81 protein-coding genes are annotated in these 99831 nt (G+C 68.0%); 57 read left to right on the top strand and 24 right to left on the bottom strand.

Annotation, left to right across the window (positions count from 1 at the left end; genetic code table 11):
- Window positions 1-1577 (top strand): polysaccharide biosynthesis tyrosine autokinase (locus QLQ85_RS13705; protein ID WP_282739500.1); only part of this gene is annotated, 1577 nt, incomplete at its 5' end.
- 502 nt (window positions 1578-2079) lie between these two features.
- Here the strand turns inward: QLQ85_RS13705 and QLQ85_RS13700 are convergent.
- The 6 genes from QLQ85_RS13700 to leuS all read right to left on the bottom strand — a co-directional run bounded on the left by QLQ85_RS13700 (window position 2080) and on the right by leuS (window position 8274).
- The gene (locus tag QLQ85_RS13700; protein WP_282739499.1) at window positions 2080-2499 is read right to left on the bottom strand and encodes a DUF488 domain-containing protein; all 420 of its coding nucleotides are present in this window, start codon (window positions 2497-2499) and stop codon (window positions 2080-2082) included.
- Entirely contained in the window at window positions 2496-3479 is a 984-nt protein-coding gene (locus QLQ85_RS13695; protein WP_282739498.1) for a PA2778 family cysteine peptidase, read from the bottom strand. Before QLQ85_RS13695 ends, QLQ85_RS13700 begins: the two co-directional genes overlap by 4 nt.
- 12 nt (window positions 3480-3491) lie before the next feature.
- Window positions 3492-3890 carry a PA2779 family protein gene (locus QLQ85_RS13690; RefSeq protein ID WP_282721918.1) on the bottom strand — a complete coding sequence of 133 codons (399 nt, stop codon included), beginning with the start codon at window positions 3888-3890 and terminating at the stop codon, window positions 3492-3494.
- A 187-nt stretch (window positions 3891-4077) separates the two neighbouring features.
- On the bottom strand, window positions 4078-5136 hold the full coding sequence (holA, locus tag QLQ85_RS13685) for a DNA polymerase III subunit delta (RefSeq protein WP_282739497.1): 1059 nt from the start codon (window positions 5134-5136) through the stop codon (window positions 4078-4080).
- 22 nt (window positions 5137-5158) lie between these two features.
- Window positions 5159-5650, bottom strand: coding sequence for an LPS-assembly lipoprotein LptE (locus QLQ85_RS13680; RefSeq protein ID WP_282739496.1), 492 nt, complete (start codon window positions 5648-5650; stop codon window positions 5159-5161).
- 26 nt (window positions 5651-5676) lie between these two features.
- Window positions 5677-8274, bottom strand: a complete 2598-nt coding sequence (leuS, locus tag QLQ85_RS13675) for a leucine--tRNA ligase (RefSeq protein ID WP_282739495.1) — start codon at window positions 8272-8274, stop codon at window positions 5677-5679.
- 213 nt (window positions 8275-8487) lie between these two features.
- Here leuS and QLQ85_RS13670 point away from each other — a divergent pair, with 213 nt between their 5' ends.
- Window positions 8488-9006, top strand: a complete 519-nt coding sequence (locus QLQ85_RS13670) for a zinc ribbon-containing protein (RefSeq protein ID WP_282739494.1) — start codon at window positions 8488-8490, stop codon at window positions 9004-9006.
- A 12-nt stretch (window positions 9007-9018) separates the two neighbouring features.
- Here QLQ85_RS13670 and QLQ85_RS13665 read toward each other — a convergent pair whose 3' ends face one another.
- Window positions 9019-10344 carry a hypothetical protein gene (locus QLQ85_RS13665; RefSeq protein WP_282739493.1) on the bottom strand — a complete coding sequence of 442 codons (1326 nt, stop codon included), beginning with the start codon at window positions 10342-10344 and terminating at the stop codon, window positions 9019-9021.
- A gap of 43 nt (window positions 10345-10387) precedes the next feature.
- A complete protein-coding gene (locus QLQ85_RS13660; RefSeq protein ID WP_282739492.1) occupies window positions 10388-11290 on the bottom strand; it encodes a LysR family transcriptional regulator in 903 nt (300 codons plus the stop codon).
- Between the two features lie 287 nt (window positions 11291-11577).
- On the opposite strand from QLQ85_RS13660, the gene leuC reads away from it, so the two are divergent.
- The 18 genes from leuC (at window position 11578) to QLQ85_RS13570 (ending at window position 31203) form a co-directional block, all read left to right on the top strand.
- A complete protein-coding gene (leuC, locus tag QLQ85_RS13655; protein WP_282739491.1) occupies window positions 11578-13026 on the top strand; it encodes a 3-isopropylmalate dehydratase large subunit in 1449 nt (482 codons plus the stop codon).
- A 3-nt stretch (window positions 13027-13029) separates the two neighbouring features.
- Window positions 13030-13689, top strand: a complete 660-nt coding sequence (gene leuD / locus QLQ85_RS13650; RefSeq protein WP_282739490.1) for a 3-isopropylmalate dehydratase small subunit — start codon at window positions 13030-13032, stop codon at window positions 13687-13689.
- Window positions 13686-14765 (top strand): 3-isopropylmalate dehydrogenase, encoded by a 1080-nt coding sequence (leuB, locus tag QLQ85_RS13645; protein ID WP_282739489.1) that lies wholly within the window; start codon window positions 13686-13688, stop codon window positions 14763-14765. Before leuD ends, leuB begins: the two co-directional genes overlap by 4 nt.
- A 97-nt stretch (window positions 14766-14862) precedes the next feature.
- Window positions 14863-15975, top strand: a complete 1113-nt coding sequence (gene asd / locus QLQ85_RS13640; RefSeq protein WP_282739488.1) for an aspartate-semialdehyde dehydrogenase — start codon at window positions 14863-14865, stop codon at window positions 15973-15975.
- A gap of 242 nt (window positions 15976-16217) precedes the next feature.
- On the top strand, window positions 16218-18812 hold the full coding sequence (locus tag QLQ85_RS13635) for a FimV/HubP family polar landmark protein (RefSeq protein ID WP_282739487.1): 2595 nt from the start codon (window positions 16218-16220) through the stop codon (window positions 18810-18812).
- Between the two features lie 7 nt (window positions 18813-18819).
- Entirely contained in the window at window positions 18820-19764 is a 945-nt protein-coding gene (truA, locus tag QLQ85_RS13630) for a tRNA pseudouridine(38-40) synthase TruA (protein WP_282739486.1), read from the top strand.
- Complete coding sequence (locus QLQ85_RS13625; protein WP_282739485.1) at window positions 19761-20417, top strand: phosphoribosylanthranilate isomerase; 657 nt, start codon at window positions 19761-19763, stop codon at window positions 20415-20417. Before truA ends, QLQ85_RS13625 begins: the two co-directional genes overlap by 4 nt.
- Window positions 20418-20489: 72 nt before the next feature.
- On the top strand, window positions 20490-21704 hold the full coding sequence (trpB, locus tag QLQ85_RS13620; RefSeq protein ID WP_282739484.1) for a tryptophan synthase subunit beta: 1215 nt from the start codon (window positions 20490-20492) through the stop codon (window positions 21702-21704).
- Between the two features lie 15 nt (window positions 21705-21719).
- Window positions 21720-22535, top strand: coding sequence for a tryptophan synthase subunit alpha (gene trpA / locus QLQ85_RS13615; protein WP_282739511.1), 816 nt, complete (start codon window positions 21720-21722; stop codon window positions 22533-22535).
- Between the two features lie 76 nt (window positions 22536-22611).
- Window positions 22612-23628, top strand: a complete 1017-nt coding sequence (gene accD / locus QLQ85_RS13610) for an acetyl-CoA carboxylase, carboxyltransferase subunit beta (RefSeq protein WP_282721680.1) — start codon at window positions 22612-22614, stop codon at window positions 23626-23628.
- An 11-nt stretch (window positions 23629-23639) separates the two neighbouring features.
- Window positions 23640-24962: a bifunctional tetrahydrofolate synthase/dihydrofolate synthase gene (gene folC / locus QLQ85_RS13605; protein WP_282739483.1), complete on the top strand. Its 1323-nt coding sequence runs from the start codon at window positions 23640-23642 to the stop codon at window positions 24960-24962.
- Window positions 24959-25669, top strand: a complete 711-nt coding sequence (locus QLQ85_RS13600; protein ID WP_282739482.1) for an SPOR domain-containing protein — start codon at window positions 24959-24961, stop codon at window positions 25667-25669. The genes folC and QLQ85_RS13600 overlap by 4 nt, the downstream gene beginning before the upstream one ends.
- Before the next feature lie 2 nt (window positions 25670-25671).
- Window positions 25672-26268 (top strand): CvpA family protein, encoded by a 597-nt coding sequence (locus QLQ85_RS13595; protein ID WP_282739481.1) that lies wholly within the window; start codon window positions 25672-25674, stop codon window positions 26266-26268.
- A 58-nt stretch (window positions 26269-26326) separates the two neighbouring features.
- Window positions 26327-27850, top strand: a complete 1524-nt coding sequence (purF, locus tag QLQ85_RS13590) for an amidophosphoribosyltransferase (RefSeq protein WP_282721684.1) — start codon at window positions 26327-26329, stop codon at window positions 27848-27850.
- Window positions 27851-27860: 10 nt separating this feature from the next.
- Window positions 27861-29051, top strand: a complete 1191-nt coding sequence (locus tag QLQ85_RS13585) for an O-succinylhomoserine sulfhydrylase (RefSeq protein WP_282739480.1) — start codon at window positions 27861-27863, stop codon at window positions 29049-29051.
- 120 nt (window positions 29052-29171) lie between these two features.
- On the top strand, window positions 29172-29858 hold the full coding sequence (locus tag QLQ85_RS13580) for a type 1 glutamine amidotransferase domain-containing protein (RefSeq protein WP_282739479.1): 687 nt from the start codon (window positions 29172-29174) through the stop codon (window positions 29856-29858).
- Window positions 29859-29998: 140 nt separating this feature from the next.
- The gene (locus QLQ85_RS13575) at window positions 29999-30553 is read left to right on the top strand and encodes a cytochrome b (protein ID WP_282739478.1); all 555 of its coding nucleotides are present in this window, start codon (window positions 29999-30001) and stop codon (window positions 30551-30553) included.
- A 65-nt stretch (window positions 30554-30618) separates the two neighbouring features.
- Window positions 30619-31203 (top strand): YceI family protein, encoded by a 585-nt coding sequence (locus QLQ85_RS13570; RefSeq protein WP_282739477.1) that lies wholly within the window; start codon window positions 30619-30621, stop codon window positions 31201-31203.
- A gap of 120 nt (window positions 31204-31323) precedes the next feature.
- Here the strand turns inward: QLQ85_RS13570 and QLQ85_RS13565 are convergent, their stop codons facing one another.
- On the bottom strand, window positions 31324-32118 hold the full coding sequence (locus QLQ85_RS13565; protein ID WP_282739476.1) for a 2OG-Fe dioxygenase family protein: 795 nt from the start codon (window positions 32116-32118) through the stop codon (window positions 31324-31326).
- Between the two features lie 294 nt (window positions 32119-32412).
- Here QLQ85_RS13565 and QLQ85_RS13560 point away from each other — a divergent pair, with 294 nt between their 5' ends.
- The 4 genes from QLQ85_RS13560 (at window position 32413) to QLQ85_RS13545 (ending at window position 38248) form a co-directional block, all read left to right on the top strand.
- On the top strand, window positions 32413-34245 hold the full coding sequence (locus QLQ85_RS13560; RefSeq protein ID WP_282739475.1) for a putative bifunctional diguanylate cyclase/phosphodiesterase: 1833 nt from the start codon (window positions 32413-32415) through the stop codon (window positions 34243-34245).
- Between the two features lie 114 nt (window positions 34246-34359).
- The gene (locus QLQ85_RS13555; protein ID WP_282739510.1) at window positions 34360-35679 is read left to right on the top strand and encodes an MATE family efflux transporter; all 1320 of its coding nucleotides are present in this window, start codon (window positions 34360-34362) and stop codon (window positions 35677-35679) included.
- Window positions 35680-35863: 184 nt separating this feature from the next.
- Window positions 35864-37123 (top strand): D-amino acid dehydrogenase, encoded by a 1260-nt coding sequence (locus tag QLQ85_RS13550; RefSeq protein ID WP_282739474.1) that lies wholly within the window; start codon window positions 35864-35866, stop codon window positions 37121-37123.
- Between the two features lie 387 nt (window positions 37124-37510).
- On the top strand, window positions 37511-38248 hold the full coding sequence (locus QLQ85_RS13545) for a midas domain-containing protein (RefSeq protein ID WP_282739473.1): 738 nt from the start codon (window positions 37511-37513) through the stop codon (window positions 38246-38248).
- Window positions 38249-38343: 95 nt separating this feature from the next.
- Here QLQ85_RS13545 and QLQ85_RS13540 read toward each other — a convergent pair whose 3' ends face one another.
- The 4 genes from QLQ85_RS13540 to phhA all read right to left on the bottom strand — a co-directional run bounded on the left by QLQ85_RS13540 (window position 38344) and on the right by phhA (window position 42518).
- Window positions 38344-39864, bottom strand: a complete 1521-nt coding sequence (locus QLQ85_RS13540; RefSeq protein WP_282739472.1) for an NCS2 family permease — start codon at window positions 39862-39864, stop codon at window positions 38344-38346.
- Window positions 39865-40089: 225 nt separating this feature from the next.
- Complete coding sequence (locus QLQ85_RS13535) at window positions 40090-41277, bottom strand: amino acid aminotransferase (protein WP_282739471.1); 1188 nt, start codon at window positions 41275-41277, stop codon at window positions 40090-40092.
- A complete protein-coding gene (locus QLQ85_RS13530; protein WP_282739470.1) occupies window positions 41278-41616 on the bottom strand; it encodes a 4a-hydroxytetrahydrobiopterin dehydratase in 339 nt (112 codons plus the stop codon).
- A 65-nt stretch (window positions 41617-41681) separates the two neighbouring features.
- Window positions 41682-42518: a phenylalanine 4-monooxygenase gene (phhA, locus tag QLQ85_RS13525; protein ID WP_282739469.1), complete on the bottom strand. Its 837-nt coding sequence runs from the start codon at window positions 42516-42518 to the stop codon at window positions 41682-41684.
- A gap of 274 nt (window positions 42519-42792) precedes the next feature.
- On the opposite strand from phhA, the gene QLQ85_RS13520 reads away from it, so the two are divergent.
- From QLQ85_RS13520 to QLQ85_RS13505, 4 genes are all read left to right on the top strand, one after another.
- Window positions 42793-44355, top strand: coding sequence for a sigma-54-dependent transcriptional regulator (locus tag QLQ85_RS13520; protein WP_282739509.1), 1563 nt, complete (start codon window positions 42793-42795; stop codon window positions 44353-44355).
- Between the two features lie 45 nt (window positions 44356-44400).
- A complete protein-coding gene (locus QLQ85_RS13515; protein ID WP_282739468.1) occupies window positions 44401-45039 on the top strand; it encodes a hypothetical protein in 639 nt (212 codons plus the stop codon).
- Window positions 45040-45153: 114 nt separating this feature from the next.
- Window positions 45154-49689, top strand: coding sequence for a glutamate synthase large subunit (gltB, locus tag QLQ85_RS13510; RefSeq protein WP_282739467.1), 4536 nt, complete (start codon window positions 45154-45156; stop codon window positions 49687-49689).
- On the top strand, window positions 49689-51164 hold the full coding sequence (locus tag QLQ85_RS13505; protein ID WP_282739466.1) for a glutamate synthase subunit beta: 1476 nt from the start codon (window positions 49689-49691) through the stop codon (window positions 51162-51164). The genes gltB and QLQ85_RS13505 overlap by 1 nt, the downstream gene beginning before the upstream one ends.
- Here the strand turns inward: QLQ85_RS13505 and QLQ85_RS13500 are convergent.
- Window positions 51134-53113, bottom strand: a complete 1980-nt coding sequence (locus tag QLQ85_RS13500; protein ID WP_282739465.1) for a RecQ family ATP-dependent DNA helicase — start codon at window positions 53111-53113, stop codon at window positions 51134-51136. The two genes, QLQ85_RS13505 and QLQ85_RS13500, sit on opposite strands and share 31 nt — an antisense overlap.
- Window positions 53114-53220: 107 nt before the next feature.
- Between QLQ85_RS13500 and QLQ85_RS13495 the strand changes: the two genes are divergently transcribed.
- The 4 genes from QLQ85_RS13495 (at window position 53221) to QLQ85_RS13480 (ending at window position 61145) form a co-directional block, all read left to right on the top strand.
- Window positions 53221-54690, top strand: a complete 1470-nt coding sequence (locus QLQ85_RS13495) for a hypothetical protein (RefSeq protein ID WP_282739464.1) — start codon at window positions 53221-53223, stop codon at window positions 54688-54690.
- Window positions 54687-55523 carry a hypothetical protein gene (locus QLQ85_RS13490; protein WP_282739463.1) on the top strand — a complete coding sequence of 279 codons (837 nt, stop codon included), beginning with the start codon at window positions 54687-54689 and terminating at the stop codon, window positions 55521-55523. Before QLQ85_RS13495 ends, QLQ85_RS13490 begins: the two co-directional genes overlap by 4 nt.
- Complete coding sequence (locus QLQ85_RS13485; protein ID WP_282739462.1) at window positions 55520-60424, top strand: hypothetical protein; 4905 nt, start codon at window positions 55520-55522, stop codon at window positions 60422-60424. Before QLQ85_RS13490 ends, QLQ85_RS13485 begins: the two co-directional genes overlap by 4 nt.
- A gap of 70 nt (window positions 60425-60494) precedes the next feature.
- Complete coding sequence (locus QLQ85_RS13480; protein WP_282739461.1) at window positions 60495-61145, top strand: dienelactone hydrolase family protein; 651 nt, start codon at window positions 60495-60497, stop codon at window positions 61143-61145.
- Window positions 61146-61181: 36 nt separating this feature from the next.
- Here QLQ85_RS13480 and QLQ85_RS13475 read toward each other — a convergent pair whose 3' ends face one another.
- The 3 genes from QLQ85_RS13475 to QLQ85_RS13465 all read right to left on the bottom strand — a co-directional run bounded on the left by QLQ85_RS13475 (window position 61182) and on the right by QLQ85_RS13465 (window position 64602).
- The gene (locus QLQ85_RS13475; protein ID WP_282739460.1) at window positions 61182-62096 is read right to left on the bottom strand and encodes a GGDEF domain-containing protein; all 915 of its coding nucleotides are present in this window, start codon (window positions 62094-62096) and stop codon (window positions 61182-61184) included.
- Window positions 62097-62330: 234 nt separating this feature from the next.
- Window positions 62331-63485 (bottom strand): cyclopropane fatty acyl phospholipid synthase, encoded by a 1155-nt coding sequence (gene cfa / locus QLQ85_RS13470; protein ID WP_282739459.1) that lies wholly within the window; start codon window positions 63483-63485, stop codon window positions 62331-62333.
- A gap of 181 nt (window positions 63486-63666) precedes the next feature.
- Window positions 63667-64602, bottom strand: coding sequence for a LysR family transcriptional regulator ArgP (locus QLQ85_RS13465; RefSeq protein WP_282739458.1), 936 nt, complete (start codon window positions 64600-64602; stop codon window positions 63667-63669).
- Window positions 64603-64698: 96 nt separating this feature from the next.
- Here QLQ85_RS13465 and QLQ85_RS13460 point away from each other — a divergent pair, with 96 nt between their 5' ends.
- The 5 genes from QLQ85_RS13460 (at window position 64699) to QLQ85_RS13440 (ending at window position 69789) form a co-directional block, all read left to right on the top strand.
- Window positions 64699-65313, top strand: coding sequence for a LysE/ArgO family amino acid transporter (locus QLQ85_RS13460; RefSeq protein WP_282739457.1), 615 nt, complete (start codon window positions 64699-64701; stop codon window positions 65311-65313).
- A 256-nt stretch (window positions 65314-65569) separates the two neighbouring features.
- Window positions 65570-66670: a 4-hydroxyphenylpyruvate dioxygenase gene (gene hppD, locus QLQ85_RS13455; protein WP_282739456.1), complete on the top strand. Its 1101-nt coding sequence runs from the start codon at window positions 65570-65572 to the stop codon at window positions 66668-66670.
- 169 nt (window positions 66671-66839) lie between these two features.
- A complete protein-coding gene (locus tag QLQ85_RS13450; protein WP_282739455.1) occupies window positions 66840-68300 on the top strand; it encodes a sodium-dependent transporter in 1461 nt (486 codons plus the stop codon).
- A gap of 101 nt (window positions 68301-68401) precedes the next feature.
- Window positions 68402-69232 carry a uroporphyrinogen-III C-methyltransferase gene (cobA, locus tag QLQ85_RS13445; RefSeq protein WP_282739454.1) on the top strand — a complete coding sequence of 277 codons (831 nt, stop codon included), beginning with the start codon at window positions 68402-68404 and terminating at the stop codon, window positions 69230-69232.
- 74 nt (window positions 69233-69306) lie between these two features.
- On the top strand, window positions 69307-69789 hold the full coding sequence (locus QLQ85_RS13440) for a septal ring lytic transglycosylase RlpA family protein (RefSeq protein WP_326521379.1): 483 nt from the start codon (window positions 69307-69309) through the stop codon (window positions 69787-69789).
- Window positions 69790-69819: 30 nt separating this feature from the next.
- On the opposite strand, the gene QLQ85_RS13435 is transcribed toward QLQ85_RS13440, so the two are convergent.
- Genes QLQ85_RS13435 through QLQ85_RS13420 form a run of 4 tightly spaced genes read right to left on the bottom strand, consistent with a single transcriptional unit; the run spans window position 69820 to window position 73551 of the window.
- A complete protein-coding gene (locus tag QLQ85_RS13435; RefSeq protein WP_282739453.1) occupies window positions 69820-70911 on the bottom strand; it encodes an ABC transporter substrate-binding protein in 1092 nt (363 codons plus the stop codon).
- A complete protein-coding gene (locus QLQ85_RS13430) occupies window positions 70908-72281 on the bottom strand; it encodes a sensor histidine kinase (protein WP_282739452.1) in 1374 nt (457 codons plus the stop codon). Before QLQ85_RS13430 ends, QLQ85_RS13435 begins: the two co-directional genes overlap by 4 nt.
- Entirely contained in the window at window positions 72278-72940 is a 663-nt protein-coding gene (locus QLQ85_RS13425) for a response regulator (protein WP_282739451.1), read from the bottom strand. The genes QLQ85_RS13430 and QLQ85_RS13425 overlap by 4 nt, the downstream gene beginning before the upstream one ends.
- Window positions 72937-73551, bottom strand: a complete 615-nt coding sequence (locus QLQ85_RS13420; protein ID WP_282739450.1) for a helix-turn-helix domain-containing protein — start codon at window positions 73549-73551, stop codon at window positions 72937-72939. Before QLQ85_RS13420 ends, QLQ85_RS13425 begins: the two co-directional genes overlap by 4 nt.
- Before the next feature lie 206 nt (window positions 73552-73757).
- Here QLQ85_RS13420 and QLQ85_RS13415 point away from each other — a divergent pair, with 206 nt between their 5' ends.
- From QLQ85_RS13415 to urtE, 10 genes are all read left to right on the top strand, one after another.
- Window positions 73758-74747: a Bug family tripartite tricarboxylate transporter substrate binding protein gene (locus tag QLQ85_RS13415; protein WP_282739449.1), complete on the top strand. Its 990-nt coding sequence runs from the start codon at window positions 73758-73760 to the stop codon at window positions 74745-74747.
- Window positions 74744-75196: a tripartite tricarboxylate transporter TctB family protein gene (locus QLQ85_RS13410; RefSeq protein ID WP_282739448.1), complete on the top strand. Its 453-nt coding sequence runs from the start codon at window positions 74744-74746 to the stop codon at window positions 75194-75196. The genes QLQ85_RS13415 and QLQ85_RS13410 overlap by 4 nt, the downstream gene beginning before the upstream one ends.
- Window positions 75196-76722, top strand: coding sequence for a tripartite tricarboxylate transporter permease (locus QLQ85_RS13405; protein ID WP_282739447.1), 1527 nt, complete (start codon window positions 75196-75198; stop codon window positions 76720-76722). The genes QLQ85_RS13410 and QLQ85_RS13405 overlap by 1 nt, the downstream gene beginning before the upstream one ends.
- Window positions 76723-76781: 59 nt before the next feature.
- Window positions 76782-78062 carry an ATP citrate lyase citrate-binding domain-containing protein gene (locus QLQ85_RS13400; RefSeq protein WP_282739446.1) on the top strand — a complete coding sequence of 427 codons (1281 nt, stop codon included), beginning with the start codon at window positions 76782-76784 and terminating at the stop codon, window positions 78060-78062.
- Window positions 78063-78075: 13 nt separating this feature from the next.
- Window positions 78076-80787, top strand: coding sequence for a hypothetical protein (locus QLQ85_RS13395; RefSeq protein ID WP_282739445.1), 2712 nt, complete (start codon window positions 78076-78078; stop codon window positions 80785-80787).
- Between the two features lie 388 nt (window positions 80788-81175).
- A complete protein-coding gene (gene urtA, locus QLQ85_RS13390; protein WP_282739444.1) occupies window positions 81176-82546 on the top strand; it encodes an urea ABC transporter substrate-binding protein in 1371 nt (456 codons plus the stop codon).
- Between the two features lie 157 nt (window positions 82547-82703).
- Window positions 82704-84293 (top strand): urea ABC transporter permease subunit UrtB, encoded by a 1590-nt coding sequence (urtB, locus tag QLQ85_RS13385; RefSeq protein ID WP_282739507.1) that lies wholly within the window; start codon window positions 82704-82706, stop codon window positions 84291-84293.
- Between the two features lie 6 nt (window positions 84294-84299).
- The gene (gene urtC / locus QLQ85_RS13380; protein ID WP_282739443.1) at window positions 84300-85442 is read left to right on the top strand and encodes an urea ABC transporter permease subunit UrtC; all 1143 of its coding nucleotides are present in this window, start codon (window positions 84300-84302) and stop codon (window positions 85440-85442) included.
- Window positions 85439-86278: an urea ABC transporter ATP-binding protein UrtD gene (urtD, locus tag QLQ85_RS13375; RefSeq protein ID WP_282739442.1), complete on the top strand. Its 840-nt coding sequence runs from the start codon at window positions 85439-85441 to the stop codon at window positions 86276-86278. The genes urtC and urtD overlap by 4 nt, the downstream gene beginning before the upstream one ends.
- Window positions 86278-86976 carry an urea ABC transporter ATP-binding subunit UrtE gene (gene urtE, locus QLQ85_RS13370; protein WP_282739441.1) on the top strand — a complete coding sequence of 233 codons (699 nt, stop codon included), beginning with the start codon at window positions 86278-86280 and terminating at the stop codon, window positions 86974-86976. The genes urtD and urtE overlap by 1 nt, the downstream gene beginning before the upstream one ends.
- Window positions 86977-87038: 62 nt before the next feature.
- Here the strand turns inward: urtE and QLQ85_RS13365 are convergent, their stop codons facing one another.
- The 3 genes from QLQ85_RS13365 to QLQ85_RS13355 form a co-directional block, all read right to left on the bottom strand.
- Window positions 87039-88520 (bottom strand): cysteine synthase, encoded by a 1482-nt coding sequence (locus QLQ85_RS13365; RefSeq protein ID WP_282739440.1) that lies wholly within the window; start codon window positions 88518-88520, stop codon window positions 87039-87041.
- A 6-nt stretch (window positions 88521-88526) separates the two neighbouring features.
- The gene (locus QLQ85_RS13360; protein WP_282739439.1) at window positions 88527-90038 is read right to left on the bottom strand and encodes a pyridoxal phosphate-dependent decarboxylase family protein; all 1512 of its coding nucleotides are present in this window, start codon (window positions 90036-90038) and stop codon (window positions 88527-88529) included.
- 71 nt (window positions 90039-90109) lie between these two features.
- The gene (locus QLQ85_RS13355) at window positions 90110-90484 is read right to left on the bottom strand and encodes a DsrE family protein (protein WP_282739438.1); all 375 of its coding nucleotides are present in this window, start codon (window positions 90482-90484) and stop codon (window positions 90110-90112) included.
- Window positions 90485-90621: 137 nt separating this feature from the next.
- On the opposite strand from QLQ85_RS13355, the gene QLQ85_RS13350 reads away from it, so the two are divergent.
- The 10 genes from QLQ85_RS13350 (at window position 90622) to QLQ85_RS13305 (ending at window position 99781) form a co-directional block, all read left to right on the top strand.
- Window positions 90622-92181 carry a winged helix-turn-helix domain-containing tetratricopeptide repeat protein gene (locus tag QLQ85_RS13350; RefSeq protein WP_282739437.1) on the top strand — a complete coding sequence of 520 codons (1560 nt, stop codon included), beginning with the start codon at window positions 90622-90624 and terminating at the stop codon, window positions 92179-92181.
- A gap of 292 nt (window positions 92182-92473) precedes the next feature.
- Window positions 92474-93382 (top strand): urease accessory protein UreD, encoded by a 909-nt coding sequence (locus QLQ85_RS13345; protein ID WP_282739436.1) that lies wholly within the window; start codon window positions 92474-92476, stop codon window positions 93380-93382.
- A gap of 182 nt (window positions 93383-93564) precedes the next feature.
- Window positions 93565-93867 carry an urease subunit gamma gene (locus tag QLQ85_RS13340; RefSeq protein WP_102628918.1) on the top strand — a complete coding sequence of 101 codons (303 nt, stop codon included), beginning with the start codon at window positions 93565-93567 and terminating at the stop codon, window positions 93865-93867.
- 25 nt (window positions 93868-93892) lie between these two features.
- Complete coding sequence (locus tag QLQ85_RS13335; RefSeq protein ID WP_282739506.1) at window positions 93893-94264, top strand: urease subunit beta; 372 nt, start codon at window positions 93893-93895, stop codon at window positions 94262-94264.
- Complete coding sequence (gene ureC / locus QLQ85_RS13330; protein ID WP_282739435.1) at window positions 94261-95964, top strand: urease subunit alpha; 1704 nt, start codon at window positions 94261-94263, stop codon at window positions 95962-95964. Before QLQ85_RS13335 ends, ureC begins: the two co-directional genes overlap by 4 nt.
- A gap of 53 nt (window positions 95965-96017) precedes the next feature.
- Window positions 96018-96527 (top strand): urease accessory protein UreE, encoded by a 510-nt coding sequence (ureE, locus tag QLQ85_RS13325; RefSeq protein ID WP_282739434.1) that lies wholly within the window; start codon window positions 96018-96020, stop codon window positions 96525-96527.
- The gene (locus QLQ85_RS13320; RefSeq protein ID WP_407650392.1) at window positions 96517-97221 is read left to right on the top strand and encodes an urease accessory protein UreF; all 705 of its coding nucleotides are present in this window, start codon (window positions 96517-96519) and stop codon (window positions 97219-97221) included. Before ureE ends, QLQ85_RS13320 begins: the two co-directional genes overlap by 11 nt.
- 23 nt (window positions 97222-97244) lie before the next feature.
- The gene (gene ureG, locus QLQ85_RS13315) at window positions 97245-97898 is read left to right on the top strand and encodes an urease accessory protein UreG (RefSeq protein ID WP_282739432.1); all 654 of its coding nucleotides are present in this window, start codon (window positions 97245-97247) and stop codon (window positions 97896-97898) included.
- 44 nt (window positions 97899-97942) lie between these two features.
- A complete protein-coding gene (locus QLQ85_RS13310; protein WP_282739431.1) occupies window positions 97943-98176 on the top strand; it encodes a hypothetical protein in 234 nt (77 codons plus the stop codon).
- 180 nt (window positions 98177-98356) lie between these two features.
- Window positions 98357-99781 carry a phospholipase D-like domain-containing protein gene (locus QLQ85_RS13305; protein ID WP_282739430.1) on the top strand — a complete coding sequence of 475 codons (1425 nt, stop codon included), beginning with the start codon at window positions 98357-98359 and terminating at the stop codon, window positions 99779-99781.
- Window positions 99782-99831 lie beyond the last annotated feature (50 nt).

Below are 99831 nucleotides of genomic sequence, written 5' to 3'. Positions count from 1 at the left end.
CCGAGTTCACCCTCGTCAAGCACAGGCGTGCCTCGGCCATCCGCGACCTGGGGGACCGGTTGAGCGTGGCCGAAGTGGGCGTGGGGCGTGGCACGAGCACCGGGATATTGCGCCTGACCCTGACCGGGCCCGATCGCGACGAGATCCGGCGCTCGCTGGATGCCGTGGCGGAGACCTTCCTCACCCAGAATGTCCGGCGCCAGTCGGCCGAGATCGAACAAAGCCTGGCGTTTCTCGAGGAGCAGGCCCCCGAGCTGCGTACGCAGCTCCGCGCGGCCGAGGACAGCCTCAACGAGTACCGCGCGGCCCAGCACAGCGTCGACCTGACCTCCGAGGCCCAGGCCGCCATCGAACAGTTCGTCGCGCTCGACAGCCAGCTCAACGAACTGGAGTTCCGGGAGGCCGATCTGGCGCAGCGCTACACGCCCAACCACCCCGCCTACCAGTCGCTGCTGCGCCAGAAGCGCCATCTCGAGGCCGAGCGCGCCGCCCTCAATGCGCGGGTCGACGACCTGCCTGAAGCGCAGCAGGAAGTGGTGCGGCGGACGCGCGACGTGGAGGTGACCCAGGCCATCTACGTCAACGTGCTCAACCGGATGCAGGAGCTGCAGGTGGCGCGTGCCGGCACCATCGGCAACGTGCGCATCATCGATGAGGCGGAGGTCGGCATCGCCCCGATCGAGCCCCGCAAGCCGCGGATCGTGATGCTCGCCACGCTGCTCGGCGGCATGCTGGCGATGAGTGGCGTGGTGGTGCGGGGGTTGCTCAACCGCGGGGTGGAGGTGCCCGAGCAGCTCGAGGAGGCCGGCCTGCCGGTCTATGCCACGGTGCCGCTCTCCGACGAGCAGAAGAAGCTGGTGAGGCGGGTCAAGCATCGCTGGGAGCGCCAGGCCCGCGAGGTGGTCAGCGACGTGCTGGCCGAGCGAGCGCCGACCGATATGGCCAGCGAGGCGCTGCGCGGCCTGCGCACCAGTCTGCATTTCGCCATGCTGGAAGGGCGTGACAACCGCCTGATGATCACCGGCCCGGGCCCGGGCATCGGCAAGAGCTTCATCGCCGTCAACCTCGGCGCGATCTGCGCTCAGGCGGGGCAGCGGGTGCTGCTGGTGGATGCCGACATGCGCAAGGGCCACCTGCACCATGCCTTCGGCGAGCGCAGCGACGGCGGGCTCTCCGAACTGCTGGGTGGCCGTCAGGGGCTCGACGAGGTGATCCGCCACAGTCGGATCGACGGCCTCGACTATGTCGGCCGGGGCATGGTGCCGCCCAACCCGTCGGAGCTCTTGATGACCGCGGGCTTCAGCCATTTCCTCGACGCGGTGGGCGAGCGTTACGACCTGGTGATCGTCGACACCCCGCCGGTGCTGGCGGTGACGGATGCCGCGGTGATCGGCGCGCAGTGCGGTACCACGCTGCTGGTGGTACGCTTCCAGGTGAACCCGCTGCGGGAGGTGCAGCTGGCAGTCAGGCGGCTGGAGACGGCCGGGGTAACGGTGAAGGGGGCGATTCTCAATGCCATGGTGCGCAAGGCAGCCACCCGGTATGGCTATGGGTATTACCACTATTCCTACAAGTGAGGGGCCATTGGGTATCGTCGTCAAGGCACCGGCCGACCCGAGGAGGGCTCTGCCTAGCTCTGCAGGACAGGCCGGTGCCTGGGGGCGGATGCCTTTTCCGAATCGCTACGTAGGGTCATCGGTTTGCCACCGAGGGAGCTCGGGTATGAAAAATATGGGCTGCCGAGCCGATTGCATTATCGAGCGGCCTATATTATTTCTTTATTCGGGATTCGGGAGCGAGAGAGCGGCCGGATAGGTGGCATATGCCTTCATGTGGAGGCCGGGTGCCGCATGGAGGTTCCATGCTATTGCAATGTCCACGATGCAGCGGCTTTGGTGTCTACAAGGTCAAGCAGCGTTGGTGGGAGCGCGTCTTGCATATCGAGCGATTCTACTACTGCGTTGACTGCGAAGCACATCTGCCGCGTTCCAGGATGCGCGAGGTAGCATAACGGCTCCTCGCGCCATTTCCTTTCGGTAGTGCCCCCTGCCTGCCCCATCTGCGGGGCGTGGTCGCTTGCTACCTGACTTGTCCGTTGAAGCAGGGCGGCGAGGACTGTTCACGATCCTCGGCGTCCTCGGCCTCGAGTGCCCGCTGGAGGGCCTCGCGCAGGATGGGGAGATGGGAGCTGTCCAGTTCCCTGACGGCTGAGAGAAGGGTCAGCCGCCCGCGCCTGGCGTGGCGCATCAGCGGGACCAGGCAGTCCGGGGCGTCACGCAGTTCGCCGCGATAGCGAGCGGCGAACACGGCGAAGCTGATCTCCTGCTGGTGGTACTGGCGGCGCAGCCCCGGTGAGGGGGAGGCGTCACGATACCAGTCGGTCAGCGCCAGGTTCTCGCGCCGCTTGCCTCGTGGCCAGAGGCGATCGACCAGGACCCTGGCACCGTCCTCGGACTCGGCGGGGCGGTAGATGCGCTTGAGGACGATGTCGTAGCTCATGACCGGGTCTCCTCCTGCAGGCCGGCCAGTGCCTCGCGGGCCTGGGGTTGCCAGTGGCCGGGCAGGTCGGCGGCCCGTTCCAGGGCCCGGCGTGCGGCGGGCAGGTCACCCTGATGGCGCAGTACCAGGCCCAGGTTGAGCCAGGCCACGGCGAGTTCCGGCTGGACCGACACGGCGCCTTCGAAGGCCTGAATGGCCCCCTGGGCATCACCCGAGGCATGCCGCGCATTGCCCAGGGCGAAGTGGCCCATGGCCGCCCGGGGAAAGCGCTCCACCAGGGCCTCCCAGGCGGGCAGGGTGGCCGCCGCACCCTGCACCCGCTCATAGGCGGAGATCGCCTCCACGGCGCGGTCTTCAGCGATCCCCTCGGGAAGCGTGCCGGGCGGCAGGGCGACGAAGGCCCAGCGGTCACTGCGAGCCCAGGTGGCGTCGAAGCGACGGAAGGACTCGATCCGCTCGGGCTCCTCGCCACTGTGCAGGATCAACTCGTTGTCGTCCAGGTCGTAGCCGATGGCCACGGCATAGTGCCACATCGGCCAGGCCGGCAGGGCGAGGTTCTGCATCACCACCACCGGGTGGCCGGCATCGATCTCGGTGAGCAGCGCATCGAGGCGGTTGTCGATGACGAAGGGGATGCGGCCGTGACGGCGCACCGTGGCGAGCATCTCGGGCTGGACGCTGCCTTCCCGTCCGGGCAGGAAGACCTGGGGAATCAGGGTGTCGACCTCGACGTCCACGCCCCCGGCGTTGAGGGCCATGGCCAGGGAGGCAGGCCCGCACTGGTAGTCGCGCTGGGCATGGAAAGGCACGTCCTCGATCAGCGCCTGGCGGGGCAGGCGTTGGTGGGTGGACTCGGCCAGCCGTGGCGTGGTGGCACAGCCGGCCAGCGTGAGCATCAGCAGCATCAACGCGAGAACGCCCGCGGAGCGGGCGTTCCATGGGGTGCCATGAGTGTGCTGCCGTGAACGGCGTAGTGTCATGGGGCTCCCCGGTCAGCGCGTGAAGGGAAAGACGTTGGTCAGGCCGAGGATATCGGTGACCAGCAGCACGAGGAAGATCAGCACCAGCGCACCGACGACGCTGGCGCCGGCGGGCAGCTGCTCGAGCTGCTCGGCCATCTGGGCGGCCTCCTCGTCGGACAGGGCGGCGACGCGAGCCTCCACTTCCGCGAGATCCACGCCCTGGGCGACGAGCTGTTGCTGGACGTCGTCACGGGCGAGGATCTCGTGGATTCGCTCGCGGTCGGTCTGGCCTCGTTCGGCATTCAGGGCCGCCTCGGTGGTGATCAGGTCACTGCCCGGCGTGGCGTGAGGGGCCGCGGCGACAGGGAGACTGCCCAACACCAGGGCGGCGATGAGCAGGGGGCTGAGGTAACGGCAGATCTTCTTCATCATCGTGGTGTTCCTTCTTCTTGGGTTTGGCTTCCGGCTCCTTGATGATCCACGCGTCGCGTCCAGGCGAGGCAGCGGTCGAGACGTGCTTCAGCGATGCGCTACCAGTATAGGCAAAAATGGCTTGAAGTTTCATGCCCTTGGCATCAACGGGGAGCGGCCGGGCATGATGCCGTCAAGTGAATCGTCAGGCGATACGGTAGGAGGAGGGCAGTTCGGCGAGCAGCCCGCGCCCCCCGGCGAGGGTCAGGGCGAGGTCATGCAGGCCGTCCTCGACCGGCAGTGGCGAGGCCCCCTTGATGGCGAGGTCGAGGCGCTGGGCGAACAACAGCAGCTTGTGCAGGCGCTTCCTCGGCAGCCGGCCCAGAGCCTGCTGGTAGGCCGGCCGACGCTTGTCGAAGATCACCGGCTTCTGCGACTTGCAGGCGTGTTCGAAGCTCTGTCCCTGGTCCAGATGCTGGTGCAGGGAGAGCAGGGTGCGCAGTTCGCGGGTCAGGGCCCAGAGCACGATGGGGGGCTCCACCCCCTCGCCGCGTAGGCCGGCCATGATGCGGGAGACCCGCGCTCTCTCGCCCTTGAGGCAGGCATCGACCAGGGTGAAGACATCGTAGCGGGCGCTGTCCTCCACCCCGCCGGCGATCTCCCGGGGCGAGATGCGCGCGCCGGGGGGCGCCAGCAGGGCCAGCTTCTGCAGCTCCTGGTCGGCGGCCAGCAGGTTGCCTTCGGTGCGTTCACCGAGCAGCCGGGCGGCATCCAGCTCGAGGGTGAGCCCATGGCGTTCTGCCCGGTCGCGCAGCCAGAAACCCAGCCTGGAGGCATCCACCGGCCACACCGGCACGAACAGGCCCGCCTTGTCGAGGGCCTGGAACCAGGCGCTCTTCTGCTGGCGGAAATCGAGCTTGCCCATGGCGATCAACAACACGTTGTCGCTGTGTCCGAGGTCGTCGGCGTACTCCTTCAGCGCCTTGCTGCCCTCCTGCCCCAGGTTGTTGCCGGCCAGGCGAAGTTCGATCAGCTTGCGCGAGGCGAACAGCGACAGGCTGGCGGACGCCTCCCGCAGCCGTCCCCAGGCGAAGTTGGCCTCCACGGGCAGGATCTCCCGCTCCTCGATACCCGCCTGCCGGGCAGCCTGACGAACGGTGTCGCACGCTTCCATGTGCTGCAGGGGTTCGTCGCCGGCGACGATCACCACTGGTGGCAGCTTCTTCGTCAGCGCCTCGGGCAGCTTGTCGGCATAGATCTTCACGAGCGCTCCTGGATCCGTCCCGTCATGCGTCGGCCACCGCCCGGAGCCGGTCGAGGAGACGGTCGACCGCTTCCCGGCGAAGCTGTTCGCGGGTCTCCTCGAGGATGTCATCCTGGGACAGCAGATCGTCGTCGCTTACCGTGACGCGGGTACTGACTTCGAGCCGCTGCTGGTCGAGCAGATAGGCGCCGTCGCTGCGGCGCTGCACCGAGAAGGGCACCGACAGCTCCAGCTCCACTTCGCGGGGGCCACTCTCGAGCACGCTCAGGCGCCGTTCACGGATGGCCTCGTCGCCCAGGTTGAGGACCAGGGGAGCGCCGGCATGGATCCGCGTGCCGGCGGACTCGAGGCGTTCGGCGGTCAGCCGCGAGAAGTCGCTCTCGGGCCCGGCGAGCGCGAGCTCGGGGAGCACAGCCTCGGGGGTGCCCAGGCCGCGCAGGCGAAAGCCGCAACCGGCCAGCGCCAGGGAGGCACCGACGGCCAGTCCGAGGTGTAGAAGGGTTCGGCGCTGCATGCGAGCTCTCCTTGCCGTGATGGGCATCAGCCGACGACGATATTGACCAGCTTGCCGGGCACCACGATCACCTTGCGGATCGTCTTGCCCTCGGTATGGCGCTGCACGTTCTCGGCGGCGAGTGCCAGGGCCTCGATGGCGGCCTTGTCGGCGTTCGCGGCCACCTCGATGCGGGCGCGCAGCTTGCCGTTGACCTGCACCACCAGCTCGATGCTGTCGCGGGCCAGGGCCGACTCGTCGAGCACCGGCCAGGCGGCGTCGATGGCCGGCTCGTCATGGCCGAGCTCGCGCCACAGGGCGTGGCAGGCGTGGGGGGTGATCGGCGCCAGCAGCAGCACGCAGGCCTCCACGGCCTCGCGGGCCACGGCCAGGCCCTGGGGGCTGGTGTCGTCGAAGCGAGCCAGGGCGTTGGTGAGCTCCATCACCGCGGCGATGGCGGTATTGAAGGTGGTCCGCCGGCCGATGTCGTCGCTCGCCTTCCTGATGGTCTCGTGGGTCTTGCGCCGCAGTTCGCGCTGGGCGTCGCTCAGGGCATTGACATCGAGCGTGCCGGGGCTGCCGGCGTCGAGGTGTTCGCCGACCAGGCGCCACAGTCGCTTGAGGAAGCGGTTGGCGCCCTCGACGCCGGAGTCGGACCACTCGAGCGATTGTTCGGGCGGGGCGGCGAACATCATGAACAGGCGCACGGTGTCGGCGCCAAAGCGGTCGATCATCGCCTGGGGGTCGACCCCGTTGTTCTTCGACTTGGACATCTTCTCGATGCCGCCCATCTCCACCGGCTGGCCGTCAGCGATCAGGACGGCGCTGATCGGGCGGCCCTTGTCGTCGCGCCGGACCTCGACGTCGGCGGGGTTGAACCACTCCTTGCCGCCGTTCTCGGTGGTGCGATAGAAGGTCTCGGCGATCACCATGCCCTGGGTCAGCAGTTGCTGGAAGGGCTCGTCGGAATCGACCAGGCCGAAATCGCGCATCAGCTTGTGGAAGAAGCGCGCGTAAAGCAGGTGGAGGATGGCGTGCTCGATGCCGCCGATGTAGAGGTCCACCGGCAGCCAGTAGTTGGCGCGCTCGTCGAGCATCGCCTCCGGGTTGTCGGCGCAGCAGAAGCGCGCGTAGTACCAGGAGGACTCCATGAAGGTGTCGAAGGTGTCGGTCTCGCGCACCCAGCCGTCGCCAAGTTCCGAGAATTCCGGCATCTTCTTCAGCGGCGAACCGGAGGCGTCGACGGTGACCTCCATGGGCAGCGCGACGGGCAATTCGTCGTCGGTGAGCGGCACGGTCTGGCCTTCCGGGCCGTACTTGACCGGGATCGGCGCGCCCCAGTAGCGCTGGCGCGCCACGCCCCAGTCGCGCAGGCGAAAGTTGGTCTTCACCTCGCCGCGACCGAGCGACTCGAGCTTGGCGGCGATGGCCTCGAAGGCGGCCTGGAAGTCGAGGCCGTCGAACTCGCCGGAGTTGATCAGGGGGCCGTAGTCCACGTAGGCGCCCTCGCCGAGGTCCGGCGCCTGGCCGCTCTCGTCGGCGATCACCGCCTCGATGGGCAGGCCGTAGCGGGTGGCGAATTCCCAGTCGCGCTGGTCATGGCCGGGTACCGCCATCACCGCACCGGTGCCGTACTCCATGAGCACGAAGTTGGCCACGAAGATCGGGACCTCGCGGCCGGTGAGGGGATGCACCGCCACATGACCGGTGGGCATGCCCTTCTTCTCCATGGTGGCGAGCTCGGCTTCCGAGGTGCCGCCGTGGGAGCACTCCTCGAGGAAGGCCGTGAGCTCGGCGTTGCCCTCGGCGGCCGCCTTCGCCAGCGGGTGGCCGGCGGCCACGGCCACGTAGGTCACCCCCAGCAGCGTGTCGGGGCGGGTGGTGTAGACCGAGAGCGGCTCGGCGGCGCTGCCCTTGAACTCGGAGCCTTCAGCGGTCTTGATATCAAAAGTGAGCTCGACGCCCCTGGACTTGCCGATCCAGTTGCGCTGCATGGTCTTGACCTGCTCGGGCCACTCCACCTTGTCGAGATCGGCCAGCAGCTCCTCGGCGTAGTCGGTAATCTTGAGGAACCACAGCGGGATCTCCTTGCGCTCCACCGGCGCGCCGGAGCGCCAGCCACAGCCGTCGATCACCTGTTCGTTGGCCAGCACGGTCTGGTCGACCGGGTCCCAGTTGACGGTGGACATCTTCTTGTAGACCAGGCCCTTCTCGAGCAGCTTGGTGAAGAACCACTGTTCCCAGCGGTAGTAGTCGCTGTCGCAGGTCGCGAACTCGCGGCTCCAGTCGTAGGCGAAGCCCAGCGCCTTCAACTGGCGGCGCATGTAGTCGATGTTGTCGTAGGTCCACTTGGCCGGTGGCACCCGGTTCTGGATCGCGGCGTTCTCGGCGGGCATGCCGAAGGCATCCCAGCCCATGGGCTGCATGACGTTCCTGCCTTGCATGCGCTGGAAGCGCGAGATCACGTCACCGATGGTGTAGTTGCGCACGTGCCCCATGTGCAGCTTGCCGCTGGGGTAGGGAAACATCGACAGGCAGTAGAACTTCTCGCGGCGGGCATCCTCCACCGCCTTGAAGCACTGGTTCCTGTCCCAGAAGTGCTGGGCGTCGCGCTCGATCTCGAAGGGCTTGTACTGTGCATCCATCGCTGTCTACGGGTACCTTGCAAGTCAGGCGCACCGCTCGCGGGCGCTGCGCGGGTCAATGGGCATTGTCCGGTGTCATGGGCTCGGCGCCAGGATGCGTCAAGACATTGAACTGCCGGCAGGATGTCGTCTAAATGGTAGGCAAGGATACCCCAGCACGGCAGCGCCCGGCTATGCCCGGGCCCGTCGCCTCGAGAACGGAAGGAGCAGATCATGAGCGAGCAGAAGGATCCCCGTCACGACCGCCGCCTGCGCGAAGGCTACGAGCGCATGCTGGACCGCCTCAAGGAGGGCGCCCATGAGCTGACCTGGGAAAACCTGCAGCAGGAGCTCGACGACGCGGTGGAGTTCGAAGCCGAGCTGGAGGAGTTCACCAAGGACGAGCTGTCGCTGCTGCGTGCCTGGGTCGAGCGCGACCTCAAGGAGATGCGTCGCTACCTGGGGGCCGGTGGCGAGAGCGTGGCGACCTGGCTGGGCATCGATCTCTCCATGCTGTCGCGCAAGGTGGTGGAGTCGCTGCTCTCCATCGCCGACCGCAGCGTCGTCGAGCGCGAGCAGTTCGAGGAAAACCTGGAGGCCGCCCGCGCCGACTACTGCGTAGGCGAGATGGCGGCCCCCGGACGCATGGCTTGCGTACACTGTGGTGCGGTGGTCAACCTGGAGGGGGTGGCGCGCATCGAGCCCTGCCACCAGTGCGGGCACCGCTATTTCGCGCGTGCGCCGTTGGCGTGATTCCGCGCCCGCCTACAGCCAGGCATCCAGCCCCAGGATGGCGACGACCACGAGAGTGGTCATCACCGCCGCATAGCCGAGGTTCTGGCGCATCATTCGCGTCCCGCTGACGCCGTAGCGTCCCTGCAGGGAGAGGTTGATGCCCGACAGGGGGCCCACGCTGGTACCCACCGCCCAGGAGGCCAGGGCCACGAAGGCGAACAGGGTCTGACGGCCGGCGTCGAGTTCCAGCATCGAGGCGAGTACCGAGACGCCGATGATGGGGTGCAGGCCGAGGACCGCGCTGGCGACGATGGCCAGGAAGCTCGCCACCGCCTCGAGGGGGCCGAAGTGGTCGAAGAGCGTCCATTCGCTGCCGGTGGCGGCGGCGATGCAGATCGAGAGCCCCTGGGTCAGCAGCCCGGCACAGAGGAACAGCGAGATCTCGCCGCGCATCGCCGGCAGCCGGTCCAGGGTGTGCAGGCGTACCCGTCGCAGCGTCCAGCGTGGCCCCCGGGGCAGATTGGCGGCGAGTGCTACGGCCGGCAGCAGGAAAGTGATGATGCTGACGATGCTCAGGCCCGGCGTCAGCCCGTAGTGGAAGAGCATCACCAGCGCGGCCAGCGACGCCGGCATCAGCAGGCTCGGCGGCGACAGCGAGAAGCCTGCGGTTTCCGTGAGATCGAAGCGACGCGACAGGTCCGCCAGGCTGAGCAGTCCGGCGCAGAGCGCCAGGGGCAGTCCGATGGCGACCACGGTCGAGAAGCGCATCTCGGGCGCCAGAGTCATCACCACCCCCATGGAGGCGAAGAACGGCGACCAGAGCGCCGCGCTCGATAGCCCCCGGTTGAGGGCGAGCAACTGGGGCATGGTCAGCGGACCGTTGCGCTGCAGCCGGTCGCCGATCATGAAGACCGTGGAGAGGTTGAGGATCGCCCCGAGCAGGTGCACCCCCAGCCAGGTGCCGGCGATGCCGCGCCTGCCGGTCACCGGGTGGCCCAGCGGGCGGGCGTCGCCGCGGCGGTTGCCGATCAGCCCGATGAAGCTCACCCCCACCAGCATCGCCACCACGTAGCTGTTGCCGTCGAGCATGCGCGGCCAGGGGACGTCCGCGCCATACCGCCACTGCGCCACGACCAGCAGCCCCAGCCCGAGGCCGGCCAGGGCACCGGCCTGGCGGCGGGTGCGCCGAGGCAGCTCGGGCCACAGCAGCAGTACCGCCAGCCAGAACCCGTAGCTCACCAGTTGCGGCAGGAGCGGCACCCCGGCGAAGCGCAGCACCTGCAGCACCAGGCCGACGAGGATCAGGTAGCCGGCGAGGGCATGGCGGAGCAGGGGCGGGGTGGCACTGTCGGTCACGGTGGCGGGAACTCCGGAAGATATTCTGAGCAGACTAAACAATTCATCGGGTCTCCCGCCACTCCCTGGCGCCGGGTTCGCGGGCGGCCTCCAGCTCGTCGAGCATGGCCCGCGCGGCGTTGGAGAGGGTGCGGCTCCGGTGCACCAGGTAGCCCAGGGGACGGTGGATGGGCGGATGGTCGACCGCCAGCACCCGTAGCTCGCTGGTCACCAGGCCCTCGGGCAGCAGGCTCCAGCCCAGGCCGATGGCGCTCATCATCCTCAGGGTCTCGAGGTAGTTGGTGGAGAGCGCCACGGGCAGGGTCAGGCCGGCGGCGGCGAAGCGCGCCTCGATCAGGGTGCGGGTGAAGGTCAGCGCCCCGGGCAGTACCGCATCGAACTCGCACAGTTCGTGGAGCGTCAGTCGTTCATGGTCGACCAGGGGGTGGTCGGGGGCACAGACGAAGCAGAGCCGGTCGATCCAGATCGGCACCACCTCCAGATGCTCGTCGGGGTGGGGGGCCAGGGTCACCACGGCGATCTCCAGTTCGCCGTCCAGCACGCCCTGGTAGGCTTGTTCGGAATCCAGGAAGTGCAGGTCCAGGCGCACCCCGGGGTGGCGGCCGGTATAGGCCTTGAGCAGTGGCGGCAGGCGGTGCAGGCCGATATGGTGACTGGTGGCGAGCGTCAGGCTGCCGCCCACGTCACCGGCGAGGTTGCCCAGCGCCCGACGGCTGTCGTCCACCATCACCAGGATCTGCCGCGCCCGGGGCAGCAGGAGCCGGCCGGCCTCGGTGAGGGTGACGCGCCGGCCGATGCGGTCGAACAGCCGGGCATCGATCTGCCCCTCGAGCACGGCGATGCGCTTGCTCACCGCCGGCTGGGTGAGGTGGAGCTGTTCGGCGGCGCGGGAAAAGCTGCCGCTGTCGGCCACCGCGAGAAAGGCCTGAAGGCTTTGCGTATCCACCGGTTCGCTTCCTATTCCTTTGTGGAATCCAATGAATAAATAACATGAATTGCTTTTATGGGCGAGCCGCAGGACACTGCATGCATGGCGCCGAGCACGCGCTGAGGCTGCCCCTGTGGGGTCAGACCCCAGCCGAGTCACAAAGCCTGCCATGATGCAGGTTTCGAGCGAACACGACACCGCCGGGGTCTGACCCCATAGGGACCCGAGCGGCGCCGGAAAAGCCGCGGAAAGAAACGGCAACGAGAGACCGAACGAGCACAGGGCCGAAGGCCCGGGAGAACGACATGGCAGGCCAGACACTCTACGACAAGCTGTGGTCGCAGCACCTCGTCAAGGAGCGCGACGACGGTACCGCATTGATTTACATCGATCGACAGTTGCTGCACGAGGTGACCTCGCCCCAGGCCTTCGAGGGCCTGCGCCTGGCCGGTCGCAAGCCGTGGCGCCTCGATGCCAACCTGGCGACCCCTGACCACAACGTGCCGACCACGGTGATCGAGCGCGCCGAAGGCAATGCCGGGATCAAGGATCCGGTATCGCTGATCCAGGTGCAGACCCTGGACGACAACTGCGAGGCCTTCGGGATCGAGGAGTTCCGCATCAACGACGCGCGCCAGGGCATCGTGCATGTCGTGGGCCCCGAGCAGGGCGCCACGCTGCCGGGCATGACCGTGGTGTGTGGCGACTCCCACACCGCCACCCATGGCGCCTTCGCCGCGCTCGCCCACGGTATCGGCACCTCCGAGGTAGAGCACGTGCTGGCCACCCAGTGCCTGCTGGCCCAGAAGATGAAGAACATGCAGGTACGGGTGGAGGGCAAGCTCGGTACCGGCGTCACCGCCAAGGACATCGTGCTGGCGATCATCGGTCGCATCGGCACTGCGGGCGGCACCGGCTATGCCATCGAGTTCGCCGGCAGCGCCATCCGCGACCTCTCCATGGAAGGCCGCATGACGGTGTGCAACATGGCCATTGAAGCCGGTGCCCGGGTGGGCCTGATCGGCGTCGACGACACCACCATCGAGTACCTGCGCGGACGCCCCTTTGCCCCGACCGACCAGCAGTGGGACGCCGCCGTGGCCGACTGGCGCCACCTGGTCTCCGATGACGCCGCCGCCTTCGACAAGGTGGTGACGCTCGACGCCGCGGCGATCGAGCCGCAGGTCAGCTGGGGCACCAGCCCCGAGATGGTCACCGGCGTCTCCGGCGAGGTGCCCGATCCGGCGGCCCAGGCGGACGAGACCGTGCAGCGCGGCTATGTGCGAGCACTTGAGTACATGGGGCTCGCGCCGAAGCAGAAGATCACCGACATTCGCCTCGACAAGGTGTTCATCGGCTCCTGTACCAATTCGCGCATCGAGGATCTGCGCGAGGCGGCCAGGGTGGCCCGGGGCAAGAAGGTGGCCGACAGCATCAAGCTCGCCATGGTGGTGCCGGGCTCCGGCCTGGTGAAGCGCCAGGCCGAGGCCGAGGGGCTCGACCGGATCTTCGTCGAGGCGGGGTTCGAGTGGCGCGAGCCCGGCTGTTCCATGTGTCTGGCGATGAACGCCGACAAGCTCGGCGCCGGCGAGCACTGTGCCTCCACCTCGAACCGCAACTTCGAGGGGCGCCAGGGCTACGGTGGGCGCACCCACCTGGTCAGCCCCGCCATGGCCGCGGCGGCGGCGATCGCCGGCCACTTCGTCGATGTGCGCAGCATCGACGACTCCCAACCGTCCGTTCAGGAGGCCTGAGCCATGCAGAAGTTCGAACGCCTCGAAGGCCTCGTCGCGCCGCTCGACCGCGCCAACGTCGACACCGACCTGATCATTCCCAAGCAGTTCCTGAAGTCGATCAAGCGCACCGGCTTCGGCGTCAACCTGTTCGACGAGCTGCGCTATCTCGACGAGGGTCAGCCCGGCCAGGATTGCTCGAAGCGCCCGCTGAATCCCGACTTCGTGCTCAACCAGCCGCGCTATCAGGGGGCGAGCGTGCTCCTGGCCCGGCGCAACTTCGGCTGCGGCAGCTCGCGGGAGCACGCGCCCTGGGCGCTGGAGGACTTCGGCTTCCGGGTGGTGATCGCCCCGAGCTTCGCCGACATCTTCTACAACAACGCCTTCAAGAACGGCATCCTGCTGATCACCCTCCCCGAGGAGACGGTGGATCGCCTGTTCAAGGAGGCCGAGGCCAGCGAGGGTTATCGGCTCGAGGTGGATCTCGAGAACCAGCGGGTCATCACGCCGACCGGCGAGATCCTCGAGTTCGAGGTCGATGCCTTCCGCAAGCACTGCCTGCTCGAGGGGCTCGACGACATCGGCCTGACCCTGAAGGACGAGGATGCCATCCGCGCCTTCGAGCAGCAGCACCGCCAGGCGCGCCCCTGGCTGTTCCGTGACAACCAGAGAGAGGCATCATGAGCCGCAAGATTCTCGTTCTCCCGGGCGACGGCATCGGTCCCGAGATCACCGCCCAGGCCAGCCGTGTGCTGGCCGCCTGCCAGGCCCGAGGCCTCGACGTCGAAGTGGAGGAGGCCCTGGTGGGCGGTGCCGCCTACGACGAACACGGCGAGCCGCTGCCCGCACCGACCCTGGACAAGGCCAGGGCCGCCGACGCCATCCTGCTGGGTGCCGTGGGCGGCCCGAAGTGGGACGCCATCGAGGACCTGGCCAAGCGCCCCGAGAAGGGCCTGCTCGGCCTGCGCAAGCATCTCGGCCTGTTCGGCAACCTGCGCCCGGCGATCCTCTACCCGCAGCTCGCCGAGGCGTCGAGCCTCAAGCCCGAGGTGGTGTCGGGGCTCGACATCATGATCGTGCGCGAACTCACCGGCGGTATCTACTTCGGCCAGCCCCGTGGCATCGAGGAGCGCGACGGCGAGCGGGTGGGTTTCAACACCTATGTCTACTCCGAGTCCGAGATCGAGCGTATCGGTCGCGTGGCCTTCGAGATGGCCCGCAAGCGCGGCAAGAAACTGTGCAGCGTCGACAAGGCCAACGTGCTCGAGGTGACCATCCTGTGGCGCGAGGTGATGGAGCGCCTGGCGCCGGAATATCCCGACGTCGAGCTCTCGCACATGTACGTCGACAACGCCGCCATGCAGCTGGTACGGGCGCCCAAGCAGTTCGACGTGATCGTCACCGGCAACATGTTCGGCGATATCCTGTCGGATGCGGCGGCGATGTTGACCGGCTCCATCGGCATGCTGCCCTCGGCGTCGCTCAACGAGAGCCGTCAGGGCATGTACGAGCCCTGTCACGGCAGCGCCCCGGACATCGCCGGCCAGAACGTCGCCAACCCGCTGGCGACCATCCTCTCGGTGGCGATGATGCTGCGCTATTCGCTGAACGAGCCGGCGCTCGCCGAGCACATCGAGGCGGCGGTGGGCAAGGTGCTGGACGACGGCCTGCGAACCGCGGATATTGCCTCCGAGGGCAGGCGCACCGTTTCCACCGTGGAGATGGGCGATGCCGTGCTGGCGGCCTTCGAGGCACTATAGGACATACCCAGGCCGAATTGCCGTTCTCGGACCCGCCTGCGAGGCGGGGCCGGTTCCTGTATAATACAGGCCACATTCAATTTCGGGAGGACTTCACATGTTGAAAGTCGGTTTCGTCGGTTGGCGTGGCATGGTGGGCTCGGTGCTCATGCAGCGCATGGTGGAAGACGGGGATTTCAATGGCATCGAGCCGGTCTTCTTCACCACCTCCCAGGTCGGCCAGGCCGGCCCCGACGTCGGTGTCGACGTGCCTCCGCTGAAGGACGCCTTCGATCTCGAGGCCCTCAAGGCCCTGGACGTGGTGATCACCTGCCAGGGCGGCGACTACACCAAGGAGGTCTACGCCGACCTGCGCGGCAACGGCTGGAAAGGCTACTGGATCGATGCCGCCAGCACCCTGCGCATGGAGGACGAGGCGACCATCATCCTCGATCCGGTCAACCGTCGCGTCATCGATGCCCAGCTGGCCAGGGGAGCGAAGACCTTCGTCGGCGGCAACTGCACCGTCAGCCTGATGCTGATGGGCCTCGGCGGCCTGTTCGAGGCCGACCTGATCGAGTGGATGACCTCCATGACCTACCAGGCGGCCTCCGGCTCCGGCGCCAAGCACATGCGCGAGCTGCTCAACCAGATGGGGGCGCTGCGTGACAGTGCGGCCGCCGAGCTGGCCGCCCCCTCCAGCGCGATCCTCGACATCGATCGCAAGGTCACCGCGGCGATGCGGTCGGGCGACTTCCCCACCGACAACTTCGGCGCGCCGCTGGCCGGCAGCCTGCTGCCCTGGATCGACGTCAAGCGCGACAATGGCCAGAGCAAGGAGGAGTGGAAGGGTACCGTGGAGACCAACAAGATCCTCGGCCTCCAGGACAGCCCGATCCCCATCGATGGGCTCTGCGTACGCATCGGCGCCATGCGTTCCCACAGCCAGGCCTTTACCATCAAGCTCAAGCGTGACGTGCCGATCGACGAGATCGAGGAGCGCATCGCCAAGCACAACGACTGGGTCAAGGTGGTCCCCAACGACAAGGAAGCGACCATCCGCGACCTGACGCCGGCGGCCATCACCGGAACCCTGACCGTGCCGGTGGGCCGGCTGCGCAAGCTGGCCATGGGCGGCGAGTACCTCTCCGCCTTCAGCGCCGGCGACCAGCTGCTGTGGGGGGCGGCCGAACCCCTCAAGCGGATGCTGAGAATCCTGCGCGAGCAGTGATCGCGGGCGACAGCATCGGGCGGGGGCGCCTCCTTCGGGAGGCGCCCCCTTCTTTTGCACGAGCGCCGGATTCGCGAGAACGCCTGGTCCTGGCTTACGTTGAAAGGCAGGGCATCAATCATGATCCCCGACAGGCGCGCCGGTGCAGGTTTGTGATACATAAAGATCATAACGAAACTAATCATTTCACCGGCTTCCCATCGACCCAGCGGCGATGATGCCGGGAGAGGCAAGGGAACACCATGAAACGCAAGCTGACTCTCGCCATGCTGCTTTCGCTCTCTGCTGCCAGCCCCCTGGCGCTGGCACTGGGGCTGGGCGAGGCCGACGTACGCTCGACACTCAATGCCCCGTTGCGTGCCAGCATCCCCCTGACGGATACCGACGGGATGTCGTCGGGCCTGCTCAACGTATCGGTGGCCGGTGATCGTGCCTTTTCGGCCGCCGGCCTGGTCCGGACCCCGTTGGCGGCAAGCGTGCGGCTGGCCGTCGAGCAGCGCGAGGGCCGGCTGGTGCTGGATCTGACCACCGAGCATCCCGTGCGGGAGCCCTGGCTCGACCTGCTGTTGCGCTTCGATTGGCCCGGCGGCCGGCAGCTGCGGGAGGTGACCCTGCTGCTCGACCCACCCGACTACGACCAGATGCCGGCACTGATCGGGGCGCCCGCGCGCGCCACGGCGACCGCCGCCGCCACGCCACCGGGCCAAGAGCCATCGGGGACGCCGCGCCCCGTCGTCCGCCCGTCGGCCCAGGGCGGAAGCGGCGATCCGGCCTGGGTACGCGGTGGCGATACCCTCTGGGCGGTGGCCGGGCGGCTGCGGCCGGACAGCGGCATCAGCATGAACCAGATGATGGTGGCACTGGTGGAAGCCAACCCCGAGGTGTTTCCCTCGGGCAACATCAACGCCATGCGTGCCGGCTTCACGTTGGTGGTGCCGGGGCGGGACGCCATCGCCGCTCGATCGTCCGGTGAGGCCGAGCGCGTCGTCCAGGCCATGAACCAGGCCTGGGCCAACCGTGGTAGCGGAGCGCCCACCCGTGTGCCGCTCGGTGGCAGCGAGGAGGTCGCGCCGCAAACCGCGGTCGCGGCGATCGGTGCCGACGAGACACCCTCTCCGGCAGCGACGGAAGGCGAGGAGGGCGAGTCCGTCGAGGGCCCCCGGGCGGCCGACGGGGAGGAGGCGCCGCGCCTGACGTTACTCACCGATGCCGAGGCGGCTGCCGAGGGGGCCCTGGCCGTCGGCATCGCGGAGGAGGGGGAAGGCGGCGAGGGCGTCGCGACGGCCACCGGCGAACGGGTCGTGATCGACCCGATGGTGCTCCAGGCCCTCCACGGCGATGGCGACCTGACCAGCGACGATCGCCTGCTTCGCCTCGAGGCTCGCTGGCTCGAGAATCGGCAGGCCCTGGAGGCGGTGCGCAGAGAGCGGGATGAGCTGCAGGGCGAGCTCATCGGGATGCGTGAGGAGCTGGAGGCGCTGCGCGACCAGTTGGCCGCCCTGAGTGCCGGAGGCCAGGGTGTCGACGGCCCCGGGACGGGTGGGGTGGTCCCGCCGGGGGGGGATGGGCGTGAGTCGACGGCGGAGTCGCCATGGTGGGGCGCCTTCTACCAGGGAAGACAGGACCGTATCCCGATGCTGGGCGGCATCGCGCTTGCCGCCCTGCTGGCGCTATGGGCCCTGGTGCGGCGCCGGCAGCGCCGGGACGAGACGGCATCCACCTTCGCACAAGTACAGGCGGTGGCGCCGGGGGGGAGCAGCGTGGCCGGCTCCGCAGTGGGGCCCGTGGTGGCCGGCACGGGCGAGGCCGCGCCGGTGCGGGCCTCCATGCCCCAGGCCGAGGCGATCAACGAGGCCGATATCTTCATCGCCTATGGCCGCTACGACCAGGCACGTGAACTGCTCGAGGCCGGCCTGGAGCGTGAGCCGGAACGCGACGACCTGCGGCTGAAGCTGTTGATGGTCCATCTGGAGCAGGGCAGCCACGGCAGTGCCGAGCGCGAGGCGGAGCGGCTGCGGGCCGGTGGCGATCCGCTGGTGCTGGCCGAGGTGGAGGAACTGATGAAGCGTCGCCCGGCACCGTCGGACGCCTCGGCGACACCGGCGGGGGGCGAACGCGCCGTCTTTGCCGCGCCGGCGGAGTTGCCGCCGCGGCGTTTCGACGAGGCCGACGAGGAGCCGTCCCCTGCGGCATCCGAGCCTGGTGGGGAGCCCGCGGAGCGAGTCGCTGACGACGCCCCCGAGCCGGAAAGGGGCGGGGATCCTGCCGCCCGCTACCGTCGGCCCGAGTCAGAGTCGGAGTCGGAGTCGGAGTCAGAGCCCGTGTCGGAGCCCGAGCCCGAAGGCGATGTCCGGCCAGTTCGGGCCTCGCCGGACGCCCCGCGCCCCGAGGCGAGGGAAGACGAGCCGCCGCCTGCCCCCCGGTCGCCGTCCGCACCGCCGCCCTCTCGTCGGGCCGATGAGGCCGGGCGCAACATCATCGATTACCGGCCGCCCACCCTGGATCCGAGCCCGGCGCCGCGGGGGGAGACGCCGATGCAGCCGAGCGTGGAGTTCAGCCCGGCGGAGTCGAAAGCGCCCGGGGACGATGACCACGGCCCTGCCGGGGGGGCAGACGACTGGGAGGTCGAAGAGGTGGCATTTCCGCCGCTGGATCGGGATAATGAATGGCTTTCCGCTGGCGCCTCCTCCGCGTCAACCCTGGCCGAGGCCCGCCGTCTACTGGACGAAGGCGAGGTCGAACGGGCCCGGCCCCTGCTGCACAGGCTGGCCGAGGGTGCCGACGACCCGTCGGTTCGGGAGGAGGCCCGGGCCTTGATCACCCGTCACGACCTCTGAAGGCCGCATGACCCTGTTCCGACTCCTCGACGATCGCCACCCCCTCACTGGCCGCCTGGTCATGGGGGTGGAATATGACGGCAGCGCCTACTGTGGCTGGCAGCGCCTCAAGCATGCCGCCTCGGTGCAGGGCGAGCTGGAGACGGCGCTGGCCAGGGTGGCGAGCCATCCGGTGACGGTGCATGCCAGCGGGCGCACCGATTCCGGTGTGCACGCCACCCGCCAGATCGTCCACTTCGACCCTCCCGCATCGCGTTCCGAGAAGGCCTGGGTCTTCGGCGTAAATGCCAACCTGCCACGGGATATCGCGGTGCGCTGGGTGAAGGTGGTGCCCGACGACTTTCACGCCCGCTTCAAGGCATTGGCGCGGCGCTACCGCTACGTGATCCTCAACCAGCCGAGCCGGCCGGTACTCGAACGGGCCAACGCCACCTGGTGTCGCGATCCCCTGGATGCCGACGCCATGCACCTGGCCGCCCAGGCCCTGGTGGGGGAGCACGACTTCTCGAGCTTCCGCGCCGCCGGCTGCCAGTCGAAGACCGCCTGGCGGCACCTGCACTTCATCGAGGTGCACCGCCACGGTCCGCTGGTGGTGATCGACGTCCAGGGCAATGCCTTCCTGCATCACATGATCCGCAACATCGTCGGCGCCCTGGTCACCGTGGGGCGGGGCGAGCAGGGTACCGACTACCTGGCACGGCTGATGGCGCTCAGGGATCGCACCCTGGCCGACGTCACCGCACCGGCCTGCGGCCTGCACTTCGTCGATTCGCTCTACGACGAGGCCTGGGGGTTGCCGCGGGAGCCGTTGGGGCCCAATCTGCTGGCCTTCCTCGGCGAGTGGACCGGCGAGCGCGAGTTGCCCGACTGCCCCATGGTCGAATTCCGCCGCGGCCGGCCGGTGCCCGTGGCCGCGTCGGTGGAGAGTCCGCTCGAGGAGGGCGAGCCATGACCGAACCTCGTGTCGCCCCGTCCCGCACTCGCGTCAAGCTCTGCGGCCTGACCCGTCCCGAGGATGTCGATGCCGCCGTGGCGGCGGGCGCCGATGCGCTGGGCTTCGTGCTCTGGCCGGGCAGCAAGCGGGCCATCGACGAGGCGCGGCTCGCCGCACTCGCGGCGCGGGTGCCGGCCTTCGTCACCCGAGTGGGGCTGTTCGTCGACCAGGATCCCGAGCTGATTCGGCGCTGTGCCGAGCATCTCGACCTGCTGCAGTTGCATGGCGACGAGTCACCCGATTTCTGCGCCGTGCTCGGGCGTCCCTGGATCAAGGCCCTGCGCATGCGCGATGGCCTCGACCTGCACGCCCTCGCCGGTGCCCATGACGGCGCCCGGGCGCTGCTGCTTGACGCCTACCGCCCCGGGGTGCCGGGCGGCACCGGCGAGACCTTCGACTGGTCGCGAATCCCCGCAAACCTGGCAAAACCTGTTATTCTCGCGGGAGGCCTGACGGCGGACAACGTGGCCGAGGCGATCGCACGGGTGCGGCCCTTCGCCGTCGACGTCTCGGGCGGGGTCGAGGCCTCCCCGGGCGTCAAGGATGCCGGGCGCATCGCGGCCTTCATCGAGGCCGTGCGGCGTGGCGACGAGCCGCGCCCGGCGTGCTGATCCGCCCGCTCCCCGATTCGTTCCACCCTTCAACCACAAGCCCCCTTTCTGGCGACCTGTGAGGTGTCTTTCGTGAGCAAGTTCAGTGACCTGACCCGACTGCCGGATGCCCGCGGCCATTTTGGCCCCTACGGCGGCCGGTTCGTCTCGGAGACCCTGAGCTTCGCCCTGGACGATCTGGCCAAGACCTACCTGGGTCTGCGCGACGATCCGGCGTTCCAGGCGGAATTCGACTACGACCTGGCCCATTACGTGGGCCGTCCTTCGCCGCTCTATCATGCCGAGCGGTGGTCGAAGCGGCTCGGCGGGGCACAGATCTGGCTCAAGCGCGAGGACCTGAACCACACCGGCGCCCACAAGGTGAACAACACCATCGGCCAGGCGCTGCTGGCCAAGAAGAGCGGCAAGCCGCGGGTGATCGCCGAGACCGGTGCCGGCCAGCACGGCGTGGCCACCGCCACCGTGGCGGCACGCCTGGGCCTGTCGTGCGACGTCTACATGGGGGCCGAGGACGTGGAGCGCCAGAAGCTCAACGTCTATCGCATGCGCCTGCTCGGCGCCAACGTCATTCCGGTGACGTCCGGCACGCGCACCCTCAAGGACGCCATGAACGAGGCGCTGCGCGACTGGGTCACCAACGTCGACGACACCTTCTACATCATCGGCACCGTGGCGGGGCCACATCCCTATCCGATGCTGGTCCGCGACTTCAACGCCGTGGTCGGCCGCGAGGCGCGCCGCCAGTCCTTCGAGGAGTTCGGCAAGCTGCCCGATGCGCTGATCGCCTGTGTCGGCGGTGGCTCCAACGCCATGGGGCTCTTCTACCCCTTCGTCGAGGATGACGAGGTGGCGATGTACGGCGTCGAGGCCGGCGGCGACGGCGTCGAGACCGGTCGGCATGCCGCGCCCTTGGCGTCCAATGCGCCCCGCGGCGTGCTGCACGGCAACCGGACCTACCTGATGTCCGACGAGGGTGGCCAGGTCTCCGACACCCACTCGATCTCGGCCGGTCTCGACTATCCCGGTGTCGGCCCCGAGCACGCGCTGTGGAAGGACGTGGGGCGCGTCAACTACGTGGCCGCCAACGATGCCGAGGTACTCGAGGCGTTTCGCGAGCTGACCCGGATCGAGGGCATCATGCCGGCGCTGGAGTCGGCCCACGCCCTGGCCCATGCCAAGGTGCTGGCACCCACCATGCGACCCGACCAGCAGATCGTGGTCAACCTCTCCGGCCGCGGTGACAAGGATATCCTGACCGTGGCCAAGATCGACGGCATCGAACTCTGAATGGCGGCCCATACCATGAACCGTATCGACCAACGCTTCGCCGAGCTCAAGGAGCAGGGGCGCCGCGCGCTGATTCCCTATATCACCGCCGGCGACCCGGCGCCCGAATACACCGTGGGCTTCATGCACGCCCTGGTGGAGGCGGGGGCCGACGTGATCGAGCTGGGCGTTCCCTTCTCCGACCCCATGGCCGACGGCCCGGTGATCCAGAAGGCCTGCGAGCGGGCCCTCAGGCACGGCGTGCGCCTCGCCCACCTGTTCGAGATGGTGCGCGAGTTCCGCCAGACCGATGCCGCCACCCCGGTGGTGCTGATGGGCTACCTCAATCCGGTGGAGCGCATCGGCCTCGAGGCCTTCGCCGATCAGGCCGCGGCGGCGGGCGTCGACGGCGTGCTGACCGTCGACATGCCGCCGGAGGAGGCCGAGGAGTTCGGGCCCGTGCTCAAGGCCCGCGGGCTGGCCTCGATCTTCCTCGTCGCCCCTACCACTTCCAGTGCCCGGGCCGCTACAATATGCGCCCATGGCGAAGGCTATCTCTACTATGTGTCGCTGAAGGGCGTGACCGGCTCGGCGATCCTCGATGCCGAGGACGTGGCCAGCCACCTGGCGCCGCTGCGCGAGATGACCGGGTTGCCGCTCTGCGTCGGCTTCGGCATCCGTGACGGTGCCTCGGCGGCGGAGGTGGGCAGGGTCGCCGACGGGGTGATCGTCGGCTCGGCCCTGGTCAGCCGCATCGCCGCCAACGCCGAGACACCGGAAGCGATTCCCGCCGAACTCAAGGCGGTGCTGGGCGAGATGCGCCAGGCCCTGGACGCCATGAGCGGCGCCTGACGGCGGCCTTCGTCGACGCTTCGATTCACGCGCCCGGGGTGCCGGGCGCCGACCACATGACGGAACCCTTTCTGACATGAGCTGGCTAGACAAGATCGTGCCCTCCATGGGGCGTATCCAGCGCAAGGATCGCCGGGCGAGCGTGCCCGACGGCCTGTGGCGCAAGTGCCCCAAGTGCGAGGCAGTGCTCTATCTCCCCGAACTCGAGAAGCACCACAACGTCTGCCCCAAGTGCGACCATCACCTGCGCCTGACCGCGCGCAAGCGACTCGACTGGTTCCTCGACAAGGAGGGGCGCGAGGAGCTGGCCGCCGAGGTGGAGCCGGTGGATCGCCTCAAGTTCCGCGATTCCAAGAAGTACCGGGACCGCCTGGCCGCGGCCCAGAAGGAGACCGGCGAGAAGGATGCGTTGATCGCCATGCGGGGCACCCTCGATGGCCTGCCGGTGGTGGTGGTCTCCTTCGAGTTCACCTTCATGGGCGGCTCCATGGGGGGCGTGGTGGGCGAGAAGTTCGTGCGCGCCGCCACCCTGGCCCTGGACGAGGGCCTTCCGCTGATCTGCTTCTCCGCCTCGGGCGGGGCGCGCATGCAGGAGGCGCTGTTCTCGCTGATGCAGATGGCCAAGACCTCCGCGGCGCTGGAAAAGCTCAAGCAGGCCGGTGTGCCCTATATCTCGGTGCTCACCGATCCGGTGTTCGGCGGTGTATCGGCGTCGCTGGCCATGCTCGGCGATCTCAACGTGGCCGAACCCAACGCCCTGATCGGCTTCGCCGGGCCCCGGGTCATCGAGCAGACCGTGCGCGAGAAGCTCCCCGAAGGCTTCCAGCGCAGCGAGTTCCTGCTCGAGCACGGCACCGTGGACATGATCGTCCACCGTCGCGAGATGCGCGACCGCCTCGGCAGCGTGCTGCGCAAGCTGACCCACCAGCCGGCCATCGGCCTGGCCGACGAGGCGGACCGTGAGCTCGACCTGGTGGATGCCGCCGAGCGGGCTCAGGCCACCGCCGACTATACGCTCCTCGAGCCCGAGCCCGCCGCGGGCGTCGAAGGCGAGGAAGCGGGGCGCGACGAACGCGCCGACGGCCCGCGCTGACCGCTGCCGACATGTGTGACGCGGCCCTGCCCATTTCCCTCGACGCCTGGCTGGCCCGGCTGGAAGCGGCCCATCCGGTGGGCATCGACCTCGGCCTCGAACGCGTGGCCGAGGTCGCGCGCCGCATGGGGCTGCTCGAGGCGCCGCTTGCCGGGCGGGTGATCACCGTGGCGGGGACCAACGGCAAGGGCTCCACGGTGGCCATGCTCGAGGCGCTGGCCCGGGCCCATGGTCTCTCCACGGTCGCCTACACCTCCCCCCACCTGCTGCGCTACAACGAGCGCCTGCGCCTGGCCGGAATGGAAGCCGACGATGCCACCCTGATCGATGGCTTCGCCGCGGTGGAGAAGGCGCGCCTCGACGGCGAGCCAGTGAGCCTGACCTATTTCGAGGTCGGCACCCTCGGCGCCCTGCATGCCATCGCCCGTCGGCCTCCCGATCTGGCGATCCTCGAGGTGGGGCTCGGTGGGCGGCTCGATGCCGTGAACGTGATCGACCCGGACGTGGCGGTGGTGACCACCGTGGCCCGGGACCATGCCGCCTTCCTCGGCGACGACCTGGAGGGCATCGGCCGCGAGAAGGCCGGGATCCTGCGCGCCGGCCGTCCCGCGGTGCTGGGCAGCATGACGTTGCCGGCGAGCGTCAGGGCGGTGGCGAGCGAGCTGGGCGCGGCGGTGTACGTCCTGGGCGAGGCCTTCCGGCGCCAGGGCGACGCCGACGGCTGGACCTGGGCGGGGCAGGGCGGGGCGGGCGAGTCCCTGACGCTTGCCGGCTTGCCCGACCCCGGCCTGCCGCTGGACAACGCCGCGACGGCCCTGCAGGCCCTGGCGCTTACCGGCCTGCCCCTCGACCCCGACACCTGCCACCGGGCCCTGGCCCGGGTCGAGCTGCCCGGCCGCATGCAGTGGCTGGGGCGGTGGTGCCTGGACGTGGGACACAATCCCCACGCGGCGACCTACCTGGCCGAGCGACTGCAGGCACGCCCCTGCGCCGGTCGCACCATCGCCCTGCTCGGCATGCTCGGCGACAAGGATGCCGACGGCGTGATGACGGCGCTGGCGCCGGCGGTGGACGCCTGGGTGGCGGTCGGCCTGGCCGGCGAGCGGGCGCGCACCGCCGATGACCTCGCCGAGCGCCTCGTCGCCCGTGGCGAGGACGTATGGCACCGCGCCGCGTCCCCCGCCGAGGGGGCCTCCTGGCTGGCTGCCCGTCTCGCCCCCGAGGACCGGGTGCTGGTGTGCGGTTCCTTCTTCACCGTGGGCGAGGTACTGGCGTGGTGGCAGTCGTCGGCGCAGACTGAAGCGGATGAGACGGCCATCGAGGGAGCCCCATGAAGTACGGAATGCGAGAACGCCTCAGCGGAGCAGTGATCCTGATCGCCCTGGCGGTGATCTTCGTCCCCATGCTGTTCGACGAGCCCGCCCCGCGCAGCGAACGCCCCCAGCCGGTGCTGACCATCGAGCAGCCGGTCGACGTCGAGCGCCGTGACGTACCGGACCCGCAACCTCCGGCGAGCCTGGGACAGATCCAGCCGCCTTCGGGTGTGACGCCCCGCGAGCCGGGGGAGGGCGAGGCAGCCGTCCCGGGCGACGAACGCAGTGGTGTCGAGGCGCCGCCCGAGGAGGTGGACGCCGCACCTTCCGAGGAGGTCATGGCGGAGGCGGTCGCGCCGCCCGCCGCCGAGCCGCCGCGCGAGCCAGTCGTGGATGCCGATCCCATCGCCGAGCTGGCCAGGGCCGCGGATCAGCGCCTCGCCGAGAGCGCCGATCGCTCCGAGGGCGCCGACGCCGCGCCGATGCCGGCGGCTGCCACCGGCGAGTGGGCGGTGCAGGTGGGCAGCTTCGGCGAACCGGCCAATGCCGAGCGTCTCGAGGCGCAGTTGGAGGAGCAGGGGTTCACTGTCTTCAGCCGCCCGCGGGACAACGACCTGACCACCGTCTATGTGGGGCCCTATGACTCCTCGGAAGCCGGGGAGCGGGCCATGGGCGAACTCAAGGAGAGGGCCAACCTCCAGGGCCTGCTGGTCCGGGTGAGGGAGTGAGCATGGCGTTGACCTGGATCGACTGGATCTTCCTCGCCGTGCTGGCCGTGACCACCCTGACCGGCTTCCTGCGGGGGTTGATCCGCGAGGCGCTGGGGCTCGCCGCCTGGATCATCGCCCTGTTCGCGGCGCGGCTGCTGGCCGAGCCGGTGGCGGACCTGCTGGCCGGTCTGATCGACAACCCCGATGCCCGGCTGGTGCTGGCCTTCATCCTGGTGATCTTCGCCGTGGTGCTGGTGTGCGGCATCGTCATCCGCATGGTGCATGCCGCCATCGAGTGGGTCGGCATGGGGCTGTTCAACCGGCTGATGGGGGCCGCCTTCGGTACCGCCAAGGGTGCGGCGATCCTGGTGCTGGGCACCATCCTGATCACCCTCACGCCCCTGGCCCAGCTCGAGGCGTGGCAGGATGCCGAACTGCGCCCGACCTTCGAGCAACTGCGCGACTGGGCGGTGAGCCAGCTCGAGGCATGGGACGGAGACATTCCCGAGACGCCGGAGTCGCTGCGCGAGATTACCCTGCCCGGCAACGGTCGCCAGGCCGGCATCGCACCGGATGCCGACCGGGCCGGCGAGGCGACGACGACCCCTGACATGTGAATCCCGGGGCGGTGAATGGCATGGCCGTCCTGAACCAAGGCAAGCGAGGTAAGGTGGAATGTGCGGTATCGTGGGCCTGATGGCCAAGCAGGCGGTGAACCAGGGCATCTATGACGCCCTGACGGTGCTCCAGCATCGCGGACAGGATGCCGCCGGCATGATGACCTGGCATGAGGGCCGCTTCCTGTTGCGCAAGAGCAACGGCCTGGTGCGGGACGTCTTCCATACCCGCCACATGGCGCGCCTCAAGGGCAACGTGGGCATCGGCCATGTGCGTTACCCCACCGCGGGTTCCGCCAGCGAGGCGGAGTCGCAGCCCTTCTACGTCAATTCGCCCTACGGCATCACGCTCGCCCACAACGGCAACCTGACCAACTCCGACCAGCTCAAGCAGGAGCTGTTCTCCTCCGACCTGCGTCATATCAATACCAGCTCAGACTCCGAGGTGCTGCTCAACGTCTTCGCCCACGAGCTGGGCAAGCAGGGGCTGCACCTCGAGCCCGGCGACATCTTCGACTCGGTACGGCGCGTCCACCGCCGTTGCAAGGGGGGCTACGCCGCGGTGGCGATCATCAACGGTGTCGGCATGGTCGCCTTCCGCGATCCCCATGGCATCCGCCCGGTGGTGTTCGGTACCCGCGACGAGGGCCAGGGGCAGGAGGTGATGATCGCCTCCGAATCGGTGGCGCTGGACGTCGGTGGCTTCGAACTGCACCGCGACCTGGACCCGGGCGAGGCGATCTTCGTCGACATGTCCGGCACCATTCATACCCAGCAGTGTGCGGACCGGCCGCGGCTCGTACCCTGCATCTTCGAGCACGTCTACCTGGCCCGCCCCGACTCCATCCTCGACGGCGCCTATGTCTACGGCACCCGCATGCAGATGGGGCGCAAGCTCGGCGATCGCATCCAGAGCGAGTGGCCGGAGCACGACATCGACGTGGTGATCCCGATTCCCGACACCTCGCGCACCTCGGCCCTTGAGCTCGCCCAGCACCTGGGGGTGACCTACCGAGAAGGCTTCATGAAGAACCGCTACATCGGGCGGACCTTCATCATGCCCGGCCAGACCCAGCGCAAGAAGTCGGTGCGCCAGAAGCTCAACGCCATCGACATCGAGTTCAAGGGCAAGAACGTGCTGCTGGTGGACGACTCCATCGTGCGCGGCACCACCTGCAAGCAGATCATCCAGATGGCCCGGGAAGCCGGCGCCAACAAGGTCTATTTCGCCTCGGCCGCGCCGCCGGTACGCTACCCCAACGTCTATGGCATCGACATGCCGGCGGCCAGCGAGCTGATCGCCCATGGCCGCAGCGAGGCCGAGGTGGGCGAGCTGATCGGCGCCGACCGCATCTTCTATCAGGATCTCGAGGACCTGAAGGTCGCCTGTCGCGAAGTCAATCCAAACCTCGAGGCGTTCGATTGTTCGGTGTTCGACGGCAACTACGTCACCGGCGACATCGACGAGGCCTATCTCTCGGACCTCGAGGCATCGCGCAACGACGCCGCCAAGCAGGAGCAGAGCGCCGGCGACCACGCCCTGGTGGGGATGCACAACCAGGATGACGACATCGATGATTGAGGGGCGGACCATGCACGACGACCAGACACCGGACTGGGACCTGGAGACCCTGGCGATTCGCGCCGGCCATGTCCGCACCCACGAACAAGAGCACGGCGAGCCGATCTTCCCGACCTCGAGCTTCGTCTTTGGCAGCGCGGCCGAGGCGGCGCGCAAGTTCGGTGGCGAGGAACCGGGCAACATCTACTCGCGCTTCACCAACCCCACTGTGCGGACCTTCGAGAAGCGCCTGGCGGCCATGGAAGGCGGCGAGCGCTGCGTGGCCACCAGCTCCGGCATGGCGGCGATACTGGCCACTGCCCTGGCGCTGCTGCAGGCCGGCGACGAGATCGTCGCCTCGCGCTCGCTGTTCGGCTCGACGGTCAGCCTGTTCGACAAGTACCTCGGCAAGCTCGGCATCACCACCCGCTACGTGGAGTTGTCGAACCTCGACGCCTGGGAAGCGGCGATGACCCCGGCGACGAAACTGCTGTTCGCCGAGACGCCCTCCAACCCGCTCTCCGAGGTGGTCGACATCGCGGCGCTGGCCGAGATCGCCCACCGGCACGATGCGCTGCTGGCCATCGACAACTGCTTTTTGACCCCGGCACTGCAGAAGCCGCTGGCGCTCGGTGCCGACCTGGTGATCCACTCCGCCACCAAGTACCTGGACGGGCAGGGCCGTGCCATCGGTGGAGCGGTGGTGGGGCGAGACAAGGAACTCGAGGAACTGTTCGGGGTGGTGCGTACCTGCGGCCCGTGCCTGAGCCCGTTCAACGCCTGGCTCTTCACCAAGGGGCTCGAGACCCTGAACCTGCGCATGCGCGCCCACTGCGAGCACGCCCAGGCCCTGGCCGAGTGGCTGGAGGCGCATCCGGCGGTGACGCGGGTCCACTACAGCGGACTCCCGAGCCACCCCCAGCATGAACTCGCCGCCCGCCAGCAGCAGGGGTTCGGTGCGGTGCTGGGCTTCGAGGTGAAGGGCGGCCGCGAGGCGGCCTGGTCGGTGATCGATGCCACCCGCCTGCTCTCGATCACCGGCAACCTGGGCGACGTCAAGTCCACCATCACCCATCCCGGCACCACCACCCACGGCCGGCTCTCCGACGGCCAGAGGGCGTCCGCCGGCATCAATGAAGGACTGATCCGCGTGGCGGTGGGGCTCGAGTCCCTCGACGACATCCGCGCCGACCTGGCCCGTGGCCTCGACGCCCTGATCTGAGCGCCGTGCCCCGCCGTCGGCGGGGTGTTACCCTTCGTTACCGCCTCGTGCCTTGAACTCGCAGCCGCTGCCGCCATCCTTAGTCGGGAGATCCATCCATTGCCGCCCAGGAGGGCCCTGATGAAGATCCTGATGGTGCTGACGTCCCACGACCGCATGGGCGATACCGGCCATGCCACCGGCTTCTGGCTCGAGGAATTCGCCGCGCCCTACTATGTGTTCAAGGACGCCGGTGCCGAGATCGTCCTGGCCTCCCCGGCCGGCGGCCAGCCGCCGGTGGACCCCAACTCCCTGGCGGAAGGGGCCCTCACCGAAGAGACCCGACGCTTCGAGGCCGACAGCGACGCCAAGACGCGACTCGCCGCTACGCGGAAACTCTGCGACATCGAGGTGGCCGACTTCGACGCCGTCTTCTACCCGGGGGGCCATGGCCCGCTGTGGGACCTCACCGGTGACGCCGACTCCCGCCGCCTGATCGAGGGCTTCCTGGCGGCGAACCGTCCGGTGGCGGCGGTCTGCCATGCGCCCACGGTGTTGCTTGGGGCCCGTACCCTTGCCGGCGAGCCGCTGGTCAAGGGCAGGCGCGTCACCGGCTTCACCAATAGCGAAGAGGAGGCCGTGGGCCTGGTCGGGGTGGTCCCGCACCTGCTCGAGGACGCGCTGAAAGCCCAGGGGGCCCGTTACGAGCGCAGCGACGACGACTTCGCTCCCTTCCAGGTGCGTGACGGGTTACTGGTCACCGGACAGAACCCCGCCTCCAGTGCCCCGACCGCCCGGTTGCTGCTGGAGGTGCTCGCCGAGCGCTGATCCCGTGCGCCCGTCACGTCCCCGTGACGGGCGGCATGCGGTTTTTCCGAATGGTGCATTCGGCTTTTTTCAGCGGATACGCATGATGCGCTGCGGTATGCTTCCCGCCATCGTCATCGAGGCACCCGAGGAACGAAAGCATGTGGCGCAACACGGAGAGTGGCTGGGGACTCGTCAGCATCCTGCTGCACTGGAGCCTGGCGATCGCCATCGTCGGCCTGTTCGCCCTGGGCTGGTGGATGACCGGCCTGGGCTACTACGACAGCTGGTACAACCTGGCCCCCTGGTGGCACCGCTCCACGGGCATGCTGGTGCTGTTTGCCACCCTGCTGCGCCTGGCCTGGCGGTTCGTGCAGCCGACCCCGGCCGCCCGCGGCCATCGCCTCGAGCGCCTCGCCGCCCACCTCGGTCATATCGCCCTCTACGCGCTGATGCTGGTGGTGCTGGTCAGCGGCTACCTGATCTCCACCGCCGACGGCAAGGGGATCGAGGTGTTCGATGCCTTCGTGGTACCGGCACTGGTCAGTGATCTGCCCAACCAGGCCACCCTGGCCGGCGAGGTCCACTGGTACAGCGCCCTGGCGTTGATCCTGCTCGCCGTGGGCCACGCCCTGGCCGCCTTCAAGCACCATCTCGTCGATCGCCACGACGTGCTCACGCGGATAATCAAGCCGGCGCATTGCCGGCGACCCTGAGCCGGGCGCCTCCGTGTACGTTCCTCCGCCCTCGAGTGGACCCGACCCCCAAGGAGACATCACCGATGCTGAAGAAGACCGCACTCGCCACCGCCCTCGCCGCCGCCGCCCTGGTGCCGCTTGCCCAGGCCCAGGCCGACGACTACGTGATCGACACCGAAGGCCAGCATGCCTTCATCCAGTTCAAGATCAACCACCTCGGCTATTCCTACATCCTCGGCAACTTCGAGGAGTTCTCGGGCCAGTTCCAGTACGATCCCGAGGACCTCGAAGCCGCAAGCGTCGAGATGGAAGTGCAGGCGGACAGCCTGACCACCAACAACGCCGAGCGTGACAAGCACTTCATCAGCAGCGACTTCCTGGATGCCGGTGAGTATCCGACCGCCACCTTCGTCTCCACCGGCTTCACGCCCAACGGCGGCGACGAGGGCGTGTTGACCGGTGACCTGACCCTGCACGGCGAGACCCGCGAGATCGAGATGCCGGTGACCCTGATGGGCGAGGGCGAGGATCCCTGGGGCGGCTATCGCGCCGGCTTCGAGGGCAGCACCATGCTGACCCTGGCCGACTTCGGCATCGACATGAGTGACTTCCCCGAGGCAATGCACGAGCTCGAGCTCTACGTGACCTTCGAGGGCGTGCGCCAGTAAGCCTCCCATTACCCTGTAACGACGACACCCCCGGGCCCTCGGCCCGGGGGTGTCGCGTTGTGGTGATGACCCGCCATGGCAGCGTTTGATTTCTGCCCGCGGCCGCCGTGGGTCTGCGGGTCAACGGGTCTCGTTGAGTACCGCGTCGGGGAAGTGGCGCCGCAGCATGCGGTTCTGGAAGTCATCCACGAAGCGACTGTTGATGATGATGATGAAGCGCTCGAAGGGCGCGGTGGGATCCTCCTGGGTGATGCCATCCACGCTGTGGTAGAGCCGGTCATCGTGCAGGTGCAGGATGTCGCCGGGGGCCAGGGTGGCATCGGCGAGCGGCCGGGTGCCGGCCTTGTCGGCGTAGAGGTGGTTGTCTGCGCCGCTAACGTTGTTCCGCTTGAGCACCAGGATGCTGAGGGCCTTGCAGCCGTCGGCGTGGATGCCCTGTCCCTGTAGCGGGTCGACCAGCTCCTCTCCACGAACCCCGGTGATCTGCATCAGGATCGGCTCGTTGGCACCGAGGTTCCACAGCCTCGCCCAGGCGCGCACGAACGCCTTGACGTCGGGGCGGGCCAGGAAATCGGGCGCCAGGGGATCGTAGTAACGCAGGCGGTCGGCCATGCTCTCGGCGTCGTTGAAGGCACCGCCCTGTGCCATGGGGCAGTGCCCCATCTCCCTGACGTCGCCCAGCTCATCGAGTGCCAGCCAGGACATGCGCTTCCAGCGCCGGTTGACGTAGGGGTCCCGTGGGAGGTCGTCGGTGAAGGCCTGCCAGGCCTCCAGGTCCAGGCGTGAGCGCACCTCGGTCAGTGCCCAGTCCTGTTGTGCCAGCGAGGTGGCCACTGTCGAAGACCAGTAGTCCGCCAGCAGATCCATAGGCATGCCGGTGAGGTCGAAGCCATACTTCAGGGTCTCGAGTTTCATGAGAGTTTTCTCCTGTCGAGAGGGCAGAATTGCCCGTGCGAAGTCGGACAAAAGTCCGACCCACAGGAGAAAAATGAAAATAAATGCAATGAAATGTCAAAGAAATGTACTTACAATTTACAAATGTGGTGATGGATCTCGACCAGTGGTATGGGATAGTTGGGACCACGCCGATGAAGGATGTAGGAGGCAGGCGACAGGGAGGTGTAGGATGTAAGAGCTAGGCGCCCGCATGATCAGGCCTCCCGGGCCGTGAGGGTGGGCCGGCGTCGTTCCCCGACGATGAGGATGTGAATGTTCGCCCGCGACTCCCGTCTCAGGCAGTGGTTGGGGCAGTGGCTGCCGAAACGGCCAGTGACTCGACGCGATTCGCCTGCCACCGCAAGGGGTGGCCAGGGGGACGTGGAGCGTGTGCGGCGCCAGTATCTGGAGAGCGAGCAGCGCTTCAGGGCGCTGCTGGAGAGCCTGCCGAAGGTGGCGGTGCAGGGGTACGACCGCGACCGTCGCGTGATCTACTGGAACGAGGCCAGCACTCGTCTCTACGGTTACGCGCCGGATGAGGCACAGGGGGAGTTGCTCGAGGACCTGATCATTCCCGACGTCATGCGCGATGGCGTCATTGCGGCCCATCGCGCGTGGATACACGAAGGCGTCGAGATTCCCGCAGGCGAGCTGGAGCTCAAGCATCAGAGTGGTGAGTTGGTTCCCGTCTTCTCCCACCACGTCATGCTCAACGAGCACACCGACGAGCCACTCATGTTCTGTGTCGACGTGGACCTCTCCGACCAGAAGCGGGCCCATCGCGATCTGGAGTTCGCCACTCGCTTCGATCGCCTGACCCACCTGCCCAACCGCCAGACCTTCGAGGCGAATCTCGACGAGGTCCTCGATGGCTGTCGCCGACGGGGCCTCGGCCTGGCGCTGCTTTACCTCGACATCGATCGCTTCGTCGAGATCAACGATGCCCTCGGCTACGAGGAGGGAGATCGCCTGCTGATCGAGCTGAGCCGACGACTGAGCGAGCAACTGCGAGCCACGGACCTGATGTCGCGGGTCTCGAGTGACGAGTTCGTGCTGGCCTTTCCCGGCTTGCACAGGGAAGACGATGTCATGCGTGTCCTGCACAAGGTGCAGGAGGTCTTCCGGCGACCCTTCGGCCTGGAGGGACACAAACGCGGCATCACGGCGAGCCTGGGGGTCTGCCTGTTTCCCGACAACGGCACGGGCGCCCGCGAGCTGATCCGCAATGCCGATGTGGCCAAGAACCGGGCCAAGCTGGAGGGGCGAGGGGGGCTGCAGTTCTTCCACCAGCATCTGCACGACGAGCTGGTACGACAGCACCGCCTGGCCGAGAGCCTCGAGCATGCCCTCGACAACGATGAACTTTCCCTGCACTACCAGCCTCAGGTGTCGGCGGTTAGTGGCCAGATCGAGAATCTTGAGGCCTTGCTGCGATGGACGCCGCCCCATGGGCAACCGGTCTCGCCCCAGGAATTCATTCCCGTCGCCGAGCGTTCCGGGCTGATCCATCGCCTGGGCGACTGGGTCATGCAGGAGGCTTGCCGGCAGAGGGCGTTGTGGCGGGAAGCCGGCATGAAGCTGGAGCGCATCGACATCAACTTTTCCGGACGGCAGATGGGACGGCACGATGTCTTCGAACGACTCGAGGCCCACCTTCGTCGCCACCATCTCGGGCCGCGAGAGATCGGTATCGAGCTCACCGAGAACGTGCTGATCGAAGCCGATGCGCGCATCCTCGAGGGATTGCGTTCCCTGCACCATCGCGGCTTCCGCATCGCCATCGACGACTTCGGTACCGGCTACTCGTCACTGAGCTACCTGAAGCAGTTCCCGGTGACGTCCTTGAAGATCGACCGCTCCTTCGTTCGGGATGGACCCGGGCAGCCCGAGGATCGTGCCATCATGGAGGCGGCGGTCTTCATCGGCCATCGCCTGGGGCTCGAGGTCGTGGCCGAGGGAGTCGAGAACGCCGAGCAACTCGCCCTGGTCCGCGAGATACACTGCGATCTGGTGCAGGGATTCTATTTCTATCGTCCCATGCCCGCCGCTGCCATCGAGCGGCTGCTCGTCGGGGTGGTGCCGAGTCTCGGAAGCCTGTCGAGCTGAGTACGGCTGGACTTTTGCGTAGAATACGGCGCTCGCTCTCGCACTGGAGCCGTCGTGACGAAAATCGCTTCTACTGCCACCCTGGGCCCGACCCTCTGGCGCCAGACCTGGCCCATGGCCATCGGCGTACTGGCGCTGCTCGGCTTCCAGCTCGTCGACAGCGCCTTCATCGCCCGCCTGGGGACGACGCCGCTGGCCGCCCAGTCGTTCACCTTCCCGCTGTCGTTCCTGATCATCGGCATCCAGGTGGGGCTGGGCATCGCCATCGCGGCATTGGTCTCCCGTGCCCTGGGGGCAGGGCAGCAGGGGCGTGCCCGGCGGTTGGGCAGCCTGGTGCTGCTGGCCGGTACGGGCATCATCGCGTTGCTGGCCATGCTGCTGTGGGCCGTCCAGGGGCCAGTGTTCGCGGGGCTGGGCGCCGATGCGGCGACCCGGGAGCTGATTCGTGCCTACTGGGCGCCACAGCTGCTGGCGGCCTGGCTGGGCGCTGGGCTCTACTTCGGCTACAGCCTGTTCCGGGCCCATGGCGATACCCGGTTACCGGGCAAGATCATGGTGGTCACCAGCCTGGTCAACCTGGTGCTCGATCCGCTGCTGATCTTCGGCGTCGGCCCCTGGGGCGGGCTCGGGCTCCCCGGGGCGGCCTGGGCCACGGCCATCGCCTTCTCCTGTGGCCTGCTGGTGCTGGGGCGGCGCCTGCGGCGGACCAACTGGCTGACCCGGGATGGTCTCTCCGCCGAGTGGCGTCGTTCGGCGCGCCCCTTCGCCGGCATCGCCGGCCCGGCCATGATCGGTCAGCTGATGCCGCCGCTGGCCGCCATGCTGGCGATCTCGGTGGTGGCCACCCTCGGCGAGGCCCCGGTGGCGGCCTGGGGGCTGGCCAGCCGCCTGGAGAGCGTGTCGCTGATGGTGGTGCTGGCCATGACCATGTCGCTGCCGCCCTGGCTGGGACGCTGCTACGGAGCGGGAGACTGGGAGCAGGTACGCCGCCTGATGCACCTGGCATTTCGGGTCGTGGTGCTCTGGCAACTGGGGCTGGGACTGGTGTTGGCCTTGTTGTCGCCCTGGGTGGCCCTGGTGCTCTCGGGCAACCCCGAGGTGCGTGATGACCTGGCGATGCTGATCCGCTGCCTGCTGCCGAGCTACGCCGCTCTCGGTGTCTGCATGCTGGTGGTCTCGGCGGGCAATGCCCTCGGCTGGCCACTGCGGGCCATGCTGATGTCTGCGGCGCGGCTGTTTCTCTTCTACCTGCCCTGCCTCTGGGTCGGAGCCTGGCTGGGTGGCCTCACGGGGCTCGCCCTGGGCGCGGCGCTGGGCAATCTGCTGGCGGGACTGGCGGCCTGGCAGGTGTTTCGGCGCGTCCTTGCCAGTCCACGGCGGCAGGCCGATTCCGTAGTGGATGAATCATCTGGAATAAATAAAAATAATACATAAAAACCCTAAAAAAATATTAAAATATAATTCTATAAGTTATATTTTTGTAGAAAAACAGAATCAATCACTAGTGATGTCTCCTTATACTTCCTCCGTCGTCAGGCAGCCGTGCCGGGCGAGTTGCGTTGCGTCATCGATCACAAGCGCAAGGCCATCCAACAACGGAAGCCAAGGGGGAGAGCCCATGAAGGTACTGATTCTCGGCAGCGGCGTCGTTGGCGTCACCAGCGCCTATTACCTGGCCCGTCAGGGCCATGAGGTCACGGTGGTGGATCGCCAGCCGTCGCCGGCACTGGAGACCAGCTACGGCAACGCCGGCCAGGTCTCGTTCGGCTTCTCCTCACCCTGGGCAGCGCCGGGTATCCCCCAGAAGGCCGTCAAGTGGATGTTCCAGGAGCACGCTCCGCTGAAGATCCAGCCGAAGATGGATCCGATCATGGCGCGCTTCATGATGCAGATGCTGGGCAACTGCAACCCCGAGCGCTATGCGGTGAACAAGGAGCGCATGGTACGCGTCGCCGAGCACAGCCGCGCCTGCATCAATGCCCTGCGCGAGGAGACCGGTATCCGCTACGAGGACCGCCAGCGCGGCCTGCTGCAGCTGTTCAGGAGTGAAGCGCAGGTGGAGGCCGTGGGCAAGGACATGAAGGTGCTCGAGCAGTGCGGCGTACGCCACAGGCTGCTGGGTGCCGACGAGCTCGCCGCGGTGGAACCGGCGCTGGCCCGGGTGCCCGGCAAGTTCGTCGGCGGCCTGCACCTGCCCGACGACCAGACCGGCGACTGCTACCTCTTCACCAATCGCCTGGCCGATTACTGTCGGGAGCGACTCGGCGTCGCGTTCCGCTTCAATGTCGAGATCCAGCGCCTCAAGCGCACGGCCGGCCGCATCGAGAGCGTGGTGACGAGCGAGGGTGAGCTCACCGCCGATGCCTATGTGGTCTGCCTCGGTAGCTACTCGCCCTTCCTGGTCAAGGACATGGGGATCCGGCTGCCGATCTACCCGGTCAAGGGCTACAGCCTGACCGTGCCGGTAACCGACGACGGCGGCGCCCCCCAGTCCACGGTGATGGACGAGACCTTCAAGGTGGCGATCTCGCGCTTCGACGACCGCATCCGGGTGGGTGGCACCGCCGAGCTGGCCTCCTATGACCTGAGCCTGCTGGAGAAGCGCCGGGCCACCATCAGCATGGTGGTGCGCGACGTCTTCCCCGAGGGCGGCGACGTGGCGAAGGCCGAGTTCTGGACCGGCCTGCGCCCCATGACCCCGGACTCCACGCCGATCATCGGTGCCACCCGGGTCGACAACCTCTGGCTGAACACCGGCCACGGTACCCTGGGCTGGACGATGAGCTGCGGCAGCGGCCAACTGCTGGGCGACCTGATGAGCGGCAAGGCACCGGCCATCGATCCGAGCGGGCTGGACGTCTCGCGCTACGCCGCCTGAGGCACCGCCTGCCCATGACGAGGCCCTGCCGGGAGACCGGCAGGGCCTCGTTGCGTCCGGTGGGGCGGCGTCTGTTCATGGGGAGCGCACGATACTGTCGCGTAATGCAGACACCAACGCCTTCTACAGTGGCGGCCACGTCCGGCTCGCTCCGCTATTTCCTGTCGACATATCGCGACAAATGTCGATGACTTGTTAGCCATGCTGGCTGTATAAGAAAACGTTGTTATTTAATATCCTGATGATTCTACACGGCTAACTTTTCTTCTGGCACGGTGCTCGCAGGGTAAGAGCAGGAGCAAGACTCGTCACGACGAGCGGCTCAAGGAGGAGCCATCCCGGATGATGGATACCGGCCCCAGGGAAAACGGGGCACGAGGAGGCGCTATGAAACTCAAGACACTTGCTGCCAGCATGGCACTGGTTTTCTCAGGCCTGGCCGGCGCGACTGCCCAGGTCCAGGCGGCCAGCCTTGAAGACGACGTTCAAGGCGGCAGTTTTTCCGCCATGCCCATGACGGGATCGGCCAGCGATTCGCTGCTGCTGGCCCAAGACAGCGCCGGCGGTGATGCGGGTGCCGATGGTGGCGCCGATGGTGGTACCGACGGGGCGGCCGATGGCGGCACCGACGGGGCTGCCGACGGTACTGATACCGATACCGATGGAATCGGCGCTGGCGCTGATGCCGAGGCGGGGGTCGATGCCGACGCCGATGCCGGGGCGGGTGTCGATGCCGACGCCGATGCCGAGGCGGGTGTCGATGCCGACGCCGATGCCGAGGCGGGTGTCGATGCCGACGCCGATGCCGAGGCGGGTGTCGATGCCGACGCCGAATCGGATGTCGAGGCCGACACCGACACCGACATGGAGTCAGAGATGGATGCCGACACCGACATGGAGTCAGAGATGGATGCCGAGGCCGAGACGGATGCGAAGGCCGAGGATGAGAAGACCCGCGCCCCCGGGTTGGATCGCGCCATCGAGCGTGCCGCCGAGCCCGCCCAGGATCGCCTCGAATCGAACCGCGATCGCATAAGAGGCGAGACCGAGGGGCAAACCGAGCAGGACCTTGAAGGTGGCGCCGAGACTGAGGCCGAAGCCGACACCGACGCCGAGGTCCAATAGGCGCGACCTGCCCCGAAGCCGTAATCGCCGGACTTCGTGCACCAATGAACACGAGGCCCTGCCGGGTGACCGGCAGGGCCTCGTGCGTGAGACGATCAGTCGGCCGGCGGCGGCGTGGTGGTCGCCGGCCGCGGGGCGGCCAGGCGCTCCTGCTGCCAGGCGAAGTAGAGGAAGAGGGCGCCCATCACCAGGTAGCCGAGGGTGAAGTCCTGGGCGGCATTGAGCGCGAGCTTCGGGGCGTGCATCAGGCCGACGTAGGAGAAGCCCGCGGCGACGCCGGCGAAGGCCGCGGCGCGGCGGAACTGGTGGTCGATCACCGAGACCGTCATGGCACCGATGAAGATGGCCATGAACATGGCGCCCTGGCCCATGGCGACGATGCCGCCGGAGATGTCGGCGACGATCTCTCCCGCGTCGCGATTGAAGCGCGTCATCACGTAGTTGGCGAAGTAGGGCAGCATCGCCAGGGCCACCGCCGGGTAGTAGCGGGTGTCGTTGCTCTGGAAGGCGGTGGCGATCATCGACATGCCGACGAACACCAGGATCGGGGCCACCACCGCGACGGGTATGATCGCCGCCAGGGCCGCGATCAGGCCGAACATGGTGGCCAGGCCGTAGACGGCACCGTTGAGGAGGCTGTAGCCGCGGCCGGCGCCCATCCACTTGGCGCCCACGGTGGCGATGTAGACCGTGGTGGGGAAGACGCCGCCGAACAGGGCGCCGATCATGGTCCCGACGCCATCCACCGCCTGGCACTCGCGCACGTCGTATTTGTCGCCGGCGGCCTCCATGGCCTCGACGTTATTCATGGTCTCGATGGCGTTGTACAGCGTGATCGGCAGCACCACGGTGAGCACCGCCAGCATGCCGGTGAACAGCAGCCCCAGCCCCTCGAGCCAGGCCAGGTTGGGCAGCAGCGGGTAGAAGCCGAGGTGGGTGAAGGCGTCGCTGAACCGCTCGCCGCCGGCATCGCCGATCAGGTAGGCCAGGGCGGTGCCGACGATGATGGCAAACAGCGAGGTGGGCAGGCGGAAGGGCATGGCCACCCGTGCCACCAGGCCGACGATGATGATCGCCAGCACCAGCAGGCCGATCACCGGCATCTCCAGGGTCTTGAACAGCATCTCGCCGGCGATGAAGGTCAACGCCACCCCGGCGACGGCCCCCAGCATGGCGGCTCTCGGCAGGTGGTACTGCACCCAGCGTCCGATCAGGCTGATCGCCGCCTCGATGGCGCCGCTGATGAAGCAGGCGGCCACCGCCACCTTCCAGGCGAGCTCGGCGTCGCCGGTGAGCTGCTTGGCCGGCAGCAGCACGCCGAACAGGAAGACGAACATCACCGGGGTCGAGATGCCGTAGGAGAGCGCGGTGACGTCGGCGCGGTTCTCCTTGCGCGCCAGGCGCGCGGCGCTCCAGGCGTAGTAGAAGTTACCCGCCATCACCGCCACCGCGGCGCCCGGGAGCACCTGGCCGAAGACGATCGACGAGGGGAAGCCCATGCCGAGCATGGTGATGGCGATGATCACGAAGTTGGCGATGTTGTTCTGGAACAGGGCGAAGAAGGCATCGGTGTCCTCCTTCTTGTACCAGGGATAGTGCACAGGGGTAGCCGCCATGATAAGCCTCTTCGTTATAGGGGTTGTATACAAAGGCAATCCGTAGTCTGACCAGGTTCTGACTGATCGGTCAAGTCCAGTGTTGCCGGGAGCGCCGCGCAATCCCCCGTGCCCCTGCGGCGAGGGTGGCATTCTACCCGGGAAGGGCTGAAGAATCGCGAGGTTGGCATATACGAAAACGCCCGGGCGGAGGCCCGGGCGTTTCGGCTGGACGGGGCGTGGCGATCAGTTGACCGCGGCGATCGCCTTGGCCAGATAGGGCAGGTTGTCGTGGGAGAAGCCCGCCACGTTGGCGCGACCGGAGCGCACCATGTAGATGCCGAACTCGTCGCGCAGACGGTCGACCTGCTCAGGCTGGAGCCCAGTGTAGGAGAACATGCCACGCTGCTCGGCCACGCAGGCGTACTTCTGGTCGAGCCCGTAGGGCGCCAGCGCCTCGACGAAGTCGCGCCGCAGGGTGTTGATGCGGTCACGCATCTCGGTGAGCTCCTCGCGCCAGATGGCGGCGAGCTCGGCCGAGTGGAGGATCTCGCGGACGATGGCGCCGCCGTGTGCCGGCGGGTTGGAGTAGTTCTCGCGGGCGACGATGGCCACCTGGGAGCGTACGTTCTCCATCTGCTCGGCGTGCTTCGCCACCATGATCAGACAGCCGGTGCGTTCGCAGTAGATGCCGAAGTTCTTGGAGCAGGAACTGGTGATGATCACCTCGTCCAGGTGCTCGGCCAACAGGCGAACGCCGTAGGCGTCCTCGTCGAGGCCCTCGCCGAAGCCCTGGTAGGCGAAGTCGACCAGCGGTAGCAGGCCGCGCTCCCGGACCACTTCCAGCACCTGCTGCCACTGCTCCCGCGAGAGGTCGAAGCCGGTGGGGTTGTGGCAGCAGGCGTGCAGCAGCACCACGTCGCCGTGGGGGATCTCCTCGAGTGCCGCCAGCATGCCGGCGAAGTCGAGGCGGTTCTCGGCGTCCACGTAGGGGTACTTGTGCAGCGTCAGGCCGGCGGCGGGGAAGATGCCCAGGTGGTTCGGCCAGGTCGGGTCGCTGACCCAGATGTCCTTGCCGGGCAGGTGATGGGCGATGAAGTCTGCCGCCAGGCGCAGGGCGCCGGTGCCGCCGGGCGACTGGGTGGCGCTGGCACGGCCGGCTTCCAGCACCGGCGAGCCTTCGCCCAGCACCATGGGCAGGACCACCTCGCCGTAGCCCGGGTCGCCGTGGGAGCCGATATAGGTCTTGGTGGTTTCGTTCTTGAGCAGCAGGGCCTCGGCTTCCTTGACGGCGCGCATCACCGGGGTGTTGCCCTGGGCGTCACGATAGACGCCGACGCCGAGATCGACCTTCTGGGGGTTGGTGTCCTTCTTGAAGGCCTCGATCAGCCCGAGGATGGCATCCCCGGGTACCCGCTCAATGTGTTCGAACATTTAATTCGCTACCTCGTCGGTTCTGGCGGCAAGAATGAAGTCATTCTTGTGCAGGCCCTTCATCTCGTGCGACCACCAGGTCACGGTGACCTTGCCCCACTCGGTCAGCAGGGCCGGGTGGTGTCCGGCGCCCTCGGCGATCTCGCCGACGCGATTGGTGAAGTCGAGGGCCTGCTTGAAGTTGCGGAACTTGAAGACCCGTTCCAACTGCATGATGCCATCGCGCTCGACGATCTGCCACTCGGGAATCTGCGCCTTGTACTGCTCGATCTCGGCCTCGGTCACCCGGGGGGCGTCCCAGCTGCAGGCCTCGCACTGCTGGTCGGAAAGCTGGCTCATGGTGTCTCCTTAGTCTTGTCGAAAGGCTTGTCGAAAGGTCGTCGGCGGGGAAGTGGTTCGGGGCCTCAGGCGCTTGCCTTGCCGTCGCGTGGCGCTGGCGCGAAGCGCGGCTCGTGCAGCCCCAGCGCCATGGCCCGGTGCGCCAGGCCCATGATGTCCTGCCTCGCAAGGTCGTGCAGGGTGGTGAGATCGTCAAGCACGTAGTAGAGCGGCTGCAGGATGTCGATGCGGTAGGGAGTACGCATCGCCTCCACCGGGTCGAAGGGCAAATGCTCGGGCGTGTCGGAGAGCGCGTGCAGGGTCTCCCTGGGCGAGGAGATGATGCCGCCACCGTAGATGCGTCGTCCGGCCGGGGTATCCACCAGCCCGAACTCCACGGTCAGCCAGTAGAGGCGAGCCAGGTAGACCCGCTCCTTGGGCGACGCCGCCAGGCCGAGTCGCCCGTAGGTGGCGGTGAACTCGGCGAAGGACGGGTCGGTGAGCATCGGGCAGTGGCCGAAGATCTCATGGAAGATGTCCGGCTCCTTGAGGTAGTCCATCTCCTCCGGAGTGCGGATGAAGGTGGCCACCGGAAAGCGGCGGTTGGCGAGCAGGTCGAAGAAGGTGTCGAAGGGAATCAGTGCCGGGACCTGGGCCGTTTGCCAGCCGGTGGCGGCCAGCAGGACCCGATCCACTTCGGCCAACTGGGGGATGCGCTCCTCGGGCAGGGCCAGGCGTTCCAGGCCATCCAGGTACTGCTGGCACACGCGGCCCTCGATGATCGCCAGTTGACGCTGCATCAGGGCCCGCCAGGTGGCGTTCTCGGTGTCGCTGTAGCCGATATGACCCTGTTCGTCGGGCAGGCGAGCGCGGTAGCCAGTCTTGCTGGCGAATTCACTCAGCTTTGAAGTCGAAGCCGTCATGATCTCTCCGTGGCGTCGCTTGTGGTTGTCGTGGCCGTTCGGAAGCTGTCTCGAGTCTAGCCGCGGCGCAGGGGGGACGGGCGGCGTTGGGCAGGCCGGCATGGCGGGAGGTGACGTCCAGTCGTAAGGAAATCTTGACGGTGGGGGCCGATTAGGGAGACGGGCATGGGAACCGCGGTATCACGGCGATTGAGCCGGCACGAGTGTCACGTTATCTTTACAGTAGAGTCACGCCGGCGTGACGACTTTCATGACGACGAGAGGCACTCCCCCGATGCGCCTGAGGTTTCATTGCCAGAACCGGATCGGCATCCTGCGCGACATCGTCGCCCCCTTCGCCGACTACGGGCTCAACGTGGCCCGCGGCGAGGTGGGAGGCGAGCACGGCAACGCCATCTACCTGCACGTCCCCAACCTGCTCAACGCCCAGTTGGCCACCCTGAAGCCCGAGCTCGAGGCGGTCCCCGGCGTCTTCGGCGTTCGCCGGGTCAACCTGATGCCCAGCGAACGCCGCCACCTGGAGCTCGATGCGCTGCTCTCGTCGCTCTCCGAGCCGGTGATGTCCATCGACATGGAGGGGCACGTGGTGGCGGCCAACCGCGCCGCCGGCCAGCTGCTCGGCGTGCGCATCGACGAGGTCCCCGGGCTCTCGCTCGACCGCTACCTGCCCGAGGTCGACCTGCCGGGTCTGATTCGGCGCAACAACGCCCGGGTCAACGGCCTGCGCATCAAGCTGCGCGATACCATCTTCCTCGCCGATATCGCCCCGTTGCATCGCGAGCATCAGGACGACGTGGCCTCCTTGGCCGGTGCCGTGGTGACCCTGCATCGGGCCGACCGCATCGGCGAGCGCATCTACCATGTGCAGCGCCAGGAGCTGCGAGGCTTCGAGGCGATCTTCCAGGCCAGCCCCAGGCTTGCCGCGTTGATCCGCGAGGCCCGTCGCATGGCGCCGCTGGACGCGCCGCTGCTGATCCAGGGCGAGACCGGTACCGGCAAGGAACTGCTGGCGCGGGCCTGCCACCTGGCCAGCGACCGCGGTCAGGCGCCGTTCATGGCGCTCAACTGCGCCGGCCTGCCCGAGTCCATGGCCGAGACCGAGCTGTTCGGCTATGCCCCCGGCGCCTTCGAGGGGGCCCGGCCCGAGGGCAAGCTGGGTCTGCTGGAGTTGACCGCCGGTGGCACCATCTTCCTCGACGAAGTGGGCGAGATGAGCCCGCGGCTGCAGGTCAAGCTGCTGCGCTTCCTCCAGGACGGCGGCTTTCGCCGGGTGGGCAGTGACGAGGAGACCTGGCTGGATGTACGGGTGATCTGCGCCACCCAGCAGGACCTGCCGCGGCTCTGCGCCGAGGGCCACTTTCGCCAGGACCTCTACCACCGGCTCAATGTCCTCTCGCTGACGGTGCCGCCCTTGCGCGAGTGCCGTGACGGCATCGAGGTGCTCGCCGCCCACTTCATCGACCGCGCCGCCCGGCAGATCGGCTGCCGGCTGCCGTCGCTCGCGCCGGCGGCCCTGGCCCGTCTCGTCGCCTACCACTGGCCGGGCAACGTGCGTCAGCTCGAGAACGTGCTCTTCCAGGCGGTCTCGCTGTGCGAGGGCGAGACCATCGAGGCCTCCCACCTGCGCCTGCCGGACGTGGGCAATGTGCCGGGGCTGGTCGGCATCGACCTGCAGGGCTCGCTGGCCGATATCCTCGGCGAGGTGGAGCGCCGGGTACTGGCGGCGCTCTACCCGCAGCATCCCTCCAGCCGTCAGCTCGGCAAGCGGCTCGGGGTCTCCCATACCACCATCGCCAACAAGCTCAAGCGTCATGGGCTCGGCGGCGAAGAGTCGTAAGGGACAGAACTGCTAGAGTAAAGGCACTCGGCAAGGAGGGCTTCGATGGCACACGGTGCGCACCGGCGTCTCCCCCAGGATCGCCTGCCCCTCTGGCTGAAGCTGGCGTTCACGGCCTGGATCCTCGGCTGGGCGCCGACCTTCGCCATGCTGCTCGGCACCCAGAACTATTTCTGGCTCTGCAACCTGGCCAATTTCCTGATTCTGGTGGGACTGTGGCGGGAGAACCGCCTGCTGCTCTCCATGCAGTGGCTGGCGGTGGCCCTGGTGGGCAGCCTCTGGGCGGTGGACGTGGGCACCGCCTGGCTGACCGGCGTGCATCCCATCGGCGGCACCGAGTACATGTTCGACCCCGGGCAGCCGCCGTTGACCCGCATGATGTCGCTCTACCACCTGATCCTGCCGCCGGTGACCGGCTTCGCGATCTGGCGGCTCGGCTACGATCGCCGGGCGCTGCTGTGGCAGACGGCGCTGACCTGGGTCGTGGTGCCGCTGACCTATGTCTTCACCGACCCCGAGCGCAATATCAACTGGGTGCATGGCCCCTTCGGCCAGCCCCAGGAGATGCTCGACCCGCTGCTCTATCTGGCGGGTCTGACGCTGCTCTGGCCGCTCGCGATCTATCTGCCGGTGCATCTGCTGATGATCGGCCTGCAGCATTGGCGCGTCCGCCATCGCCATTGAGCCTGCCGCGTTCGCCCCCGGCACGCGCGAGTCGGTCTCGGGTCTTCTGCTATCGTCTGAGTTTGTGCCTAGTATGTGAAAGGTGCAAAGCCACCCGGCAGGGGTAACGACACCATGCGATACCCGGCAGGCAAATCCAGCAAGGCACGCCTTGACCCTCATGCCGGCTACGCCAGCTGCGGCGTTGGCGCGGTGGTCAACATGCGTGGCGAGGCGACGCATGGGCTGATCGAGGACGGTCTGCGCATGCTGTGCAACCTCGATCACCGCGGGGCGCGCGGCGCCGAGGAAAGCACCGGTGACGGTGCCGGCATGCTGTTGCAGGTGCCGCACCGCTTTTTCGCTGCCGCCATCCCCGGCCTCCCCCGTGCCGGCCGCTATGGCGTCGGCCAACTCTTCCTGCCCCGGGACAAGGCGCAACGCTCCACCATCAAGCGGCTGATGACATCGGTCATCGATACGCTGGGCTATCGGCTGCTCGCCTGGCGTCGCGTGCCCACCGATAACCGCGGCCTGGGGCGAACCGCGCTGGATTCCGAGCCCGTGGTCGAACAGTGCTTCGTGGCCCCCAGGCGGGCCATGTCGCCTGAGGCGTTCGATGTCGGCCTCTACGTGCTGCGCTGCGAAATCCAGAATCGAGTGCGCGAGCAGGAACTCGGCGGCGAGGGTGCCAACCTGTTCTACATCTGTAGCCTGGATCGACGGCGCCTCGTCTACAAGGGTCTGCTGACCTGCGCTCAACTGGCCAGCTACTACCCGGACCTGAGCGATTCGCGGGTGGGGAGTGCGCTGGTGCTGGTGCACTCGCGTTTCTCTACCAACACCCTGGGCGCCTGGGAGTTGGCGCATCCCTATCGCTCCCTGATCCACAATGGCGAGTTCAATACGCTACTCGGCAACGTCAATTGGATGCGGGCCCGGGAACCCCTGCTGGCAAGCGAGCGTTTCGGTGCCGATATCGAACGGATTCGTCCGGTCCTGGCCGAAGACGACCAGAGCGATTCCGCCGACTTCGACCACGTCCTGGAACTGCTGCTGGCCGGTGGACGCTCGCTGCCCCATGCGTTGCGCATGCTGATTCCCGAGGCCTGGGAGCAGGACCCGGCGATGGCCCCGGAACGCCGCGCCTTCTATGACTACCACGCTTCCCTCATGGAGCCGTGGGATGGGCCAGCGCTGGTCGTGGCCACGGATGGCGCCGCGGTGGGGGCGGTCATCGATCGCAACGGCCTGCGTCCCTGTCGCTACTGCCTGACCCGCGACGACAAGCTGATCATGTCCAGCGAGAGCGGCACCCTGGACACCGACTTCGGCGAGATCGTGATGCAGGGACGGCTGCGCCCGGGCCAGCTCTTTTTCGCCGATACCCGCGAGGGGCGCATCGTGCCCGAGGCGGAGGTCTTCCAGCGCCTGACCGCCGCCGCTCCCTATGCCGACTGGCTCGCCCAGCACCGGCTCAAGCTCGCCGATCTGGTCGCTGAGACGGCCGAGCCTGCCATCGCTGCACTCGATCCGGCCACGCTCGCCGCCCATCAATGCGCCTTCGGCTACACGCTCGAGGGCCTGCGCGTGCTGCTGGTGCCGATGGCCGAGTCCGGCAAGGACCCGCTGGGGGCAATGGGCAACGACACCCCGCTGGCGGCCCTGTCGGCGCAGCGCAAGCCGCTGTTCGCCTACTTCCATCAGCTCTTCGCTCAGGTCACCAACCCGCCCCTGGACTACCTGCGCGAGGCGTTGGTCACCTCGCTGAGCGGCTACCTCGGCTATCAGCGCAATCTGTTGGGCGAGACACCCGAGCACTGTCGCCAGTTGCTGATCGAGAGTCCGATCCTTAATGACCGGGAATTTGCGACCGTGGCCGGGCTCGATGGCGACGGGCTGCACGCACGGACGATCGATACCACCTATCCCCCGGGGAGGGGGATGGCCTCGGTCATCGAACGCCTGCGTCGCGACGCCGAAGCCGCCGTCGATGCCGGTGCCACCCTCCTGGTCCTCGACGACCATCGGGTCGGGCCGCAGCGTGTGGCCGTACCCGCGTTGCTGGTGGTCGGTGCCATCCACCATGGCCTGATCCGGGCCGGCAAGCGTAGCCGAGTGTCGCTGGTGTTGCGCAGTGGCGAGCCCTATGCGGTGCACCACTTCTGCACTCTGGTGAGTTATGGCGCCGATGCCGTTTACCCGTGGCTGGCCTACCGCAGCCTCGAGCATCTGCACGCCGAGGGCGCACTCACCGGTGTCGAGAGCAGCGCCGCGGCGCGCCATACCTATCGTCTCGCCATCGAGGACGGCCTGCTCAAGGTCATGGCCAAGATGGGCATTTCCATCCTGGAGAGTTACAAGGGCGCGCAGATCTTCGAGTGCATCGGCCTGGATCAGGCGCTGGTCGATGAGTGTTTTGCCGGCACCCCGGCGCACATCCCCGGGGTCGGGTTGGGCACCATCGAGGACGAGACCGAGCAGGCCCATGCCGTCGCCTACAGCGACCGAATCGCCGGCAACCTGCAACTGTTGCAGGGCGGCGACTTCTACTGGCGGCGCGATGGCGAATGGCACCAGTGGAATCCGCAGTCCATCGGCCATCTGCAACAGGCGGCGCGACACAACGACGCCGGGAGTTACCGGCGTTTCGCCGAACTCATCAATGAGCAGAGCCGGCGTCTACAGACGCTGCGTGGGCTGCTCGACTTCGCTGGCGAGCCGCAGCGCTCGATTCCGCTCGAGCGGGTCGAGCCGGTCGAGGCGATTCTCAAGCGCTTCGGTACCGGCTCGATGTCGTTCGGCGCCCTGTCCCGGGAGGCCCACGAGGTCATGGCGATCGCCATGAATCGCATCGGCGGCAAGGCCGGCAGCGGCGAAGGCGGGGAACAGGTCGAGCGCTTCGGTACCGAGGCCGAGAACTCGATGAAGCAGTGTGCCTCGGGGCGCTTCGGGGTCACCGCGCACTACCTGGCGAGTGCCCGCCAGATCGAGATCAAGATGGCCCAGGGCGCCAAGCCGGGCGAGGGCGGCGAGTTGCCCGGCGGCAAGGTCGATGCGGCGATCGCCGAGGTGCGCTTCACGGTGCCCGGGGTCGGGCTGATCTCGCCGCCGCCGCACCACGATATCTATTCGATCGAGGATCTGGCCCAGTTGATCCACGATCTCAAGTGCGCCAATCCCCAGGCCGAGATCCACGTCAAGCTGGTCTCCAAGGCCAATGTCGGCACCATCGCCGCCGGCGTCGCCAAGGCGCGCGCCGATGCGGTGCTGATCTCCGGTGACGCCGGCGGCACCGGGGCGGCCAAGAAGACGTCGATCAAGCATACCGGGACGCCGTGGGAGCTGGGGCTGGCCGAGACCCACCGGGTGCTGATGGCCAACAACCTGCGCTCGCGCATCACCGTGCGGGTCGACGGTGGCATGAAGACCGGGCGCGATGTGGCGATGGCCGCGCTGCTGGGGGCCGAGGAGTTCGGCTTCGGTACCGCGCCGATGGTCGTGGTCGGTTGCCTGCTGCTGCGCAAGTGCCACTGCAATACCTGTTCGGTCGGCGTGGCGACCCAGGATCCGCGACTGCGCGAACGCTTCGATGGCGAGGCCGAGCACATCATCAACTATCTGCGCTTCGTCGCCGAGGAGTTGCGCGAGATCATGGCCGCGCTGGGCTTCGCGTCGGTCCGCGAGATGGTGGGGCGCGTCGACCGGCTCCGCCCGCGGAAGGTGACGCACCCCCGGGGCATCACGCTGGATCCCGGCGAGTTGCTGGCCCGAGTGGAATCGACCGACGCCCCCTACAAGACACGCGAGCAGAACCACCAGCTCGACGACAAGCTCGATCAACGCCTGATCGCCCAGGCCCGGCGGGCGCTCGAGCATGGCGAGCCGGTGCGTATCGATACCCGGGTATGCAATCGCGATCGCAGCGTCGGCACCTTGCTGTCGTCGATACTGGTCAAGCGCCATGCGCCGAGCATGCCGGCCGACGATACCCTGCGCATCTACCTGCAGGGAACGGCCGGCCAGAGCTTCGGTGCCTTCGTCGCCCGGGGCATCAGCCTGCACCTGACCGGCGGCGCCAACGACTATCTCGGCAAGGGCCTGTCGGGCGGCCGAATCAGCGTGCGCACCCCGCCGGAGGCCGGTTACGCCGCGGCCGACAACGTCATCATCGGCAATGTCGCGCTGTTCGGTGCCACCAGCGGCGAGGCCTACATCAACGGTCTGGCCGGCGAGCGCTTCTGCGTGCGCAATTCCGGCGCCCTGGCCGTGGTCGAGGGCGTCGGCGATCACGGCTGCGAGTACATGACCGGGGGAGTGGCACTGATTCTGGGGCCGTGCGGCAAGAACTTCGCCGCCGGCATGAGTGGTGGCGAGGCCTACCTGCTCGACGAGCAGGGCGACCTGGCCGAGCGGGTCAATGCCGAGCGGGTGGGGCTGGAAACCGTGGAAGACGCGCGTGACATTGCCCTGGTGCAACGCCTGCTGGAAAATCACCATGCCTACACCGGCAGCCATCGCGCCCGGACACTGCTCGATGATTGGCCCGCCACCCTGGCGCGGCTGGTCAAGGTCGTGCCCGAGGCCTATGCCGAGGTGGTGGGGCGTGAGCTGGCCGAGGGGCGGGATATTCGCGTCGCACCGCCGGCCGCGGCCCGGGAGGTGGCCTGATGGACGAGAACCATCCCGACGGGTTTCTCAGGCACCCGCGCGAGCCGATCGGCAAGCGCGACCCGCGCGAGCGCATCGGCGACCATCGCGAGATCTATGCGCCGAGCTGGCGGGAAGATCATCTGCGCCAGCAGGGGGAGCGCTGCATGGATTGCGGCGTGCCGACCTGCATGGGCGGCTGCCCGATCGGCAACCTGATCCCCGAGTGGAACGACCTGGTCTACCGTGGCCGCTGGCGCGAGGCCCTGGCGCGACTGCATGCCACCAACAATTTCCCCGAGTTCACCGGTTATACCTGCCCGGCACCCTGCGAGCCGGCCTGCACGCTGGCCTACAACGCCGATGCCGTGGCCATCAAGAGCCTCGAGCGGGCGATCGTCGACAGGGGCTGGGAGAGGGGCTGGATCCGTCCCGAGCCGCCGGCGCGGCGCAGCGGCAAGCGGGTGGCGGTGGTCGGCAGCGGCCCGGCGGGGCTGGCGTGCGCCCAGCAGCTCAACCGTGCCGGGCATGGGGTCACGGTGTTCGAACGCGACGAGGCGCTCGGCGGGCTGATGACCCTGGGCATCCCCGACTTCAAGTTCGCCAAGCACCAGGTCGCGCGGCGCCTCGACCAGCTGCGCGAGGAGGGCATCGAGTTCCGCACCGGGGTCGAAATAGGCCCTGCGATGTCATTGGCCCAGTTGCGCGAGCGCTTCGATGCGGTGTGTCTGGCTATCGGTGCCCAGCAGCATCGCGAGGTGACGGTGCCGGGGCGCGAGCTGAGGGGAATCCATTTCGGCATGCCCTATCTGACCGCCGAGAATCGTCGTCAGGCGGGCCGCGACAGCCTGGCGATCGATGCCCGGGGCAAGCGAGTGGTGGTACTGGGCGGGGGCGACACCGGTGCCGACTGCGTGGCCACCGCGCATCGCCAGGGCGCACTGGACGTGGCGCAGATCAGCGTCCGCGAGCCGCCGCCGTCGACCCGTCCGGCCGACAACCCCTGGCCGTGGCAGCCGCGTATCTATGAACAGACCTACGCCTTGGAAGAGGGCGGGCGGGCCCTGTTCGCGCTCAACGTCACCGCCTTCGTCGATGACGACGAGGACGGCGTCGTGAATGCGCTGGTCACCGAGCGCGTCAAGTGGACCCTCGATAGCCAGGGACGGCGCAAGGACAAGACGGTGCTCGAGGAGGATATCCGCATCCCCGCCGACCTGGTGCTGATTGCCATCGGCTTCCAGGGGGCCCAGGCCCGGGCATTCGTCGACCAGGGGCTGACGCTTGCCGACAGCGGCGGGTTTGCCACCGACGAGACCATGATGACCGATCTGGATGGGGTCTTCGCCAGCGGCGATGCGCGCCGTGGGGCGTCGCTGGTGGTGTGGGCGATCGGCGAGGGGCGCGACGCGGCACGCCATATCGACACCTACCTGATGGGGACATCGCGGCTGCCGCCGAGCCTTCAGACCCTGACTCCGCCGACCGACGACTGACCTTCCAGCCAACCCCGCACCTCGGCGTAGGGGTAGCCCTCCAGGGCGGCGAAGCCGGGCAACTGCCGCGCCTTGAGGCGGGTGAACAGCGGCGTGGTGATGCCGCACAGGAAGCGCGCCAGCAGGTCGGGGGTGGCGGGGTGACCATCGCCCGCCACGTCGAGGCGCTCGAGCAGGCCACCCAGCAGGGCTTCCGTGTCCTGGCCCTCCAGCGGTGGCAGAGGGGCGGCGGCGGGCAGTCGGGCCGGGTGCCCGCGACACGCGGAGCAGTGGCCGCAGCGCTGGGGGGCGCGATCGTCGCCGAACCACTCGGCGAGTCGCCGGCTCAGGCAGCGGTCGCTCTCGAACAGCGCGAGCATGGCGTGGAGCCGGGCGATCTCGGCCTGCTCCTTCTCGCGGAAGTAGCCGTGCAGCTCGTCGCTGAGCGCTGCCGGGTCGAGGTCGGGGCGCAGCACCTCGTAGACCTCGGTGAGCTGGCGGCTCTGCAGCTCGAGCCAGCCCTTGTCGACGAAGTAGTCCAGGGCGGTGATCACGCGGCTCCGGCCGGTATCCAGGCCGCGCTCCCGGCCGAGTGCCTCCAGCGTCGCGAAGTCGAGCTCGTGCCAGGTACGGGCGCGCCTCGCGGCATCCAGGATGGCCTGGACGAAGTCACGCCGCTCGCCCTGGAAGCGCTCGACCAGGGCCTCGGGTTCGCACCGCAGCTTGAAGCGATAGTCGGCGAAATAGGCGTGGCGCGGCTGGATGATGCCGCGCAGCTCGAGCTGCACCAGCAGCGTCTTGAGCGGTAGCGGCCGGATATTGGCGTGCTGCGAGAGGCCGTTGAGCAGCAGCTCCCAGCGCGGACCGGCCGCCTGGAGCTCGTCGATCACCCGGCGGATGCCGTGGGGCTCGGGGGTATCGCCGTAGACGAAGGTCTCCAGCACGCCCAGGGTATCGCGGCCGGCCAGCATCAGGCACTCCGAGGGCAGGCCGTCGCGTCCGGCGCGGCCGATCTCCTGGCTGTAGTTCTCGATCGACTTGGGCAGGTCGAAGTGCACCACCTGGCGGATGTCCGCCTTGTCGATGCCCATGCCGAAGGCGATGGTGGCGACGATGCAGTTCACCTGGCCGGCCATGAAGTCCCGCTGGATGCCCTCGCGGCGCTCGCCGTCGAGTCCGGCGTGGTAGGCGGTGGCGGCGAGGCCCGCCTTGCCCAGGTAGGCGGCCAGGCGCTCGGCGGTCTGCTGCAGGGTCACGTAGACGATGGTGGGGGCGGGGCGGTCGGCCAGCCGGGGGCGCAGCCAGTCGACCAGCGCGCTGGCGCGGCGGGAAGCCTCGATCGGTGCTACCTGGAGGTCGAGGTTGCCGCGGTAGAAGCCGGTGGCAGTGACGTCGGAGGCCCCGATGGCGAAGCGCGCACGCATGTCGTCGATCACCCGCGGGGTGGCCGTGGCGGTGAGCAGCAACACCTGGGGAATGCCGAACTCGCGCTGGTGGTCGGGCAGCTTCAGGTAGTCGGGGCGGAAGTTGTGGCCCCATTCGGAGATGCAGTGGGCCTCGTCGACCACCATCAGCGAGATCGGCACCCGGCGGATGAAGGCGCGGAAACGCTCGTTCTTGAGCCGCTCCACCGAGATCATCAGGATGCGGATCTCGCCGCGGGCGACGCCCTCCATCACCGCCGCCGTCTCCTCGCGGCTCTGGCCGGAGTCGATGCTGGCGGCGCGGATGCCGTGACGCTCGAGGAAGGCGAGCTGGTCCTGCATCAGCGCCAGCAGCGGCGAGATCACCAGCGTCAGGTGAGGCAGGTGCAGGGCGGGCAGCTGGTAGCAGAGCGACTTGCCCGAGCCGGTGGGGAAGATCGCCGCCGCCGAACGGCCGGCCACCACCGCCTCGATCACCGGCCGCTGGCCGGGGCGAAAATCATCGTAGCCGAAGACCTGCTGTAATGTCCGGTCGATCCCGTGCATGCTGACGCTCCCTGTCGTCCCGTCCGTCACAGGGTACACCCTCGTGGGCCCCATGACCCGATGCGCCAGCCTTGGCATAATGCCCCTTTTGTCCTCAGGGAAGATCCATGACCGCCTGGAGCAAACTGCTGGTCGCCACCACGCGGCTGATCGACCTGCACGACAGCGGCCACGAGCCGGGCTCGCCCTTCGTGCAGGTCAACCAGGAGCAGCGCCGTGGCCTGCGCGACGGCTACTGGCTCGATCTCGGCTGCCTGCTGCTCGACTACCTGCTCGACCTGGACTTCGCCACCAACAGTGCTTTCGTCTCCCAGGCGCGCTGCCTGAACCATCTGCGCGAGACCTATCCCGAGCTGCCCCATGACGACCTGGTCTTCGTCATCAATCTGCTCTCCACACCCAGCGAGCTTCACTTTCGTCAGCCTTCCCCGCTACCGGACGAGGCGGAAGATGCCGACGAGTCGGCGGCCAGGGCCCGGCGCAGCACCAAGCGCACCGCACTGATCGAGAAGCAGGGCCAGACCGGCCAGGTGCGCCTGACCCCCAGCGGGCGCCAGGCGGTGACGCTGGCCAGCCAGGTCGAGGACCTGCTCTACTCCGAGTACGACGCCGCCAAGGTGCTGGCGGCCCTGGCCCGCGGCGACTTCGCCCGCATCCCCGACATCACCAACCAGATCCTGCTGGCGATCCGCGCCCTGACCCAGGAACTGCGCCGGGTGCGCGAGAACCCCACCCGCGAGGGCAAGCTCAGCGCGCTGCTCGACAACGAGCGCCACTATCACAACGCGCTCTCCAGCATCCAGCAGACGCTGCTCGACGCCCGGGCCCAGCTGGCGACCCCGCGGCTGATGGAGCGCTTCGACGCCTGGCGGGAGGCGCAGCCCGACGACTGGGACCTGCGCGTGCTCTCGGGAGCCATCGGCCGCGTGCTCACCGCCATCGAGAACCTGTCGCGGCGGCTCTCGGAGCTGCTCGCCGACATCGCCGAGGGGCGCATCCAGGCCATGGGGGTAGTCGACTTCCAGGACCTGGCCCGGCTCCTGCTGGCCTCGCCCCCGGCACCACGCCTGCAGGCCGCGCTGGTGGCCCGGATGATGCCGCTGCACGCCCAGGCCTGCTTCCCGCGGGTCGCTCCGCTCGTGCCCCTGCTGGAGAGTCGTCGCGCCGAGACCGGCCACGCCGCGCTGGTGTTCGACGAGCAGCACGACGCCAAGCCGGAAGCCCCGCTGCTCGCGCGCTTCCTCGAGGCCCGCGGCCCAGCGCTTCGCCAGCGTATCCAACGTGCGCCACTGTCACTGCCCGAGGCCCTGGAAGAGGGCTGGCACCGCTTCGAGGAGGGCGACTGCCTGGCCCAATTGCTCAACACCTTCGTCGACACCGAGCTGCTCGATCCGGGGCTGACGGTGGGCATCGACGCCACACCGTTCGAGCTCGAGCTCGACGACGGCCGCCGCATCGAAGGGGCCGTGACCCCGGCCATCGGCTTCTTTTTACAGGCGCCCGAGGCCGCGCCGCTTCCTCAGGCAATCGACCCAAATATCGCGACTTCGCGAATCGATCAGGACGAGCCCGTATGAACATGACCGAGATGGGCGAGGTGGTCGCCTACCTGCTGCGCTACCGCAGCGCCGAGCGTGCCCCCGGCGGGGGGCGCAAGCGTCGCGCCGCCCGTGAGGGGCAGCTCTCCGAGCGCGACGTCTGCGCGCTGATCGACGACGCCAGCGACCCCGAGCGCGAGGCGCTGCGCGATTTCCTCGCCGGCCAGGGGCTGCGCCTCAAGGCCTTCGAATCCGGCGACTATCCCGGCATCGCCCCGGGGTCGCGCTACTACGCCCTGCTGCCGGACCCGGAACTGGAACAGCCACCGCTCTACACCCGCGAGCCGGTGTTCGAGGCGCTCAAGCTGCGCCAGGAGAGCCGCGCCGAGCTGGCCCAGTGGTACCTGCAGCTGTGGCTGCTGATGCACACGCTGCTCTACACCCGCTACAACCGCGCGCTCTCCGATGTCAGCCGCTACCAGGAGGCCACCTTCGCCGGGGCGGAACTGGTCGAGCTGATGCGTGACCAGCTCGAGTCGCTGCGCACCCTGGGCGAGGAGGCGCCCGAGACCAGCCGGGTCCTGCTCGAGGAGCGCGGCGAGGACATCAGCCGCCGGGTGCGCGCCTTCATCGAGCTGCAGGTGCGCGCCGGGCTGCTGGAAAGCCTGCGTGACGGCGAGGTCGGTGCGAACGCCGAGGAGAGCGGCGGCGAGGTGTGGCAGCAGACCCTGCTCGGGGCGCTGGAGAGCGAGCAGATCGGCATCCACCAGCTCGGCCACCTGCAGGCCCTGGCCCAGGGCCGCGTGTCGAGCCGGCATGCGGACGAGGCGCTTGACGCGCCCATCGACGAGCACGAGGAGACCCAGGCATGAGCGTGATCCACCGCATCGAGGTCGCCAACCTGCTCAACAAGCACGGCGACGTGGCCTCGCCCTGGGACGCCAAGATGCGCCACCTGCTGCTCGACCTGCGTGGCCAGTCGAGCGCCATCAGCATGGAGAACGGCTTCGGCAAGACCACGCTCGCCGAGGCGCTGATCGGCCTGCTGTCGCGGGACCGCACCCTGCTCTCGCGCACCCGGCGCAAGTGCTCGCCCTCGGCGGTGGGTGGCGCGGCGCGCAGCTGGAGCCACCTGCGGGTGGAGTTCCGCTCGCGCAGCGGGCTCGAGCGCCAGGATGACATGCTCGCCGTCGCCGGCGAGGAGGTCGCCGGCGAGACCTTCGTGTTCGGCTTCTACGGCTACAGCGACGGCAGCGGGCTCTCCTTCTACCACTACGCCGGGCGTCTCGAGGAGGTGCCGGTGCACCACCTCACCCTCGACGGCAAGCTGGCGCTCTACGCCAACCGCGACGTCAAGACCGCCATGGCCGAGCGTGGCGTGCGCCTGACCCACAACCGCGAGGAGTGGCTCGAAGCGGTGGGCGCCCACGTGTCGCGCCGCGAGCTGGCCCAGCTCGCCGCCTTCCAGAAGGAGGGCGGCGCCGACAAGAGCCAGATCTTCAACGCCATCAAGCCCCGTGCCGGCGAGAAGGCCGACCAGGCGTTCTTCTTCGAGGTGCTGGCCCCCGAGATCCTTTCCGGCGCCACCCGCGGCGAGACCGACGAGAGCGAGGAGCTGATCGAGGAGGTGATCCTCAACTCCGGCACCAACATCACCGAGCTGCGTCACCGCCTGGAGGAGGCCGAGAGCGACCAGCGCCGCGCCAGCGACAAGGTGGGGCGGCTGGCCGAGCTGCGCGAGCAGGGCGCATCGCTGTGCGACGCCCGCACCCGCCTGGAGGAGCTCGACCAGGGGCTGGCGGCCAGCGAGGCCCTGTTGGGCGGCCAGGCGCTGCTGGGGCTGCCGGGGCTGCCCCGCGCGGTGCATGACCAGGCGGCCGAGGAGCGCGCTGCCGCCCCCATCGAGGGCTTCGCCTGGATCGCCGGCGATACCGCGAGGCCGCGGGTCTCCACCTGGTTGCTGGCGCGTCTCAGCGGCATGTCCGAACGGGCCGTGCGCCAGGCACTTTCCGAGCGCGGCGCCCGGGTCGACGTGCATCGGCGCCTGATCCACCTGCCCGAGGCGGAGTGGCCTTCGAGCCGCGATGTGGGGCACCTGAGCTTCAAGGCGGCCCGCGAGTGGCTGGGCGAAAGCCGCGCCTTCAGCGACGACGCGACTCGCTACCGGGCCCTTGCCGCCCTGGACGAGGGCGCCGACGCCTTCGAGGCGGCCGACGGCAACCGCTTCCGCGAGGAGGTGATCGGCGATGGCGTCTATCTCGAGGAGCTGACCCGTGAACTCGCCGACCTGGATGAGCGCCGCGATGGCCTGGAACAGCAGCGCGACCGGCTCGACTCCCAGCAGCGCGACTTCGTCGACAACCAGAGCTTCTATACCCAGGCGCTCGCCGAGGGGTTGTTCAGCGAAGCCGAGCTGGAGACCCCCGAGGCCAGCGCCGAGGCGGCCAGGGCCGAGGCGGCAAGTGATCGTGCTGCGCTCAACGCGCACCTGGGGCGCATCGGCGAGCTGAAGCAGGTCGCCGCCTGGCATGACGCCTTTCGCCGCGAGTGCCCCGATACCGCACCGGCCGAGCGGCTCGAGGAGAAGCTCGAGCGCGAGGCCGAGCTGACCGAGGCACTCGACGCGCTGACGCATCGCCGCGACGAGGTCGCTACCGCCTGCGAGGCCGCCCGCACCGAGCGCGAGCGGCTCAACGGCGAGCGCGAGCGCCTGACCGGCGAGCAGGGACTGCTGGCCCGCGGGCAGGCGCCCTGGCGCGCCTTCGTGGAAGGCTGGCCGGGCGAGGAGGTCAGCGGCTTCTGGTCGCGGCGCAGGACGGCGCTCGCCGAGCTGGAAACCAGTTGCCGCGAGGCCGAGCAACGCCGCCAGGAGGCCGAGCGCACCCTGGCGCGGCTGGCGCCGCTGGCCGAGGCCGCCCGCCGCTATGGCGAGCTGCACGGCGACGACGAGCCGGTGCACCTGCGGGCACGACTGCGCGAGCGTGAGCGCGAGCTGAGCAACGAACGCCAGCGGCTGACGGAAGAAGAGGGCCGCCTGCGCACGCTGCACCGGGCGCGACTCGACTTCGCCGAGCGCAGCGAGCTCGCCCCCGAGAAATGGCTGGCCGATGCCCGGCGCCGCTATCCGCGGCTGCTGCGCGAGGCCGAGACGCTGGAAGCCGACATCGCCGCCCGCGACCGCTACCTGGCGAGCCTCTCCGGCGACCCCCTGGAGCGACGCGGGGTGGAGGCCGCGGCGCATCGTCACCTGGACGACGCCGGCATCGCCTGGCAGCCGTTGCATGCCGTGCTCAACGGTGATGACGTTGCCCTGGAGCGGCGCCGGGAGTGGCTGGTGCAGGCCGCCGGCGTGCTGTTCGCCCCGGTGGTGGCGGGGCCCGCGGCGGCCGAGTCCGCCGTCGCCGCGCTGATCGAGGCGGGCCTGGCGGTTCCGGTGTTCGAGGCCGAAGCCCTCGCCGGGCTGCTGGCCCGAGGCAAGCCACCGCTGGGCGCCGTGCAGGGCATCGAGACCCTGGCGGTGAAGGCTGCGCTGGATCCCCGCTTCCTGGAGGCGCTGCGCGAGAGTACCGAGAAGCGACAGGCGGCCGACCTCGAGCGGCGCAAGGCGCTGGCGGCGGAGTGTGCGCGGCTCGATCCCCATGGGGAGTCGTTCGCCCTGGCACTGCGTGCCAGCGAGGCCGACGAGGTGCAGGTCGAGGTGGCGCTGGAGGCGCTGGCCGAACAGCAGGCGGCGCTGGCCGAGCGCGAGGCCGCCCTGGCTCCGCGGCTCACCGACACCGCGCTCGCCTGCATCGACGACTACCAGCGCTACCTGCAGGAGGGCGGCGAGTTCGCTCGGCAGGAGGCCGCCGAGGCGCGCCTCGAGGCCGAGACGGCGCTTGCCGAACTTGTGCCGGCACGCGAGCGGGCGGCCCGCGAGCTGGAGGCGCATGGCGCGACCTGGCTGGCTGCCGAGCAGTTCAGCGATGCCGGCGGCGTCGAGCGGCTGCAGGCGCTGGAGGCGCGCCTCGCCGACCTCGAGCGCCACCTGGCCGAGGCTACTGCCAGGCTCGCCAGCGCCGAGGCGGAGAAGGAGACGCTGGCGCGCAAAGTGGCCGAGACCGAGGCCCGGCTGCGCGGTATCTTCGCCGACGGCGAGCGCGATCGCCTGCGCGCCCTGGCGAGCTTCGAGGCCGACGGCGGCGTCGAATTCATGGCCGGCGCGGCCGAGGTGCAGGCCAAGCTGGAAGCGGCGCAGGCCCGCGCAACGAAGCGTGCCGACTTCGATTTCACCCGCATCCGCGCCTACCTGGAGGTGCGCGATGCCGGCGGCGGCAGCCAGAAGCTCGAGCGCGAGATCGCCCGGGTCAAGCGCGAACTCGGCGAACTGCGCGACAAGCGCAAGGCGCGCTCGGCGGAGCGCGATGCGCTGGAAGCGCGCCTGGCCGAGCAGCGCCATGCCCTGGTCTGCAGCGACCAGCTGGCGGTGGAGTGGCTGCGGATGCTGCGCGAGCTTCCCGAGGGCTGGCCGCGCCGCCTGGCGGCACTGGTCGAGCTCGATGAGGCCAGCCGCTGGCCCAGCGACGATGCCGAGCACGAGGCGCGCAACGACGCGCTCGATGCCTGGCGGGCCATGGCCGGCGAGCAGAGCGAACTCGATATCGAGGCACTGGAAATGTGCCAGCAGACCCTGGTCGATGCCCTGGGCGAACTCAACCTGGGCGAGCGGGCGCGCAATCGCGAACGCCAGGCCCGGCAGGTGGAGGCCGGTGAGCGCAAGCTGGCCGAGGCATTGGCCGAGGCGGCCCACAGTCGGCTGTTCAGCGACACCGAGCGCGCCCGCCTGGGTGGCCTGAGTCATTCCAGCTCGACCCAGGCCAGCGCCGAGGCGCTGGACGATCTCTCCTTGCTGTATGACCAGCTCGCCGGTCAGCTCGACGACCATCGCATGCGGGTCGAGCGGCTGCACGCCTCCCGCGAGCAGATCGAGGGCACGCTGGTGGAGCGGCTCGGTTCGATCATTTCGGATGCCGCCGGCAACCTCGACATCCTCAAGCGCGTGGCCAAGAGCAGCGGCGAGGGTGGCGCCTTCTTCGAGGTCAAGGCCTCGCTGATCGGCCCCGACCCGCTGCGCGAGCTGATCGTCACGCTGCTGGCCGACATCGACGAGCACCAGGCCGCCATGCGCCGCCGCGCCGAGCGCGACGGCGGCATGGTCGACGGTGAGGCGCGCCGGCGTGACGACGACCTGCTGCGCCAGATCCGCCGGCGCATCTACCGCGGGCTGTTCCACGACGTGGCGATCCGCCTCAAGCACGATGCCATCCGTCCCCACGGCCGGCTCTTCTCGCTCAACGAGGAGATGTCGGAAGGCCAGCGTGAGGCGGTCTCGCTGATGTGGCTGGTCAAGCTCTCGGAGTTCGCCATCGAGCGGGAGCTGGGCGAACTGCCGGGTCATCACAAGCGTCGTGCCAGAGCCAGTCGAGAGAGCGTGATCCTGCTCGACGGCCTGTTCTCCAAGCTTTCCCATCGGCGGCTGATCCAGGATTCGCTGGAGTCGCTGCGCAACACCCGCGGGCGCTTCCAGATGATCGGCCTGATCCACAACCCCAACTACGAGAACGACCCCGACATCTTCCCCACCTACCTGGTGGGCAGCGTGATCGGCGGCGTGCAGGGGCAGGGCGGCCACGTGATGGTGCGCGACGGCCGCATCACCGCCCCGGAAACGCTGGGCCGCAGCCAGGGCGAGGCCAGCCTGTTCGGCGTCCACGTCGGCGAGCCGGTGACGTAGGAAGCGGTGACGGCCGCTACACTTCGGGTACTACGCCATCTGTTCAGGCGGCATTCCGGGAGGGCCGGCCATGTCGTATGCCCAGCAGCAACTGGAGATCGAGACGGCGGGCGTCGGGCTGGAGGGAGACCTGCTGCTGCCCGGGGCGCCGGTGGGCATCGTGGTCTTCGCCCATGGCAGCGGCAGCAGCCGCTTCAGCGTGCGCAACCGCCGCGTGGCGCGTCATCTGGCCGAGCAGGGATTCGCCACCCTGCTGTTCGACCTGCTGACGCCGGAGGAGAGCCTGATCGATGAGCGTACCCGGGCCCTGCGCTTCGATATCGCGTTGATCGGCTCTCGCATGAGCGGGGCCGTGGACTGGGTGGCCGAGGCACCGGAGACCCGGGGGCTGGCGATCGGCCTGTTCGGTGCCAGCACCGGGGCCGCCGCGGCGCTGATCGCCGCCGCCGAGCGTCCCGACCGGGTGAGTGCCGTGGTCTCCCGGGGCGGGCGGCCCGACCTCGCCGGGGACCATCTGCCGCGGATGCGGGCGCCGACCCTGCTGCTGGTCGGTGGGCGCGACACCCGGGTGATCGCCCTGAACGAAGCCGCGATGGCGCGTATCACGGCCCCCTGCGAGCTGCTGATCGTGCCCGGCGCCACCCACCTGTTCGAGGAGCCCGGTACCCTCGAGATGGTCGAGGCGCGTGCCGCGCGCTGGTTCCTGATCCATCTCGGATAGGCATCCATCGGGATGCCGGCGAGCGCAGGGCCCGGCTCACTTGCTGTTCATCACTCGGTTGCGCCCCCCATTCTTGGCGGCGTAGAGGCTCTGGTCGGCACGGGCGATCAGGGTGTCGCGTGCCTCGCCGATGCGGTGTTCGGCGACGCCGATGCTGACGGTGACGTTGCCCGGACCGAGCCCGAAGTCGTGGGCCGCGATGCGTTCGCACAACCTCTGCGCCAGGGCCTGACAGTGGCGGATGGGGGTCAATGGCAGCAGCAGGGCGAACTCCTCGCCGCCCAGGCGGGCCACCAGGTCCTCCTCGCGCAGCGTATCGCGGCATAGCTCGCCCAGGTCGCGCAGCACCTGATCGCCCTGGAGGTGGCCCCAGGTGTCGTTGATCGACTTGAAGTGATCCAGGTCGAGCATCATCAGCGACAGCGGGGTGGCGTGACGATTGCTCAGGGAGATCTCCTCATCGAGCCGATCGATCAGTTTGCGGCGATTGGCGAGGCCGGTGAGGTCGTCGGTATCGGAGAGACGGCGCAGGCGCGCCTCCTCGGCGACCTGTTCGGAGATATCCAGCATCATGCCGTGCCAGAGCACGGCATCGTCGACCCGTCTCGGCTGGGCCCGCACGGCGATCCAGCTGTGACGGCCGCCCATCCGTCGCAGGCGGAACTTGGTGGTGATGGGGGTCATCCAGCGCGCCGAACGCTCGATGGCGGCCATCAACCGCGGATAGTCGGCGTCGTCGAGTCGGGCCAGCGCCGGCCTGGCGTCCTTGGTCAGCTGGCGACGATCGATGCCGGTCAAGCGGGTACCGCTGCCGGCCAGATAGGGGAAATGCATGTGGCCGTCCGGCGCACGTTGCAACTGGAAGATCACACCGGGCAACTGCTCGGTCAGCTCGGTGATGGTTGCAAGGTTCGTCTTTCCCCCACCCGGCATGACGTCTCTGGAGGGCATGCGGGTGTCCTTGTAGTCCTGCTGCGTACAGGTGGTGTTCTGCTCTCGGGCGCTGGGCGCCTCTAATCAAGCGTTAGATGATACGCCGAGCCGGGGGACGTCGCATCCTGCCACGGTTGTAGGAGATTGCCGACAACCCGGGATGGACATGACCGAAGCCAGCGTCATTCACCGCGGTACATCATACCGCTAGGGCGACTTCGGCAGTAGGCCATGGCTCACGGTTGCCGGTTGCTAGCGCGGCGCGTCGTAGCGTCCCGGGCGTCCCCGGGAGTAGACCACCTGCCACAGTTGCATATGGCGCGCCCGGAAGGCGCCGGCGCACACCGAGAGGTAGTAGCGGAACATGCGCCGGGTGCGCTCGTTGTAATGCTGGGCGATCTCGTGCCAGTGGGTGTCGAAGTTCGCGAGCCACGCCATCAGGGTGTGGTCGTAGTCGGGGCCGAAGTTCTGCCAGTCCTCCATCATCAGGTGCGCCTGTTCACTGGCCTTGGCGATATGCATGGCCGAGGGGAGCACCCCGTTGGGGAAGATGTAGCGGTTGAACCAGGGATCGGCGCTCACCACGGAGCGGTTGGAGCCGATGGTGTGCAGCAGGAAGAGGCCGTCCTCGGCCAGCAACCGCTCGACGGTCTGGAAGTAGGTCTCGTAGTTGCGATGCCCCACATGCTCGAACATGCCGATCGAGACGACGCGGTCGTAGTGGCCCTCCAACTCGCGGTAGTCCTGCAGCAGGATCTCAACCGGCAGCCCGGCGCAGCGCTGGCGGGCCAGTTCCGCCTGCTCGCGGGAAATGGTGATGCCGGTGACCTCGACCCCATGGTGGCGCGCGGCATGCTCGGCGAAGCTGCCCCAGCCGCAGCCGATATCGAGCACCCGCATGCCCGGGGCGAGTTCGAGCTTGCGACAGGCCAGTTCGAGCTTGGCGAGCTGCGCCTGGTGCAGGGTGGCCGCGTCCTTCCAGTAGCCGCAGGAGTAGCACATGGTGGGGTCCAGCATGCGCTCGAACAGGTCGTTGCCCAGGTCGTAGTGGGCCTCGGCGACGATATAGGCGCGGGCCTTGCTCTGCAGGTTGAAGAAGCCTGACTGCAGGCGATACATCAGCCGTTCGGAGGGGGTGCGCGCGCGCTCGCCGAGGCCGTGGCGTAGTAGCCGACAGGCCAGCTCGTCGATCCTGTCGCACTCCCACCAGCCGTCCATGTAGGCCTCTCCCAGGCCGAGCGTGCCCTGGTGGAGCACGCGGGAAAAGAAGTCGGGGTGAAAGATGCGCAGGTCGTGAGGGGCATCGCCGTTGAGGGTGACGCCCGAGCCGTCGAGCAGTTTCTCGACGACACGCCGGGCGCGGGTGTCTGGCAAGGCTAGGGGGCCGATGCGGGGATCACTGGTCATGGAGTCCTCCTGGTCCAGCAGGATCGAGGGTCATCGCAGGGCTGGCGGCAATGCTCGTGTCGTGCACCATCGGATCAGTCCGATTAGCATTGAGCATAGACCAGCCTGAAAAGACCGGGAAAATCCGCACGATCCAGCGCTGGATCGTTTCATGACGCGGAACAATCGCCAGGATGCATGGTCATGTCGCCGGCAGCGGCATCAACCAGGCGTCAACGATACGCAGCAGGTGGTCGGTCAGGGCGTCGAGGACCTCGCCGCCCTGGCGCCAGTGGTGCCAGTAGAGCGGTACGTCGATGACGTAGCCCGGAGAGAGGTCGACCAGGCTGCCGTCGGCCAGGTGGGGCCCGGGATCGATCTCCTGCAGGCGCCCCTCGTGCAGTTCTCGCTCGGCCTGTCGTTCGGGCACCATGCCGTAGCCGAGCCCGGCCAGCGCCAGGCCGACGAAACCCTCCGACGAGGGGCACAGGTGGTGGGGGAAGGGCGGCTCCACGCCATGCATGGCCAGGTAGCGGTGCTGCAGCCGGTCGTCGGGGCCGAAGACGATGGCCGGCGCCCGACGCAACGCCCCGGGCGTCACGCCGTCGGGAAAATGGCGAGCCATGAAGGCGGGACTGGCCAGGGCGCGATAGCGCATGCTGCCCAGCGCATGGCTGCGCGCCCCCTGCACCGGCCGTGGCGAATCGCAGATGCAGCCGGCCACGTCACCGTCGCGCATGCGCTTGAGCGCCACCTCCTGATCCACCACCACCAGCTCGAACAGCACCCGGTAGCGCTCGCTGAAACGGCCGATGGCCTCCGGCCACCAGGTGGCGAGGCTGTCGGCATTGATCGCCAGGCGCAAACGCCGTTCGCCGCTGCCCAGTGCCGGCACCTGGTCCAGCAGATCGCTCTCCAGCAGGCGTACCTGCTGGGCATGGTTGAGCAGCCGCTGTCCCAGCAGAGTCGGAGCGAGGCGCGGGCTTCTGACCAGCACCGGCTGACCCAGGCGTGCCTCGAGCAGCTTGATGCGCTGGGAGACCGCCGACTGGGTCAGCCCGAGGTGGCGGGCGCCGCGTTCGAAGCCTCCCTGATCGATCACCGCCACCAGCGCCTCGAGCAGCTTGTAGTCGAGCATCAGATTTACTTATCCCCTAGTGTATATATTCATTTAACTAATCAATGCGTCGAGCATAACCTGGGGGGCATTCACCTGCCAGGGAGGAAGCGTCGCATGTGGTTATCGTGGCTCAACGGGCTGTTGATCTGTGCCGGGTTGATCGTCGCCATCGGCGCGCAGAACGCCTTCGTGTTGCAGCAGGGACTCAGGCGCCAGCACGCCTGGCTGGTGGCCGGTGTCTGTGCGCTGTGCGACTGGCTGCTGGTGGGGCTGGGCGTGCTGGGCCTGGGCGCGCTGATCGCCCAGCAGGCCATGTTGATGGAGGTGGCCCGCTGGGCCGGCGCCGGTTTTCTCGCCTGGCAGGCCTGGCTGGCTTTGCGTCGGGCCTGCTCGCGGCATGCGCTGGTGGCCGGCGGGCGGCAACAGGCCTCCTGGCGTGGTGCGTTGGCGGCCACCCTGGCGGTAACGCTGCTCAATCCCCAGGTCTATCTGGAGACGCTGGTGCTGCTCGGTGCGATCGGGGCGGTGCAACCCAGCCCGCTGGGGTTCTTCATCGGCGCGGCGATGGCCTCGTTCGGCTGGTTCTTCGGCCTGGCGGCGGCGGCCGGCTGGCTGGCGCCGCGGCTGGCCAGCCAGCGGGTATGGCGGGCGATCGAACTCGGGATCGGGCTGATCCTGGGCTGGGTCGCCTGGCGCCTGGCGAGCGGGGTGCTGATGCCTCAGCTGTAACGTTGACGTTACGCCCTGTCAGGGAAACGCACCGGCGAGACGGCGCAGAGCGCCGACCAGGCTGGGCTGTAAGGTTTTCCTTACGCCGGATCAAGCCGAGGCGGGCAGAGTGCGCCGGGAGGGCGCCAACCGGGCGTTTCGAAGGGCAGCCGCGGACACTAGTCTGGAGGCACGCATCGGCACCGCCGGAACGCCGGCTACTACCAGCGACCCGACGCCGGGATTCCACGACAACCGCTCCCCCTGGAGGAAAGACATGAACGCACCCGCCAAGACCGTGCCGCCCATCAGCAAGACCAACCCCATCGGCACCAACGGCTTCGAGTTCGTCGAGTACACCGCACCGACCGCCGAGGGCATCGAGGCCCTGCGCCGGCTCTTCATCCGCCTGGGCTTCACCGAGACCCGCCGGCACCGCTCCAAGCGGGTCAGCCTGTTCCAGCAGGAAGGCGTCAACTTCGTGCTCAATGCCGAGCCGGGTAGTCATGCCGCCGAGTTCGGTCGCGTCCACGGCCCGAGCGCCTGTGCCATGGCCTGGAAGGTCGCCGATGCCCGCCAGGCCTTCGACCATGCTGTGGCCAACGGCGCCGAGCCGGTGGAGAACCCGGTCGGCCCCGGCGAGGTGGGGATTCCGGCGGTCAAGGGCATCGGCGGCTCGCTGCTCTACTTCGTCGATCCCAAGGTCGACGGCGAGGGGCGCACCATCTACGACATCGACTTCGAGCCCATTCCCGGCCGGGGCGCCAACGACCACAGCGTCGGCCTCAAGGTCCTCGACCACCTGACCCACAACGTCGACCGCGGCCAGATGGACGTCTGGGCCGACTTCTACACCCGCATCGCCAACTTCCGCGAGATTCGCTACTTCGACATCGCCGGCAAGAAGACCGGGCTCTTCTCCCGGGCCATGACCGCCCCCTGCGGCAAGATGCATATCCCGATCAACGAGTCCGCCGACGACAATTCCCAGATCGCCGAATTCCTGCGCGAGTACAACGGCGAGGGCATCCAGCACCTGGCCATGGCCACCGACGACATCTACGCCACGGTGCGGGCCCTGCGGGCCAACGGCATCACCTTCCTGAGCACCCCGGACACCTATTACGAGAAGGTCGACGAGCGGGTGCCGAACCACGAGGAGAACGTCGAGGAGCTGCGCGAGCTCAGCCTGCTGATCGACGGCGGTGAGGGCGAGGGCGTGCTGCTGCAGATCTTCACCGAGACGGTGATCGGCCCGATCTTCTTCGAGATCATCCAGCGCAAGGGCAACGACGGCTTCGGCGAGGGCAACTTCAAGGCCCTGTTCGAATCCATCGAGGAGGATCAGATCCGCCGCGGGGTGCTCGAGGACGACTGATCCCCCCGACGACCCCGCCCCCTCCCGGGCGGGGAGCATTCCTGGCAGGTGGGCAGGATCAACTCCTGTTCATCTGCCATATCACAATAAAATCCGTCACAATGAATGGCTCATGCCGATCATTCATCGCGTCGGGTGACAACAATATCCCCTGCTTCCCTGGTGAGACATGACAACATCCCAACAACCTCGCGCCCAGTGGCTCGGCCGCTGGGGCTTCGTGCTGGCGGCCACCGGCTCCGCCGTCGGCCTGGGCAATATCTGGAAGTTCCCTTACATGACCGGCGAGCACGGCGGCGGTGCCTTCGTGCTGGTCTATCTCGCCTGCATCCTCGCCGTCGGGGTACCGGTGATGATGACCGAGATCGCCTTCGGCCGCCGCGGCCGCGGCAGTCCCATCGATGCGGTACGCCGGGTGGTCGCCGAGTCGGGACGCTCACCGGGCTGGTCGCTGCTGGGCTGGATGGCCATGCTGTGCGGCTTCATGATCCTGTCGTTCTACGTGGTGGTGGCGGGCTGGTCCTTCTCCTATCTATGGAAGATGATCTCCGGCGGCCTGGCCGGCTCCGGCGTCGACGACATGGTGGCGATCTTCGTTGCCAACAACGAGAACCCGCTCAACCTGGGCTTCTGGAGCACCCTGGTGACGCTTGCCACCATGCTGATCGTCGGCAAGGGTGTGCAGGCCGGCATCGAGAAGAGCGTCAGCTGGATGATGCCGGGCATGGTGGTGATGCTGCTGATCCTGATTGCCTACGGGGTCTTCTCCGGTGGCTTCGGCGAGGCGTGGCGTTTCCTGTTCTCCTTCGACGCCGGCAGCCTCTCCAGTGACGGTATGCTGGCCGCCCTGGGGCACGCCTTCTTCACGCTGTCGCTGGCCTCCGGGGCCATCCTCACCTACGGCAGTTATCTGCCGGCCCGCGCCTCCATCGTGCGCACCACCTTCAGCGTGGCCGTCGCCGACACCCTGGTGGCCTTGATGGCCGGCCTGGCGATCTTCCCGGTGATCTTCGCCAACGGCATGGACCCGGGCGAGGGCCCGGGGCTGATCTTCATGAGCCTGCCGCTGGCCTTCCAGGGCATGCCGCTGGGCACCCTGTTCGGTATCCTGTTCTTCGTCATGCTCTCCATGGCGGCGCTGACCTCGGCAATCTCCATGGTCGAGGCCACGGTTTCCTGGCTCGTCGACAACAAGGGCGTCACACGTCGTACGGCGGCCTGGGGGTCCGGCATCCTGCTGTGGCTGATCAGCACCCTGGCGATGCTGTCGTTCAACCTCGGCGCCGACTGGACGTTCGCCGGCCGCCACTTCTTCGACTGGCTCGACTACCTGACCTCGCGCTGGATGATGCCGCTCGGCGGCCTCGGCATGGTGCTGCTCGCCGGCTTCGTGCTGAAGAGCGAGACCTTCCGCGACGAGCTGGGGCTGTCGCCGCGCTGGTATGCGCTCTGGCTGTTCATGGTGCGCTACATCAGCCCGCTGGGCATCCTGGTGATCTTCGTCGATGCCCTGGGCATCGCCCGGGTCGAGTTCGGCGCCCACTGGCCCTGGCTGCTGGCCGTGCTGGTGGCGGTGACGCTGACCGGTGAGCTGGCGAGTCCCCGGCTGCGCAAGGCCCTGGGGGGGTGAGGCCGGGATTGCGGGGGCGAGGCGTTTTCGTGGTGGCGCCGTGATCCCCAATTCATTACTTTATGGCATATGTGACCGGAGAATACTGGAGTGAAGGGCATATGAGCGCCGACCACGACCCTCGCGACGATCGCGCATCGCCTCCCGACGCTCCGCCTCGGGGCCGGGTCAGCCTGGTGGGGGCGGGCCCGGGAGACCCGGAGCTGTTGACCCTCAAGGCGCTCAAGCGACTGCAGGCGGCCGAGGTGATCCTCCACGATCGGCTGGTCAGCGAGGAGGTCCTGGCCCTGGCCAACCCGGCCGCGCGACGCCTCTATGTCGGCAAGGCGCGCTCGGACCACAGCCTGCCCCAGGAGGACATCAACCAGGCACTGCTCGACTGGGCGCGTTCGGGCAAGCGGGTGGTGCGCCTGAAGGGCGGCGATCCCTTCATCTTCGGGCGCGGCGGCGAGGAGCTCGAGGCGCTGGTGGCCGAGGGCATCGAGGTGGAGGTGGTGCCCGGCATCACCGCGGCGTCGGGCTGTGCCGCCTATGCGGGCATTCCGCTGACCCACCGCGACCATGCCCAGTCGGTGCGCTTCATCACCGGCCATCTCAAGAACGGCAGCACGGACCTGGACTGGCCGGCGCTGGCCCGCCCCGGCCAGACCCTGGTCTTCTACATGGGGCTGCACGGCCTGGAAGAGATCCGCCGCCAGCTGATCGCCCACGGGCTGGCGCCCGAGACCCCCCTGGCGCTGATCGAACAGGGCACCACGGCCCGCCAGCGCGTGCATCGCGGTACCCTGGAGCGGATGCCGGACTCCCTGGGGGGCCTCCTGCGCCCGCCGACGCTGATCATCGTCGGCGGCGTGGTGGCGCTCCACGATCGCCTGGCCTGGTTCGAAGGCCACCTGGCAGCGAGCCGCGGCTGGGACACCGGTAAACGGTAGACCGCCCCGGTAACCGCCTTGCATGACGGGCCGGGCATGCGACAATGATCGGCCCGTTTTGCCGAGCCTTCGCCATGTCATCCCGTCACCGCAGTGTCATTGCCGATATCGTTACCGCCGAGGCCGTCGTCGCCCGTGGCGCTCGGAGCGCACGCCGACAGTCCACTGCCTTTCGTCTGCCGATGCTGCTGCTGGCGGTCGTGCTGCTCGCCGGCTGTGCCAGCCGTGCCGGCCACCAGGCCGGCGTCGAGGTGCCGGCCGGCTGGACCGGCGAGCAGGGGCAGGCCTCCTACTACGCCGATCGCTACCATGGCCGGCGTACCGCCAGCGGCGAGCGCCATGACCGGCAGGCACTCACCGCTGCCCACCGCACCCTGCCGTTCGGCAGCCGGGTGCGCGTGATCCACCTGGGCAACGGTCGCGAGACCGTGGTGCGCATCAACGATCGCGGCCCCTTCGTCGGCGGGCGTGTCATCGACCTCTCCCGGCGCGCCGCCGAGGAGCTCGACATGGTGCGCAGCGGCACGGCGCCGGTACGACTCAGCCCGGCGCGGTGACGTCGTCGGCGCTGGTCACCGGCGGGGCGATCAGGGATGAGGCCGTGGTCGACCCGACCAGCGCTGATATTCCCGCGTCCAGCGGGCCAGCAGGGCCTCACGCTTGAGGTCGTCGAGCGTGGCCAGCAGGCCCGGTCCCAGTCGGATCGGGCGCAGGGCGTCGCCGAGGCGGGAGCGCAGCTCGCTTGCCGTGCCGGGGCCCTCCAGCGCCGGATGCACCGCGCCCAGTGACGTCTGTTCGCCGATCACCCGTTGTCCCGCCTCGCTGAGCAGATAGTCGAGCAGGCGTCGCGCCGCGTCGGGATGCGGTGCCTCGCGGGGGATGAAGGCCAGGCGCTGGGTAACCAGCGCATAGTCGCGCGGGATCACCATCTCCAGTTGCGGATGAGCGGCAACGAAATCGCTGGCGTAGCTGCCCAGCAGGTTGTAGCCGATCAGATAGCGTCCCTCCGCCAGGCCGTCGAGCATCTCCCCCGTGGTGCCGACCAGTTCCGCATCGACGCCGCCCAGGGCGGCGACCAGGTCCCAGTAGCGCGGCGACAGGCGCACCTCCTCGATGGCATAGGTGTAGCCGGCACCGCTGCGTGCCGGATCGTAGGTCACCACGCGCCCGCGCAACGCCGCGTGGCGGGACTCCAGCAGGTTCAGCAGGTCGGCGTGGCTGGTGATGGCCCCGAAGCGTTCGGCCAGTTCGCGGCGATAGACGATGACGATCGGCTCGAAGGTGAGGCCGAACAGCTCCCGGCGCCAGCGTGCCCAGTCCGGCCAGTCATCGGCGTGAGGCGTCCTCAGTGGCTGGGCATGGCCGTCGTTGGCCAGCCGGTACTGCCAGGGCATGGCCGAGGAGATCACCAGGTCGGCCTTGTCCTCCTCTTCGTCGAGGAAGTGGCGATGCAGCTCGAGGGTGGTGAAGTTGCGGTAGTGCAGCTCGATGTTCGGGTGGCGCCGGTGGAAATCTGCCAGCACCGGCTGGACGTGGGGCAGGTCCAGCGCGCCATGGACGATCAGCGAGAGCGGCGGCTCGCCATCGCGAGGCGCGGCGGGGAAGTGCAGCCTCTCGTTGGCCAGCCCCGGCAGGCTGAGCCATGCCAGGCACAGCAGCAGGCACAGCGACTTGGTCATCGTCGGTCTCCCAGGAAGCGCAGCGTCACGCGCAGGCCCTTGCCGTCCCGGGCATCGTTCAGTAACAGCCGTGCCCGGTGGGTGCGGGCGATGCCGTCCACGATGGCCAGGCCCAGTCCCGAGCCTTCGACACCGTCGCGGCCTCGGTAGAAGGGGCGCAGCACCATCAAGCGTTGTTCTGCGGGAATGCCCGGGCCGTCGTCCTCCACCTCCAGGCTGGCCGGGGCATCGAGAACCCGCACCGTGATGCGACCGGCCCCGTAGCGTCGGGCATTGTCGATCAGGTTGCTCAGCGCTTCCTCGAGCTGCCAGTCGATGCCGTCGATCATGATCGGCGCGTCGGTGGTCTCGACGCCGATATCGATGCCGTCGCGATGGCACACACTCCAGGCGCTACGCGTCGCCGTGCGGGCGATCTCGTTGAGGTCCAGCGGTTGCAGCTCGGGGGTCGCCTCGGGGTTGTTGAGGCGGGTCAGCGACAGCAGCTGCACCGCCAGGCGAGCGGTGCTGGCGCTGGTGGACTGCATGGCCCGCAAGGCGTCGTGCCAGGTCCGGGGGTCGTCCTGGCGCAGGGCCAGCTCGGCGCGAGCGGAGAGGCCGGCCAGTGGCGTGCGCAACTGGTGGGAGGCATCGCCGATGAAGCGTTCCTGGTTGGCCCGCACCCGGCGCATGCGCGCCAGGAGTTCGTTGAGCGTCTCGCGCAGTTCGGCGAGTTCGCGTGGCAAGGGCAGTTCCAGCGGCGCCAGGGTGCGTGGATCGCGCGCCCGAATGGCGCGGCGCAGCCGGGTCAGCGGTGCCAGGGCGGAGCGTACCGCCAGCAGCACGACGATCACCGCCAGCCCCGCCATGGCGGCGATGTAGGCCAGGTTGCCGCGAAACAGGGTGAGCGTCAGTGCCCGGCGTCCCTCGCGGGTATGGGCCACCCGCACCTCGAAGCGTTCGCGCAGGCTCCAGTCTTCCAGGCGGGTGCGTCGAACGCCCTGGCGCAGGGCCAGGTCACGCCATTCGACATTGCGATAGTGCAGGGTGTCGACAGCCTCGCTGTCGCCGCGCGGGTCGCCGGGCAGCCGGGCGTTGCCGGTGATGAAGTGGCCATCGCCGTCGACCAACGCGTAGAACACCCGCTCCTCGGCGCTGGTGGCGAGCATCTCCAGGGCCGCCGGCGGAAGGTCGAACCACAGCCGTTCGTTCTGCCACTGGACCTGTTCGGCGATGGCCAGCGTGGCGGCCTCCAGCAGGCGATCGAAGGCGCGATCGGCGGTCCGCCGGGCGTCCAGGTAGGCCAGCACCAGCATCAGGGTGCCCAGCACCAGCAGGGGCAGCAACAGCCAGGCCAGCAGGCGGCGGTAGAGGCTGCCCTGATCGCTCATGGCGCCTCCAGCAGATAACCCAGCCCACGCACGGTGCGCACCTCCACCCGGCTGCCGGCGAGCCGGCGGCGCAGGCGATGGATGTAGACCTCGATGGCATTGTCGCCCATGGCGTCACCGGCGAAGGCTTCCTCGGCGAGTCGTGCCTTGTCCACCGGTTCACCGGCATGGCGCATCAGGCAGCTCAGCAGACGCTGTTCGCGGGGCGGCAGGCTCAGGGGCGCGCCGTCCAGCGTGAAGCGCTGGGTCAGGGCGTCGAAGACCAGTTCACCCACTTGCAGGGCGTGCCCGCGGGCCTGGCGGCGCAGCAGGGCGCGCACCCGAGCCTCGAGCTCGTCCAGGGCGAAGGGCTTGGCCAGGTAGTCGTCGGCCCCCAGGTCGAGCCCGCGCACGCGGTCTTCGATGGCGCCGCGGGCGGTGAGGATCAGCACCGGGGTCTCGCTGTCCTGGTGGCGCAGGGTGGCGAGGATCTCCAGGCCGCTGCACCCCGGCAGATTGAGATCCAGCAGGATCAGGTCATGGCCGTGGTTGGGGGTGGCGAGGCACTGCCGTGCGGCGCCGCCGTCGGCGATGATGGTGACCCGGTGGCCCTCTTGCCGCAGGGCATCGCCGAGCGTCTCGGCGAGCAGGGTGTCGTCCTCGACCAGCAGGAGTTTCATTGCGTGCCTCGTTCGGCGTCATCGGTCGGCCGTCGCGCGAGTTCGGCCAGGGTGGCATCGAGATGGTGCCGGGCGTCGTCCCGCGGCAGGCGCCCGGCAGGACCGGAGAGGCTCAGCCAGAGCGGCAAGCCGTCGGACCAGGCGTCCAGCGATCGGCATAGCATGAAGCCGCCGGGGAGCTCCAGCGCGGGCTCATCGTCGTTGGCCACCGTCCAGCGCATGCCGGGCCGCAGGTCGTGACGCAGGCTCGCCTCGGGCAGCGTGACCAGACGACATTCGGCGTGGCCCATGCCGACCTCGAGCAGGGCGGCGGTCTCGCCGCTGCGCTCGGCCAGGGAGTCCAGTACCGGTTGTATCCAGGCGGCCAGCTGACGGCTGGGCAGGTGGCGCCGTGACAGGCGTACCGGGGTGTGGCCGAGCCGATAGCGCCCATCCTGGCCACGCTGCACGTAGTCGTAACGCTCGAGCGAGGCCAGCAGTCGCAACAGGGTGCTCTTGTAGAAGCCGGTGACCTGCGCCAGGTCGGCCAGCGTGAAGTGGTCCTGGGGTGAGTCGAAGGCCTCGAGCACCGTCAGCGCTCGTTCCACGGCCTCGACGCGGTCCTGTGCCATGGGGTGACGATGCCTCCTTGACGTGGCGAAGGGGTGTTCAACTTTGGTCGCAATAAGGGGCTTTGGCGTTGACGTGCCCCGCCGGGATGCCTAACTTTCCATTCTGAGGAACGTAGTTCTGCCTTACAGAACTGTAAGGTAGGCGATCACCTCCGGCAAGTCAACCAAGGATCCGTCCCGGATCGACCAACGAGGGGAATACAACAATGTCCACCAGAACGCCACTCAAGCTGTTCGCCATCGCCGCCGTGACCCTGACCGCGGGAAGCGCCACGGCCTTCGAGCCCCAGGGCAAGGTCGAATGCCTGGCACCCGCCGACCCGGGCGGCGGCTGGGACTTCACCTGTCGCAGTGTCGGCAAGGTGATGGAGGACCTGGATATCGTTCCGCGCAGCGTCCAGACCATCAACATGGCCGGTGCCGGTGGCGGCGTGGCCTTTGGGCATACCGTCAGCAAGCGTGCCGGCGACGAGCAGTTGCTGGTGGCGGCGTCCACCGCGACCACCACGCGACTGGCCCAGGGGCAGTTCCCGAACATGAGCGCCGACATGGTCAACTGGATCGGGGCGCTCGGTGCCGACTACGGCGTCATCGCCGTGTCGGCGGATTCCGAGTACGAAGATCTCAATGCCCTGATGGATGCCCTCAAGGAAGACCCGCGCAGCGTCAAGTTCGCCGGCGGCAGTGCCAAGGGGGGCTGGGATCACCTCAAGGTGCTGATCGCCGCCCAGGCCGCCGATGTCGAGAACCTGCCGCGCATTCCCTACCTGTCGTACAACAACGGTGGCGAGGCTCTGACCCAGGTGATCGGGGGGCACGTCGACGCCTTCACCGGTGACATCACCGAGGCCCAGGGCTTCATGGAATCCGGTGACCTCAAGGTGCTCGCCGTGCTTTCCGAGGAGCGCCTGCCCGGTGAGTTCGCGGACATCCCGACCGCCATGGAACAGGGTATCGATGCGCTGGGCCCCAACTGGCGCGGCTTCTACATGCCGGCGGACATCTCTGACGAGGCCAAGCAGTACTGGGTCGACGCCATGGACACCATCTATGAGAGCGAGGAGTGGCAGAGCGTCATGACCCAGAACGGCCTGATGCCCTTCCACATGAGCGCCGGCGAATTCGAGACCTTCGTGATCGACCAGATCGCCGAGATCGAAACCCTCTCCAAGGACATAGGGCTGATTCAGGAATGACCTACAACGACCGCATCTTCGGGGTCCTGATGATCGTCCTGGCCGTCGCGTACGGCTGGGGCACCACCCAGTTCCCTGAACCCTTCGGCGGGACCGAAGCCGTCGGTCCCGATACCTTTCCACGCCTGCTGGCCGTCGTGCTGGCACTCTCGAGCCTGTACATGATCGTGCGGCCGGATCCGGATAACGCCTGGCCGTGGAGCCGCACCGGCATCGAGCTGATCGTCGCCGTGGTGGTGTTGATCCTCTACGCCGCGCTGCTGCAGCCGCTGGGCTTCATCATCAGCACGACCCTGGCGGTGGGGACCCTCTGCTGGCGCATGGGCTCCGCCCCGGTGAGGGCCTATGTGACCGGGGCGATCTCCGGGGTGGTGGTGTTCCTGCTGTTCAACTTCGCCCTCGATCTGGCGCTGCCGCTGGGCCTGCTCTCGTTCCTGGAGGTGAGCTGATGGAAACTCTCGGCTTCTTGATGGATGGGTTTGGTGTCGCCCTGGCCCCACACAACCTGCTGTTCGCCCTGCTCGGTGCCTTCCTCGGCACCCTGATCGGCGCCTTGCCGGGCCTGGGGCCGGCCAATGGGGTGGCGATCCTGATCCCGCTCGCCTTCAGCCTGGGGCTCGCCCCGGAGACCGCGCTGATCATGCTCACCGCGGTCTATGCCGGGGCCATGTACGGCGGGCGCATCTCGTCGATCCTGTTGAACATCCCCGGTGACGAACCGGCGATGATGACCTGCCTCGACGGCTATCCCATGGCGCAGCAGGGCAAGGCCTCCGAGGCGCTGGCGATCTCCGCCGTGGCCTCCTTCATCGGTAGCCTGATCGCCACCATCGGGCTGATCCTGCTGGCGCCGCTGCTGGCCGACTTCGCCCTGACCTTCGGCCCGGCCGAGTACTTCGCGCTGTTCCTGCTGGCCTTCGCCACCCTCGGCGGCATCACCGGCAAGAACCCCATGAAGACGGTGGTGGCCGCCGCCATCGGCCTGATGATCGCCACCGTGGGCATCGACAATACCGGGGTGCAGCGCTACACCTTCGGCGTGCTCGAACTCTACGAGGGGGTGGACTTCATCATCGCCATCGTCGGCCTGTTCGCGATCTCCGAGCTGCTGTTCTTCATCGAGGAGAAGGCCGGCGGCGGCAAGGCGAAGATGGCCGTCAACAAGCTCTCGCTGAAATGGAAGGACATCCGCTTCATCCTGCCCTCCAGCTTTCGGGGCGGTGTGCTGGGCTTTATCGCCGGCGTGCTGCCGGGGGCGGGCGCCTCGTTGGGCAGCTTCATCGGCTACACCCTGGAGAAGAAGGTAGTCGGCAAGAAGGGCTACTTCGGCCAGGGTGACCCGCGCGGTGTCGCCGCCCCCGAGGCCGGCAACAACGGCGCCTCCAGCGGTGCCCTGGTGCCCATGCTGACGCTCGGCGTGCCGGGCAGCGGCACCACCGCGGTGCTGCTCGCGCTGCTGATCTCGCTGAACATCACCCCCGGGCCGCTGATGTTCACCCAGAACGCCGACATCGTCTGGGGCGTGATTGCGGCGCTGCTGATCGGCAACTTCCTGCTGCTGGTGCTCAACATTCCGCTGGTGGGCATCTTCGTCCGGCTGCTGTCGGTGCCGCCGATGTACCTGCTGCCGATCGTCACCATGGTCGCCTTCGTGGGCATCTACTCGATCAGCAACACCGTCTTCGACCTCTACTTCATGGTGGCCTTCGGGGTGGGGGGCTATGTCCTGCGCAAGCTGGAGATCCCGCTGGTGCCGATCATCCTCGGCCTGTTGCTGGGGCCGGAGATGGAGAAGAACCTGCGCCACGCCATGGACATCTCCGACGGCGACTGGACGATCCTCTGGGACAGCGGCCTGGCCATCGGCCTGTGGGCCTTCGCCATCGCGGGGCTGATCCTGCCCTATATCGTCGGCCCGATCCTGCGCCGCCGCATGCGGGGCGTCGCCATCGCAGGGAATCCCGAAGGCGACTGACACCCCGGGAATACCCTGATTCCGAGGTAAAGCGTGTTGATTACAATAAGGAGAGTGTCGTGCACGTGACCGGTATGCTCCAAGGAGTGAAATTACTCAATCATGTCGGGTTTCCGGCCTCGGAAGTGCTGGGGCCCGATGCCACTGAGGACCAGATTCAGGACTTGATCGCTCGCCACGGGTTGATCTTCATCAAGCCGCTGTTCCGCGGTGGTGTCGGCAAGAAAGGCAAGGCGGGGCTTATCGGCAAGGCGAGCGATCTGCGTACTGCCCTGGCCGAGAAGGAGCGGCTCTATTTCGCCGAGCATCGCCACGGCAATGCCTACGCCAAGGCGAACGGGGTGACATTCGAGGCCGGCGTGCCGGCCGAGCACGAGGTCTATTTTGCCATCTCCGACGACAGCCGCTTCCGGGCGCCGACCATGACGCTGACCCACCGCGGTGGTGTCGATATCGAGGAGCTGGACAAAGCCGAGATCGCCACCGTGCCTTTCGAGGCGCTGACGGGTCTCAAGGCCTTCGTGGTGGCCAATGCGCTGAGCGACATCGGTGCCCCCAAGGAGATCATCTCGCCGCTGGTGCAGCACCTGCCCAAGCTCTGGGAGTTGATGCATCACTATGGCATGACCACGCTGGAACTGAACCCCATCCGCATGCGCCCCGGGCGCGACGGCCGGCTGATGCCGGTTGCCTGCGACTTCAAGTGTGGCTTCGATCGCGATGATCCGCGGGTGGGGCGGTTGGGCCTGCCCGAACAGCTCTTCGCCGCCGACGTCTCGGCCTTCGAGCAGGAAGTGAACCGGCTGCGTACCCACCAGGGCCAGTCGGATGTCTTTGTGATCAACGACAAGGGCACCATCCTGGCGCCAACCTTCGGCGGTGGTGCCAATAGCCTGGTGACCGAGGTGCTGGGGGACGCCGCGATCATCTCCTCGGATTTCGGTGGCAATCCCCCCTATGAAAAGATGAAGTCGGTCGCCGCGATCTGCTACCGGCATTTCCTTGCCCAGACCAATGTGCTGTTCATCATCGGGGGGAAGTCGAACAACACGGATATCCTCGAGACCTTCCGGGGCATGGGCGACGCGCTGCGCGAGCATTTCGCGGAGTACGGGCCGACTCCCCTCTATGTCGTCGTGGGGCGCGGTGGGCCGAACCTGGTACGCGGCATGGGCAACCTCGGCGACACGCTGGACAGCCTCGGCGTGCCCTATCGCTTCTTCGGCTTCGACAGCGCAATCTCCGAAGTGGTGAGCTACGCGAAGAATCTCGATCTGTGGATGCGTGACGGAGGCCGTGCCGAGATCGCCCGGCATCTCGGCATCAAGACACCGGCCTAAGGGGAGAAGCATCATGTATCTTCAGGGTATTGCGGACTTTCCATACTATCTCGGCATTCGCTCGCTGGCCGATGTGGCGAGGCGCGAGGATCGCGTCTGTGTTCTCAACATCATGGGTGGCGAGTCACGCACGGTGACACCGGTGAGTCATGCCTACTCGGGGGGCAACGTGGTCTTCGGTACCTCGCCGGGGCGTGCCGGGCAGACGCTCAAGACTCCCGCGGGCGACATTCCGGTGTTCAATAATGTGCGCGAGGGCCTGGAGGCGGGGCACACCTTCAATGTGGGCGTCGTCTACCTCCCGCCCCCCAGCGTGCGCGATGGGGTGGCGGAACTCATTCGTGTCAACGACGCTCTGGAAAAGATCGTCATCATTACCGAAAAGATTGCCGTGCACGATGCGCGCGAGATCCGCGCGATGGGGCAGGCCAATGGCGTCGACATCATCGGTGGCAATTGCCTCGGTGTGGCCGACAGCTGGAACCAGGTCCGCATTGGCGGCGCGCTCGGCGGCGACAGTCCCGAGGAGTCCCTGCGCAAGGGCTCGGTCGCGATCTTCTCGAATTCGGGGGGCTTCACCACCACCATCGCGCAGTACCTCGCGACCGAAGGCTGGGGCACCACAACGCTCGTCTCGAGCGGAAAGGACGTCTATATCCATTACAACGCACGTGACTTCTCCCATGCGCTGGTGAACGACGACCGCTCGAAAGCCGCGGTGCTCTATGTCGAACCGGGTGGCTATCACGAGCACGGCGTCGATTTCGGCAAGCCGACGGTTGCCTGTGTCGTCGGCCGCTGGAAATCGAAGCTGACCCGTGCCGTCGGCCATGCCGGTGCGATGGCTGGCTCGGGCGACCGGGCGGAAGACAAGGAGGGCTGGTTGATGGAGGCCTTCGGGGTTGACGGCCTCTACACGCCCGACAACCCGGTGGTCTCGGCCAAGGGCGCGGTGGTGACCAATATCGCCGACATCCCCATGGCACTGACCGCGGTGATGAAGCTCAACGGCGTTTCGCCCGATTTCGCCTCAACGGGCAGCCTCGCGCTCAAGCCCTGGATCGCCAACGACCAGGGCCTGGCGCTGCCATCCGAACTCGCCATGCCCCCGGTGACGCCGAGAGAGCCCTATGCGACCCAGATCGCCGTGCTCAAGCGCCAGGTTGGCGCGGTGATCGCCCGCCAGACCATGAAGGACAAATCCGGTGCTTCGGTGATGGACCCCACCACCCAGGTGACCAGCGTGCACGGCTTTTCAGTGCTCGACCTTGCGCTCGATCCGCTGGAGGCCAACTTCGCACTGCCACTCGTCCACGAGATCGCCGGCGAGAACGACCGTGCCATGCTTGACGTGGCCGTGGCGGCGGAGGTGAACCTGGTCGGTGACCCGATCCTCGTGGCTGCCGACGCCGCGCGGGACGCGGGCAATGCGCCCAACTCCATCATGGCGACCGCTGCCGCGATCGTCGGACCGAAGCGGGTCGAACGCGCGTTGGCCTGCACCGGCGCGCTGATCGACCTCTTTGCGCATTCCGGCCTGCGCGACGGCCGTAGCGAGGAGTTCGACATCTCGGCGATCACCATGGACGCTGCCACCCGCGCGCTCTTTCTCGCCTCCGAGGCCGAGGCCGACGACCCCCGCCCCGAGGCGATGCTCGCCGCCGTCAAGGCGCGCGGTGGCAAGTCGGTCTTCCTCAAATACCTCGCCACCCTGAACGGCCGCCTCTCCCGGGATGCCATCCTCGCCGCGATCAGTCTGACCATCGCCTGGGGTCCCCTCATGCGTAAACGCATCTCGCGCCTGACCGCGGAGACGTTGCCCTGGTATTTACGCCTCTACGGCGTGATGGTCGGCGCGACGATCCCGGGTTCCCACCACCAGCCCGGTTCGCTGTGTGGCATTCCGCGCGACGAGCGCTTTGGCCAATGGACCATGGCGGACCTCTGCTTCCTCGCCATGACCGGCAAGAAGCCGACCCGCGACGAGGCGTTGCCGCTCCAGATCCTCGTCGGCCTGCTGATCTCCAACGGCCCAGGCTCGATCTCGGCACAAGGCGCCAAGGGGGCGGTCTCGGCTGACGGACCCCAGACCCCTGAACGCGTGCAGATCAACAAGGCCATGGTCGGGTTTCTCACTCACACCGGCTACAGCCACGGCGGCAACGGCTTCGAGGGAATGGCCTTCCTGCTCGACCAGTTCAAGGACAAGGGGCTCAGCGACCCCACCGACCCGAACCACGGCATCGACCTCAAGGCCATGGCCACCGACTTCGCCCGCGCCTACAAGCACGAGAAGGCCGAGGCCAAGGAGATCGGTACCGAGGTCCGCGCCTTGCCCGGCGTCCACCACCCGATCTTCAAGGGCAAGCCGGTCAACTACGATCCACGCGAGCGCTTCATCGCGGAGTTCATGGCGAAGCGCGGCGACTACAACATCTTCCATGCCTTCTACCGCGAACTGGTGCAGGCGCTGTATGACGTGGGCGCCAGCCGCTACGTCTTCTGCGTCAACGTCGACGCGGTGATCGCGGCGCTGCTGCTCGCGCTCCTGTGGAAGGATTACCAGTCGGGCGAGCTGACCGAGCGGGACCTCGAGACGGCAGCCTTCAGCGTCTTTCTCTACGGCCGCATGATCGGCTCCGCGGCCGAGATCGATGACCACCTGAACCGGGGGCGCAACATGGACACCCGCACTCCCGCTTCGGCGTGCTTCCATGTGGTCTGATCGATCCTGGCTGACGCCGGGAGGGCCAGCGCGGGCACCACACCGTTAGCTTGCCGGCAGTCACCAGGAACGAACGAGATAAGCCACATAAGGGGTGTCGACGCGGTCGGCGCCCCTTCTTTCATCATGGGAGTGCATGAGTTCGACCATGGTGCATCCAACGAGGTGCGTGCAACGGCCTTGGCGATGGCTATTTGCACGCGGTTGGTGCAACAACGCCGGTGTCGTTCCGTTTCATTTTTGGTAAGTGTCTGAAAAATTAGTGTAAAGAAGTGTCTGCCATCGAGTGGCGCAGACCTTGCAAGTGCTGGTCGCTGTCCCGAGCGCCGGCGGATCCTGCCCCGGCGGCGCCATGCAACCACAACGAGTCCTTCCATCAGGAGGGCGCATGGAGGTTCAAGTGACCACATCCCGACGCAAGGCACTGTCTCGTCCCGTCACCTATCCGTCACGCTGGCTGGCGACCGTCCTGGTCTCCGCCGCCACGCTGGGCGTCAGCGCCCAGGCCCTGGCCGAGGACCCGATCAAGGTCGGCATCCTGCACTCGCTTTCCGGCACCATGGCGATCAGCGAGTCGACCCTCAAGGACACCGTGGAGATGCTCATCGAGCAGCAGAACGCGCAGGGCGGCCTGCTCGGCCGCCAGCTCGAGGCGGTGGTAGTCGACCCGGCCTCCAACTGGCCGCTGTTCGCCGAGCGGGCCCGCGAGCTGCTCGCTCAGGAGGAGGTCGACGTGATCTTCGGCAACTGGACCTCGGTCTCGCGCAAGGCGGTGCTGCCGGTGGTCGAGGAGCTCAATGGCCTGCTGTTCTATCCGGTGCAGTACGAGGGCGAGGAGTCCTCCGAGAACGTCTTCTACACCGGTGCCGCGCCCAACCAGCAGGCCATTCCGGCCGTCAACTACCTGCACGACCAGGTCGGCGTCGAGCGCTGGGTGCTGGCCGGCACCGACTATGTCTATCCGCGCACCACCAACCGCATCCTCGAGGCGTATCTACGGGAGGAGTTCGGGGTGGCCGAGGAGGACATCCTGGTCAACTACACCCCCTTCGGTCACTCCGACTGGCAGAACATCGTCGCCGAGGTGCGCCGCTTCGGTGCCGAGGGCAAGAAGACCGCGGTGGTCTCGACCATCAATGGCGACGCCAACGTGCCCTTCTACCGTGAGCTGGCCAACCAAGGCATCGATGCCGCCGACATCCCGGTGGTGGCCTTCTCGGTGGGCGAGCAGGAGCTGTCCGGCCTCGACACCGGGCCGCTGGTCGGCCACCTGGCCGCCTGGAACTACTTCATGAGCGTCGACACCGACGAGAACTACGACTTCATCGACGCCTGGATCGACTACACCGGTGACGAGGAGTCGGTGACCAACGACCCCATGGAGGCCCACTACATCGGCTTCAACATGTGGGCCGAGGCGGTACGCAAGGCCGGCACCACCGAGGTCGACGCCGTCAAGGACGCCATCATCGGCGTGACCGTGCCCAACCTCTCCGGCGGCCATGCGGCGATGATGCCCAACCACCACATCACCAAGCCGGTGCTGATCGGCGAGATCCAGGACAACGGCCAGTTCGACGTGGTGTGGCAGACGCCGTCCACCGTGGCCGGCGACGCCTGGTCCGACTACCTGCCGGGGTCTCGCGACCTGGTCAGCGACTGGCGTGCACCGATGCGCTGCGGCAACTTCAACGTCGCCAACGGCTCCTGCGGCGGCAGCACCGCGGCCGAGGAAGCCGAGGTCGCCCTGGCCGAATGAGCCCGCCCCCTGCCTCGCCGCCCGCGGCGGCGAGGCAGGCACGCCATCTCGACTCCTTCCAGAGGAAAGCCCGATGAGGAAGTTCCCGTTGCCCTGGCCAGCGGCGGTCAGGGCGAGCGCCGGCGGCGTCGTCGGCCATCCAGGTCGCGGGCTGGGCATGCTGGTCTCGCTGCTGATCCTGTGGCTGCTGGCCGGTGCCGTGCAGGCACAGACGCCCGATACCGGTGCCGACGCCGCGGCCGTCGAACTGCTCGAGGCGCTGGACGTCAGCTCCTACGCCAAGAAGGCCGAGGCCATCGAGGCCCTCGTCCGCAGCGACGACGAGCGCGCCCGCGACTGGCTCTCGGCCCTGCTCGACGGCCGCCTGCAGCGCACCGGCGAGGGCCGCTTCGTGGTGGTGCTCGACAACAGCGGCCGCGACTGGCCGGTGGCCGACGCCCTCAGCGGCGAGCCACTCGGCGAGATGTCGCGCCGCGAACTGGATCGCATCGGCATCAACAATGCGCTGCGCAACCAGCTGCGCAGCGCCATCGCCGTGGTCGATCTCTATTCGGCGGATCTCGAGCTGCGCCGCGCCTCCGCCGAGCGGTTGCTCGGCGAGGTCGACGCCGACCTGGCCGGCCCGCTGTCGGAGCTCATCGAGCAGGAGGGCGACGCTCGCGTCCGTGAGCGTCTGACCCTGGCGCTGGCCATCCATCGCCTGGAGCAGGGCGAGCTGGCGGCCATCGACCACCTCGACGGCAGCCTGCATCCCCGGGCGCGGGTCGCGCTGTCGAGGGCGGTGACGGGCGATGATGACGAGCTCGCGTCGGCCGCCCGGTCGGCACTCAACAATATCGAGCAGAAGCTCAAGTTCAATCGCGCCGCCGAGACCCTCTACTTCGGCCTGAGCCTCGGCTCGGTGCTGGTGCTCGCCGCCATCGGGCTGGCCATCACCTTCGGGGTGATGGGGGTGATCAACATGGCCCACGGCGAGTTGATCATGCTCGGCGCCTACACCACCTGGGCGATGCAGCAGTTGCTGCCCGGCCAGCCGGGACTGGCACTGGTCCTGGCGGTGCCCGCCGGTTTCCTGGTGGCGGCGCTGGCCGGCATCGCCATCGAGCGGGGCGTGATCCAGTTCCTCAAGGGGCGTCCCCTGGAGACCCTGCTGGCCACCTTCGGTGTCAGCTTGATCCTCCAGCAGCTGGTGCGCACCGTGATCTCTCCCCTGAACCGCACCGTGGTCACCCCGGAGTGGATGAGCGGCTCCCTGGTGGTCAACGACGCCCTGGCGCTGACCCTGAACCGGATGGTGGTGCTCGGTTTCGCCCTGGTGGTGTTCGCCGCCCTGATGCTGATCATGCGTCGCACACGACTCGGGCTCGAGGTCCGGGCGGTGACCCAGAACCGCGCCATGGCCCGCTCCATGGGCATTCGTGCCACCCGGGTCGATATCCTGACCTTCGCCCTGGGCTCCGGCGTCGCCGGGCTCGCCGGCGTGGCGCTCTCCCAGCTCACCAACGTCGGCCCCAACCTGGGCCAGAACTACATCATCGACTCCTTCATGGTGGTGGTGTTCGGCGGGGTGGGGAACCTGTGGGGCACCCTGGTGGCCGGGCTGTCGCTCGGCGTGATCAACCAGGTGCTCGAGCCCTGGGCCGGCGCCGTGCTGGCCAAGATCATCGTGCTCGTCTTCATCATCCTGTTCATCCAGAAGCGCCCCCGCGGACTCTTCCCGCAGAAGGGCCGGGCGGCGGAGGGCTGACCGATCATGTGGCTGACGCGACCCTTCAACGAGCGCTCGACGCTCATCTTCCTCGGCGTGCTGCTGGCGGCCCTGCTGCTGGTCACGGCGCTGCACCTGGCGGTGCCCCAGGGCCATCCGCTGCACGTCACGGCCTATACCGTCAACCTGCTGGGCAAGTACCTGAGCTACACGCTGCTGGCGGTGGCGGTGGACCTGGTGTGGGGCTATCTCGGCATCCTCAGTCTCGGCCATGGGGCCTTCTTCACCCTCGGCGGCTACGCCATGGGCATGTACCTGATGCGCCAGATCGGCGATCGTGGCGTCTATGGCCACCCGGAACTGCCGGATTTCATGGTGTTCCTCAACTGGGACAGCCTGCCCTGGTACTGGCTGGGTTTCGACATGGCCGGGTTCGCCTTCCTCATGGTGCTGCTGGCGCCGGGGGCGCTGGCGCTGGTGTTCGGCTTCCTGGCGTTCCGCTCGCGGGTCACCGGGGTGTACCTCTCGATCATCACCCAGGCGCTGACCTTCGCCCTGATGCTGGCCTTCTTTCGCAACGAGATGGGCTTCGGCGGCAACAATGGCCTCACCGACTTCCGCGACATCCTCGGTTTCAGCCTGCGCAGCGATGCCACGCGGCTGGGGCTGTTCCTCGCCACCGGCGTGGCGCTGGCGCTGGGCTATGTGCTGTGTCGGGCCATCGTGGCCAGCAAGCTGGGGCGGGTCTGCGTGGCGACCCGGGATGCCGAGGCGCGCACGCGTTTTCTCGGCTACCGGGTGGAGCGCTTCCAGTTGTTCGTCTTCGTGGTCTCGGCGATGCTCGCCGGGTTGGCCGGGGCGCTCTATGTTCCCCAGGTGGGCATCATCAACCCCAGCGAGTTCTCGCCGATCTTCTCCATCGAGATCGTGCTCTGGGTGGCGCTGGGCGGCCGTGCCACGCTCTATGGCGCGGTGATCGGGGCGCTCCTGGTCAACTACGCCAAGACGGTGTTCACCGGGGTGATGCCGGATGCCTGGCTGTTCGCCCTCGGCGCGCTCTTCGTGCTGGTCACGGTCTTCCTGCCCAGGGGCGTGGCCGGGCTGCTGGGCTATCGTGTCCAGCGCCTGAAGCGCCGATACCCGGCTGAAGGGGACGCCCCGACCACCGGCAGGGAGGCTCGCGCATGAACTTTCTGACATCGCTGGCCGACCGCGATCGGGTCTTCGACTTCCTGGTGCCGGCGCAGTCCCCGGTGGACGTACGCCATGGCCCGATCCTCTATCTCGAGGACGTGACCGTCAGTTTCGACGGCTTCAAGGCGATCAACGCCCTGAACCTGACCATCGACGACGGCGAGCTGCGCTGCATCATCGGCCCCAACGGCGCCGGCAAGACCACCATGATGGACATCATCACCGGCAAGACCCGCCCCGATGCCGGAAGGGTCTGGTTCGGCAGCCGCCACGACCTGCTGACCATGAACGAGCCGGAAATCGCCAGTCTCGGCATCGGGCGCAAGTTCCAGAAACCCACGGTGTTCGAGGCCCTGACGGTGTTCGAGAACCTGGAGCTGGCCATGGCCGCCGACAAGCGCATCCTGCCGACGCTGACCGCGCGCCTGTCCGGCGCGGCCCGTGACCGCATCGACGAGGTGCTCGAGACCATTGGCCTCACCGAACTGCGGAGCCGCCCGGCGGGGATCCTCTCCCACGGCCAGAAGCAGTGGCTGGAGATCGGCATGCTGTTGATGCAGCGCCCGCGGTTGCTGCTGGTGGACGAGCCCGTGGCCGGCATGACCGAGCAGGAGATGGAGCGCACCGCCGAACTGCTCACCGGACTCGCCGGCAAGCAATCCGTCGTCGTCGTCGAGCACGATATGGGCTTCGTGCGCTCCATTGCACGCCAGGTCACGGTGCTGCACCAGGGCAGCGTGCTGGCCGAGGGCAGCATGGACCAGGTCGCCAGCGACCCGAAGGTGATCGAGGTCTACCTGGGGGCCGAGGCCGAAGAGGAGGTGGTCTGATGCTCGCGATCGACAGGCTCAACCAGTACTACGGCGAGAGCCACACCCTGTGGGACCTCGATCTCGAGGTGCCTGCCGGAGAGTGCACCTGCGTGATGGGGCGCAATGGGGTGGGCAAGACCACCCTGATGAAGGCGATCATGGGCGAGGTGGCGGTGTCGTCGGGCAGTGTCCGCTATGCCGACGAGGTGGAGCTGACGAACCGGCGTGTCGAGGAGCGCTCTCGTCTCGGCATCGGCTATGTGCCCCAGGGACGGCAGATCTTCCCCTTGCTCACCGTCGAGGAGAACCTGCGCACCGGGCTCGCCGCCCGCCGCGACGGCAGGCGCACCATTCCGGAGCGTGTCTTCGAGCTCTTCCCGGTCCTCGCGGAGATGAAGCATCGTCGCGGCGGTGACCTCTCCGGCGGCCAGCAGCAGCAACTGGCGATCGGCCGGGCGCTGGTGATCGAGCCGCGGCTATTGATTCTCGACGAGCCGGGGGAGGGCATCCAGCCCAATATCGTCACCCAGATCGGCGAGGTGATTCGCCGGCTGATCCGTGAGGACGGTCTGACGGTACTGCTGGTGGAGCAGAAGCTGCCCTTCGCCCGCAAGTATGCCGACCGCTTCGTGATCATGGATCGCGGCCGGCCGGTGGCCAGGGGCGGGATCGGCGAGCTCTCCGATACGCTGATCAAGGAGCATCTGACGGTGTAGGCTCCGCAGCGCCCGGGCCCCCCCCCTGTATGTCGCGGAGGTGGGGCCGTGCCGTTTCGGGGTCAGCGAGGGTGTAGCCAGGTCGGCAGCAACGTGTAGGGATCCGTATCGACGCCGGCATCGTAGCCGACACCATGGCCGTCGAGGCGCTCGAATAGCGCACCGCTCCTGATCCCGTCGAAGAGGTCGGTGCAGCCGCCGACGAATTCTTCGCCGATGAAGATCTGGGGCAGGGTGTTCCAGCCGGTCCTCTCCTTCAGCACCGCCCGCATCCTTCCGCCCAGATCATCGACCTGGTAGGTCGTCGAATCCAGGTCGAGGGAGCGATAGGGAATCCGGTAGCGGTCGAAGACCTTGCGCACCGACCAGCAGAACTCGCACCACTCCAAGGCGAACATGACCACCGGTTGCCGTGGGTCCGCCAGGGCGGCGTCCACCTGGCGCTGCGCCTCGGGGTCGAGTTCCCGGTCGTCCACGGCAGGCGGCGCGCTGGTGCCCCCATCGAACCGGTAGCCGGGGGTGGAGCGCGACAGGGCCGTTTCTTCCTCGGTCATGTCCACCGCCACGTTCTCGAACAGCGGCGTGGAGAGGTAGCGCTCTCCGGTGTCCGGCAGCATGCAGAGGATATTGCTGCCGGCGGGAGCGTCGGCTGCCACCTGCAGTGCCCCCGCAAACGTCGCGCCGGCGGAGATCCCCACGAAGATACCCTCGCGGCTGGCCAACTCGCGGGCACAGCGCAGGGCGTCCTGGCCGTTGATCCCGAGAAAGGCGTCGATGCGCTGCTCGGCGAGGGCCGGTTCGGCCAGCTGGGGCACGAAGTCCGGCGACCAGCCCTGCATCAGATGCGGGCGAAAGGCCGGGTGGCTCTGGCTGTGTTTGCCGTCCGCCGCGCAGGGCTGGGGGATGCCGCTGGCCAGGATCGCCGAGTTGTCGGGTTCGCAGACCACGATCCGGGTCTGCTGGCTGCGGGCCCGGAGCACGCGGGAGACGCCGTTGAGGGTGCCGCCGGTACCGAAGCCGGTGACCCAGTAGTCCAGCACGACGTCCTCGAAGTCATCGAGGATCTCGACCGCCGTGGTACGCGCGTGAATGTCGGCGTTGGCAGGGTTCTCGAACTGCCGCGATCGCCACCAGCCGTGCTCCTTTGCCAGCTCCTCGGCCTTGGCCACCATTCCGGACCCCTTCTCCGAGGCCGGTGTGAGGACCACGCGAGCACCCAGGAAGCGCATCAACTTGCGCCGCTCCACGCTGAAGTTCTCGGCCATGGTGACCACGAGAGGATAGCCCTTCTGGGCGCACACCATCGCCAGGCCAATGCCGGTGTTACCGCTGGTGGCCTCGACAACGGTCTGCCCCGGGGCGAGTTCGCCGCGGCGCTCGGCGTCCTCGATCACGCCCAGCGCCAGGCGATCCTTCACCGAGCCCATGGGATTAAATGCCTCCACCTTCACGTACAGATTGACGTGTGCCGGCCCGAGATTATTGATGCGCACCACTGGCGTGTGGCCTACGGTGTCCAGAATGCTGTCGTAACGCTTTCCCATGATCGTCTACCTCGTGAAGTACGGCATGCTGCCGCTGTTGTTGGTGTCCGTGTTTGTATCAGTGTCGGGTTCAGCGCCTTGTGTGAGCTGCGCACCGAGGGCCAGCACCTCGTCCACCAGGGCCTGCGCCTGGTCCGGGCCGGTGCGAGCGCCAATGAAACAGGGGCGGATGGCCAACTGGCCGTTGACCTGGGCGGTGCTCGGAATATTGCGGCCATGGCGTACCAGCGCGCGGTGGATACGCGTGTTGAGGGCATCAAGGTCGGGACAGCCCACCACCACATAGCGGAAGCAGCAGATAGACAAGGTGGGCCACTGCAGGACCTCGAGGTTGGGATGGGCGTTCGCCCATTCGGCCACCTGGCGTGCCATGGCGTTGTGCCGGCAGATGCGAGCGCGCAACCCGTCGGCGCCGATCTCTCGCAGCAGTGCCCAGACCACGGCGCCGCGTGGTGGCGCCGAGAGCTCAACGCCGAAGTCGCTGTAGGGAATGCCCAGGCTGTCCATGGAATGCAGCGCCGTTTCCTGAGTACAGGACTGCTCCAGATAGTCGGCGGCCTCCTGGGTGAAAGCGCGCTGCAATAGGGCGCGGTCGCGCACGAAAGTTGCGCCGATACCCACCGGTGCGCCCAGCCACTTGTGGGGATCCACGATGACCGAGTCGGCCAGCTCCAGGCCGGCGTAGAGATGGCGGACCGTCGGGTCCAGGATGCCCGGCAGGCCATAGGCGCCATCGACGTGGAACCAGGTGTCATAGCGGTGGGCGAGGGTGCCGATGGTATGCAACGGATCGATGGCGCCAGTGGTCGTGGTCCCGGCGTTGGCCACCACCGCTACCGGCACCAGGCCACGAACGCGGTCCTCCTGCAACTGTCGCTCCAGCGCGGCGGGGATCATCCGGCCCTGGGTATCCGTGGCGATGGTCACTACCGCCTCGCGCCCGAGGCCGAGCACGGCGGCCGCCCGGCGAATGGAGTGGTGGCTGGCGTTGCTGGCGTAGAGGCGCGCCGGGCCGGGCACGCCCTGCCGGGCGGGATCGATGCCCCGTGCCTCGAAGGCTTGCTGGCGGGCCGCCCCCAGGGCCGCCAGGTTGGCCACCGAGCCGCCGCTGCTGTAGAGCCCCTTCATGGCGGGGGGAAGCCGGAACAGCTCGGCGAGCCATTCCAGCGATTGCTCCTCGAGGAAGTTGAAGGCGTTGAGCGTGAGGCGCTGGGGCGAGGCCACCGCGCCGGCCAGCGTCGCCAGGGCACCGATCGTGGTCGCGCCCGTGGTGATGAATGCCGTGCTGCCGGGGTTCGGAATGGCCGATCCGTTGGGAACCAGGTAACGGGTCATCTCCTCCATGACGGCGTCGATACCGATGCCGGAGATCGGCAACCGACGCTCCAGGACCGCGCGCCAACGCGCCGGCTCATGCATGGCATCGGGATGCTGGAAGGTCAGGAAGCGGTCAAGGGCGTTTCCCAGCACCTCCAGGTACTCCGCCAGCTTGCCGCACTCGGCCGGTTCGGTCGCCATGGTCCTCTCCTCCATCGACTGAAGCATGGCACCCACGCTACCGTCGCACAGGGCGGCGGTAGCGCAGGACGTCAGGCCAGCAGGCGCGCGCCGCTGGCGAGGTAGGCCGTGGTGCGGGGCGCACCGGCGACCTCGACGCCGGGGAGGAGGTCCTCCTGAGACAGGCCCTTCACCTTGACGCAAACCGGGCAGACCCAGAGCTGACCGCCGTTGGCCTGGTACTGGGCGACCAGGTCGGCCAGGGGCTCGTACCCCTCGGCCACCAGCCCGTCGAGGGCGCCTCGTACGCACAGCTCAGTGGCGTTGGAACTGATGAAGACCGCGGTCTCCGAGGTCTTGGAGGCGCTGGTGGCGAGGATGAAGGCGACGGTGGCGCGTTCCAGATTGTCGGTGCCGTACTGGCAGTTAAGCAGAAATTTCTGGTTCGAGAGGTTGTGCTCGGACATGGTTGTGCTTTCCTCGGAGTATGGGGTTGGTGTGTGGAACACATCCCCAGCCTAGTGATGGTCTCCCGGGAAGGCTTGACGGTGAGCTGGTGTTATCGTGGAGAAGTGCTGGAGAGCTGACTGGACGGTAAATAGCCATGCGCTACCGATTCGACGACTTCATCCTGGACACCGATCGCTTCGAGCTGCGTCGCCACGACCGACCGCTTCGCAGCGAGCCGCAGGTCATCGAGCTGCTGGCCCTGCTGGTGGAGAACTGCGACCGGATGGTCAGCAAGGAGGAGATCAACGAGGTGGTATGGCGGGGACGCATCGTCTCCGAGGCGGCATTGAGCAGCCGGATCAAGATGGCGCGCCAGCTGTTGGGCGATGACGGGCGCCGCCAGGCCTATATCCGTACGATTCACCGCAAGGGATTTCGCTTCGTGGGTGAGGTGCACAACGACGACCCCGCGACGGTTGCGCAGCCGCCCACGCAACTGGGCACCCCCGATGCCCTGCACAAGCCGGCCGTGGTCGTGTTGCCGCTGACCAACCTGTCCAGCGAGACCGAGCACGAGTATTTCTCGGACGGCGTCAGCAGCGACATCATCGCCCTGCTCAGCAAGCACCGCTGGCTGAACGTGGTGGCACGCAACACGGCCTTCGGCTTCAAGGGGCAAGCCCCGGACCCGCGCGAGCTGGGCCGGATACTGGGCGTCGACTACGTGGTGGAAGGCAGCCTCCAGGGCGCCGGGCATCATGTGAGGATCAACGTGCAGCTCGTCGATGCCGCCACCCGGCTGACGAAATGGACGGAACGCTTCGATCGCGAGCGATCCGAAATCCTTGTCCTGCAGGACGAGATCACGGAAAAGATCGCCGCTCGGCTGGAGCCGGAGATCGGGTTTGCCGAGCGGCACAAGATCATGGTCTCGCGACCGGCGAATCTGCAAGCCTGGGACTGCTTTCACCTCGGGTGCTACCACTTGTTCCGGTTCACCGGGGAAGGCAACCAGGAAGCCCAGCGTTTGCTGCGCCAGAGTCAGCTCCAGGATCCCATGTTTGGCGAAGCCCAGGCGTGGTGGGCCTATGCCGTCGTGCTGGGCATGGTCTACTGGGACACGCCACCGGACCGGAAGCTGCTTGACGAGGCGCTCGCTGCCTGTGACAGGGCCCTGCGGATCGATCACCAGAATGCCACCTTCCACATGCTGCGCGGCCGGGTGTTGCTGGCCCGCCAGGAATATCGGCGGGCCATCGCCGATAACCGGATCGCCATCGACCTCAATCCCTCCTTCGCGGCGGCCTATTGCGGCATGGGGGATTCGCTGGCCTATGAGTGTCGCTATGACGAAGCCATGGTGCAGTTCGAGCGCGCCATTGCGCTGAGCCCCAACGACCCGCAGCTATGGGCCTTCTACACCTATGGCGCGCTGGCGCTCATCTTCAAGGGTGACTACGAACGTTCCCTGGAGTGGACGGAGCGGGCCGCCAACCTGCCCAACTGCCAGTACTGGACCGCCGCCCACCGTGCCGTTGCCCTGGCCCATCTGGGCCGGCGGGATGATGCCGTCGAGGCGAAGGAGCGACTCCTCGCCATGCTGCCCACCTTCAACTGTGCCTTTGCCATCGAGAAGCTGTTCTATCTCCATGAACCGAGCCAGATCACCCACTATCTGGAGGGATTGCGATGGGCGCAGGTGCCGGAGCGCTAGCGGTGACGTCGCATCGGCCGGCCCCCATGCTGCCGGTGACGTCGTCGAATGCACCGGTATGGGACTGATGCCCATCTGGCCTTGCGATACTGGTGCATTCGAGGGGCCGGGCTGCACCAATCCGGTGCCGTGGCTGCTCGCGGAACGGTCATGCATGGTTCTTTGTATACGATATAAGATGATGAATATCATGGAATATTCATGATTCTCACCGTTCTGGTACGAGCATTGCCATGAACAGGGCAGTTGCCACTCGACGCGTCCCACGTACCAGACCAGAAGGCAGTTGCCGATGACGGCTTTCCCGCCAGCCATGCCCTATGCCCTGTCGCGGAGCCCGGGAGCCGAGGACTCCGGACATCGCTTCGATGCCGGCCGGCGCTGGGCGGCGTCGCTGGAGCTCGGTTTCGACAATCGCGGCGGCGTGACCCGCATGACCCGGGCCCGCCATCGGGGCCCGTTGCGGGTGCAGCGGCCCTTCTATCCGGAAGGGGGAATGGGCGCCTGCCATGTCTACCTGCTGCACCCGCCGGGCGGGCTGGTCAGCGGCGATGCCCTGACGATCTCTGCCCGAGTGGGCACCGGCGCCCGGGCGCTGCTCACCACGCCGGCCGCCAACAAGCTCTACAAGGCCGACAGCCACGGGGTGGCCTGGTCGCAGCAGGCACACCTCGAGGTGGCCGATGGCGGCATTCTCGAATGGCTGCCCCAGGAGACCATCGCCTTCGACGGTTCGCGGGGTGAGCAGGGCACCCATATCGAGTTGACGGGAACGGCGCGCTGCCTGGGCTGGGAGGTGCTGGCACTGGGCCGCCCGGCGAGCCGGCTGCCCTATGTCTCCGGCCGCATCGACCAGCGCTTTCGCCTGACGCGGGATGGCAAGCCGCTGTGGCTGGAGCGACAGCCGCTGGATCCGGGGCACCCCCGCTTTGGCGGGCGCTGGGGGCAGGGGGGCGCCACCGTCCAGGCCACGCTGTGGGCCGTGGGTCTGCCCGACGAAACGGCCGCCATCGCCAGCTTGCGCGAGGCGATCGAGGCGAGCCCGCGCTGGGCGGTCACCGCTCGCCAGGGCGTGCTGTTGCTGCGCTACCTGGGGCATGAACGCAACGAGGCCTGGGCGCTGTGCGAGGCGGCCTGGAAGGTGTTGAGGCCGCGGCTGATCGGTCGCGAGGCCTGTGTGCCGCGGATCTGGCGGACATGACCCTGCTGCTTGGCAGGTTTTCGTAGGAGCTTGGCTCTGCCGAGCGATTGGCGCCGCAGGCGCCCCGGCGGTAACCGCTGACGTGGCAGACGGCCGCCAGCGCCGCTTCGCGCCGCATCGCCCCGCAAAGCGTGGCTCCTACCAGGACCGTACCTTAGACGAATGATACGAGGCCATCCGATATGGAACTGACCCCCAGAGACAAGGACAAGCTGCTGCTGTTCTCGGCCGCCCAGCTTGCCGAACGCAGGAAGGCGCGCGGCCTCAAGCTCAACTATCCCGAGGCGGTGGCGCTGATCAGCTTCGAGATCATGGAGGGGGCCCGGGACGGGCGTAGCGTCGCCGAGCTGATGAGCCACGGTCGCGAGATCCTGACCCGCGACGACGTCATGGAGGGCGTGGCCGAGATGGTCGACGAGGTGCAGGTGGAGGCCACCTTCCCGGATGGGACCAAGCTGGTCACGGTCCACGACCCCATCGTCTAAGGAGATGGCAATGATTCCCGGCCCAATGATTCCAGGACAGTACCAGTTGCAGGACGGCGAGATCGAACTCTGTGCGGGACGCGAGCGGATCACCGTCGAGGTCGCTAACACCGGCGACCGTCCGGTCCAGATCGGTTCCCACTACCATTTCGCCGAGGCCAACCCGGCCTTGATCTTCGATCGTGACAAGGCGCGCGGCCATCGCCTCGACGTGGCCGCCGGCACGGCGATCCGCTTCGAGCCGGGCCAGACCCGCGAGGTGACGTTGATTCCCTTCGCCGGCCGCCGTCATCTCTACGGTTTTCGTGGCGAGGTGATGGGAGCGCTTTCTACCGCGCCCGCTGCCGCGCGAACCCCATCGACTTCCGACCCCGACGGCAATGGAGAGCAATCATGAAGATCAGTCGTCGGGCCTATGCCGACATGTACGGTCCCACCGTGGGCGACCGGGTGCGCCTGGGTGACACCGAGCTGTGGATCGAGGTGGAGCGCGACGCCACCCACTACGGCGACGAGGTCAAGTTCGGTGGCGGCAAGGTGATCCGCGACGGCATGGGCCAGAGCCAGCGCTGTGACGAAGCGGTGATGGATACCGTGATCACCAATGCGCTGATCCTCGACTGGTGGGGGATCGTCAAGGCCGACGTGGGGCTTCAGGCCGGGCGCGTCAAAGCCATCGGCAAGGCCGGCAACCCCGACACCCAGCCCGACGTGGAGATCGTCATCGGCCCGGGCACCGAGGTGATCGCCGGGGAGGGCAAGATCCTCACCGCCGGCGGCATCGATGCCCACATCCACTTCATCTGCCCCCAGCAGGTGGAAGAGGCGCTGATGAGCGGCATCACCACCATGCTCGGCGGCGGCACGGGACCTGCCACCGGGTCGAATGCCACCACCTGCACGCCGGGGGCCTGGCACCTCGGCAGAATGCTCCAGGCGGTCGATGACCTGCCGATGAACATCGGGTTTCTCGGCAAGGGCAACGCCAGCCTGCCCGAGGCGCTCGAGGCCCAGCTCGTGGCCGGCGCCATGGGGCTCAAGCTGCACGAGGATTGGGGCACCACGCCGGCCGCCATCGACAACTGCCTGAGTGTGGCCGAGAAGTACGACGTCCAGATCGCCATCCACACCGACACCCTGAACGAGTCGGGCTTCGTCGAGGACACCCTGGCGGCGTTCAAGGAACGGGGCATCCACACCTACCACACCGAGGGGGCCGGGGGAGGACACGCGCCGGACATCCTCACCGCCTGCTCGAAAGCCTACGTGCTGCCGTCGTCGACCAATCCGACGCGCCCTTATACCGTCAACACCGTCGACGAACACCTCGACATGCTGATGGTGTGCCACCACCTCGATCCCAACATCCCCGAGGACGTGGCCTTCGCCGACTCGCGCATCCGCCGCGAGACCATCGCCGCCGAGGACATTCTCCACGACCTGGGGGTGATCTCGATGATCGCCTCCGACTCCCAGGCCATGGGGCGGGTCGGCGAGGTGGTGTGCCGCACCTGGCAGACCGCCCACAAGATGAAGGTGCAGCGCGGCCTGCTCGAGGAGGACGAGGCACTCGGCGCCGACAACTTCCGGGCCAGGCGCTATATCGCCAAGTACACCATCAACCCGGCGATCACCCACGGCATCGCCCACGAGGTGGGCTCGGTGGAGGTGGGCAAGCTGGCCGACCTGGTGCTGTGGAGCCCGGCCTTCTTCGGCGTCAAGCCGGCGCTGATCCTCAAGGCGGGGATGATCGCCGCCGCCCCCATGGGCGACCCCAACGCCTCGATTCCCACGCCGCAGCCGGTGCACTACCGCCACATGTTCGGCGCCTTCGGCCGCGCCGCGAGCCAGACCCGGCTGACCTTCGTCAGCCAGGCGGCGCTGGACGCCGGCATCAAGGCGCGGCTGGGCCTGGCGAGCGAGCTCTCGGCGTGCAAGAACGTGCGCGGCGTGCGCAAGGTCGACATGAAGCTCAACGACGCCTGCCCGCACCTGACCGTCGACCCGCAGACCTATGAGGTGCGTGCCGACGGCGAACTCTTGGCCTGTGAGCCGGCCACCGAGCTTCCCTTGGCGCAGCGCTACCACCTTTTCTGAGAGACGGGCTACGACTACCAAGAGCCGCGGGTGATTTCAACGAGGCGATACCAATGCTGAAACTGATCGAACGCCTGGGCCCCATCGAGGCGGGCCAGGAAACCGACACCCTGACGCTGCCCTATGAGCGGCGCGTGTTGGGCCGCCTCAAGGCGACGAGCGACAGTGGCCGTGAGCTGGGCCTGTTCCTCGACCGAGGGCCGGTGCTGCGCGACGGTGAGGCCCTGCGCGGCGAGGGAGGCGAGGTGGTGCGTGTCCGCGCCGCCGTGGAGCCTGTGGTCACCGCACGTGTCACCGCCGGCCTGCCGCTGGCGCGGCTCGCCTACCACCTGGGTAATCGCCACGTGCAGCTAGCGCTGGGCGAGGACGAGCGGGGCGGCTTCGTGCGCTTCCCGCCGGACCATGTGCTGGAAGAGCTGGCCGAGTTGCTGGGGGCGAGTCTCGAACATCACGAGGCGCCCTTCGATCCGGAGCCGGGTGCCTATACCCAGGGGGGGCACTCGCATGGTCATTCGCACCCTCATGGCCACGCCCATGATCACGACCATGACCATGCACACTGACTGGCCAGGCGGAGTGGGACAGGCGCAGGATGATCTGGCGTTGCTGGGCCTGCTGCAACTGGTCAGCCCGGCGCTGCCCATCGGCGCCTTCGCCTTCTCCCAGGGGCTGGAGAGCGCCTTCGAGCTGGGCTGGGTCACCGACGAGGCGAGCCTCGGCGACTGGCTCGCCGGCGTGCTCGACGACGGCCAGACGCGCTGTGAATTGCCGGCCCTGGTGCGCCTGCAGCAAGCCTGGGTCGCGGGAGACGCCGAACGAATCATCGAGTGGAACCAGTGGCTCGCCGCCAACCGCGAGACGGCCGAGCTCGCCGCCGAGGATGCGCGACTCGGCGCCTCCCTGGCGCGGCTGCTGGGCAGCCTGGACCTGTTACCCGCCTCGCCTGGGTTACCGGCGGACTCGGGCTATGTGACGGTCTTCGCCTGGGCCGCCTGTGTGCGCCGCGTGCCGGTTCGCCAGGCGCTGCTGGGTTTCGCCTGGGCCTGGCTCGAGAACCAGCTCGCCGTGGCCTGCAAGGCGCTGCCGCTCGGCCACACCGCCGCCCAGCGGCTGGTGGAGCGGCTGCGTCCGGCGCTGGTCGCCGCGGTGGACCAGGCCCTTGCGCTCGGTGATGACGAACTCGGCCCGGCGCTGCCCGGCCTGGCGCTGGCCAGTGCCCTGCACGAGACCCAGTATTCGCGGCTGTTTCGCAGCTAGTTCTGAAAAACCAGGAGAACGACATGACCCATTGCCTTCGTATCGGCGTAGGTGGCCCGGTGGGCTCCGGCAAGACGGCGCTGCTCAAGCAGCTCTGCCTGGCGCTGCGCGACCACTACGACATCGCCGTGGTCACCAACGATATCTATACCCGCGAGGACGCCGATTTCCTGCTCAAGCACGAGGCCTTGCCGGCGGATCGCATCCTCGGTGTCGAGACCGGCGGCTGCCCGCACACCGCCATCCGCGAGGATGCCTCCATGAACCTCGCCGCCATCGATGACTTACAGGCGCGTCACCCGGATCTCGAGCTGGTGCTGGTGGAGTCCGGCGGCGACAACCTCTCGGCCACCTTCAGCCCCGAGCTCTCGGATCTCACCCTCTACGTGATCGACGTCTCCGCCGGCGACAAGATCCCGCGCAAGGGCGGCCCCGGCATCACCAAGTCCGACCTGCTGATCATCAACAAGATCGATATCGCCGAGCAGGTCCACGCTTCGCTCGAGGTGATGGAGCGCGACTCGAGGAAGATGCGCGGCGAACGGCCCTTCGTCTTCACCAACCTCTACGACGGCGTCGGCCTCGAGGAGATCATCCGCTTCATCCTCGACCGCGGCATGCTGCCGGAACGCCGGCCGCCCGAGCGTCGCCCCCGGCGCGACACCACCAGCGCCTGATCCCGTCAACCACCGATTCAAGGATTACCCAGGAGATTGCCCCCATGACACGTCATCTTTCCACTGCGTTCCGCGCGGCACTGGTTGCCGTTGCCGCCCTGATGCTCGGCGCCGGCCTGGCCGTGGCACATCCCGGGCACGAGGCCCCGACGGTGCATAGCCACACCGGGAGTCCGGCACTGCTGGCGGTGATCGCCATGTCGCTGCTGGGCATCGCGGCCCTGGTCGCCTTGACCCGCTGCGTCGTGCGCAGGCTGAGGCTGCGCCGGCAACCGTGATCGTCGCAAGCGGTCCAGCTGCAGCGCCCGGCCCTGGCCGGGCGTGCTGCGTCATCTGATCCGGCAGGGTATGCTGCAGCTGTCGGCGCCGCGGGGGTGTCGTCGCCCGGGATGTCGGGAAGGGAGTCCAGGATGCGAGCGTTCGGTGGCCGCCGTGCCGCGAGTCGAGGGAGGAGGGGCATGTGGCCATGGCTGGTCGTGGCGCTGCTGGTGGCCTGGGTCGCCATGGGGGCCTGGCAGCGTTTCAAGCCGCTGCCGGAGGGGATCGGACACGCCTGGCCGGAGCGCCCCGCCGCGGGGGTGCGCTTTCTCGCCGACGAGACCTGGGTCGACGCCGAAGGTGAGCGTCGGGTCCACGGTGAGATCTTCGACGAGGTGCTCGCGCTGATCGGCCAGGCCAGGCGGCTGGTGGTGCTCGACATGTTCCTGTTCAACGATTTCGCCGGCGCGGCGGAGAGCGACGGCTTTCGCCCGCTCTCGGCGGAGCTGACCGAGGCGCTGATCGAGCAGCGCCAGCGTCACCCCGGGCTTACCGCGGTGCTGATCACCGACCCGCTCAATACCCTCTATGGTGGCCTCGATCTCGACCACCTTCGCGCCCTGCGCGAGGCCGGCGTGACGGTGGTGATGACCGAGCTGACCCGGTTGCGTGCCTCCAACCCGCTCTGGTCGGGGGGCTGGCACCTGGGGCCGCGCTGGCTGGGCAACGGCACCGAGGGCGGCTGGCTGCCCAATGCGCTGGGGCCGGGCCGGGTACCGCTGCGCAGCTACCTGGCGCTGCTCAACTTCAACGCCAACCACCGCAAGAGCCTGGTGGTCGACCATGGCGACGGCTGGGCGGGGTTGGTCACCTCGGCGAACCCCCACGACGCCAGCAGCCTGCACGGCAACGTGGCACTGCGCTTCGAAGGCGCGGCCGCGCTCGATCTGCTCGACGCCGAGCGCCCGGTGGCCCGCTGGTCGGGCGTGACGCTGCCCGCCCCCCGGCCTCCCGAGGCCATTCCCGTGGCCGGCGAGGCGCGCCTGCAGGTCCTCACCGAGGGGACGATTCGCGATGCCCTGCTGGCCGCCCTGACGCGGGCCGAATCCGGCGATCGGCTCGATATCGCGGTCTTCTACCTCGCCCACCGCGGGGTGATCGAGGCCCTGCTGGCGGCCCATTCTCGAGGTGCCGATATCCGGGTGCTGCTCGACCCCAATCGCGATGCCTTCGGACTCGAGAAGGGCGGGATTCCCAACCGGCCGGTGGCCCGGGAGCTCCACGAAGCCGGCATCGCGGTGCGCTGGTGTGCCACCCGCGGCGAGCAATGCCACAGCAAGCTGCTGCTGCGACGACCGGCGGGGGCGGGGGAGGCCGAGATGATCCTCGGCTCGGCCAACTTCACCCGACGCAACCTCGACGACCTCAATCTGGAAGCCAGCGTGCGCCTGGTCGGGCCGGCCGATACGCCGGCGCTGCGCGAGGCCGGCGACTTCTTTGAACGCCGCTGGCAGTCGACGCCGCTGCGGGTCACCAGCGAGCCCTTCGCGGCCCACGACGAGGCGACGACCTGGCAGCGGCTGCGCTATCGGGTGATGGAGGCCACCGGCCTCTCGACCTTCTGAGACCGCGACTTGACAGCGGCTGGCCCCGTGACCAGCTTGGAAGGGGCCGA

Source organism: Halomonas kalidii (assembly GCF_030010475.1).
Lineage (GTDB): Bacteria > Pseudomonadota > Gammaproteobacteria > Pseudomonadales > Halomonadaceae > Halomonas > Halomonas heilongjiangensis.
This window is presented reverse-complemented; position numbering and strand designations above follow the sequence as displayed.

What these genes read in the sequence shown, in the direction of transcription:
- QLQ85_RS13700 (WP_282739499.1), bottom strand. Translation starts at nt 2,499, where the DNA reads ATGAGCTACGACATCGTCCTCAAGCGCATCTACCGCCCCGCCGAGTCC.
- QLQ85_RS13695 (WP_282739498.1), bottom strand. Translation starts at nt 3,479, where the DNA reads ATGACACTACGCCGTTCACGGCAGCACACTCATGGCACCCCATGGAAC.
- QLQ85_RS13690 (WP_282721918.1), bottom strand. Translation starts at nt 3,890, where the DNA reads ATGAAGAAGATCTGCCGTTACCTCAGCCCCCTGCTCATCGCCGCCCTG.
- QLQ85_RS13680 (WP_282739496.1), bottom strand. Translation starts at nt 5,650, where the DNA reads ATGCAGCGCCGAACCCTTCTACACCTCGGACTGGCCGTCGGTGCCTCC.
- leuS (WP_282739495.1), bottom strand. Translation starts at nt 8,274, where the DNA reads ATGGATGCACAGTACAAGCCCTTCGAGATCGAGCGCGACGCCCAGCAC.
- QLQ85_RS13670 (WP_282739494.1), top strand. Translation starts at nt 8,488, where the DNA reads ATGAGCGAGCAGAAGGATCCCCGTCACGACCGCCGCCTGCGCGAAGGC.
- leuC (WP_282739491.1), top strand. Translation starts at nt 11,578, where the DNA reads ATGGCAGGCCAGACACTCTACGACAAGCTGTGGTCGCAGCACCTCGTC.
- leuD (WP_282739490.1), top strand. Translation starts at nt 13,030, where the DNA reads ATGCAGAAGTTCGAACGCCTCGAAGGCCTCGTCGCGCCGCTCGACCGC.
- leuB (WP_282739489.1), top strand. Translation starts at nt 13,686, where the DNA reads ATGAGCCGCAAGATTCTCGTTCTCCCGGGCGACGGCATCGGTCCCGAG.
- asd (WP_282739488.1), top strand. Translation starts at nt 14,863, where the DNA reads ATGTTGAAAGTCGGTTTCGTCGGTTGGCGTGGCATGGTGGGCTCGGTG.
- QLQ85_RS13635 (WP_282739487.1), top strand. Translation starts at nt 16,218, where the DNA reads ATGAAACGCAAGCTGACTCTCGCCATGCTGCTTTCGCTCTCTGCTGCC.
- truA (WP_282739486.1), top strand. Translation starts at nt 18,820, where the DNA reads ATGACCCTGTTCCGACTCCTCGACGATCGCCACCCCCTCACTGGCCGC.
- QLQ85_RS13625 (WP_282739485.1), top strand. Translation starts at nt 19,761, where the DNA reads ATGACCGAACCTCGTGTCGCCCCGTCCCGCACTCGCGTCAAGCTCTGC.
- trpA (WP_282739511.1), top strand. Translation starts at nt 21,720, where the DNA reads ATGAACCGTATCGACCAACGCTTCGCCGAGCTCAAGGAGCAGGGGCGC.
- accD (WP_282721680.1), top strand. Translation starts at nt 22,612, where the DNA reads ATGAGCTGGCTAGACAAGATCGTGCCCTCCATGGGGCGTATCCAGCGC.
- folC (WP_282739483.1), top strand. Translation starts at nt 23,640, where the DNA reads ATGTGTGACGCGGCCCTGCCCATTTCCCTCGACGCCTGGCTGGCCCGG.
- QLQ85_RS13600 (WP_282739482.1), top strand. Translation starts at nt 24,959, where the DNA reads ATGAAGTACGGAATGCGAGAACGCCTCAGCGGAGCAGTGATCCTGATC.
- QLQ85_RS13595 (WP_282739481.1), top strand. Translation starts at nt 25,672, where the DNA reads ATGGCGTTGACCTGGATCGACTGGATCTTCCTCGCCGTGCTGGCCGTG.
- purF (WP_282721684.1), top strand. Translation starts at nt 26,327, where the DNA reads ATGTGCGGTATCGTGGGCCTGATGGCCAAGCAGGCGGTGAACCAGGGC.
- QLQ85_RS13585 (WP_282739480.1), top strand. Translation starts at nt 27,861, where the DNA reads ATGCACGACGACCAGACACCGGACTGGGACCTGGAGACCCTGGCGATT.
- QLQ85_RS13580 (WP_282739479.1), top strand. Translation starts at nt 29,172, where the DNA reads ATGAAGATCCTGATGGTGCTGACGTCCCACGACCGCATGGGCGATACC.
- QLQ85_RS13575 (WP_282739478.1), top strand. Translation starts at nt 29,999, where the DNA reads ATGTGGCGCAACACGGAGAGTGGCTGGGGACTCGTCAGCATCCTGCTG.
- QLQ85_RS13570 (WP_282739477.1), top strand. Translation starts at nt 30,619, where the DNA reads ATGCTGAAGAAGACCGCACTCGCCACCGCCCTCGCCGCCGCCGCCCTG.
- QLQ85_RS13565 (WP_282739476.1), bottom strand. Translation starts at nt 32,118, where the DNA reads ATGAAACTCGAGACCCTGAAGTATGGCTTCGACCTCACCGGCATGCCT.
- QLQ85_RS13560 (WP_282739475.1), top strand. Translation starts at nt 32,413, where the DNA reads ATGTTCGCCCGCGACTCCCGTCTCAGGCAGTGGTTGGGGCAGTGGCTG.
- QLQ85_RS13555 (WP_282739510.1), top strand. Translation starts at nt 34,360, where the DNA reads ATGGCCATCGGCGTACTGGCGCTGCTCGGCTTCCAGCTCGTCGACAGC.
- QLQ85_RS13550 (WP_282739474.1), top strand. Translation starts at nt 35,864, where the DNA reads ATGAAGGTACTGATTCTCGGCAGCGGCGTCGTTGGCGTCACCAGCGCC.
- QLQ85_RS13545 (WP_282739473.1), top strand. Translation starts at nt 37,511, where the DNA reads ATGAAACTCAAGACACTTGCTGCCAGCATGGCACTGGTTTTCTCAGGC.
- QLQ85_RS13540 (WP_282739472.1), bottom strand. Translation starts at nt 39,864, where the DNA reads ATGGCGGCTACCCCTGTGCACTATCCCTGGTACAAGAAGGAGGACACC.
- QLQ85_RS13535 (WP_282739471.1), bottom strand. Translation starts at nt 41,277, where the DNA reads ATGTTCGAACACATTGAGCGGGTACCCGGGGATGCCATCCTCGGGCTG.
- QLQ85_RS13530 (WP_282739470.1), bottom strand. Translation starts at nt 41,616, where the DNA reads ATGAGCCAGCTTTCCGACCAGCAGTGCGAGGCCTGCAGCTGGGACGCC.
- phhA (WP_282739469.1), bottom strand. Translation starts at nt 42,518, where the DNA reads ATGACGGCTTCGACTTCAAAGCTGAGTGAATTCGCCAGCAAGACTGGC.
- QLQ85_RS13520 (WP_282739509.1), top strand. Translation starts at nt 42,793, where the DNA reads ATGCGCCTGAGGTTTCATTGCCAGAACCGGATCGGCATCCTGCGCGAC.
- QLQ85_RS13515 (WP_282739468.1), top strand. Translation starts at nt 44,401, where the DNA reads ATGGCACACGGTGCGCACCGGCGTCTCCCCCAGGATCGCCTGCCCCTC.
- gltB (WP_282739467.1), top strand. Translation starts at nt 45,154, where the DNA reads ATGCGATACCCGGCAGGCAAATCCAGCAAGGCACGCCTTGACCCTCAT.
- QLQ85_RS13505 (WP_282739466.1), top strand. Translation starts at nt 49,689, where the DNA reads ATGGACGAGAACCATCCCGACGGGTTTCTCAGGCACCCGCGCGAGCCG.
- QLQ85_RS13500 (WP_282739465.1), bottom strand. Translation starts at nt 53,113, where the DNA reads ATGCACGGGATCGACCGGACATTACAGCAGGTCTTCGGCTACGATGAT.
- QLQ85_RS13495 (WP_282739464.1), top strand. Translation starts at nt 53,221, where the DNA reads ATGACCGCCTGGAGCAAACTGCTGGTCGCCACCACGCGGCTGATCGAC.
- QLQ85_RS13490 (WP_282739463.1), top strand. Translation starts at nt 54,687, where the DNA reads ATGAACATGACCGAGATGGGCGAGGTGGTCGCCTACCTGCTGCGCTAC.
- QLQ85_RS13485 (WP_282739462.1), top strand. Translation starts at nt 55,520, where the DNA reads ATGAGCGTGATCCACCGCATCGAGGTCGCCAACCTGCTCAACAAGCAC.
- QLQ85_RS13480 (WP_282739461.1), top strand. Translation starts at nt 60,495, where the DNA reads ATGTCGTATGCCCAGCAGCAACTGGAGATCGAGACGGCGGGCGTCGGG.
- QLQ85_RS13475 (WP_282739460.1), bottom strand. Translation starts at nt 62,096, where the DNA reads ATGCCCTCCAGAGACGTCATGCCGGGTGGGGGAAAGACGAACCTTGCA.
- cfa (WP_282739459.1), bottom strand. Translation starts at nt 63,485, where the DNA reads ATGACCAGTGATCCCCGCATCGGCCCCCTAGCCTTGCCAGACACCCGC.
- QLQ85_RS13465 (WP_282739458.1), bottom strand. Translation starts at nt 64,602, where the DNA reads ATGCTCGACTACAAGCTGCTCGAGGCGCTGGTGGCGGTGATCGATCAG.
- QLQ85_RS13460 (WP_282739457.1), top strand. Translation starts at nt 64,699, where the DNA reads ATGTGGTTATCGTGGCTCAACGGGCTGTTGATCTGTGCCGGGTTGATC.
- hppD (WP_282739456.1), top strand. Translation starts at nt 65,570, where the DNA reads ATGAACGCACCCGCCAAGACCGTGCCGCCCATCAGCAAGACCAACCCC.
- QLQ85_RS13450 (WP_282739455.1), top strand. Translation starts at nt 66,840, where the DNA reads ATGACAACATCCCAACAACCTCGCGCCCAGTGGCTCGGCCGCTGGGGC.
- cobA (WP_282739454.1), top strand. Translation starts at nt 68,402, where the DNA reads ATGAGCGCCGACCACGACCCTCGCGACGATCGCGCATCGCCTCCCGAC.
- QLQ85_RS13440 (WP_326521379.1), top strand. Translation starts at nt 69,307, where the DNA reads ATGTCATCCCGTCACCGCAGTGTCATTGCCGATATCGTTACCGCCGAG.
- QLQ85_RS13435 (WP_282739453.1), bottom strand. Translation starts at nt 70,911, where the DNA reads ATGACCAAGTCGCTGTGCCTGCTGCTGTGCCTGGCATGGCTCAGCCTG.
- QLQ85_RS13430 (WP_282739452.1), bottom strand. Translation starts at nt 72,281, where the DNA reads ATGAGCGATCAGGGCAGCCTCTACCGCCGCCTGCTGGCCTGGCTGTTG.
- QLQ85_RS13425 (WP_282739451.1), bottom strand. Translation starts at nt 72,940, where the DNA reads ATGAAACTCCTGCTGGTCGAGGACGACACCCTGCTCGCCGAGACGCTC.
- QLQ85_RS13420 (WP_282739450.1), bottom strand. Translation starts at nt 73,551, where the DNA reads ATGGCACAGGACCGCGTCGAGGCCGTGGAACGAGCGCTGACGGTGCTC.
- QLQ85_RS13415 (WP_282739449.1), top strand. Translation starts at nt 73,758, where the DNA reads ATGTCCACCAGAACGCCACTCAAGCTGTTCGCCATCGCCGCCGTGACC.
- QLQ85_RS13410 (WP_282739448.1), top strand. Translation starts at nt 74,744, where the DNA reads ATGACCTACAACGACCGCATCTTCGGGGTCCTGATGATCGTCCTGGCC.
- QLQ85_RS13405 (WP_282739447.1), top strand. Translation starts at nt 75,196, where the DNA reads ATGGAAACTCTCGGCTTCTTGATGGATGGGTTTGGTGTCGCCCTGGCC.
- QLQ85_RS13395 (WP_282739445.1), top strand. Translation starts at nt 78,076, where the DNA reads ATGTATCTTCAGGGTATTGCGGACTTTCCATACTATCTCGGCATTCGC.
- urtA (WP_282739444.1), top strand. Translation starts at nt 81,176, where the DNA reads ATGGAGGTTCAAGTGACCACATCCCGACGCAAGGCACTGTCTCGTCCC.
- urtB (WP_282739507.1), top strand. Translation starts at nt 82,704, where the DNA reads ATGCTGGTCTCGCTGCTGATCCTGTGGCTGCTGGCCGGTGCCGTGCAG.
- urtC (WP_282739443.1), top strand. Translation starts at nt 84,300, where the DNA reads ATGTGGCTGACGCGACCCTTCAACGAGCGCTCGACGCTCATCTTCCTC.
- urtD (WP_282739442.1), top strand. Translation starts at nt 85,439, where the DNA reads ATGAACTTTCTGACATCGCTGGCCGACCGCGATCGGGTCTTCGACTTC.
- urtE (WP_282739441.1), top strand. Translation starts at nt 86,278, where the DNA reads ATGCTCGCGATCGACAGGCTCAACCAGTACTACGGCGAGAGCCACACC.
- QLQ85_RS13365 (WP_282739440.1), bottom strand. Translation starts at nt 88,520, where the DNA reads ATGGGAAAGCGTTACGACAGCATTCTGGACACCGTAGGCCACACGCCA.
- QLQ85_RS13360 (WP_282739439.1), bottom strand. Translation starts at nt 90,038, where the DNA reads ATGGCGACCGAACCGGCCGAGTGCGGCAAGCTGGCGGAGTACCTGGAG.
- QLQ85_RS13355 (WP_282739438.1), bottom strand. Translation starts at nt 90,484, where the DNA reads ATGTCCGAGCACAACCTCTCGAACCAGAAATTTCTGCTTAACTGCCAG.
- QLQ85_RS13350 (WP_282739437.1), top strand. Translation starts at nt 90,622, where the DNA reads ATGCGCTACCGATTCGACGACTTCATCCTGGACACCGATCGCTTCGAG.
- QLQ85_RS13345 (WP_282739436.1), top strand. Translation starts at nt 92,474, where the DNA reads ATGACGGCTTTCCCGCCAGCCATGCCCTATGCCCTGTCGCGGAGCCCG.
- QLQ85_RS13340 (WP_102628918.1), top strand. Translation starts at nt 93,565, where the DNA reads ATGGAACTGACCCCCAGAGACAAGGACAAGCTGCTGCTGTTCTCGGCC.
- QLQ85_RS13335 (WP_282739506.1), top strand. Translation starts at nt 93,893, where the DNA reads ATGATTCCAGGACAGTACCAGTTGCAGGACGGCGAGATCGAACTCTGT.
- ureC (WP_282739435.1), top strand. Translation starts at nt 94,261, where the DNA reads ATGAAGATCAGTCGTCGGGCCTATGCCGACATGTACGGTCCCACCGTG.
- ureE (WP_282739434.1), top strand. Translation starts at nt 96,018, where the DNA reads ATGCTGAAACTGATCGAACGCCTGGGCCCCATCGAGGCGGGCCAGGAA.
- QLQ85_RS13320 (WP_407650392.1), top strand. Translation starts at nt 96,517, where the DNA reads ATGCACACTGACTGGCCAGGCGGAGTGGGACAGGCGCAGGATGATCTG.
- ureG (WP_282739432.1), top strand. Translation starts at nt 97,245, where the DNA reads ATGACCCATTGCCTTCGTATCGGCGTAGGTGGCCCGGTGGGCTCCGGC.
- QLQ85_RS13310 (WP_282739431.1), top strand. Translation starts at nt 97,943, where the DNA reads ATGACACGTCATCTTTCCACTGCGTTCCGCGCGGCACTGGTTGCCGTT.
- QLQ85_RS13305 (WP_282739430.1), top strand. Translation starts at nt 98,357, where the DNA reads ATGTGGCCATGGCTGGTCGTGGCGCTGCTGGTGGCCTGGGTCGCCATG.